This is a genomic window from Holdemania filiformis (genome assembly GCF_003459085.1).
GTDB lineage: Bacteria > Bacillota_I > Bacilli_A > Erysipelotrichales > Erysipelotrichaceae > Holdemania > Holdemania filiformis.
Map to the genome: position 1 here is coordinate 224,775 of NZ_QRUP01000001.1, position 115,343 is coordinate 340,117.

Below are 115,343 nucleotides of genomic sequence, written 5' to 3' on the forward strand. Positions count from 1 at the left end.
GAACGCAGCTCAGCACGATCGCGATGCAGGCCGCACCGACGGTCACGTACACCGAGGATACCTTCGTCATCCCGATGACGCCCGTGTTTTCGCCATAGGTCGTATTCGCCGGACCGCCCAGCAGTGCCGAAATGGACGTCGCAATGCCGTCGCCCATCAGCGTCTTATCCAAGCCTGGTTCTTTCAGGAAGTTGCGGCCGCAGATCTTGCCCAGCACGGTGTGATCGCCGATATGCTCGGAAATGGTCACCAGCGCCACCGGCAGGATCGCGAACGTTTCCGGTCCGAAATACAGATGATAGCTCTTAAACCCCGGCACGGCAATCGGCAGAATGAATTCCGGCAGCGATAAGAACTTTCCTGACTGCAGAACTTCCTGCAGCGGCGCAAAGTCCACAATGCCTAAAGCCAGCGCAAACACATAGCCGCCCAAGATTCCGCACAGAAACGGAATGATTTTGAAAAAGCCTTTTGCTTTCGTGGAGATCAAGGCGGTGAGAATAAACGTGAAGACCGCTGTCAGCATGACTTTCCAATCCCCGCCGGTTACAAAGCCGGCGTTGCCGACCGCATTGGCCGCCAGGCCCAAACCGATAACGGCGATCATCGGACCGATGACAATCGGCGGAAGCAGCTTGTCAATCCAGTCCTTGCCAATGAAACGGACAAGAATCGAAACGACGACATAGACCAGACCGATCAGGATTAACCCGGTCTGCGCTGCGCTGACGTCGCCGCTCATCGCCGCGACCGCAATCTGGACAGCACTGATGTAGGCAAAGGAAGAGCCTAAGTAGACCGGAACTTTAAACCGGGTGATGCAGCTGTAAATAATCGTTCCGATCCCGGACGCAAACAACGCGACGGAAATCGGGAAGCCGGTCAGCACCGGAACCAGGATGGTGGCGCCAAACATCGCAAAGACATGCTGGAAACTTAACAGAATCCATTGAGCTGGTTTTGGTTTTTCGTTGACGTCGAGGATCATTTCTACTCGCTGTGACATAAATACCCCTTTCCGGGCTTAAATAAAAAGCCCTTTTGATTTTGTGCAAAAGGACTTTCCCCATAAATGTGTTCAGCCTTGCGATCTCACTGGATCCGCTTAAAAGCCCCATGCGGTTTTTATTATAGCATAAGCCGCCGGTGATTTCATTAACTTCCGAATAACTTCCAAACAAAAGCGAACATGACTTTTCTGGCATTTCCGAACCGTCTGCCCCAAAATTCTCATGAATCCGTGTCAAACCAGGACAGATCTGTCAGAAATTCCTGTCAGTCCAGCCGAAGCGGCAAGGATTCTTCCGTGGGTCGCCGGTCAGACCGCTGACTCAATAATCTTCCAGCATAGAATAAAACTCGTTGCGTCCGTCTTTTTTCGCCTGTGTCCTGAATTCAGCGATATCCGCCGAATTCAATTCATAGACAATTATCTCGAAATAACGGATCCGCTGATCGTCGTAGGCCTTCTGCGCCAGTGAGAGAACCTGGTCATGCGGAAGATCGTAAATCAGGTTTGACAGAATATCCAAATTCTGATTCTCATAGGCCCGGTTGGCATACTCTGCCTTTTGTTCACTGGTCAAATCATTGCACAGATTCATAAACACATCCGTGCGATGATCGTTAAAGGCCTGTTCCACCAGCGCCTTCAGAGTTTCGTTATCGACTTGGGAATACAGCCGGTAGAGCACTTCCGTCCGGTTATCGGCATACGCCCGCTCAAGCAGCGTCTTCGCCGTTTCCTTAGAAAAACCCCAGTAAATCCGATCGAACAGCTCATCTTGCTTTTCATCGTAAGCCTGGATTGCCAGCTTATCCATCAGCTCGCTGGGCAGATTATCGTCAAAGACAAACAGATAATCCCGGTAACGCTGATCGTCAATCACCCGCTGAGCATACGCTGCGACGCTCTCTCTCGGCAAATCATAGAAAGCTTCTTTGAAATATTCGACGCGGTTATCGGTATAGGCCTTTTCTGCCAACGCTTCCCGCTGCTTGGAATTCAGTGAATTCACGATCTCTTCAAAGAATTCAAGGCGCTGATCGGCATAAATCCGGTCAGCCCACACGCCAAGCTGATCCGTCGGCAGATCCTGAACCGTTTCTATAAAATATTCCAGCCGGGTATCCGTATAGGCTTTTTCCGCCCATTCAGACCGCTGCTGGGCCGGCAGGGAAAACAGCGCGATTTCAAAATAATCAAGCCGGCTATCCGTATAGGCCTGCTGCGCCAACGTCTGAATCTGATCCTGCGGCAGCTTCGGCACCAACAGATCAAATGCGTCCTCATACCGGCTCTGATAGGCCTGTCTGCTCAAATCAAGAATTTCGGATTCCGGAAGTGCATCAACCAGCACCGCAAAATAATCCATTTCCTTCGCCGCATAGAAGGTGCGGGCCATTTTCACAGCCGCTTCCTCGTTCAGCTTGGCAGCCACGGCTCTAAACTGTGACATTTTCTTTTCCTTATGGAAGCGGACAGCCAGTTCCTCCACGGATTCGGTATAAGGGCCTTCGATCGAGGTCAAAAGCGGCGTACGCGAAGCCAAGGAACTGTTGCTGCGGACTAACCGCGCATGTTGTTCAGAAACGGCCTGACGAACGGCTTCCATCTGTTCCTCATTGTCCATGACCGCTTTTATGCTTTCGTCAAAGGCGACGCTGATCAGCGAATCCTGATACACGCTGCCCTCTTCCGATCGGTCGGCTCCCGCCCAGTTCAGCGTCACGATGTAGCCCTGTGTATAGACACTCCCGGAAAAATAGAAGGTTCTCTGGTTTGTCGAGGTCGTAGTGGTCACCACTGGCGCCGCGGCCGGTTTTGGCGTTTTCCAGCTCAGCGCGGAACCGCACAGAATACCGCTGGCAAACAATACAGCTCCGGTAGCCATCGAGATCAACGTTCGCGTCGTTCCTGACTTTTGTTCATTCATAATTGCACTCAGCCTTTCTTTCAGCAAGCTCAAATTTTCATTCAACGTAATCGATACGATAATATCGCCATAGGTTCCCTTGTCTTTTAATGAATGGATCAGCGTGTCACCGTAGCAGCGTTTTTCCGAAGCTGAAAGGGAACTCAGCACCTGTTCATCGCAGGCCAGCTCACATAGACTTTCCATACGGCGGCCAATCAGGCGGACAGCAGGATTAAACCAATGAATGCAGATCGCCAGTTGGACCAGCCATTTTGTAAAGATATCCCCACGTTGATAATGCGTGAGTTCATGGCGCAGGATCATTCGCATTTCCTCGGGTCGGCAATCCTCCGTGGTCAGAATGATCATCGGATGAAAGACGCCCGGCAGCATCGGCGAGACCGCCAGCTTGTTAATCCAGACTGGCAGCGGGCGGCGGATGCCCATCTTTTGACGAACCTCGTCCAGACATTGCCGGGTATCCGGGCTGGATGCAGGAAAACTGCCGGCTTTAATAAACCGCAGAAATCCTTGATAACTCGTGATTCGCCTCACCATCAACACCACGACAACGCTCAGCCACAGTACCCAGGCAGCCTGGATCAGATCGTCCAGCCAGGCGGGCTGATCAAACTGCCAGGTTGATCGGGAAGGCGCCGATGTTGGAACGGTGCGGATATCCTGAACCGGATCGCTCTGGGCCTTCTGTTCCGGAAGTTTAGTCTGTTGATCCGCAACAGGATTTTTGATCGTTTCCGGCGCGCTTGCCGCGAGCTGAGTTTGCGGCTGCGGGTTCCAGGTTTCCTCAGAAAACAAAGTACCGACAACCCCGGCTACCGGCGATACCGGAATCAAGAGCCGCAGAATCACAAACAACCAGAGTCCGTAACGAAAGCGGAAGCTTAAATGATTTTTCAGCAGCTTTTCCAGCAGTACAACGATGCCGGCCATACACAATCCGGAAACCGAAACTGAAAGGAAGCTGATCATGAAGGTATTCATTTCAATTTCTCCTTCCCCTGCACCCAAAATTTTTCCAGTTCTTCAATATCTTTGGATTCCAGGCATTGCTGCCCGAACAGCGACGTCAACAGCGTGCTGACATTCCCGCCGAACACCTGGTTTACAAACTGAACCGACTGGGTTTTCAAATATTCTTCCTCGCTGATACGCGCGACATACCGCGCGCCCCGGCCTTCCTTCTGGCTGATCAGCATCCCTTTGTCGATCAGTCTGGAGATAAAGGTCCGCACGGTCGTGCGTTTCCAATCATGACCGGTTCGTTCAATCTGGTCCAGCAATTCACTGATCGTCATCGCACCGCCATGATCCCAGATCAGCTTCATGATTTCCTTTTCGGAATCCGACATCAGTTCCATGGTCTCCCCTCCTTTTTATTACATCTTGTAGTCAATTATTATACTACACTTTGTAGTCATTGATTGCAAGTCCTTTTGTTCAATTTCTCACTTATTCTTCCTTTTGCAAAAAGTTCAGAACTTTCCTTGTGTTCCCTCTTGTCTCGGATATTTCCCCTCGGAATCAGACGAATAAAAAATCCGGCCCAGGCAACAAAGCCTCAGTCCGGATTCATCATGATTTCAATTTAGTTTGATTGCCAGCGTTCCTCAAACCATTCCGGCTTTTTTAATTGTTGGAAGTCGCCGGATTCAAAAAGCGCATGGAAACGGCAAGCCTGCGAAGAAGTTAACGTTTTCAAGCTGATCGATTTGGTTTTCCGATTCAGAGATTCAGTTAACCCAAAGTGATCCAGAATGGCGGTCACGTCTTCCTTTGTGGGATCAAAGTCGGAAGCCGCAAAGTTAAAGTTATAGAAAACCACACCACCTTTTCCGGAATCCGTGTAATGCGCGAGGAAGAAAGTATCGGGATGCTGCTGAATTTCAAAATAATCACCGACGCCTAATTCTTCCAGCCAGGTCTTTTCTTCATCAAGCTTAATGGATTCCAACTGACTTACATTCGTAATGACAAGCATCCGCTGGACTTTGTCTGCTTTTACGCTGAGCTTAATCGAACGATCAGGCTGCGTATACCAATAGTATTGGACAGAAGCACAGCTGGAGAGAACCAAACCGCAAAGAAAAATCAGAATTACCGCTGCCCTTCTTCGCCATGGACTTCGTTTCCTCATCGCCTATTTCCCTCCCTTTCATCTGTCGTTAAGTTTGTCGCTTATTCCTTCTTTTGATTTAATGGAATTATTATGACTGAGTTACTTCTGCTTATTTTGATACATTGCCTGATCAGCCAGCGTAAACCAGGTTTCCCAATCCTGGATTTCCGGCTTGTATTCTACAATGCCGACACTGATCGACATGTGATAATTCCGCGCGGCTTCGCTGAATTGAAGCTGCGCCATTTCCTGACGAAATGTCTGGATCACCTGTGCCGCCTGATTCTGATTTAAACCGTTAAACGCAATCAGAAATTCGTCGCCGCCCACCCGGCAAGCCCAGCCATTATGACTTTCCGCACAAGCCTTTAAGGCTTCCGACAAGGCCAGAATCACCCGATCCCCCATCAGATGGCCATACGTATCGTTCACGGCCTTGAACTGGTCAATATCAAGCAGCGCGATCGTCAGCGGTTTTTCTTCCTTCCATTCTGAAATATCCCGTTTCAGCTCATGCTCCATGAAACGTTTATTGTACAGACCGGTATAAGAATCATGAGTGGACAGTTCATTCATCTTGTAGATAATGTCCGTCAACATCACGTTGTTTTTATGATCAGGATCTGTAAATAGTAAGTTATCGGTCACCTCACGGATCAATTCCATTGCGTAATGATCGCCCAATTCCCGAAGCGGAACCGACTCAATCAAAAAAATCCGGTTGTCCTGCGTTGTTTCCATTTTGATGATCGGACGGTTTTCATCTACGGCTAAACGGGATACGCAATTCCGGCAGGCACAATTCCGGCTCCATACCTGAAAGCAATGCTCGCCGTTCGCTACCAGCTGCGACTTTTTCCATTCATAGACCTCATACTTGTTCACGTCCACGATCCGGTAATATTCAAACAAAGGATGCGTCTGAATTTGTTTTTGTATAAACTGATCCGCCTTCTCCAAATCAAACATCATTTTTACTTCCTTTCCATGACGCTGGATAAACCCACTTTCTCTTGCTTTCCAGCATCCCGTCCACTTTGAATCCATTTATTCCTTCTCATCTCATAATTTATGCGAATGACCTTCCGCAGTCTTCGATAACGTTTTTAATCCTTATCTGGCCACATGGTCAAATTATAATACCTCTTGAGTTTCATTATACCATTAAATTTATCGTGAAAGTTAAAAATTAATTCTTAATTTCCTCTTGACTTAGGATAAAGAAAAAGGATGAGTGCTTTATGCGCTTCATCCTGATTTTCTATGTTTAGCTGGCGGAATAGATTTCGATGACAATTTCCGTCGATGTTTCAATTTCTGCGCCCAGCTCGACTGACACTGATTTTACAGCACCATTGATTCCTTCCGGATTATCAATTTCGCCTGTAATCTTAGTGAAGGTTAAATTGCTAAATCCAGCATTGTTGAAAGCATTCTGGATCTTAGCCTTGCAATCCTCATAGCTTGTACCGCTGTATATCGTTAGTGGAGCATTCGGAACCTTCGCGGTTGTAACCGGCTTCGGCCCTTTTGACAATGTCAATGTAATTTCAGTTCCCGAAGAAACAACAGTACCGGCACCAACCGACTGATCGACAACCTGCCCTGCAGGAACGTCGCTGTAATCTGACTGATAAACCTGCTTAATCGTCACGCCATCGACAGAACAGCTGTTCGTGGAACATGGCGCGGCGCCTCCAACGTAGTTCTTAACCGTGATTCCTTTACCTTTAGAAACCTTACAGGTAACAGTTTTACCTGAAATAGAACAGCCGAAGGTATTACCGGAAGCGACGCTGTCGTTAAACTCGCTGGCGCCCTCTGAGAAACTCCAGCCTGCGCCGGAATTATTGGCATTTTCAATAATCTTCCGGGCTTCCGCGACCGATTTGTTTTCAAAGTCGCCGGCTGCCGGACTGAACTGACCTAACGATACTTTATACCAAACCGTAGATCCTGCGGCTTTCTTCCCGGTTTCATTCTCAAGAATCGTTCCGGCAGCCTTATCCGAATACGCCGTTGAACGGGTACCCAGACTTAAGCCTAAGCCGCTGATATATTTCTTGAATTCATTTTCGCTTACGCCTGCTTTGTTCTCAACGGTAATTGATTTTCCCTTGGAAATCTGGAAGTTAACCGTTGTTCCCGGAGCCAGGTAAGTTCCTGAATCATAACCCTGGGAAACAATCGTTCCCACCGGCTCTGTGCTCTCTACTTCACTGTACGTGAACGTCAGATTCGCTTCAGAATTGTTCACTTTCTTCTTGAAGCTTTCAGCATCTTCTTTCTTCTTGCCGATAAACGATTCCAGCTTGATCTTGCCCAGTGAAACCTTCACTTTCACCGTGCTTCCCTGCTTAACGTCGCCCTTTTCCGGCGTGTTGGAAATGACGTAGCCGTATTCGACAGATCCGCTGTACGCTTCGCTGAACTCGCCGACCAGACCGTTATCATTCAGCCACTTCTTCGCTTCGTCCTTACTCATTTTCGCTAACGATTTCATCGTTACCGTTTTCCCTAACGACATTGTTACGGTGATCTTATCACCAGTCTTGATCGTTTCACCAGCCTTTGGATCCTGCGAAATCACTTTGTCTTTCGCAATCTTATCACTGGCTTCTTCCTTCCAGTTGATCGTCACTTTATTGGCCTTCGCCCAGTTTGTGATTTTCGCTTTTGTATAATCGCTGAAATCCGGGACGATGATCTGCTCGCCCGTTCCGTCTTCGCCCTGGGAAATTGTAAACACCAACATCGTGCTGCGCTTGACGACAGTATCAGTCACATTGACCTTAATGAATTTGCCCTTCTCGATCTTTTCATCAACAGCGTATTCATACGTGACATCCAATAATTTATTCGTTTCCACGAATTTCTCAATTTCTTCTTCTGTCATGCCCTTGAAATCCGGCAGCGTTACTTCGACATCCGGATCCGGACCTTTCGAGAACACAACCGTCAGAACGCTGTCTTTGTTCAGCTTCTGTTCTGAGGCAATACTCTGCGAAATCAGCTTATCCTTATCCACGGTATCGCTGTATTCGTATTCGACGACCAATTGACTGTCACCCAGCTTTTTCTCAGTCGCCCACTTTTTGATTTCTTCCACGGTCTTTCCTGAGAAATCTTCTACCTGTATCGCTTTGCCAGGCAGCGTCAACAAAATAACGACGGCCGCAATCGTCGCAACGGCTAAGATGCCGACAGCACTGAGCAGCGCGATCGTCTTTTTATTCGTAAAATCTATATTCATATTGCCCTCCTGTACTTTAACAAGTATAACATATTTCCAATCCCTAAAAAACGGCGATTGTAGACTTTCTTTGGAAGTTACTGGTCTGAATTCTTACAAATTTTTGAAGCTATGAAAAGATTTTCGTGTTATGATAAAAATCATCACGAGGAGGAATGAATATGGAAACTGAACAGCTGATTCAGCCGGTGGCGGCTTCGCTAAATGTAGAGCCGTCCCAGGTGCGAAATACATTAAAGCTTTTAGAAGAAGGCAACACAGTTCCTTTTATCGCGCGTTACCGCAAAGAAATGACAAAGGGACTGGATGAAGAACAGATTTTATTCATTCAGCAGCAGGTCCAGTATTTAAGCAATCTGGAAAAGCGCAAGGAAGACGTATTGCGGATTATTGAAACTCAGGGCAAGCTGACGGAGGAACTGCGTCAACAGGTTTTAGCCTGCACCAAGCTTTCGCAGGTTGACGATATTTACCGGCCATATCAACAAAAACGCAAAACCCGCGCGACGGATGCCGCGGCCAAAGGGCTGACGCCGCTGGCGGATTGGATCGCTTCCTGTCCGCGGTCGGGCGATCCGGCGCTTCAGGCTGAAAAATATCTGAACGATCAGGTCCCGACAGTGGAGGAAGCGCTGCAGGGGGCAAAGGATATCCTGGCTGAGCGGATCAGCGACCAGGCCAAGCTGCGCTGGAAGATCAAGGAACAAATTGAAAAATACGGCTTTATTCTCTGTAAAGAAAAGAAAAAGCACGAAGACGAAAACAAAGTTTATAAGATGTATTATGATTACAAAGAAAAGATCAGTACGCTGGCAAATCATCGGGTTATGGCGATCGACCGGGCTGAGAAAGAAAAAGTCATCACGGTGACCCTGGACTACAACCAGACGTTTCTGATCAACTATGCCATCCGCGGTGTGACGCATGACCGCACAACCGTCTGCCAGAGTCTGATTGAGGAAGCGGCGCAGGACGGGTTAAAGCGGCTGGCATTCCCTAGCGTTGAACGTGAAGTCCGCGGGGAACTCAGCGAAAAAGCGCAGGCGCAGTCGATTGAGATTTTCTCAATGAATGTTGAGCGTCTGCTTCTGCAGCCGCCGCTGGAAGGCAAAATGATCCTCGGCGTCGATCCAGCGTTTAGGACCGGCTGTAAGCTGGCTGTCATCGATTCTACGGGTAAGATGCTGAAAATCGACGTTTTCTATCCGCATCCGCCGGTAAATAAAAAAGCTGAAGCCAAAGCTAAACTTCTGTCAATTCTGAAAGAATATCCAATCGAAGTCATCGCAATCGGCAACGGTACAGCCAGCCGGGAAACTGAAAGCTTCATTGCCGAGATCATTCAGAAAGAAAATCTGAACGTCGATTACACGCTCGTTTCCGAGGCCGGCGCTTCGGTATATTCCGCCAGTGAATTAGCGCGGAAGGAATTCCCGGATCTGCACGTTGAGCAGCGCTCCGCCGTTTCGATCGCAAGAAGAATCCTGGATCCCTTGTCTGAACTGATTAAAATTGATCCGAAAAGCATCGGCGTAGGCCAATATCAGCATGATCTGCCCGCAAAGGCTTTAAATGAGCGATTAGATTTCGCAATCTTGAAAAGCGTCAACCGCGTCGGCGTCGACGTCAACACGGCTTCCAGCGAGCTTCTATGTCATGTTTCAGGTCTGACAAAAGCTTCCGCCAACGCGATTGTAACCTACCGCAACGAACACGGCCGCTTTGAAAACCGGCGGCAGTTATTGGAAGTACCGAAGTTAGGCGCCAAGTCTTTCCAGCAGGCAGCGGGCTTTCTGCGGATTCATGACGGAGAGGAACCACTGGATCAAACGCCGATCCATCCGGAAAGCTACCAGGCCGCTCACCGCTTATGTCAGCTGTTCGGCATCAGCCAGTTAGGCAGTGATGAATGCCGGGAGAAACTGAGCCAGTTAAATCTGGAAAAAACCGCAGAACAGCTGGACACGGACGTGTATACGCTGCAGGACATGATTGAAGCGATCTCCCAGCCGCTGCGCGATTACCGTGAACAATTTGACGGACCGATGCTGCGGCATGACGTCCTCACGCTGGAAGATCTGCATCCGGGCGATGAGTTGGAAGGTGTCGTTCGCAACGTCGTTGATTTCGGCGCTTTCGTCGATATCGGTCTGCACGAGGATGGCCTGGTCCATGTTTCCAAGATGGTGCAGGGCCGGATCTCCCACCCCAGCGAAGTTGTATCAATCGGCGACATCCTTAAGGTCTGGGTTTACGGGATCGATGCTGAACGTCACCGGGTTCAGCTGACCATGATTGATCCGCATCATTAATTAATAGAGCTGCCTTGGTCCCCTTAAGGGATTCAAGACAGTTCTTTTTTTAGCCACAAACTAATTTAGCTTGGTTTTTCCATTGTCCAAACGCTTTCGCTTGACACAGGCAACAATCTTAGATAAGATATATACAGACCAACCGTCGGTTTATAAGGAGGGGCTATGGCAAGAAATAAACACCCGGAACAAACGTTTGAAAAAATCGTCGTTACCGCGGCCAGACTTTTTGTTGAAAAGGGCTATGAACAAACCAGTGTTCAAGACATTCTTGACGCAACCGGATTATCCAAGGGCGGACTTTATCATCATTTCAAATCCAAGGAACAGATCCTGGACGCAGTGATGCAGCGGCGAATCCAGTACGTGAACAAGCGGTTTCAGGAACTGATCCGCAATACGCCTGGTAAAAATGCCAAAGAAAAACTGAAGAAAATTCTGGGGCAGCTGGCGGCGGACGCTGAAACGCATGCGCTGGATCAAGCTCTAGCATCCCAGCTCGATCCGCATTTTGTCGTTAACGGAATCCAAACCTGTGTTGATCAGGATGCGCCGATCGTTGCCGGACTCATCCGCGAAGGCAACCACGACGGTTCGCTGCACGTCCAACAGCCTGAGCTTTGCGCAGAAGTCTTCTTAATGCTGCTGAACTACTGGGCCAATCCCGTTTTATTTCATCGAAACAGTGAAGAAACTAAAGTTCGGCTGCGCTATCTGCAATCGGTGATGATCCAGCTAGGCTTAGATTTAATTGATGATTCGCTAATCGCTGATTTGATCCAAGCCTATGTCCAGTAATCGGATTTTCCCATAAAATTCAATCCAATTAAACTTAGAAACAGGCTGTAAGCAACAGCCTGTTTCTTACCAAACATAAAGACCGACGGTCGGTTTTATATCTTACAATCAATCTTCTTCGCTTCAATCTAAACCAGGATCGACCAGTTTAAAAACAAAAAATCAGGAGGTATTTATGAATCAAGAAAAATCATCGGTCACTGTCAAAAATTCCATCCCCTCGCCAAACGATCTGACGCAGGCCGCCGTGGTGCGAACACAAAAAGCATCTGTGAAAACATCCGCAATGACCCAAACTCTGATCGAGAAATCAAAAGCGCTGCGTACCCCTTCCCCGGCCGCGGATAAAATCGGAACGACGATCGGCGGAATCGCCAGTGTAGGTCTTCTTGTAGGCGGAGTAACTCAATTGATTCTAGGTTATTCCTTAACCGGTATCGGTACAGTAACCTTCGGCGCCGTCGCGTTATTGTCCAACCGTTACCATTATCATAAAATCAAGACACGGGAATAAGCGATTATTCCTTTGCAAAAGACAGAAAAAGCCCTGGAGATATGCGCTATCGATATCATACGACTTCTCATAATAAAAAAATGCAGTTTCAGATTTTGCTCTGTTTCTGCATTTTTTCATTTATTCAGCAGATGTTTCGTCTTCGTTATTTTCCCCGCCCGGTGTAGCACTCGGAGTTGGAACAACCAGCGAACTTGGCCGCGGAACTTCGACCGGCTGATCTTCAACCGGCAGCTCTGATGCCTGTACGGCATTCGCTGGCGGTGTATCGCCTTTATCGTCACCGCCGTCAATGTTCGGCCCATTCTGCGTAATGCTCAGCACCATCCGATAGCGAACCGGAGAAATGAACAAGGCATAACTGCGATCGTCCACGGTAACTGTTTCAATCGCTCTTGAGTAAATATCTGTCATTTCATAAATGTCCCGGTAACCTTCCGCACTGATATCCAAATACAGACGATAATCTCCTTCCGGCAGCTGACTTAAATCCGCAGCGCTGGTAAAGCAGGCATTCTTCATACTGAATTTCGATCCCAGCATCTCCGCATAGTCAACCGAGCAAGCCTGATTTTGCGCTTCCAACGGATAAGACACGCCATTTTCATCGACGGCGATCAAGGCATGGGAAGCTTGACTTTCTGCTTTGAACTGTGCGTTGTAAATCCAAGCCATACCGTTGAGATTCAGACGGCCGCCTTCCAGCGAAAGCTTCGTGTAATCAAACGCCGAATTACGTTTTGTCGGTTTGTTTATTAGCGAATAATCCAGATCGGATTTTTCAATGTTAATCTCATATCGATAGTTATACAGCTGATTTTGCACGATCCGCACACGATATTCACCCAACGTCTTCATTTCCGGCAGGAAATTGGAATCAAAGCTGGTCAGATTCGCGTACATTTTCACATCGCCGTTGCGGATCTGGATTTTAACTGAATAGCTGCCCGGCGTCAATGCCGCCAGATCAACGGAAGCGCTGAAATTGATCTTACTGTAAGTAAATCCATCATATAAATTGATCGGATTTGGCGCCAGCGACGTGACCGCTTCAATCGTTGTAACTTCATTGGTTTCCAGATTCGTCAGAAGCAATTGATGTGAAACCTCGGAATCCTCCTTGAAGTCATATCCATTGATAAACGCTGTGCCTTCGATAAGCAGCGTATGCTCATCTGCATATTCAAATTTGGACAGTGCCTGACGCACGGTACTCTTAAGATGATCGCCGGAATCGCCGCCCTCTTCGCTGCCGCTCAACTTCACCGACATGAACAGGACATTATCTTTCACGCTGAAGCTGAAGGTCTTATTGCCGACTTTCTTCGTTTCCGGCAGTGTTTCCAGTGCGCCGATGTAGAAACTGTTGTTGTAATCACTCAGCTCACTGTATTCCGTACAGATTTCGAAGAAGTAACTGCCTTCCGCCAGGGTCGTGAAGTCTAGCGTCTCCGTTTTAAAGCTGACCTGTTCTTTCTCAGAGACGGTACTTGTCAATTCAAATTCTTTGGTATCGTAATACTGGTTATAAACGACCAGCTTCTGCGTCACTTTATTGGAATCTGTGACGTAAATCCCCGGACGGTAGGCCTGTCCGTTCACGGCGATCAGATTGTCCTGCCACGTCATTGCAGCTACTTTCTGGACTGCGTCCCCGGTCGGTACTTTACCGATCTGACTGTTGTCAAAGATTCCGGCGGACAGCTTGGAAATCTTTGAACTTTGCAGATAACCGACGCTGTTCTGCCAGTTATAAGCTTCATAACCGTTGCCCTTATGCGGCACCAACGCTCCATCTGAACGGACGCCGTTGGTCGTCGGGAAACCAGTCCAGCCATTGCTTTCCGACTGCAGAATCACAGTGAAGTCATTCTGATAGGTTGCGCCATAGCGCGTTGTATACAGCGTCTGTGAATTTTCGTCGGCATAACGCTTAACCGCGGCGTCGTATTGATTGATAACCCCCAGCGAATAGGTGCCGTAATCCGTCAGCGAACCATCGTTGCCGGAAACATATTTATCGACCTGATAAGCCAGTGCCGCAATCTTTAATCCCCAATATGGGTCAGATGCGTATTTGACGTTAAACCCGCTGCCCTTATTGCCCAAATGAGAACCGAAGAATCGGGCGTCGTTAATATCCAGATACCCGCGCAGATTCACCGCCATGTGCTGCGTGACCGCGGATTCAATGTTGTCATATTGATCAGCGCTGCCGCTTGGATTGGAATCCACAGCATTCCAGCCGAACAGATTGTTTTTATTAATCGCAATGGAAGAACGGCCCCAGCCGGATTCCAAAAGTCCCATACAGAAGGCCAAAAGCGCATTGACACCGTAGGTTTCCTGCGCGTTGACAAAGAACCAGCCGGAATTCACCATCTTGGATTGATTGCTCTGAAGATGGTCATAATCATAAGCCACTTCGTTATAACCGCGGCTATTCAGGAAACCGTTCAGCTGATCGCCGTTGAATTTCGTACGGCTGCGCAGCGGCAGAAATTCGTAGTAGTTATAATACTTCGCCGGACTGCCTTCAACCATCACCGGATTCTGGAAATACCGGTCCGTATACAAAGCATGCATATCATTGGTGTAATAAACTGCGCCGACGTTCATCCAGCTTTCAGCCGGACCGATCGTCTGCGAATAATCCTGCGGCGTATCCGACTTGGCCCAATACGACCAGCAGTGATAGATCAGTTCTTTATAATTCCCGTTTTGCACAACCTCATAATAGCTCTGCCGCGGCTGCACCCAGAACGGCGATTCCCACGGACTGCCGTCGTTGTTGCCGCCTAACAAAATCCGCATGTTGTTGGTCAGGAATTTCGTCGGGATCAGATCAACCTGATCCAGATTGGTATATCCGTCAAAACCAGTCAGATTCACAGCGATCCGGCCGGAACCATTGCCCGTATTGTAAGAATAAGTTCCTTTATAAATCATTTCTCGGTGGCTGGTGACATAAGTTGTCTTTTCATTGGTTGTCGTCGACTGATACTGTGTAATATCCATCGTTGCGTAGGCCCGCCGCGAACTGCCGTCGGCATACCCGCGCCGGTAAGAATAGCTGGCCGCTACGCCTGAGGTCATCGCAATAATTTTTGTCGGTGATTTGCTGGAACTATGCCGGACGACGGCGTCGTTGCCATGCGCGTACATTTCATTTTTGGCCTGCGTAAAATCATTATAGCAGCCAATCGTGCTGAAACCACCGTTATCCGTAACATAAGCGACCTCGAAATTGCCGCAGCCCATCGGATAGGTTTCATCCGCTTTCACATCCATTCTTCCGTTAGCCGAGGGATAACCCTGAACCAACGTGACGGCCATTGCCAAAGCCAAGGCCATTTTCCAGATTTGTTTCATCGTCTTCCCCCTTCGTTATAAACTGACGGTAATTTCAATCCAGTTTTCCTGTCCCTTGATCTTCAGCTTCAACTTGCCTTGATAAGTGATCGGTTCCTTCTCCGGATTATACGTAATGAAGAATAAAACGCCGCTGTCTTTTTCCTTAATCGTTTTACCCAGGATGTTATCATATTTTTCTGAATGGAAATTCGAGGAAAGCGCCTGGAATGTATTCCCGCTGCCCTCGACCTGATAAACCGCGTCTTCAACAACCAGCTCATCGCCCCAAAGGCTGACCGCGTCCAGCCGGAACACATAGACTTCAGCCGTTGACGGCAGACCCGCAGTTTCCACGCTGCCATCATCAAAGGTTCGATACATTTCCTCGCTGGCGATCTGGAAAGCGACGCCGACCTGCATCTGGTATGTCTTGCCGTCAGTGATCACGTCTTCCGCGACGTACCCCAGCATCTCGCGGGTTCCCGTCGCTTCCTTCAGATTTAGCTGGATCGGCGCGTTATCGCCAAAATCTACATTAATCGTCGTCGACTGCGCCGTTTTATCCTTGATCGGCACAAAGATATTGGCGACGTAGCTGTTTTCCTTGGACACCAATTCAAACCAGACATTCTGCTTGCCGATATATAAACCATTCTTATCCAGCTGATCCAGATAGCTGTCGATGTCATTCAGCTTGACGCCTTCGGACGTTGCGAAATGCTCAAGCGAAATATTAATCGGTTCTTCCGCCTTCACCCGGATCTTCGCGATCGCAAACTGGAAATCCAGTTCATCAAAGCGATAGACCGTCGCGTTGACCAGATCGACCTCGACGGCGTCCAGTCCCTGCGTTTCCTGCGGTTTTTCCTGACCGCCTTGTTCGACCATCACCGGCTTTTCCGTTTCTTCAGGCAGCTGCGACCCGGAACGATCTTTCACGATCATTCCGAAGTAAATTGCCGCTGCGGCAAAGAGAATCAAGACGACAGCCAGGCCGCCGGCCAGCAGCATCGTCGTTTTATTCTTCATTTTTCTCATAAGTAACATTACCCCAGTCTAATGGTATTCTACCATAAACCGGGGCGCGTTAAAACCTGTTTTTCCTTACCAATATTAACCTTTCATCAAATCGACAAATAAATGCCGGCATAAGAAGACCACCGTCAGGATCGTCAGATAATCGGCGCAGGGCTGAGCCATGAAGATGCCCAGCTTGCCCAGCAGCGTCGGCAGAATCCAAATGATCGGAATATAAAACAAACCCTGGCGGGCGATCGACAGAAAGAACGCCGAACGCTTCTCTCCCAGCGCCTGCAGCAGCACCGCCGCGATATTATAAGCTCCAACGACCGGCATCGAGACCGCATAGCCATAAAGCATCATCCGGCCCATTTCGATAACCGCCGCCTCGCGGGAGAAGATCTGCACGATCTGCGGCGCCAGCGTAAGATAGAAGACCGCCGCAAAACAGCCGTATACCGTTCCCCATGTCAAGGCGCTTTTTAACGCCTGCTTCAGCCGCGGCCGGTTGCCGGCACCGTAATTATACGCCGCAAACGGCTGGAACCCCTGCGCGAAGCCGATGATCGCAAACATGACTAAATTCAGACATTTCTTGGCGATGCCGATTCCGGCCAGAAAATCGGTTCCATACACGCTGGCCTGCATTGCCAGACAGCTGTAAGTGATGCTTGGCAGCGCCTGACGGGCAAACACCGCCACCCCCAGGCTCAGAATCTCCTGCACCGCCGCCTTATCCAGCATCCATACCCGCGGATTCCAGCGCACAGCCTCCGCTTTAAACAATAACCTTCCCAACAACATGACCAACGACAGACACTGGGCCGCAGCCGTCGCCCACGCCGCGCCGGCGATCCCTAAATTCAAACCCCAGTCGAACATAAAAATCGGATCAAGGATCAGATTCGCCACCACCCCGGCAAAGATCGCGGCCATGGGAAAATTCACGTCGCCTTCCGCCCGCAGCAGATGGACGATCGTCAGCTTGATGATCTGCGAAAACGCAAAGACCAGTAAAATCGTCACATACTGCGCCGCATACATCGTGACGTCGCCTTCCGCCCCGAACATCCCCAACAATGGACCTAGGAAAGTAATAAACAAAATAGGCAGCACGATGGAGATCAAAACGACCAGCGTCATCGTCGTCTGAACGATCCGGCTGACCTGATCCCGATGCCCCGCTCCCAGCTGCCGGGAAATATAGCTGCCGGCGCTGACGCCGATCGACTCACCGAACGCATGCGTCAGCATCATGATCGGCATCGCGACCGTTGTCGCCGCGATCATCGCCGTGTTGTGCAGCTGACCGATGAAAAACGTATCCGCGATATTATAGATGGTTGTAACCATCGAGGCCAGGATGGAAGGCACCGCCAGGCGGATTAAAGCCTGCTTTACCGGCATGGAATCAAGAATCAACGAGCGGTCGGTATTTTTATTCATCGTCATAATATCATCACCGAATTAATTATCAGGCAATCACTTCAGAAAGTCAAACTTTGTCGAAACTTCCGGGATAAACTTTTGAATACTAATTTACTCCCATAAACTATTGTGATAAGATATTCACAGATAAATTATTTTACTATGGTAAATATTTTATCTAATTGAATTATTATGAGGAAGGAGAACTTATGAGTTACAAAAAAGGAATTTCCCGTCGTGATTTCATCAAAGGCGCCGCCGCCAGTGCGTTCGGCGTCGCAGCCGCAGGCCTGTTAGCCGGATGCAGCACGGAATCCTCGACCCCTGCCGCATCCCCGGACGCCTCCTCTGCGCCGTCCGCATCCACCGGCCGGATCACCGGCTACTCCGGTCCCGGCGACTGGCTCGGCGAAGCCCCGGTCATCAGCGATTACGCTAAGGAAGTCGATGTCGATGTCGTCGTTGTCGGCGGCGGTCACGCCGGCGTCCAGGCAGCTTTAGCTGCTGCGGAAGCGGGATTGAAAGTCGCGGTCTTAGAGCGGATGGAGGAAGACCTGTTTACCTGGTATGGCGAAGATATCGGCGCATTCAACTCCAAGCTTCAGCAGGATATCGGCTTCGGCACCTATGATCTGGGCGAAGTCGTCAACGAATTCGTCACCCGTTCCGGCGGACGCTGCTTCCCGGCGATCGTTAAGTCTTACGTCCACAATTCCGGTCCAACCCTCGATCACATGCTGGAAGTCGCCAGGGAAATGGGCGTTGATCCGAAGGCCTATACCTATGATAATACGCCGGAAGGCTGGCTGATCATGCAGGCCAACATGGATTACGAGAAAATTCAGGCCGGCAACGACATGTACGACTGCCTGCGCTACGATTATCCGATGACTCCGGGCACCAAAACCTGGGCGGCCACCGCGCAGTTTATGGGTCAGTACAACGAACAGCCGATCCAGGGCGTCGCGGCGAACTCAGTGCTGCCGTTGATCAACCAGGCCTGCATCGACAAGGCAAAGCAGTTAGGCGCCGAGTGGTATTACGGCACGGAAGCGGTCGTCCTGCTGCAAAACGAGGCGAAAGACATCATTGGCGTAGCGGGCAAAGCCAGCGACGGCAGCTATATTCAATTCAACACGGCCAAGGGCGTGATCCTGTGCGGCGGCGATTATGCTGGCAACGCGGATATGTGCTGGGCCTTATTGAACGAATACATGGAACGCTTTGAACGGGCCGGCGGCGAACAGCCGGACTTCTTCTCCTTCATGGGCGGACGCAAGGGCGAAGCGGTCAAGATGGGCTGCTGGGCCGGCGGCATGATCGAACCGGCGCCGCGCGGAAGCATGCTTTTAGGCGGCGGTCCGAGCGGTCCTTGGGGCTGCAACGCGATGCTGTGGCTCAACAGCGAGGGCGAGCGCTTTACCAATGAAGGCAACCTCTCCGCGGCGCAAACCGCCTGCGCCCGTCAGCCGGAAGGCACCTTGTGCTTAGTTACCGATAAGAAATGGCTGAAATCGGTTTGTGCTTCGGGTCTGGAACACGGTGGACCGAATGCCGGCCGGCCGCAGTATTACATCGATCTGATCAACGATATGGACGCGCTGGTCAGCGGACCGGAAGGCGGCACTATCCGCGGCTGCACCGTTGCTGAACGCATGGAATCCACGGTCATCAAGGCGGACACACTGGAGGAGCTGGCAGACTACTTAGGCTATACCGGAGCGGCGAAAGAAACCTTCCTGGCCTCGATCGAAGCCTACAACCAGCTTTGTTACGCCGGGAAAGACACCGATTACGGCAAAGACGCATCCTGCATGATTCCAGTCGACGAAGCCCCGTTCTACGCCGTTAAGAGCGAGAAGAACGACAAGCCAACGCCGATGATGGTCACCATGTCCGGACTGGTTACCGATAAACGCCAAAATGTACTGGACATGAGCGGCAAGAAGATCAAAGGGCTGTATGCCGCAGGCAACTGCTTAGGCGGACGCTACGGCTTAGGCTACTCCACTCCATGCGCGGGCAACTCGATCGGCATGGCGGTGACGCATGGCCGGCTGGCAGGTCAGTTCATCAGCGAGGAATAAGATCTGGGCGACGGAACACCGTGAACGGTTCCGCCGTCTTTTTTATACAAAAAGCCAGAAGCTGTGAAACGGGAATCCCGCCGTAGCCGCTGGCTTTTCTGCTTTATCGCTCAGGTTTAAATTCACTAAAAACTGTCCGCAGCCTTGGCAGCCGCTTTCGCTTTTATCATTAGAAGATCTTCATCGCATTCCTGCGGCGTCCATTCGATTTCAAGATCACAGCGAACACCGGACGCCTGATCCGCAGCCCAGGCTTTGCGGCGGCTGATCGGATAATCCAGCTGAAACATATCGTCGAACACGACGGAAATCAGATTGCACGTTTGATAGCGGCCGCTGCTTTGTCTTCCGACAAGCGTGCAGCGGGGTGAACGGGAGGCGAGATCGGCCAGTTCTTCCGCAACCCCGGCGGTAAACAGATCGGTGATCAGCGCCGTTCTGCGCTCTGGGTGAATCGGCTGAATCAAAGCATCTTCCTCTGCGCCCCAGTCAGCTTCCGTTTCCAGAACCCAGCCCAGACCCGCTTTCGCTTCCAGTTCTTCGATCATTTCGCAAGCGATGGGCGCCAGATCCGGGTCCGCGGTCATCGTCTTCAGCTGGGCAATCCGACGGCGGCAGTTTTTCTCTGTATACAGGGTCAAAAGCCCCTGTCCTTCCATGACCTCGCACACCGGGACGGATTGATCCAAAACATAGGGAAGCAGGCAGAACATCGACGATTCCCAACCTTCCTCACAGCGTCTGAGATCCAGAATCATCGAGTCCGCTTCATTCAGCAGCGCTTTATTTTCTTCCACCAGATGTTCCAGCGTTTCGTCAATCCGCTCGATTCTCAACACCGCAATCCCTTCATCTACGGTAATCGTATTCGTTTTTGATATTTCTGTCTTGGCAAAGCGGCGCAGCGGGATATCCCAGGCCTGTCCGTTCCGGCGCACCGTGATCTGATCGGCCATTTTCAGAAAGCCTGTCCAGATCTGGCGGTCATTCTGATCAGAATAAAACACCCGTTTCTTCAATGTTTCCGTATAAAAACGCAGCGGCTGACCGTTGATCGCGATGATCTCATCCTTCGGCCGCAGCCGGTCTTCCCCGTGTACTTCGCTGACGATCAGAATTTCGCCGCTCCGTCTTGTAAAAAAGCCGTTAGTGAACGGTTGGTAATCGGTGTCAGGACGACGTGAGAAACGCAGGTTGCGGTCGCCGGTTTCCGCAAGATATTGATTGACCTGACGATAGAACAAATCCGCATCCAGTTCTTTTTTCATAAACGCCGTGCCGATGGTATGGACATAAGGCCGCGGATCATGGCGCTCCTGGCCCATCGCAAAGCCGGCGTAATCTTCTTTAATCGTATGGACAATTTCTTGAAATAACTGATCGTATCGGGGCATAAAACTCCTCCTTTGCCGCTGGTGTCATTGTACCATAGTCCGCTTCGGGCAACAAGGTTTACTCTAGTAAATTATTAAGCATCCCCGCTATCTCCGCATTTCTTTCTGCCCTGCCGCTTTCCCAGTTCAGTTTCAATTTCGCTGACGCGATGGATTTATCTGCGCTTCTTTCTCATAAAGAAAAAACCGCTGTATAATGGCGGTCAGGGTAATAAATCGGATTTATGCCGGCGTTTGTGTTCATACATCTTCTGATCCGCCTGGGCAATAACATCCGCAACCGGTTCATTTTGAGCTAACGTCCATCCAACCGACACGGCTGGCAAACGTTCCTCTTCTCTTCGAACTTTATCTAATTCCTCTTGAAAATTTTCACATGCTTTTTCTACAGCCTTCCGATTGGGCTTGAGGACCAGGACGCAGAACTCGTCGCCGCCCACCCGGAAACATAGACCCAATTTGAAAAAAGCCTTCTTGATACACATTGAAACGATCATCAGACAATGATCACCATAGGGATGACCATAGCGGTCGTTAATACTTTTGAAATCGTCGATATCAAACATGATCACAGCCAGATCCGTCTTCCGTGGATTCAGCTTCGAAAGATTAAATTCGTAGATTCGCCGGTTCAGCAACCCCGTCAGCCCGTCAATCTGATGCAGCAGGTCGCAGCAATACATATAATATAAAACGATCGCAAACGAGATGCACAGCCATGAGATATGAAGCTGCGGACAAAGCACCTGTCCCATACACCCGATCGCAACGAAACTAAACAACATAATGGGAATGGAACGGTTATTGTTCTGATAACGCTCGATCACGGATAAAGTCTGAATTAAAAGATAACACAAAGAAAATGTATAGGCAAGCACATACACCCCAAAGAAAGGCCCTCGCCCATAGTCATTCTGAGCGTTGACAAAGAAAATCAACGGCCAGAAAGCAGAACCTGCCGCAGCCAGAAAATTAACCACAGCTGGAATGGCAAGCAGACACAACGCTTTCTTCTGGTGATTATCGATCGCGCAGCCAACCGCCAAAGGAATCAGCGGCGAAAGTGAAAAACCAAGGATATTCGCTACAAGGTGCGGGATACGCAATGCGGCATCCGCACCTTCCAAGTAAAGCGTGGCGGTTTCCGCTAACGTTACAATCACAACCATCCAGATTGCCAAGCGGAAAAAATTCTTATTTGAAATTGTTGCCGTATCGCTTTTCTTTACGATCTGATCCAGAAGGAGCAGCGCGGCCACGGCCACGCAGGAAACTGCAAAATAGAACGTCCGCATAGACATACCTCTTTTTTCAGGATGCATTGAAATTATTATATCACAGGTTTGTCATGATATCAGGATAAAATCAGAAATCAACTTTACTTCTTTCTTTATCAAAGAAGCGGCAGGTTAAGACCTCTTGGATAAAAACTAAAGTCCTTTGTCCGCACGGTAATTCCTGCACAGAAATAAAAAACGATTTCCTGATTTCTGAACTGGAAGGCAGCGCCTCCGCCTTGCGTTCCTTTTAAGCTCCTTTCAAACTATCTCAATATAAATTAGCTGCTTTTTTGAATTTTATTTTATCCCCACTGAATCCGCGCTGACAAAAAAACATTGCAGCAGCTCTTGCTTCAGCTGCTGAATCTCCTTGTTTGCGCGCTGCCAGGGATGGATCAGAAGATTAATCTGACAGGTCGTATTCTGATCCAGCACGGGAATCACCTTGTAGGCGCCCACGGACTCCATCGGATAACACAAATTATTGGAAATCCCGATCGCTTTCCTGTCTTGATAGCCTAACAGCGTCGCGGTTAAATTTACGGTATTCAGTATAATTCTTGGCTTAAACCCGCGGCTTTGACAGGCTTGCATCAAAATATCGTAATTTCGGAAATAACGGTTCACCGTAATGATCTCCTGATCCGCTAAATCCTGGATCCGCAGGCTTTTTCTTTCCCAGAGGCTGTTTTCAGGATGGACTAAAGCTGCCAACGTTCCCTGAAGCAGCACTGTGCAATCAAAACGCACGTCATTCACGGGTCCGAACGTGATCGCGATATCCAGTTCCCCGCTTTCAATCTTTTCCTCACAATAAGAATCCCAGGCGTCGATCATGACGACGTTGTTATGTTTTCTCAAAAATAAATCAAGCTGACTGCGGAAATTGGCAAACGGCGTATCAACGCCCATCGCGACGCCGATATGAAAAAAATGATTCCGGCGCCGCTGGATCTGATGTAAGGAAAGCTGGAGCGTTTCCCATTCACTGACGATCAGCTTTGCGGCAGGATACAATTCCTCACCGTATTCCGTCAGCTTATATCCGCTGCCCGACTTTTCAAACAACGAACAATTCAACTCGGTTTCCAGACTTTTAAGCGACTTTGATAGTCCCTGATAGGAGATATACAGTTCGTTGGCTGCCTTGGACAGACTTTGCTGATCCGCAACCTTAATAAAATATTTCAGCTCATTGATATTCATGATTTCATTGTAACAAGAAAACGGCGCGAAAGCAAAGCGCCGTTTTCTGTTATTCTCCGCAGGCGGCCGCTGCCGCGTTGCGGGCCATGTGAATCGAATTGCCAATCGCTAAGCCGCAGCTTGGATATACGTTGGCGAACACGCCGGTCAGCGCGACTTCTCCCGCCGCGTACAGACCGGAAATTACCTGATTCTCCTGATTCAGGACATGTCCGGTTTCATCGATGACCAACCCTCCGAAGGTCGCCGCCGCAACCGGATAGCGGGCAAACGCATAATAGGTATCGCCTTCGACTGGAATCAGATAGTCGGAAGGCTTGCCAAAATCATCGTCCGTTCCTTTTTCGCATAACTCGTTGTAACGTGCAACGGTCGCTTTCAGCGTTTCCGGATCAGCTTTGATCAATGCCGCCAGCTCATCAAGGCTGGATGCTTTGACCGCGTTTTCCAGCGTAACGCCATACTGGACAGTAGGATAGCTTTCCGCGCAGACGCCGTCCCGCGTCGCTGTGATATAGTAATTCACCGCGTTATTTTCACGTTTAAAGGCTTCTGCGGAAACAGATTGATAACTGTGTTCGTTTGCCAGCCGGTTTCCCTTCATGTCGACCACCAGTCCGGAGGCGGTACTGCCGGTTTCGCCGGTATTGAAGTCGACATACTGCAGCTGCATGCCGTCGGACTCAAAGATCTGTGCGCCGACCTTGCCGGCCATCGTCAGACCGTCACCGGTGCTGCTGGCGGCAGAGTTAAAAATTGGATTAAACGCCGCGAACCGCGCTGTCATCTCAGGGTTTGAGCCATACCCGCCGGTTGTCAGAATCACCGCTTTGGCCTTCACCGTCACGGTTTCACCCGCCTGATTGACCGCCTGAACGCCGATGACTTCTCCCTGATCATTCGTCAGAAGCGTTTCTGCGCGAGTCTCCAGCAGTAAAGTTCCGCCCTTTTCCAGCATTGACTTTGTCAGCGGCACGGTAATCCCGCCGCCAATCCCGGAAGCAATTTCATTCTTCGGGCTTGTCAAATGCAGGCGGTTCGGCGTCAGCGTCGGCTGAGCGGTGGTCACATAGGTAACGGCAACGCCGTTATCGGCCAGATAATCCAAGTCCTTGCCGATACCGTAGGCATAGTCATGAATCATCTTTTCATTCAACAGATGATCCTCATCATAGCTCATTAAAAACTGATAAAGTTCCTCAGCGCTGTCTTCCACACCGTTTGCCTTCTGCGCCGCTGTCTCGGCAGCGAAGATATTGCCGCCGCTTTGGACGGTGGATCCCCCGGTGATTCCCATTTTTTCAACCAAAAGCACCGATTTTCCTTCATCCAGCGCCGTATTGGCTGCCGTAAGCCCCGCGGCTCCCCCGCCGACGACCGCAATATCTACGGTATATTCGCTTTCCGTCGGATTCGCAACCGGTGCCGGTTCGCTGAACGTCGTTTCCTCGGCTCCGGCCTGAGTGAGACAGTCCCGGACGCCGGCCTTAATCGCGGAAGACGTCACAGTCGCCGCCGAGACGTTATCAACGCTGACTGTCTGATGTTTTACGATCCGCTCCGGCAAGACTTCAACCGGCGTCATCACGGATCCATAGCCAATGCCAAACGTTTCTGTGTGCTCGATCACCCTGACTTCCTTGATCGACGTTTCATCAACGGTCGTTTCAATTGTCATTTCACCATTGTGACCTGTGACAACTGCGGAATAGGTTCCAGCATTTAAATGAACTGCCGTTTCCGTTTGTCCGTTTTTCTTGCTTACCGCCTGGCGCACGGCCGACTGGATCGCCTTGGATGTCATCGTCGCGCCGGCGACAACGTCCACGTCCGCGCTGTTGGCCGCGACAATTTTCTCCGGCAGTTCTTCGGCTGCCCGGGATCCGACGCCTTCGGTTTCATCCGGCGCCTTAACTTCAACCGCGGTAATCTTGTCGGCTTTGAACGTAACCTTGGCAGTCACGGTTCCGCCGTACCCCTGCGCTGAGCCTTCGAAGGTTTCTTCCTTGGCTGACGAACACGCTGTGAGCGACACGGCCATCAATAAAGACAGAATACTAATGATCAATTTTTTCATTTTCCTTCCCTCCGTCTTCATGATAACATTTTCACATGATGTTATCCATCAACGAAAAGTTCAATTTCTTAAACTATCTGATGAACCGGCGATCCTCCGGCGCTGCTCTCCCTTATTCCTCCCGAATTTTTCTGACCTCCCTTCAAACCTGCCTAATCGTCTTCACCGCCAATTATCAAAAAAAAAGCGGCCGTTTTGACCGCTTCCTCGCTTCTGTCTTGTTATTCGGTGATGCCGTCCGGATTCTGCTGCTGGAAATACCAGGAATCCTGACACATTTCATCAATGCCATACTGGGCGCTCCAGCCCAGCAGTTTCTTCGCCTTGGTCGTATCAGCGTAGCAGGTTGCGATATCGCCCGGCCGGCGCGGCATGATCTTGAACGGGATTTCTTTGCCGCTCGCTTTGGCGAAGGCGTCCTTGACCTGCAGCACGGAATAGCCGTGGCCGGTTCCCAAGTTGACCGCTTCCACACCCTTGTTCTTCAGCACATATTCCACGGCTTTGATGTGGCCCAGCGCCAGATCGACGACATGGATGTAATCGCGCACGCCGGTTCCGTCGACCGTATTGTAATCATTGCCCCAGACCCGCAGGAATTCACGCTTGCCAGTCGCGACCTGAGCGATGTACGGCACTAAATTGTTCGGAATGCCGTTTGGCGTTTCTCCCAGCAGTCCGCTCTTATGCGCGCCGATCGGATTGAAGTAGCGCAGCAGCATGATGCTCCAATCCGTATCGGAAACAAACACATCGCTTAAGATCCGTTCGATCATCAGCTTCGTCGATCCGTACGGATTGGTCGTCGACAACGGGAAATCCTCTGTAATCGGCACTTTGTGCGGATCGCCGTAGACCGTGGCGCTGGACGAGAATACGATCTTCTTGCAGTTATGCGCCTTCATGACCTCGCACAGAATCAGCGTGCCGGTCAGGTTGTTATGATAATACGTCAGCGGAATCGTCACCGATTCCCCAACCGCTTTTAAACCGGCGAAATGGATGACCGCTTCGATCTCATTTTCTTCAAACACCTTTTCGACCGCGGCTTTGTCCAACAGATCGTTTTCATAAAAGCGCGGACGCTTGCCTGTGATTTTCTCGATCCGGTCGATCACGCCTTTGCAGGAATTGACCAGGTTGTCGATGATGACAACGTCGTAGCCGGCGTTGATCAGTTCCACCGTTGTGTGGCTGCCGATGAAGCCGGTGCCGCCTGTGACTAAAATACTCATGTTCGTTCCTCCTGTTTATTTCTATGCCTTCCTCGCCTTTGAGGAAATGAAGCTATCAGATAAACAACCGCATCAGATCCTGCCAGGTGACGTACACCATCAAAAGCAGCACCAGCGCGACGCCGACCGCCGTGATTCCGGCTTCCAGCTTTTGATTCAACGGCTTGCCGATAATCATCTCAACGATCACCAGCAGAATCCGTCCGCCGTCTAAGATCGGCAGCGGCAGCAGGTTGAAGACGCCGACGTTCAGCGACAACAGCGCGATCAGCAGAATGTAGTTCTGTAATCCCAGACTGGCCTGCTGCTCAGTCACCTGATAAATTCCGACTGGACCGGACAGGTCTTCAAAGCCGATCCCCTTGACTAAGCGGGTCAGAGCGGTGACCAATTCTTTCACGGTCTGCCCCATATACTGAGCGCCGTAATAACCGCTGTTGAGCAGTGTGGTCTTAACCTGCGTCGCCGGCGGAATCTTGATTCCGACCAGCCACGATTGTTCTTGTTCGTTATACACCGGCGTCACCGTTTTCTCAAGCGTTTCATCGCCGCGCTTCAGCGTATAGGTCACCGGATCGGTATTGTCCATCGAATACGTCAGGATTTCATAAAAGTTGGACGGCTTGACGACGGTCCCGTCGGCGAACACGACCTTGGTGATCACGTCGCCCTCCGCAAAGCCTGCGGCTTCTGCCGGCGATCCTTCGACCACGCCGCCGACCACCGCTTTGGGCGCGATGTTGTAGCTGCCGTTAATCAGGATGATTGAAGCGAAGATCAGCCAGGCCAGCACGAAGTTCATGATCACGCCCGCAAGCATGATGATAATCTGCTTCCAATGCGACACGCCCTTGATCGTCCGCTCATGCGGCACGCCTTCGAACTCGCTGCCTTCCTCGCCCGCCATCGCGACGTAACCGCCGATCGGCAGCGCGCGCAGCGTGAAAGTCGTTTCCTTGCCCTTCCAGGCCCACAGCTTCGGTCCCATACCGATTGAAAACTCTCCGCAATAAACATGGAAACACTTCGCGGCGATCAGATGGCCGCATTCATGCACGATGATAATGACGGAAAGCAGGATGATAAAATACAAAATTGCCATTGCTTAGGCTCCTTTCAGATGTGATTTCACAAATTCACGGGCCTGGCGGTCCGCCTCAAAAATCGCATCCAGGGATGGTGTTTCCGTGAAAGCGAGTGTACGGCAGGCGTCGATCACCAGCTCCTCAATGTCTAAAAATGAAATTTTCCCCTCACGGAATGCAGCGTTGGCTTCCTCATTAGCGGCATTCATTACCGCCGGCATCGTTCCTTGTTTCCTTCCTGCTTCATACGCTAACCCCAAAAGCGGATAGCGGGCAAAATCGGCAGGGGCAAAATGCAGTGTTCCGACCGTGGCCAGATCCAGCGGCTGACTGTTGAACAGCTCCAGCCGTTCAGGGTAGCTCAGGGCATACTGAATCGGCAGCCGCATGTCGGCCGTGCCCAGCTGGGCAATCACGGCGTGATCCTGGTATTCGACCAGCGAATGGATCACACTTTCTTTATGAATCAGCACGTCGATGTGATCAAAATCGACGTCGAACAGCCAGTGCGCTTCAATGACCTCAAACCCCTTGTTCATCATCGTCGCGCTGTCGATCGTAATTTTAGCACCCATCGACCAGTTCGGATGCGCCAGCGCCTGAGCGACCGTCACACCCCGCAGTTCTTCGCGCGTCTTATCGCGGAAGCTGCCGCCAGAGGCCGTGATGATCAGCCGGCTCAGCTGTTCTCTGCGGCTGCCCTGCAGGCATTGGAAAATCGCAGAATGCTCGCTGTCGATCGGCAGCAGCGTCACGTGATGCTGGCGGCAGGCGGCGTTGACAAAGACTCCGGCAACAACCAGCGTTTCCTTATTCGCCAACGCGATATCGTGCCCGGCTTCAATCGCCTGCAGCGTCGGCTTCAGGCCGACAAAACCGACCAGCGCGTTGACCAGCACGTCATAATCGTCGCGTTCGCTTAAGCGCAGCAGTCCGGTTTCCCCCCAGACCCATTCCAGATTGGGATATTCCTGCGCCAGGCGCTGACAATCCGCTTCCTCCTGCACGCAGACCGCCTTTAACTGCGGCAGCTGCGCGATCAGTTTTTTCAGCTGCGGGATGTTGCGGCCCGCGCTGATCGACGTGATTTGAAAGGCTTCGGGATGCGCCGTGCAGACATCAACCGTCTGCACGCCGATCGAGCCGGTCACACCCAATACACAACAACGTTTCATATTACACCACCATCGCTAAAATCAGCGTAAAATACAATAAGTTAAACAGTAAGCTGTCGATCCGGTCCAAAATTCCCCCATGTCCGGGAAGGAACGAACCGAAGTCCTTGATTCCGACATGCCGTTTGATCAGGCTGAACGCCAGATCGCCCAGCTGTCCGACAACCGCCATCGTCGCCGCTCCAAACAGGGCCAAGCCCAACGGCAGCTCCGGCAGCATCGCCCAGGCGAAGATAAACGCTCCCGCCGTCCCGCACAGCCAGCCGCCGATCGCGCCTTCAACCGTCTTCTTTGGGGAAATCCGTTCGATCAGCTTATGCTTGCCGAAGAAATAACCGCAGAAGTAAGCGCCGGTATCGGTCAGATAGGTCGCCAGGATCACATACATCATCAGCCACGAATTCCGGTCGTAAATCGAAATGATCGAGCGCACAGCCATGACGAACACCGTCAGCATCGCGAAAACCAGCGTGATATCGTTCAGATTCAGCTGCGGATCCGCAATGGCCGCCGCAAACAGCAGCACCAGCGTCAGCGCCAGACCGGCACCCAGCCATTCCGGACTGACTAACGCCAAACCGATCATGACCGCGATCATCGCGATCATCAATCCATTTTTCCGAGGTGTCTTCAGACAATGCGTGATTTCATACGCCCCCGTGACCAGACAGAACAGCATCAACAGATCGATCAGCGCCCCGCCCAGAATTAACGGCGGCAAAACGACCGCGATGATCAGCGCCGCCGTCAGGATGCGCTGTTTCACTTGACGCCTCCAAACCGCCGGTCACGCTGCCTGAACTGATCCAGACATTGCTTGAGCAGCTCGGGCGTGAAATCCGGCCAGGCTTCGTCGACAAAGATCATTTCGGCATACGCAATTTCCCAAAGCAGGAAATTGGAAATCCGGTATTCTCCGCTGGTGCGGATCAACAGATCCAGCGGCGGAAACTGCGCGCCCATCAAATACTGGCCGAACTGTTCATCGCTGATCGTATCGCTGGCCTTGCCGTCGCGCACCTCGCGGGCATAGGCCTGGGCGGCTAACACAATTTCCCGCCGGCCGCCGTAATTCATCGCGAAGTTCAGGATCATGCCGGTATTGGCCTTCGTATCGTCGATCGCCGCCTGGAGCACCTTGGCGGTCTCCTTCGGGATCTGATCCATTTCACCGATCATCGTGATCCGGATGTTCTTTTCCATCAGTTCCTTAAGGAATCGTTTAAAGAAGACCGACGGCAGCTTCATCAGATAGCTGACTTCTTCCTCCGGGCGCTTCCAGTTCTCCGTCGAAAAAGCGAACACCGTCAGCACTTCCACTCCCAGATCGTTGGCGGCGATCGCAATGTTGCGCACGTTTTCCACGCCCTGGTAATGACCGGCCGTGCGGACCTTGCCCTGCTTCTTCGCCCAGCGTCCGTTGCCGTCCATAATAATCGCTACATGTCTAATTTTTTCTTCCATACCGTTGCTCCTTATCAAAGAAGCTCACTACAAGGTGAGCTTTGCCGTTACACTGTCATAATTTCTTTTTCTTTTTCAGCCGCGACGGAATCGACTTTCTTAATCATTTCATCCGTCAACTTCTGAATCTTTTCAAGACATTCTTTTTCCGCGTCTTCCGTCAGCGTGTCGTCTTTCTTCGCGATTTCATTCGCATCCCGGCGCAGGTTGCGGACCGCGATCTTCGCTTCTTCCGACAGCTTGGAAACTTTCTTGCATAATTCCTTACGGGTTTCTTCCGTCAGGGCCGGAACATTAATGCGGATGACGGAACCGTCGTTCTGCGGGTTTAATCCCAGATCCGACTTGTTGATCGCATGTTCGATCGCTTTTAACGAACTGGAGTCATAAGGCTTGACGACCAGCTGGCGGCCTTCTACCACGGTGATCGAGCTGATCTGATTGATCGGCGTCGGGCAGCCGTAGTAATCGGCTTCCACGCCCGCAAGCATGCCGGCGTTGGCGCGGCCGGTGCGGATGGTTTCCAGATGTTCGCTGAACGTGTCGATCGCTTTCTGCATTTTAGAACGGCTGTTATCCAGTATTTCTTTCATCATCGTATGATTCCTCCCTGTTTATTCTACGATAGTGCCGATGCTTTCGCCCATGACGGCGCGCTTGATGTTGCCTTCCTGATTCATATTGAAGACGATCAGGTCGATGTGGTTGTCCATGCACATGGAAGTCGCGGTCGTGTCCATGACCGCCAGTCCCTTCTGAATCAGATCCATGTACGTCAGGCGGTCATATTTAACCGCGTTGGGATCCAGCTTCGGATCCGCGGAATACACGCCGTCAACGCCATTTTTCGCCATCAGAATAACGTCCGCTTTGATCTCGGAAGCCCGCAGCGCTGCGGTCGTATCAGTCGAGAAGAACGGACTGCCGGTGCCGGCGCCAAAAATCACAACACGGCCCTTTTCCAGATGCCGGATCGCCCGGCGGGCAATAAACGGTTCGGCGACCTTGTTCATCTCAATCGCGGTCTGCACACGCGTCGGCACTTCGATCTGTTCCAGCGAACTCTGAATCGCCAGCGCGTTGATCACCGTTGCCAACATGCCCATGTAGTCGGCCTGAACACGCTCAATTCCCATTTTTTCCGCCATTTTGCCGCGGATGAAGTTGCCCCCGCCGACGACAATCGCAATTTCAACGCCCAGATCCTGAATTTCCTTGATCTGGCTGGCCAGCGATTTCAGAATTTCGGGATCGAAATTGGTTCCTTGTCCGGACAGAGCTTCTCCGCTGAGTTTGAGCAGGATGCGCTTGTACATAGTTATCTCTCCTTTTTCATCAGAAATAAATTCTGTGATTGCTTCTTTTTCAGTCGTTATTTTATCATATTCGCCTGTGTTTTCCTAGAGTCTGACGCCAAGTTCATCAAATTTAAAGAATCGCGCTCCCGCATAGAAGTGTATGTCGCAAAACAGTGCTTTACATCCTTTTTTCAAATCTCTATCCGCAATTTTTATTTTTCCTGCTTGTCTTTATTGTAGGCGATTTCCTGCGGTTTGAAAAGCAGAACGCAAAATTTGTTGACAATCTTCCGGATTTGTTCTGACTTTCGTTTTATACGCAAAACAAACGCCGCTTCTCCCAGCCGTAAAATAACCGAAAAGGCGGTCAGCGCCGCCTCTGGCTTAGTCTTCCCTCAGAGCCTGAATTCCGGAGAACATTGCGATGGCGGACTGAACCGTAAACGCAGCGTTCAGCTCACCGGCCGGAACATCGGCATGGTTCTGCGGACTCCGGCCATCTTCCGGTTTTCCGCCCAGCGGTCCTTCCTGATCCGCCGGTCGTCCAGTTTCCCGATCCGCTTCGTCAACCGGGGGTTCCCCTTGCGGGAATTCGCCTTGCGGCAGCTCACCTTGCGGACCTTTGCCCCCAGGGAATTCACCTCCCTGCGGCCGCATTCCCATGCCCCTGCCCAGGGTCGTTCCGGTATAGCCCAGCGCCGTCAGGTCCGTGGCCGAAGTGACAGGAGTGATCAGACCGCCAAGGTCTTCGCCTTCGATCGTTTCCGCATAGGCCAGCGTGTAATCCTGTTCGCTGAGCAGCGGACTGGAATAGACCAACACTGTGTAGTCGTTGGCGGCAGCGAAGCCGGCAACCCGTTGTCCCGAATTGTCAGAAAGTACAAGCTTCCCACCGACGTTCTGCATCTGAGCGAAGCTGAATACCATTACGTTCTGCGTGGACGCGGGATCCACTTCATCAAACATATTCCCGCTGGCCAGTACCGTGCCGCCATGAATCAGAATCCCGTTGTCAGAGTCCAGACCGCTGTCCATGCTCGCCGGATTCGCCGCGGCGATGACCGTGCCGCTATTGATGACAATCCAGCCGTTAGAATCAATGCCGTCGCCTTCCTGACCAGCGCCGGCATTGCACCGCACAGTTCCGCCGTTGATCGTGATCACGGACACACCGTCTTCATTGGCATTCAGGCTGTCGTCAGCGGAATGGATGATCCAACTGCCGCTGTTGATCGTCATGTGCATTGAAGTCTCAATGCCTTCGTTGCTCGCTTCGACGATCAGCGTGCCGGTACCTGCGGTTTCCCCGCTGAGATTCAGCGAGACCTTGGATTCGATCGCGGCGTCGTATTTATGCAGCTTTTTGGTTGTGCCTTCCTGATAGATTCTTGCAACGTAAGCGCCTGAAACAGTGTTCTCCGTTCCATCGGCAACAATCAGGTTAAAACCGGCCGCCTGGGTATCCACCGTGCTGAGCGCTTCCTCTTTTGCGCATTCATAGGCGTTATACACAATGATCGCCGGGGCGACGGTGCAGGTAATCTCTGCCTGATCAAGAATCAAATTGACCACAGCGCTGGGATTATCCTTGGCCTGCTCGCCTAAATCAATCGCAATCTGGCCGGCGCTGAGTTTTCCGCTGACGCGGTAGGTTCCTGGTTCGCGGATCGTGATCACGGTATGCGCCTGCGCTTCTTCCGCGCTGTGTTCATCTTCCGTCCCGCCTTCGCCGTAGTCCTCGCCCTGACCCGCCTGATAATAGACGATATCGTGTGAAAGCTGCACTGCACCGGTTTCGACGGCTGGCTGGCCGTTGACGAGAACCTGATCATCGCCGAGCTGGATGAGCGCCGCTTCTGTTTGAGATACCGTAGTCCCCGTCAAGGAAGCGGAGGGGGCAGCGCTGCAGCCGCTTAGGATCAAGCTGAAGCCCAGCAGCATCGCAAAATAATTTCTTTTCATGTTTCACCTCATTTTCAGTTAGGGATAGTATAGCCTACGAGCGCGAACGCTGCGTGAACATCAAGGAAAGTTTACCTGAATTTTACCCTACGATTTTTAATTGGATCAAGACTTGCGAAACACTAAAAAAGCGACTGATTGCTCAATCGCTTTCCAGACTCACTTATTTGCCGATCTGCTTGGCTACTTCTTCCGCGAAGTTTTCTTCGCGCTTTTCCAGACCTTCACCGACAGCGTAACGAACGAAGCTTTCGACTTCCGTGTTCGCAGCCTTCAGGATCTGAGAAACCTTCTGGTTCGGATCCTTAAAGAACGGCTGGTCAACCAGGCACATTTCCTGCAAGGACTTGCTCAGACGGCCTTCAACGATGCCCTGCAGCACTTTTTCCGGCTTGTTGGCCAGGGATTCATCGTTCTTCATGATTTCCATCTGAACGGTTCTTTCCTTTTCAACAACGTCTGCCGGCATGTGGTTGCGGGAAACATAGCTCGGGCTCATCGAAGCGACCTGCATCGCCATATCTTTGGCAACTTCCGCATTGTCGCTGTTCTTCATGACCACACAGGCGCTGATCTTGCCGCCCATGTGCATATACGTTCCAAAAATGTCGTTGTCTGCTTTTTCAACGATTTCAAAGCGGCGCAGCGTGATCTTTTCGCCGATCGTCGCCGTGGCGTCGATGAACTTGCTTTCCAGCGTTACTCCGTTGACGTCCAGCGCTAACGCTTCTTCCACCGTCTTCGGCGCAGCTTTCAGAATGACGTCGGCCGTCGTGTTGATCAAATCCAGGAACTGTTCGTTCTTGGCGACGAAATCGGTTTCCGAGTTGACTTCGATCAGGCACGCGCGGTTGCCGTCGGTGACGACGCGGGTCAGACCTTCAGCCGCGATCCGGCCAGCCTTCTTCGCCGCTTTGGCGATTCCCTTTTCGCGCAGCCATGTGATCGCCGCTTCCATGTCGCCGTCGCATTCGGTCAGGGCTTTTTTGCAGTCCATCATGCCCGCGCTGGTTCTGTCGCGCAGTTCTTTAACTAATGCAGCGGTAATTGCCATGATTATTCAGCCTCCTTCGCAGCCTCTGCCGGTTTCGCTTCTGCAGCCGGAGCCGCTTCCGCAGCCTTGGCGGCTTCTGCGTTTTCGCGTCTTGGTGTGAAACGCTTGTTATCGCCGTAGCGGTTGTTGCGCGGACGGCGTTCTTCGTTTCTCTGACGGCGGCGGCGTTCATTTTCTTCCGCCTGCTGTTCAACGTTAATGATGACTTCCTTCATCGTGATGTCTTCCGCTTCCTGGTCTTCCTGGTAAGCATAGCTTAACAGACCGCCCTTGGTTTCAACGATCGCATCCGCCAGTACGCCGATGATCAGCTTTACCGAACGAATCGCGTCATCGTTGGAAGGAATCGGGAAATCGACTTCTTCCGGATTGCAGTTGGTATCAACCATCGCAAAGACCGGAATGTTCAACTTCTTCGCTTCCGCAACCGCGTTGTGTTCTTCCTTCGGGTCAACAACGAAGATCGCATCCGGCAGCTTCTTCATTTCTTTGATGCCGCCTAAGAAGTTTTCCAGACGAGCCGCTTCCTTGCGGATCTGAGCAACTTCCTTCTTCGGATAGACGTTGATCGAACCGGAAGCTTCCATTTCTTCAATTTCCAGCAAACGCTTGATGCGCTTCTGAATCGTGCGGTAGTTCGTCAGGATGCCGCCCAGCCAACGCTGGTTGACATAGAAGGAACCGGAACGCAGTGCTTCGTCCAGAACGACGCTCTGAGCCTGCTTCTTTGTGCCGACAAACAGAACCTTGCCGCCCTTTTCCGCAATCGCCTTCATCGCTTCATACGCTTCGTCCAGCTTCTGCTGAGTCTTCGCCAAGTCGATGATGTAGACGCCGTTTTTCGCCGTGTAGATATACGGTTTCATCTTCGGGTCCCAACGACGGGTCTGGTGTCCGAAATGAACGCCGCTTTCGAGCATTTTACGCATAGATACAACTGACATTTTTAATTTCCTCACTTTCCGTTATATCCTCCATCACTTCCAACACTGCAACTTGATCGCTCAAGCACGGAGCAGTGAATCCATGATGTGTGTAGTGCACCCTTTATTCGCGGATGCCATGTATTAATATACCATAAGGCACTCCTGGATGCAATCCAAAAGTGCCTTGTTTAAGCCTGATTTTAACTAATTTTAACAGTTTTCCGATTTTTTCAGAACGGATTCCGAATGCGGATGCGCCGCGTCCACCGATTGCCTGAGCCGGTCGACGGTTACATGCGTGTAAATCTGCGTCGTTGACAGCGAGCTGTGCCCCAGCAGTTCCTGGACTGTGCGCAGGTCGACGCCGTTGTCCAGCAGATGCGTCGCAAACGAATGACGCAGCATGTGGGGATGCAGCGGCTGGTTCAGTCCCGCATCCTGCCCGGCCTGGGCCAGGATCAGCTGCACCGCCCGCGGCGTGATCGGCGCCCCGCGTTGCGATACAAACACAAAGCCGTGCTCCTCTTTGAGATACAGCGCCCGGGAATCCCGCAGATACCGTGTCAATAACGTTCTCAACCGTTTATAGAACGGCACGATCCGCTGCTTGTCGCCCTTGCCGGTCACCGTCAGGATCCGCTCGTTGAGATCCAGCTCGGTCAAAGTCAGCGAACACACCTCGCTGACGCGCAGCCCGCAGGCATACATCGTTTCCAGAATCGCGCGGTTGCGCAGCGCCGCCGGATCGTCCAGATCGAACGAATCGAACAGCGTCATCATCTGATCAAACGTCAGAAACTCCGGGATCGTGCGGTTAAGCTTAGGCGCGCGCAGCCCCCGCGTCGGGTTGACCTTGACGCCTTTGTACCGGATTAAATAGTGATAAAAGGACCGCAGCGTCGACAACATCCGCGAAAACGAGCTGTCGCTGATCTTGCCGCGGGTAATTTTGCCGCTGCGCAGAAGCGTGACATAATCAAACATCACCGCTTTGTCAACCTGACCGAAATCCGTAATCTTTTTTTCAGCCAGATAGACCGCGAAGCGTTCCAGATCACGGCCGTAGCTGTCGGCGGTCGCCGGGGAACCGCTGCGGCGGGCCACGATGAATTCAACGAATTCCTCAGCCACGCTCATCAGCTGTTTTTTCGCGGCTTCTTCCGGCGTTACTTCGTATTCCATGACAGCGACTGCTGAAACTGCGCCAGCTCGTTTAACGCCTGGATGCCATACGCTTCCTTGCGTTCGCTCTTTTTCACTTTCTGCACTAACGGCAGGATGCCGAAGTTCGCGTTCATCGGCTGGAAATGCTTCGGGTCGGCATGCGTGATGTAATGCGCCATCGCGCCGATCATGCATGTCTGCGGAAACGGCTCCGGCGTCAACCCCAGCACAAGCCGGGCGCATTGAAGGCCGGCGTTTAAGCCGCTGGCCGCCGATTCGATATACCCTTCCACTCCGGTCATCTGCCCTGCGAAAAACAGATCTTCACGCTTGACGGTCTGGTAGGTCGGCCGCAGGCAAAGCGGCGAATTGATATAGCTGTTGCGGTGCATGACGCCGTAGCGCAGGATCTCGCAGTTTTCCAGGCCCGGAATCATCCGCAGAATGCGGCGCTGTTCCGGCCATTTTAAATGCGTCTGGAAGCCGACGACGTTATACATACTCGCGGCGGCGTTGTCCTGGCGCAGCTGCACGACGGCGTAAGGCCGGCTGCCGTCGGGACGTTCCAGACCGACCGGCTTCATCGGGCCGAACAACAAGGTCTTTTCCCCGCGCCGCGCCATTTCCTCAAACGGCATGCAGCCTTCAAAATAAATCTCTTTTTCATGTTCGTGGACAGGCGCGCTTTCCGCGTGGATCAAGGCGTCGTAAAACGCCTCAAACTGAGCTTTGTCCATCGGACAGTTAATGTAATCCGCCTCGCCCTTATCGTAGCGGGACTTGTAATAGGCTTGGGTAAAGTCGATGCTGTCCTTGTCGATGATTGGCGCGGCCGCATCGTAAAAGTAAAAGGATTCCTGATTGAAAAGCGCCTGAATCTGCCGGCTCAGCGCGTCGCTGGTCAGCGGGCCGCTGGCGATGATACACGGGCCTTCCGGAATTTCCGTCACCTCGCGATGAACGACTTCAATTAACGGATGGCCGCTGACTTTTTCCGTCACCGCTTCTGAAAACGCTTCGCGGTCGACCGCCAGCGCGCTGCCGGCCGGCACTTTGTATTGATCGGCAACGCTCATGATGACGGAATCCAGCCGCCGCATCTCCGCTTTCAGCACCCCGACGGCGTTGGTCAGAGCGTCGGAGCGCAGCGAGTTGGAACAGACCAGCTCGGCAAACTTGCCGGTCTTGTGCGCCGGCGTCATTTTTTCCGGCCGCATTTCAATCAACGTCACCGCGATGCCCCGCTGCGCCAGCTGCCAGGCCGCCTCGCAGCCCGCCAGCCCCGCGCCGACGACCGTTACCCTACTCGTCATCCTTTTTCTTCCCTTTCCGGCGGAAGGTTGGTTTCTTCTCGCCTTCGATATTTTCAATATGCCGGCACTTCGGGAAATTGGAACAGCCCAGGAAATAGTTGCCGTAGCGGCTTTTGCGCTTGAGCAGCTCACCGCCGCATTCCGGACAGATCTTGCCGGTCGGCTCCGGTTTTTCTTTTTCCGGCGCTTCAATTTTGCGCGTGTATTTACATTGCGGATAGTTCAGGCAGCTGATGAACTTGCCGAAGCGGCCCTGACGGATGACTAACTCGCCGCCGCAATCCGGACAGAGCTCGCCGATTTTTTCCGGCTCCATCTTTTCCATATTCTGATAGGCGTTGTCAACCAACGGTTCAAATTTATCGTAGAACTCCTTCAGCGACTGTACGTGATCACGCCCGCCCTCGGCGATTTCATCCAGCTCGGTTTCCATGTTCGCCGTATAGCGGACGTTGATGATCTCGTTGAAGAATTCTTCCAGCTTCTGCGAGGTCAGCTCACCCTGTTCAGTCGGGAAAAAGACTTTCGTCTTGCTTGATTCGCTGGCTTTCTTCAATTCGACGTAACCGCGCTGCTGGATCGTGTCGATGATCATCGAATAGGTCGACGGACGACCGATGCCCTCCTCTTCCATCTCCTTGATCAGCCGGGCTTCGGAATACCGCAGCGGCGGTTCCGTAAAGTGCTGATTGCCCAGCAGTGAAACCGGCGTGCATTGCTGGCCTTCGCTGAGATCCGGAAGCAGCACGTCCTTGCTGGACTCATAGTCGGAAACCATTTTTAAATAACCATCGAACGCCAACTGCGTGCCGCTGGCATTGAAGTCGTAGCCGTTGATCGACAGGACAACGCTGACGGTGTTGGATTTACTCGGCGCCATTAACGAAGCCACGGCGCGGGCATAAATCAGTTTGTAGAGCTTGTACTGATCCGGCGTTAAGTATTTCTTCACCTTGTCCGGCTCGTTTTCCAGATTTGTCGGGCGGATCGCTTCATGCGCGTCCTGTGAATTTTCATCATTTTTAATTTTGTACTTGCCCCAGTATTCCTTACCGAAGCGACCGACGATAAAATCGTGCGCGGCTTCAATAAAGACGTTGCTTAACCGCGTGGAGTCGGTACGCATATAGGTGATCAGACCTTCGCTGTGATCTTCCAGTTCGACGCCTTCGTACAGCTTCTGCGCGACCTGCATCGTCTTCTTGGCGGAAAAGCTCAGCTTGGTGGACGCTTCCTGCTGCAGCGTCGAGGTGATTAACGGCGGCTTGGCTTCCTTTTTGCGGACCTGCTTCTTTAACGCGGTCACGGTCATCGGTCCCTGGCAGGCAGCCAGCGCCTCGTCAGCCTGTTCCTTATTTTTAATCTCCGCTTTCTTACCCTGAATCTTGGCTAACGCCGCGCTGAATTCCTTATCGTCCTCTTTGAACTTGGCGTCCAGCGTCCAGTATTCTTCCGGGACGAACGCTTTGATTTCTTTTTCCCGCTCGACGATCAGCTTTAAAGCGACCGACTGCACACGGCCGGCCGACTTGCTGCGAATTTTGGATTTGAGCAGCTTGGACAGCTTAAAGCCGATGATCCGGTCGAGAATCCGGCGGGTTTCCTGGGAATGGACGAGGTCCATATCGATTTTGCGCGGATGATCAAACGCCTGCAGCACCGCGTCCTTGGTGATTTCGTTGAACACGACGCGGTTGTCCTGGTCAACGTCCAGCTTCAATTCGCTGGCTAAATGCCAGGAAATCGCTTCCCCTTCGCGGTCGGGGTCGGTTGCCAGATAGACTTGATCGGCTTTCTTCGCCTTGGCTTTCAATTCTTTGACGGTCTCTTTTTTATCATCGCTGATGCTGTAGGTTGCTTTGAAATTGTCGTTGACGTCGACGCCCAGGCCATCCTTTCCTTTAATGGCCAGATCGCGGATATGTCCCTTGGAGGAAACTACTTCGTAATCCTTACCCAAGTATTTTTCGATTGTTTTTGATTTTGACGGCGACTCGACAATGACTAAATTTTTCATCGTCATCCTCCTTACTACTGAGTCCTTCTCAGTTCCAATAACCTATATTGCCATAACTTCAAGGAAATTACAAACAACTTTTCAAAATTTCATGGTTTTAACACGGTTTTTACAGGCTTGACGTCGTTCCTGCGGCGTTCGCGTCAGCTGGGAGGGCTCCATTAGAATTTCCGCGCCCTGACTGATCAGCAGGTTGCAGCCCTCGCCTTCCTTATTCATTGCGGGATAGGGCAAACACCAGACCTCCCGGTTCAGCTCGATCGCTTCGTTGACTGTCAGCATCGTGCCGCTGTGAAATCCCGCCTGCATAACGACGATCCGGTCGCTCAGCGCGGCGATCAGCCGGTTGCGCCACGGAAAGTGATGCTTCAGCGGCGGCGTCTGGGGCGGATATTCGCTTAGCAGCAGATTGGCTTTCGGCAGTTCCGTATATAAATCACGGTTATACGCCGGATAGGGCCGGTCCAGTCCGCAGCCGGTGATTCCGATCGTGCCCCTGCATAACCGCAAGGCTGCCCGGTGGGCTGCCCCGTCAATCCCCAGCGCCAGCCCGCTGACGATCACTTCGTCCTTTAACGCCTCACAGCAGCGTTCCGTCATCGTTAAGCCATAGCGGCAAGCCCGCCGGGAACCGACGATCCCCGTCGCCGGCAGATCGGCTAACGCCAGATTTCCCTGGTAAAACAGGATCCAGGGCGGAAAACGCAGCTGCCGCAGCAGCGCCGGATACTCCGCATCCGCCCAGGTCACATACGGAGCGGCAATCTCTGGGCAGGGTGGTTTCTCTCCCTGTTTCAGTCCTTCCGTGATCTTTTCCCATTCCCCATGATAACGCAGGGCCAACCCTAAAATTTGTTTCCGCATATCTTCACCGAATCCCTTCTATAAAAGATATACGCAGGATTTCCCAAAAGTCCTGTTTTTTTTACCAACAGCCCGTTTTTTTTACCGTTTAGCCCAATTCACGTTGAAATCGTGCAAGTTTGGTTTTAGAGATTCCGCAGTTCCGGTCCGGCGTTCCATGCCGATTTCCTGAGCGATCCTCAAAAGCAAAAAAATGATCCGGAACAGACCATTTTCTTTCTTTGTTTCATTTTCCTTACCCGCAGCTACCGTGAACGATCTGCGATCAATCCAAATCCAGCGTCATCTGATTCATCCGGGCAACCGGACCGTAGCTTTTGCGGTAGAATGGCAGCACGCCGTATTTCTCCATCGCTTCCAGATGCGCTTTGGTCGGATATCCCTTGTGCCTGGCAAAGCCGTACTCAGGATATAAGCGGTCGTAACCCAGCATGATATGATCCCGCACAACCTTCGCCAGAATACTGCCGGCCGCGATCGACAGGCTCTTTTGATCGCCTTTGATGATCGACAGCGTCGGCTTGGCGCAGTGAAGCAGGGGCATCGCGTCGGTCAATACGGCTTCCGCGTTAATTTCGCGGGCGATTTCTTCCATCGCTTTCTGCGTCGCCCGGTAAATATTGAGCGTGTCGATTTCTTCCGGGGTGACGATTTTTATCTTGTAGCAGCGGGCTTCCCGCAGGATCAGCGAAAACAGCTTCTCCCGTTTTTTCTCGCTCAGCGCTTTGGAATCGTAGATTTCAGAATTCGCATAGCCGATGTCGAACACGGCTCCTGCCACGACCAACGGCCCGGCAATCGGTCCCCGGCCTGCTTCGTCGATGCCGACGACATGCTTGCCCTGATCCCAGAAGCTGCGCTCATATTCCAATCCGGCCTGATGATTCATGCCGGACGCTCCCAGCTGATCGGTCCCAGCTTATCGTTGCGGATTTCGTTGATCACCATGTCGATCGTGCGCGTGAGATCCGCCTCGCCCTGCTTATTCAAATGCTTGCGGGCAACGGCGATCTGAGTCAAAAGCGCATAGGGATCCGCAGCGAGGTTCTGCAGCGCGTAGCGTTCTTTTAACCGCTGAGGCTCGTTGTCGCTGAGCCATTTCAGGGCATAGACCACGACCTCCTCCTTCGGCAGGATTTCATCGCGGATCGCGCCGGTCAGCGCAAGATGGAACCCGACGGTCGGATCTTCAAATTTCGGCCACAGCACACCCGGGGTATCGAGCAGCTCGACATCCTTGTTCAGCTTGACCCACTGCAGGGAACGGGTAACGCCCGGCCGGTCTGCCGTCTGGGCGATCTTCTTGCCTGCGAGCCGGTTGATCATCGTGGACTTGCCGACATTGGGCACGCCGACCACCATCGCGCGGATGGCGCGCGGCCGGATTCCCCGGCGGATCATCCGTTCGATTTTTTCCTTCATGACTTCCTTGCAGGCCTGCGTCAGCTTCGGCACAAACGAGTCATGAAGCAGATCGGCGGCGATGACCAGCGTCGTATCATCCTTCAGCTTCTCGATCCACTGCTGGGTGATTTCCGCTTCGCCTTTATCCTTTTTTGACAACACGATCAAACGGGGTTTCGTCTGGATGATTTCATCCAGCATCGGGTTTTTGGAAGACAGCGGAATCCGGCAGTCGCGCAGCTCGATCACCAGATCGACCAGCTTTAAATTTTCCTGCATTTCCCGCTTGGCTTTGGTCATGTGCCCGGGAAACCACTGGATGGTCATATCAATGCACTCCTATCTGTTGAAACGGGAACAGTACGACGACGTCCTTCGCCTTGATCTGTTCCTTCTTAAACGGGCCATACCAGCGGGAATCGCTGGAATACGGACGATTGTCGCCGAGCATGAAGTATTCGTCGTCTGCCAGCGTCACCGGTCCAAAGTCCTGAGTGAAGCTGCCGTTGGCGCTCTGGCTGCGCTTGTAGTCCTCGTCGAAGAAATCTTCTGCCACAGCTTCGCCGTTGACAAGCAGCTGATCCTGACGGTATTCGATTGTTTCCCCCGGCAGCCCGATCACGCGCTTGACAAGATATTCCTTCTTTTCCGGCACGTAGATGATCGCGATATCAAAACGCTTTAAGCCCTGCATCCGGTAAGTCAGAATATTGGAAAACCCGATCGCGTTGTTGTGCAGCGTCGGATACATGGAATCGCCGTCGACCCGCACCGGCCGGATTAAAAACCGCGTGCACAGGAACACGACGACGATGCTGATCAGCAGCATTTTCAGGAAATCCCATAACTCATGTCCCCAGTTGATCGGCGCTTGTTTCTTTTCTTCCATGACAATTCCTCCTTGCGCCGTTTCAGCGCAGTAAAAAGAAAAAGCCGGATAGCTCCGGCTTCGACTAGCGAATTTCTTTGATACGAGCCGCTTTGCCGGACAGACCGCGCAGATAGAACAGCTTGCTTCTTCTGACCTTGCCCCGGCGGACAACCGTGATCTTGTCGATGATCGGCGAATGCAGCGGGAATGTTCTTTCAACTCCGACGCCGCTGGACATTTTACGAACCGTGAAGGTTTCAGCGATGCCGCTGCCCTTCTTCGCGATGACCAGACCTTCAAACGCCTGAATACGGGACTTGTCGCCTTCTTTGATTTTGACGTCAACTCTGACTGTGCAGCCCGGACGGAATTCCGGAATGTCGGTACGGAGCTGATCTTTTGTGATTTCGTTGACTAAATTCAGATTCATACTTTTTCTCCTTTTCAAATCTCGATTTTATCCGATGCTCATTCATTCAACAGAATCAGCGGAACATGGACGCTATTAAGCTGTATTACTATAACATACGCGGACTGAAAACGCAATCCTTTTTATTCCAAATCCGGCTTAATTTCCGGACATTCCAACCCTTCGCCGGCTTCCTCCCGCGCTTCTTCCTCTTCCAGCACTTCATCCAGAAGCTTCCGTTCTTCCCTGGTGAAGTTCCGGTTTTCCAACAAGTCCGGACGCACCCGCAGCGTCAGCCGCAGCGACTCCTTCAGCCGGAACTTCCGGATGTTCTCATGATGGCCGGAAAGTAGAACCTCCGGCACGGTGTGGCCTTCGTAATCCACTGGCCGGGTATACTGCGGATATTCCAGCAGGCCGTTCTCAAACGATTCATCGAGATGACTTTCTTCCGTAATGACGCCCGGCACCAGGCGCGTCACCGCGTCGGTGATCACCATGGAAGCCAGTTCACCGCCGGTCAGCACATAGTCGCCGATACTGATTTCCTCGTCGACATACGCGCGGATCCGCGCGTCGAAGCCCTCGTAATGACCGCACAAAAGAATCAGGTGATCCTGTTTTACCAACTCGCGGGCCTTGGCCTGATTAAATTGCTGGCCGGTCGGTCCCATCAGCAGCACCCGGCTTTGGGGCGTCCGGACGCTTTTCAGACAATCGAGCACCGGCTGGCATTTCATGATCATCCCCTGACCGCCCCCGAAAGGATATTCGTCAACGCGGTTGTGCTTGTCGTCGGTAAATTCGCGGATATCGATCGCTTCAATTTCCGCCAGTCCCTTCAGGCGGGCTTTTTTGATGATCGACGTCGTCAGAAAGCCTTCGAACATTTCGGGAAACAGCGTCAGGATCGTTATTTTCATAGCATTCCCTCGATCAGATCGAGCGTGATCGTTTTGGCCTGCAGATCGACCTGCTTCACAAAAACGTCGATGTACGGAATTAACGCCTGCTTCCCGTCCGGTTTTTTCAATCGGATCAGATTTTGCGCCGCCGAGGCTTCCATCCGCACGACCGTCCCTAATTCGTTGCCCTGCGGATCAATGGCTTTCAAGCCTTTAAGCTGAAAGAAATAATACTCGCCTTCCGCTAACGGCGGCAGCGCTTCCTGGTCGACCGCCAGCTCGCAGCCTTTATATCGCTCGACCTGGTTAATGTTTGTCACGCCTTCCAGCAGCATAAGCAAAAGGCCTTTATGTTCCTTGACCGCGGCGATCGTGACTTCCTGATCGCCTTCCGGCAGGCAGACGGTCAGCGTCTGTCCCGGCGCAAACCGTTCTTCCACGAAATCCGTATCCGGTACCACCTTCAATTCTCCGCGGATACCGAAGGTGTTGACAATTTTGCCAATGATCATTTTCTTCATCGGGCTTTCCCCCTTTCTCTGCTTTGTTTCCATTGCACCCAATCGTTTTACAGCGCGAATGCCTTGCCTGCCGATGCAGGATTTAAGCTCACAGCGGCAGAAGATGTTGAGTTCTCTGCGCCCTCCGCTGCCGTCAACCTTGTTTTGTTGAAAAAAGGATGCAGGGCATCCTTCTTAATACGACTCAAATTTTACCGAAATCCGGCGGTTTTCGATCCGGGCCGGCACGTTCATCAGCTGCCGCAGCGCGGAAGCCATGCTTCCCTGGCGGCCGATCAAACGGGCGATATCCTCGCTCTTGGCATACACCACTAACAGGATCTCGTTTTCGTTAAGACTTGGCAGCGACTTCACTGAAACACTGTCCGGGTCTTCCACCATCGGCTTGACCAGGTTCAGTAAGACTTTCTCCAGATCGAGTTCTGCCATACTTTACTTCGCGTTTTTTTCTTCGTGCAAACGCTTCATCAGACCTTCGCCGGACAACAGATTGCGAACTGTGTCGGAAGGCTGTGCGCCGTTTCTCAGCCACTTCATTGCCAGATCCGCATCGATCTTAACGGTAGCCGGATTCGTTGTCGGGTTGTAGTATCCGATCGTTTCGATGGAACGTCCGTCTCTTGGGAAGCGGGAATCCGCAGCGACTATTCTGTAAAACGGAGCCTTTTTAGCACCCATTCTCTTTAAACGCAGTTTAACAGCCATTTTTCTATACCTCCTGAAAATTACTTACTCATCATATCATAAAAAGAAAGCCTGTCAAGTGTTTTTCCTTTACAGGCTTCATTTTCTGTTTTCTATTCGCTCTACCACTTGCGGCGGCGCGGGTTCAGCGGGATATTCATGCCTTTTTTCTGCCCCATCAGAGCGTTCATATTCAGCTTGCCGCCCTTCTGCATCTGCGCCATCTGCTTCATCATCTGGCGGGTCTTCTCAAACTGATTGACCAGCGCGTTGACTTCCTGCACAGTCGTGCCGCTGCCGGCGGCAATTCTTTTCTTTCGGGATGCGCGCAGAATGCCCGGATCCTGACGTTCTTCCTTCGTCATGGAACGGATGATCGCTTTTGACCGGTTCATCTGCCTTGTCGTCTTTTCATCGTCCATCTGGGAAGCGAACTGATTGAGTCCCGGAATCATCTTCATGATACTGCCTAAAGAACCCATCTTCTGAACCTGTTCTACCTGTTGGAGCATATCGTCCAGCGTGAAGGTGCCTTCCATCATCTTGCGGGCGCTCTTTTCAGATTGTTCCAGATCCATCTTTTCCTGCGCCTGTTCGACCAAGGTCATGATGTCGCCCATGCCGAGGATCCGGTCGGCCATGCGGTCCGGATAGAAGACGTCGAGATCTTCCATCTTTTCGCCCAAACCGATAAATTTCACCGGTACCTGAGTAATCGAGCGAACGGACAAGACGCCGCCGCCGCGAGAATCGCCGTCGAGTTTGGTGACGACTAAACCAGTGACGTCCAGCTTTTCATGGAACGCCTGCGCAACGTTGATAATATCCTGACCGGTCATCGCGTCGACAGTTAACAGAATATCGTCGGGTTTGGCAATTTCCTTGATCTTCGCCAGTTCTTCCATCAGCGCTTCGTCGATATGCAGACGGCCGGCCGTATCGATCAACACGATGTCCGCGCCGGTTTCCTTCGCGTGCGCCAAGCCCTGGCGGACCGTTTCAACAGCGTCGGTTTCCGTTCCCAGCGAGAACACCTCGGCCCCGACTTCTTTGCCTAACGTCTGCAGCTGTTCGATCGCCGCCGGACGGATAACGTCCGCCGCGATTAACATCGGATGCTTATTATATTTTCGTTTTAACAGCGAAGTAATCTTCCCGACGGATGTGGTTTTACCGGTTCCCTGCAGCCCCACCATCATGACGACGGTCATGCCGGACTCCTTGAAATTCAGCGTCGCTTCCTTTTCGCCTAAAAGCGCGACCAGTTCGTCGTGAACGATCTTGACAACCATCTGCGACGGATTCAGCGAGGTATAGACCTCCTGTCCTACCGCTTTATCCTTAACCTTTACTAGAAAATCTTTGACGATCTTGTAATTGACGTCCGCTTCCAGCAAAGCCAGCCGGACTTCCCGAAGCATGTCGTCCATGTTTTTTTCAGTCAGTTTCCCCTGGCCGCTGATATTCTTAAACGCTTTATTCAGCCGCTCTGTCAACGATTCAAATGCCATACTTGTTTCTTCCTTTCCTGCAAATTTCTTATCCGGAATTTATTATACCAAGAAATCCGGGTCAAAGCACCTGTTTCAGCGGTTTTTGCTTAAATTCAAAAAAAGAAGGTGCAACGACAACCTCCTTTTCTCCTCTTACGCTTTATCCTGCGGCGCTTTCCGGCCTGTGTTTTTTGGCAGAGTACGGAAATGCAGATGAAATTCAATCCGTTTGCCATGACCGACAGCGTTGATCGTACCGCCGTGCAGCTCCACAATATCCCGGGCGATCGCCAGCCCCAGTCCCGCACCCCCGGTAGCGGCGCTGCGCGACGGATCCGCGCGATAGAACTTCTCAAATAACAGGCTGATCTGGTCGGCGCTCAGCTGCGGTCCGATATTGGCGAACATCAGCTCCACCCCGCCGGCATTTTCCTGTAGGATGATTTCAATATCGCTGCCGCTATCGCAATATGCCAGCGCATTCCGCAGCAGGTTATCGAACACCCGTGCCAGTTTATCGGCGTCGGCCTCGATCATTACACCCTCCTTCAGCTGCAGCTGACACTGAACCTGCCGCTCCTCAAACAACGGATAAAACTCATCCGTCAGCTGCTGCAGCATGACGCTTAAATTCACCGGTTCTTTATTGAGCGTTTGTTTCTGCAGCGCAAACCGCGTGATATCAAAGAATTCATTGATCAGACTTTCCAGCCGATAACTTTTCTCCAATGCGATCTGCGTATATTTTTCACGCAGTTCCTCACTGATTTCTTTTTCATCGTTCAACAACGACAAATACCCGATGATCGAAGTTAAAGGCGTCTTTAAATCATGCGCCAGATAAACGACCAGATCATCGCGCTTCTGTTGTTCCTGCTGCTGCGCCTGTTCGCTGCGCAGCGTTTCATACTTAATTGAATTCAGCTGGTTCTCAATCTCTTTAAAATCCGTCGGCAGCACGACCAGCCCTTCGTCCTTATTGAAGACCTGATTGATCGAAGTAATGATCTGTTCCAGATAATTAGAAGTTTTACGGATCGTAAAATAGATGACGATCATAATCGTTCCGGAACCGATTAAAAACAACAACGCTTCTTTATTGCGTACACAGAACCGATAAAGACCGCTGTCCAGTGAGAACAGAAAATTCGCAATAAAATCGTTTAAAATTCCATCAACCAGCCGCAGCCCTAAAAACAGCAGCAGAATCGCACCGACGATCTGCAGGCTTAATTCCAGAAACAGCCGGATTTTAAACCGGCGCAGACTATTTTTCAATTTTATACCCCATTCCCCACACCGTTTTAATGAACTTCGGATTACGCGGCTGTTCGTGCATCTTTTCGCGGATCCGCCGGATATGGACCATCACCGTATTGTTGGACTCGAAGTATTTTTCTTTCCAGATACTTTCAAACAAATCCTGCGAACTGATGACTTTTCCGCGGTTTTCACACAGCATCTGCAGGATTGAAAACTCAGTCGGCGTCAGATTCAGCTTTTCTCCGTACAGCGTGCATTCATGCGTGCTGCAGTTTAAGATCAGGCCCTGGAAATCAATGATATTATCATCCCGCTTCTGGGAATTATAACGCATGTAGCGGCGCAGCTGCGCTTTGACGCGGGCCGTCATTTCAACCGGGTTAAACGGCTTGGTGATGTAATCATCGGCGCCGATTGTCAGACCCGTAATCTTGTCAATATCCTCGCCCTTCGCCGTCAGCATGATGACCGGATAATTATAATGGCTGCGGATTTCTTCACAGAGATGAAATCCGCTGCAGTCTGGAAGCATGACGTCGAGGACCGCCAGGTCAAATTTGTGATCCCGGATTAACTTCAGCGCTTCCGTACCGCTGTACTCCACGGTTGTCTGAAATCCTTCATTCTTCAGGTAAACTGAAACCAGCTGAGCGATTTCCGCGTCGTCATCGACGATCAGAATTTTCTCATTCATCGTTATCCCTCATTTCGATTTCAAGTATAGCCTATAAACGGATTTCCAACAATCTGCAAATTCTTACAAAGAAATAAACGTCAGACCGCCATTTCCGCTAACGGCGGATTACTGATCGGCTTCACTGAGATAAACGAAACCTTCTCCGCCACGATCTCCGCGTTGTAATATGTCTGTCCCTCCTTCGGTTCGTAATTGTGCGCCTGCAGTCTTCCCTTCACCGCCACAACGGAGCCGGGGCGCAGTAAATCCGCGCACGTTTCCGCGACGCCGCGCCACAGTACAACATTGAAAACATCCTGATCATACTCGCCGTTGCTGTTGCGGAATCCGCGGTCGACCTCCAGCAGCATCGTCGCGATTTTTGTTCCGGCCGCCGTGAGCCGAATTTCGGGAATTTCTTTGACCTTGCCTACCAATACCATGAAATTTAACATAGCTTTCCTCCTTGTGTCCTCATTATGACTGAGACTCAATATTCTGGCAAATCGGCAAATTCAACTCTTTTTTCAGAGTTAGCTGGAATTGGCAGGGGGAAAGTAAACAAAAAAAACGGAGAAGACAGAATTCTCCATTTTTCGATTTTTTTCAAAATTCATTGAACCGATCAATAAACCTTACGCCTGCGTCTGATCCTCTGCCGGACTGATTTCCACAACGCTGCGCTGATCAAACCGGAGCGCGCCGAACGCTTCCTGCACCTGCTGCTGATCCAGCTGATCGATCATTTCCAGCGTATCAAAGAAGCTGACGCCGTTAAACTGGTTGCGGATCATCGCTACCGCAATGTCCTCCATGTTGTTAAACGTCCGCATCGCTTCGCCGAAATAACGGCGTTTTAACAGCTGCAGCTGCTGATAATCAACGGCCCGGCTCTTCAAAACCTTGAGCTGTTCTTCAATAAACTGGGTAAACGCCGCAGCATCCTCCGTTTCATTATAGAACATCATCATCGCGTAATCCTTGCCCAGATCGATTTCATAACCGAAATAATCGTTGATGATTTCATTGTCCAGCCAGTTCTGATAATCCGGATTCAGCGAGCTGAAATGCGATTCCAGCAGACACCGGATCGCCCATTCCTGCCGCACCCGTTCTTTGGCCGAGGTCTTCAGCGGCGCAAACTTATACGCCACGCTGACCTTGCGGACGGCGACATCCATCGGAATGACCGTATGACTGGATACCACGGTTTCGGGTTCCTCTTCCAGATACCGGCCGACGTCCTTGACCGGCTCAAACGACTTCGCTTTCTGATTTTCCTCGATCCATTCCAGCAGTGTTTGCGGCTTCTGCGGTCCGGCGACGATCAACGTCATGCGGGACGGATGATAGTTCAGCTTGTAGCAATCCTCTAGCAGCTGGCGGGTTGTCGCATTGACGCTCTTCTCATCCCCGCCGATATCGCGGTTAAGCGGATGCTTGTGATATAAAGCCTTGAATGTTTCAAAAATCAAGCGGCTGTCGGGCATCTGCAGATACATCTTCAATTCCTGATTGATGATGCCTTTTTCCTTTTCCACTGATTCCTCCGTGATCCGCAGATCCTGCACGAAATCGATTAACAGATTCAACGGTTCCTTTAAATCACCGTGACTGGTCGTGAAGTAATAACACGTTTCGTTGTATGAGGTAAACGCGTTGACGTTCGCGCCCATCCGCGAGAAATCGTCCATGACGTCCCCTTCATCGGATTCAAACAGTTTATGTTCAAGAAAATGCGCGATGCCGCTGGGGAAATCGAGATGATTTCCTTCCTTATCAATCTGACGGTAATCCAGCGCGCCATAAGGCGTCGCAAAAACCACAGCCGTGCTGACAAAGTCCGGCTTATGCCAGAAAATCAGGTTTAAGCCGTTATCCAGCGTATGCGTATACCACGTTTCGTCAAACTGTGCGTTAACAATTTTCTTCATGGGCGTCCTCCTTCTGAATCAATGCGAACACCGCTTTACATTCCATCGCGGCAAACAGCTTCCTGATCGCTTCCCGGTCCACGCTGCGGATCTCGTCGCTGATCTTATCCAGACTGCGTGTCTGTCCCAGCAGGCAGTTCTGAAATTCCCGATTGATCATTGAAAGCGGATCATCCTCAGAAGCCAGGATCGAATTGATCAGCATTTCTTTCGCGGTATTGAGCATTTCCTCGTCGAAATCACCCTCAGCCATGCGCTGACGCTGCTGCTCAACCAATTCCTTTACTTCATCCAGATGGGCGCTGTCGATTCCCGTGCTGACGCTCATGACGCCGTCATAGGAAAGGATGCTGGAATAGATGGAATAGCACAGACTGCGCTTTTCCCGCACTTCCTGAAACAACAGCGACGTCGGCAGCTGGCCGAAAATGCAGCTGCCTGTGCGCAGCGTCCAGTAATCCGGGCTGCTCAGCGCGACATGCGTCGGATACATCATAACCAGCGTCGTCTGATCGATCGCCCGGGTTTCTGATTTTTCCTCCGGCTGTTCCTTTTCCGTCAGATATTCGCTTTTGATTTCCAGCTCGCGGTCTTCTAATGGAAAAGCATGTTTTAACAACGAGGTCACAGTTGCCGCATCCACCTGGCCTTCCACAAACATATCGATCCGATCCTCACGAATCATTTTTTCATAGGCGGCGCTGACCTGTTCCAGCGTGATCGCTTCCGCCTCTTCCATCGTCGGCAAAACGCTGATACCTAACGCCTGCCCCTGTCCCATCAGCTTCGCACATTGGGATGCGGCGTAAGCGGACGGGTTATCACTGCGGCGCTGAATCATCGCTTTTAAATTGATCATCGCTTCCTTAAACAGCGCGGGGGACAGCAGATCGCCCTCTTTTAACGGGTGCAGTAAAAACTGCGCTGCCAGTGCGATCTGGCGCTGTAAAAGATCGCCTCCAACATATTTTTCGTTCAAGGCTTTGACGCGGAATTCCAGAATCTGTCCTTGACCGTAGGTCGTCGTCCGCGCTGAAGCGCTGGCGCCGTACAGCCCGTCCAGGCAGCAGGAAACCTCCCGTTTTGTCGGATATTTCTCACACCGGTCCGCCAGCATCAGCGCCAATACGGTTCTGACCCAGCTGTCCGGGGTTTTCAGTTCATTAAAAAAACGGAATGACAGGATGACGTCCTTGAATTTTCCCGTTTCCAGAATATGCATTTCAACATTTTTACATAGTGTTTCTGATCTCATCAAACGTTCCTCCTTTGCTACCTAGTATATCCCACTTTCCATTCAAAAAACAGAAAATCTTTCCTTTCCCTTCATCCTGCCGATCAGCGTCCGCCGCCGTTTCATACCCATCCATGCTTCTGCCGTTCGCCTGCGATCAGACAGGGATTAACCGGCAACAGAGCATAAGACGGAATTCAGAGCGGACACAAATTGAAAAAACACGTCAAAATCAGACGATTTCATTTTCTTCGTTTGAAAATTTTGTTATGATTAACAATAAGCAAAGAAGAAAAGAGGCCAAAGAGATGAAAACAGAACTTTTTCTCAGAGAAAAAGACGACCGCTCCTTGTTGGTCGTCGTCGACATGATCAACGGCTTTATCCATACCGGAGCCTTAGCGGATCCGAAAATTGATCACATCATCCCCGCCGTGGTGGAGACCGTGAACGCTTATTTAAAGCATGATTTCCCGGTTCTCGCCTTCCGCGACTGCCATAACGAAAGCGCGAAGGAATTTTCCAGCTTTCCGCCGCATTGCTTAAAAGACAGTGAGGAAAGTGAACTGATCGATGAATTGAAGCCCTATGCCGATCAATTCATCATCCTGGATAAAAATTCAACCAACGGCTTTGTCCAGCCTGAATTTCTGGAAGTGTTCCAGCAGATGACCGATTTGCGCTCCGTGATGATTGTCGGCTGCTGTACCGACATCTGCGTTCTGCAGTTTGCCTTATCCTTAAAAGGGTATATTAATCAAAATGATCTGGGAATTGAGGTTATTGTTCCGAAGAATCAAGTCGCTACCTTTGACGCTCCGGGACACAGCGCCAAGGACTATGGGCACTGGGCTTTGAAATTAATGGCCAACGCCGGAATTCATGTCGTGAACAACGAGGAGGAATAACGCATGCAACCCGAAGATTTAATGCTTTTAACAGATTTTTATGAATATACGATGGCCTATGCGTATTTTAAAGAAAACAAACATGAAGAAATTGCCTATTTCGATATGTTCGTGCGGACGATTCCGGACGGCGGCGGTTTCTTGATTCTAAACGGCCTGCACCGGTTCATCGATTTTGTTCAGCATTTTCATTACACCGACGACCAAATCGATTATCTGCGGCAGACCGGCTACTTTGACGAGGATTTCCTGCATTATTTAAAAACGATGACGATGGACGTGGACGTCTGGGCAATTCCGGAAGGCACGCCGGTGTTCGCCAACGAACCGCTGGTTACCATCCGCGGCACCTTGATCCAGGCTCAGATTCTGGAAACCATCCTGCTTTTGTGCATCAACTATCCGACCTTGACGACCACCAAAGCCTACCGCATCGTCCGCGCCAGCAAGGGCCGGGCCGTCCTGGAATTTGGTTCGCGCCGGGCGCATGGCTTCGACGCCGCCACCGAGGGAGCCCGCGGCGCTTACATCGCAGGCTGCGCGGGATCGGCCTGTACGATTGCCGGACAGAAATACGCCGTTCCGGTCAGCGGCACGATCGCCCACAGCTATGTTCAGCTGCACGACAGCGAGCTGGAAGCCTTCCGCAGCTATGCCCGGGTTTCCCCGGACAACTGCATCCTGTTGGTCGATACCTATGACACGCTGCATTCCGGCATTCCCAATGCGATTAAAGTGGCCCAGGAGGAATTGATTCCGAACGGCCACCGTTTAAAAGGAATCCGGATCGACAGCGGCGATTTGGCTTATCTGTCAAAGAAAGCGCGGAAAATGCTCGATGCGGCCGGTCTGACTGACTGCAAGGTCGTCGTTTCCAATTCGCTGGACGAATTCTTAATCGACGATCTGATCATGCAGGACGCGAAGATCGACACATTCGGCGTCGGCGAAAATATGATCACCGCCAAATCCACGCCGGTTTTAGGCGGCGTCTACAAGGTTGTCGCGCATGAAAAAGACGGACAGATCATTCCGAAGATCAAAATCAGCGGCAACGTGGAAAAATTGACGAATCCGGGCTTCAAGAAAATTATCCGCTTTTATGACAAGGAAAACCATCAGGCGATCGCCGATCTGTTGGCGCTGCGCGACGAGGTCATTCCAGCGGATGAATATGTATTGTTTGACCCGCAGGCGCCGTGGAAACAGAAACGGATCAAAGATTATGAAATGCGCGAGCTGCAGGAACAGATTTTCGATCACGGCAAGTTGGTTTACACTGTTCCGTCCACGGAAGAAGTCAAAAATTACTGTATGCAGCAGATGGACACGCTGTGGGAGGAAGTCAAACGGCTGCGTTATCCGCACCGGTATTATGTCGATTATTCCCGCCAGCTTTATGACTTGAAACAGGAATTGATAGAAAAGAACACGATTAAAATTTAATTGAAACTCTTTAGGAGAGCGCTCAGCGTTCTCTTTTTTTCGTTTATCCCCCTTTTTTAAAACCTGGTGTTCTTGATTATCGATCAGGAAAAACACCCCTTGAATAATTCCGAGGTGAAAAAAAAAGCGCGGTCTTCCTTTCGAAGAAGATCCAGCGCTTTTCTGTTCTTTGTCCCACGTAGAATAACAAACGGGAGAGGCACCGCCTTTTCAGCGCTCACCCACCCCTGGTCGATTCGTTCAGACAGATCGTTTAACTTTTATTGACCTAAGCTCCTTAAGCGATCCGCGCAGCTTGAATTCGCTGTTTATGCCCTCTTTATTTCAGCCGGATCAGCTTTTTCAAGCCCGCTTTCTTGATAATCAAACAGGCCTGGTTGTGCAGCGGCAGCCCTTCGCAATACAAAATCTTCTTTCCCCGGTAAAGTTGTTGATGGAAAATGCCGCACGTATAGCTCTCCCCGCCGCGGACAAACCGCCACGCGCTGACTTCCTCTTCCGGCAGCTTTCCGCGGTCCGGCTGCACAACCTCGGCCGGTTCCAGCCGGAAGTCCTCGCCATAAAACAGCTCGTCCTGAAACAACGATCCGTGCATCGTTCCGCGGCTGGCAAAAATTTTATGGTCCTGCAATTCGTTGTAGCGCAGCGAACACGGTCCTTGTTCCACGCTGACCGGCAAGCCTTCATGATGATAATTCAGCTTGACTGTTCCCTGCTTCAGCTGCCAATCCGAATCATTGCCGCTGACCTCCACCTGCGGATCGAGCTGGATCCGGCTGACAACGGTATGCCCGCCCTCACAGAAAATCTCATCACAGACAACCCAGCAGCCCTGCGGAAGCATGATCAACTTCCGGATGTGCGTCATCTGCGGTTGTTCGGTCAGCACGCCGCCTTCCCAATACAAGCCTTCCGGCGTATCGCGGATAAGCGTTGCCAACGGGCGCAGAAACCGTTGATAGGTCCAGCTGGAATCCGGCACGCTGCCTGGCTGATCGTCCAGAATCACCGTGTTGTGCGCGCTCATGCCTTTCAGTTCAACGCGAACCGGATGATCCTCACGATAGGTGAAGCGGCCGGGGTCGATCACAAACGGCAGCCCCTGGTGAATAATCGAATAATGCAGATTATCCGAATGACCATGACCGCTGCCCAGCTCGCCGTTGAGCACCATCATCCATTCCGCACTTCGGCCGAAATCGCTCCGGCGCACGACGATGCCGCAGTCCTGTCCCGCATAGAGCAGGGTCTTCGGCGTTTGCTTCGGCAGGGTCTGCAGCTTCCGCCAGGCCGGCATTCCGCTATTTAAAAGCAGATCGCTGTCGCCATGATCGCTGCCCATCGCGCGCAGCTGCGGATCGTCAAATAGAATAGCGCCTTTGTTCATGACATCCTCGGCGTTGACCCGGTCGGAATCGCCGAAGGTTTCGATCTGATGATCCGGCATCATCATGTGCATCAGCGCCCGGGTCATTGCATGCGCTTTTTCGCGGATTTCATCCGTCAGCGGAATCGGATAAAACTGTGCGTAATCCAATACCCGCAGCACGTTGTTAAGCACCTCGACATGATACATCGTCGATTGTTCCCAAAGCATGCCGTCCATCCCGATCTGAATCTGCATCTGGGTTTCCAGTTCTTCCAGCGCCCAGCGGTAGACTTCATCCTGCAGCGGATCCTTTCCCATCATCGCCGAGCATACAATCATCCCGCAGGTCTGGATGCTGCCCCAGTTGCTTAAAGTGTATTTTTCAATATAATTCGCTTTCAAATACGCCAGCTGGTTCTCTACGCTTGTAAGAATCAGCGTCAGCTCCTCGTCGCTTAGCTTTTCCGACGCTTCCAAAAGCATCGCGCATTCCAGCATGTTGACCACACGGATGCCGGTATCCAGCGTGCGAGTTGACAGACTGGGTTCGATGCGGGGATGCTGCTCAATCCAGTTAAGCAAGAAGTCTTTGGCCTGATCAAGATAACGCGTGTCCTGACTGATCAGCGCCGCTTTGGCCAGCGCCGACCAATAATCCATGCGGTTGAGCATAAACGTCCATTCCTCGTCGTCATTGAACACCTGATTCCAATTCATCGTTTCCATGGTGTGCGGCGTCAGGCACCGCTCCATATCCCACGGATGATCGAACACAAACGTATGCGCGCACAACTCCCGGCCCCGCTGCATCAGCTTTTCCCGCTCCGGACTTTGCCGCAGAAGTTCCGATACCTGCTTTAACTCTTTCTGCGCAACAAGCTGCCGCCATGAATTTCTGATTTCTTCAATCTTCATCAATATCCTCTTTCCTTATTTAACGTTCTGAATTCGGGTTTTCCTTCATTTTTATTATACCAGAATTCACCGGGGAAAAAGAAAAACCGGTTGAATTTGACCGTTCAATTTCAACCGGCTCTGCCTTAACGTTTGCCTGTATCGTATATTTCGCCCGCTGCCTTCGGACCGACTGATTTGCCGGCGAAGATGACCAGCGCGATGATCGTCAGAACATACGGGAACATGCTGAAGAATTCCGTCGGCAGCGTTGCCAAAAACGGGATGTCTTTCGCGTAGAAGCCCAGCGTTTGAGAGAAACCGAAGAACATGCCGGCGCCCAAGACGCCGAATGGATTCCACTTACCAAAGATCAGCGCCGCGATCGCGATAAACCCGAAACCGTGAATCGTCACGACGGTAAACTGAACGTCCTGGGTCAAGACCATGACGCCCCCGGCCAGGCCTGCCAGCGCGCCGGAAACCAGCACGCCGAAATAGCGCATCCGGCGGACGTTGATGCCCATCGACGCCGAAGCCTGCGGGAATTCACCGCAGGAACGCATACGCAGACCGAACGGTGTTTTAAAGACGACATACCAGGTTACAAAGACGAGGATGATCGTCAGATAGAACGTCGGATGCACCTGTTTGAAGAACATCTCGCCCAAAACCGGAATATCCTTCAAGACCGGCACGTCAATGCGCGTGATGCCGCGGATAAACGCCGGTGTACGCTGCTGGTTGAAGAAAATCTGGCACAGATAGACCGTGATTCCGGCTGCCAGCAAGTTCAGCGCCGTCCCGGAAACCGTCTGGTCCGCGTTCAGGTCGATGCTCGCGTAGGCGTGCAACAGGGAGAAGACCATGCCGGCCGCCATGCCTGCGATCAAGCCGATCAGAATGGCCGTCTTACTGTTGGCCCCGGTCGGATCGAGGACCACGACCACGGCCGCAGTGACAAACGCCCCGACCAGCATGATGCCGTCCAGCGCGATGTTGACAACGCCGCTGCGTTCGCTGAACAAGCCGCCCAGCGCCGCGATGATAATCGGAGCCGAGATCATCAGAGTGATCGTAAACATGTTATAGAATAAACTCATGCCTGTTCACTTCCTTTCTCCGCCGTCTCTTTCTTTTTTGACAATCGGTTCATAATGAAGATAATGCCGTTCTGCATTGCCACCAGCATGATGATGGTGGAGGAAATGATCGTCGCGATATCCTTCGGGATCTGCATCGACTGCATCAGCGGCTGCGCCACTTTCAGCAGACCGAACAACAAGCCGGCAAAGAAGATGCCGATCGCGTTGCACCCGCCGACCAGCGCAACGGCGATGCCGTCAAAGCCGTAGTTTTCCGCCGTGTTCAGCACACGTCCGTAGCCGAAGGTGCCCAAGACCATGATCGCTCCCGCCAGCCCGGCCATGACGCCGGAAATCATCATGGCGTAGACGACGTTGCGTTCAACCTTCATGCCCGCATAGCGCGCACCTTCCGCATTGAAGCCGGTCGCCCGCAGGCTGTAGCCGAACGTCGTTTTTTCAATAATGATGTGATAGACAATCACCGCCAGAATGACGACCAGGATGCCCCAGTGCAGACGGGAATTGTTCGTGATCTGTTTAAGAAAATCTGATTTGATCAGCGCGGAAGCCGGCAGATCCACCGTGCGGGTCTGAGTTGAGCCCGGCAGCGCTTTTAAGATGTAGTTGCAGAAGTACAGCGCGGCGTAGTTCATCATGATTGCCGTAACGACTTCCGAAATATTCCGTTTGACTTTCAAAAAACCCGGTAAAAAGGCCCATAACGCTCCGGCCACGCCGCCGGCGATCAAACAGACGATCGCGTGCAGCACCGGCGGCAGCGGTACGAGAATGCCGACGACGGTCGCCGCCAGCGCTCCGACCATGACCTGACCTTCGCCGCCGATGTTGAACAAACCGGTGCGGTAAGCGAAGCCGACTGCCAGACCGGTCAAAATCAGCGGCATCGAGAAGACGATAAACTCGCCGAAGTAGCGCGGGTTGATCGGCCCTGGAGCTAAGATGTCAAAGCCGCAGAAGCTTTTGACAATCGCCGAGATCAGCAGCACCGGCGATTTCCCGCTGGCGATGACGATGATCATGCCGACTAACAGACCCAGCAGAACCGCAATTAACGGAGCCGCTAGTTTTTCTCTTTTTTTCATGCTTCCGCGACCCCCTTCCGGATCGAACCGGACATCATCAGACCCAGTTCATTTTCATCCGTTTCTTCCGCTTTGACCCAGCCGGTCAACTCCCCGTTGAACATCACGGCGATTTGATCGGACAGCGCCATAATTTCATCCAGTTCCAGCGACACTAACAAAATCGCTTTGCCGTTGTCGCGTTCCTGCACGATCCGTTTATGGATGTACTCGATCGCGCCAACATCCAGTCCCCGTGTCGGCTGAACGACGATCAGCAGCTCCGGACTGCGGTCGATCTCCCGGGCGATAATCGCTTTCTGCTGATTGCCGCCGGACATGCTGCGGGTGATCGTTTCCCTGCCCTGACCGCTGCGGACGTCGAACATTTCGATCAGTTCGTCGGTTTTCTTGTCGATCGCGGCCATCTGAAGCAGGCCGTTCTTCGCATACGGCGCTTCGTTATAGCTGTGAATAACCATGTTCTCTTTCAGTTTGAAATCCAGAATCAAACCGTGCTTATGCCGGTCTTCCGGAATGTGACCCATCCCGGCTTCGATCCGGTGCTTAATCGAGCTGTGCGTGATATCCTTGCCGTTGAGCAGTACCTTGCCGCCTTCCGCCTTCGCCAGTCCGGTCAGCGCATACACCAGCTCTGTCTGGCCGTTGCCGTCGATGCCCGCCACGCCGACGATTTCACCGGCGCGCACCTGCAGCGTGAAATCCTTCACGCCTAAAAGTCCCTTGGAGTTTTTAACTTTCAAATGTTCAATTTCCAATACGACCTTGCCGGGCTGCTGGGCCTGCTTCTCCACGCCGAAATCGACTTCGCGGCCGACCATCAGCTTCGCCATCTCCTCTTCCGAGGTTTCCGCGACCTGAATCGTCCCCATACACCGGCCGCGCCGCAGAACGGTGCACACATCGGCGACTTCCTTGATTTCCTTCAATTTATGCGTGATTAAAATAATCGTCTTGCCTTCCTTGGTCAGATTGCGCATGATTTCCATCAGCTCGTGGATTTCCTGCGGTGTCAGAACCGCCGTCGGTTCGTCAAAGATCAGGATGTCCGCATTGCGGTAAAGCATCTTTAAAATCTCGACGCGCTGCTGCATCCCGACGGAAATATTCTGGATCTTGGCATACGGGTCGACGTTCAATCCGTACATTTCACTCAGCTGCTGAATCCGCTGAGCCGCCGATTTGATATCCGTGGTATAGAATTTTGTTTTCGGTTCCAGTCCGAGAATAATATTTTCAGTGACTGTAAAGCATTCTACCAACTTAAAATGCTGATGCACCATTCCGATCCCCAGGCTGTTGGCGACATTCGGGTCTGTGATTTTTACTTCCTGGCCGCGCACTTTAATCGTGCCGCGGGTCGGCTGATACAGACCGAATAAAATCGACATCAGCGTGGATTTTCCGGCCCCGTTTTCTCCCAAGAGAGCGTGAATACTTTTTTCCTCTACTTGAAGAGTCACATCGTCGTTGGCGCGGATGCCTGGAAAGTCCTTGGTGATGTTGAGCATCTCTATCGCATAACTCATTATTTTCCCTCCATTAACTATTCAAAATTATAACATATTTCTTTCCGCTCCCGTTGGGTTTTTTTGCGTTTTTCACAAATAAATGTGACATTTGACACCCAATCGTCCATCAGCGCCGCAGTAATTAAAAAACGCGGGGTTAAAAAGGAAATTCCTGTCCTAAACGACGTTCACTTCTTCCGTTTTGGTTTCTTCCCACGCGTTCTTTTTTATATTTATTTTCTTTTATTTTGGCTGCGTTGAGCTTCTTCGCAGGCAGCGGCGGCTATAGACGATCGCCGCGCAAGCGTAAATTCCATATAGACCCGCAAAACACAGCGCAAAGATCCCGGCGATCTGAAATAAGATATTCTGCATTCCTGCCGGAATTACCCGATTGAGTTCAAAATTGACAACCGGTGCGGCGCTCCCTAACAGAACGACGCTCATTAAAACCGGCAGCCCCAGATTGATCAAGATCTGCCGGTCCAGCCAACGGTTCAGCGCCGTTTGACTTTTGCCCAGCGAACACAGGATATCAAACGAGCGCGTCTGCCGCCGCAGCTTAAGAATCTGCATTAAGGATAGCATTGAGAAATAGAGTACCAGAAAAATCAGTCCGATGTTGATCTGTAAAAATCCCATCCAGCGCTGCGGCTGGGGATCATATATAACTAATCCCTCCGTAAATAATAACGTACCGAAACAAAACGCCGTGAAGGCGAAGATCAGACACGCGCAGAATACCGCGTTCAGAATGATGTCCTTGTTGGCTGAGGCCGTAAACTCCGCCAGGGTAAGCAGCCGGTCTTTTTCCAGCAAAATAGCGGGACAATCCCGGCGCAGCCCGGAAGCAGCGGCGGCCAGATATTGATAAAACGCATAGATACTGAATAACAGGGGCACTGCGATGAACGCGATGGCGATCATGACGATTTCTTCTTTGCCGATAACCATCAAGATCAACAGGAACACATAAACGAACAGGCTGCCCCATAAGCGTCGCCGCCAATCTTTCTGTTTTTCAGGATCCGGCGGCAGAAGACGGCGGTGCTCCATAAACAGCTGACGGATCTGCAGGCGGGATAATTTCCGGTAAACAGGGTAAGCGGATAAGAGCTGAGCTAACAGAAACCAGACCGCCGTCTGAACTGCGCTAGCGCCCAGCTGCGGAAGGACTCCGGCAAAAGACGTCTGTCCCGAAAAAAGAATTGCAGCCGCGCCGCAGCCCAAAAGGATGCCAATGCTGCAGCAAACGATGCCGATGCCGAAGAGTTCCAGAAGAAACAATGAAATCAGGCGACTTTTCGCCATTCCCATTAAAAGGTAAACTGCCAGCTCCTGAGCCCGCTGCGCCACGATGAACCGGTTCAGCACGCCGACCAGAAGCACCAGAATCACCACGATCAACAGCGGCAGCGAAGTTGTCTGAAATCCGGCCTGCCGCTGCCCCAGCGCCGCAACGCAATGAGCCACACACAACAGCGCGGCCAGAATGATCACCGTCATCACATAGACAAAATAATCGCCGGCACTGCGGCAGGCGTTGCGCCACGCTAATTTAAAAATCATTCTCCGTCACCTTTCTTACCGCCCCCATCGCGTCCAGAATGCGGGTGAAAAACGCCTGCTTGCTTAAATTCCCCCGCTCGATCACCTTTCGCAGCTGACCATCGTGCATCAACAGAATACGGTCGCAATAGCTGGCGGATAACACGTCGTGGGTCGCCATCAGAATCGTCGCGCCCTCCGCGCGCAGCATCGTCAACGTTTCCAGCAGCTGTTTCGCCGCCTGACTATCCAGCGCCCCGGTCGGCTCGTCGGCCAGAATCAACGCAGGCTGCGTCGCGATCGCGCGGGCGCAGGCACAGCGCTGCCGCTGACCCCCGGAAACCTCGCAGGGAAAATGCCGCAGAATTTCAGAGATCCCCAGCTTGGCAGCCCAGTGTTCCACAATCCCTTTAATTTCTGCTTTCGGCGTTTGTTTGATCGTGAGCGCCAGCATCATATTTTCCCGGATTGTCAGCGTTTCCAGCAAATTGTATTCCTGAAAAATAAATCCGAGATGATCCCGGCGGAAAGCCGCCAGATCTGCTTCTGATAATTCCGCCAGATCCTGGCCATCCAGCTCAATCGTTCCGCCGCTGGGCTTATCCATCGTTGCGATCAGATTCAATAACGTCGACTTCCCGCAGCCGGAAGCCCCCATTATTCCGACGAAGCTGCCTTTGTCCACCGTAAAGCTGACATCCCGCACCGCCTGCGTCAGCACGCCGTCGTTCTCATAAACCTTGGCGACATGTGCCAGCCGCAAGACCGGACAAGATAAGCTGGACTTGTCAGCCGGCGCCTGTTCGTCCCGGCCCAGCCACCCGGCGATCACCTCCAGCAGCACCTGATCTGTTTTTTCCATTAAATCTTCAGCACGGATCCGCTCACCTGAAAACAATTCGCTCAGTGTGATCCCCAACGCCTCGCTTAACGGCGTCAGCAACGCATAATCCGGCAGCGATTTCCCCGTTTCCCTTAGTTAAAGATATTGTTGGGTATCTCAAGATGTGTCATTCGATTTTGCCGATAAAGCGGTAGAAGATTTCCACTTCCTGTTCCCGGCTTCCGTCCTCACTTTTGACCGCTTCATGGACAAGGATTTTTTCAATCAGCGTATTCAGAAGTTCAGCCGTCAATTCTGTGGGATTGACATACTGTTTCATCAGACCTATCCACTTTTCAGCGTCAACCGCTGTCTGGGCGGCGGTCTCCATCGCTTCGTGAAGCCGTTCAATTTTTACGTCCAATTCTCGCTGTTCGCCCTGATACTTTTCGGACAGCATATTGAAATTGTATTCTGTAATGCGTCCGGCAGACCAGTCCTCATACATTTTTGCAAACAGGGTGTCTACTTCTGCTTTGCGCTTTTCCGCCTTTTTCAGTTCGGCTGTCTGCCGCTTCCTTGCAGTATTGCGTTCCTTGTCGCTGGCGTTAAGTAGCCGTTTCAGAAGTTTGTCCCCATCCTGCTGTGCCAGCACAGACCAGTATTGCAGACGGGAAAGGACATAGGCGTAAAGCACATCATAGCGGATATAGTGCATGGAACACTGGTGCAATCCTTGCCCGTACTTGCTACAATGGTAGTGGGCATAGGGATTTTTGTTCTGGCTGTTCATACCATAGGCCAGCGACCAGCCGCAGTCCGCACATTTTACCAGCCCGGAAAATATCTGTGTTGTGCCGTTCTTCTGCCGTCTGCGCCTGTTGCAAATCTGCTCCTGTACTTGACGGAACACATCTTCGGAAATAATCGCTTCGTGGGTGTTCTCCACACGATACCATTCCTCTTTTGGCTTGCGTACTTTCTTCTTGTTTTTGAATGAAATGTTGGTCTGCTTATTGTGGACGCTGTGTCCGATATAGGTTTCCTCTTTCAGAATACTTTTCACCTGCGCTATCGTCCACGCATAGGCTTTTTCCTCCGGCGCTCCGGCATAGATATTTGCGAAAGTGCCGTATCTCTGGAAATTCAGCCAGCCGGGAGTAGGTACTTTTTCTTCGACCAAAATCCGTGTAATGCTGGCGGCTCCCCGGCCATGAACGGCAAGGTCAAAAATCTTTTCGATAATCCACCTTGTTTCCGGGTCAATCAGAAGATGGCCTTTCTTATCTGGGTCTTTGACATAGCCAAGCGGAGCATAGGCTCCATAGTGTGCGCCATTTGCGAACCGTGTCCGCATGGCCGCCTTTACCTTTTTGCTGGTCTGGCGGGCGTGCATTTCATTCAGAATGTTGAGGAATGGGGCAAGCTCATTCTCTCCGTTGATGGTGTCCACATTGTCATTGACAGCGATATAGCGGACGCCTTTGCTGGGAAAGTAGATTTCCGTGTACTGGCCGGTCAGAATGTAGTTTCTGCCTAAGCGGGATAAATCCTTCGTAACAACGCAGTTGATTTTCCCGTCCTCAATGTCATCAATCATTCTCTGAAAATCCGGCCTGTCAAAGTTCGTTCCAGACCATCCATCGTCGATATATTCATCTATGACATTCAGGCCATGCTCGGCGGCATATTGCCGGAGCATCATGCGTTGTGTCTGAATACTCCCGCTTTCTCCTTGCAGTTCATCGTCCCGGCTCAATCTCATATAAAGCGCCGTGTTGTAAATCGTAGTATTGTAAGGTTGTTTCACCGTAAAAATCCTCCTTCTAAAGAAACAACCCACGCTTACAATACTTTTGCTCTATGGCAATTATATCATAAGCGTGGGCGTGTTATCAATGATGGGCTATCAGGTTGAAGCGGCTTTTTCTGCGGTATGCCGCACCACATCTACAATCAGATCACCGAGGGGCTTCCCGCCTGCGGCGAAGTGTTCGGAGATTTTTATACGGTTGTTCCCACATACAAAATACTGCGTGCCGTTCTCTGCTTGTATAACCTGCCCTGTTCGGGGTGTAAAAATATCGCTTTCACTTTTTGCCATCCAGTGTCCTCCATATTCAGTTTTCAAGGTACAATGCCGCACAGAGGCGGCGAAAATTTCTGCTTATATCTATCACCTTTCCTTTACCGTGTGCCGCTGCTGACGTTTCAGTTCCGCCAGTATATCCGGCGGGATACGGTCAACCAGCCGCTGTAAATTGTCCAGTTCGCTTTTCAGCTTTGCCCGTTCCATCGTATCTTTCATCTTTCCTTTTTCGCTGGCCTTTGCCCTTGCTTCCAACTTCTCATTCTCCGCCAGCAGGTCATTGATTGTGACCTTGTACTTTTTCAACTGCCCGGAGAAATTCTCCATCTGCGGGAACCACTTTTTCAGCATGGAGAGGGCTTCCTCTTTTTTCTTTCCGGCGTTCAGCGGGTTAATGCCGTCCAGTGTGGCTTCAATGGCTCTTGCCTGCCGGGAGAGGGAAACCGCCTGTTTGAAAAGCCGGGTGGGGATATGCTTCCGGCCTGTCCTGCTGGCGCTCTCCCCACGCTCCAAGTCAGGATATTTCTCCACCATATAGGCGTGAAAATCGTCCTGCCACTTCGTCAGGTTTGCCCGGTTGCCGATAATCTCCTTTGCACACAGGCGGTTGTCCTTTGTCAGCGGAACAAAGGTCAAATGCAGGTGGGGCGTTTTCTCGTCCATGTGTACCACCGCCGACACGATATTTTCCCGTCCTACCCGGCCAATGAGGAAGTCCGCCGCCCTCTGGAAAAACGCCTGTATCTCCTTTGGGGATTTCCCCTTGAAAAACTCCGGGCTGGCAGTTACCAGCGTATCGACAAACCGTGTGCTGTCCTTGCGGGTTCGGCACCCGGCCTGTTCAATGCGGTTTTGAATGAAATGATAGTACCTGCCCTCTGGCTTGACGATATGAAAGTTGTACTTGCTCCGGCTTGTGTCAATGTCGGGGTTGCTGGCGTATTGTTCTTTCTGTCTTTCGTGATGGGCTTCCAGCGGCCTTGCCGGGTTGCCCTTGTGCTTCTCAAACCGCAAAATTGCGTGTTGTGCCATTCTGCTCCTTTCCCCATTCCTTTCCTATCCGGGGTTTTCCACAGGGAAAATCCCGCAGAAATTAGCTCGGATAGGATTGGAATGGATAGAATATAAATAAATCTTTTTAATCTTTGTATTTCTATATACCGTCCGGTTTTCGTACTTCCGGGGAGTGATTTCCTCACTTCATAAGTACGGTTTTCAGCCCTCCGGCGTACCAGAACCGGATTTCTTGAAGTCGGTGTTTGGAACCGCTTCATAGGATTTTGGGAAAATGCGGTTGGGTTTTCCACAGCCCTGCTTCTGGATCTCCACCAGCCCGGCGTATTGCAGTTCCCGCAGGGTGTTTACCGCTTTCTGCCGCCCACAGTGGAGCAGGTCAACCACCTCGCAGATGGGATAGTACAGATAAATCCGTCCGCAATCATCCGCCCACCCATTCTTGCGGGATAACTCTGTCCGGCGCAGGATAAAGGCGTACAGAACCTTTGCCTCGTTGGACAAGGGCTTGAATGTGGGGGCTTCAAAGAGGAAATTCGGGAGCCGGGTGAAGCTGAACGCCTTTTCCGGCTGATGGATATAGATGGTATTTGTCATAGTGCGTTTTGTGGACGGTTAGAAGCCCGTTTTCCGGGGCGGGCGATACTTTATACCACCAGCCCCGGTTTGGGGCTTGCGAAGCCTGATAAATCAAGGCTTTTTTCGCTCCTAACTGTCCACAGCAGACCTCCTTTTCCGTTCACTTTCTGTTTTCTGCCGCCTGTGAACTCTGGCGGCACAGCCGGGGCAGTATTTTGCCCGGTTGGATTTGGGGACGAACACACCGCCGCAGACCTCACAGCGTTTCAAGTCCTTATCCCGGAAAATCTCCGCTTCCAGCGTCCCGTCCAGCGGCAAGACCGCCCAGCGGAACCACTTACAGCAGACCGAGAAAGAAATCGTCTGCGGACAGGTGCAGGTGTCCCCATCGTCAAGGACAATGCAGTTGCCGTCCTCACAGCAACAGCACTCCCGGCGTATCAGGCTGGCCGCCTGTTTTCTCTGCGCCGGGGTCATGCGGTAAAGGGAACCGTCCGGCCTGCGTTCCAGCGGCGGCAAGTCTTTATAGGGGTTATCTCTCATGCGTTCCCTCCATTTTGCTTTCCGTTGCCGTTCTCCCCGAAAAGGTTTCCTGCCCCATTCCTGCGGCGTGTTCCGGCGTTGGCACGCTCCTCGCAACTTCGGGACATTTTGTCCCGAAGTCCGACTCCTTGCGGTGCTTCCCCAGCCGGGGTATTCCTTTTCGGACGGTCATTCTGTTTTCAAGGTGCCGTCCATCGATGAACTACCCTAAGTCTACACGAAAAAAATGCAATTCCCGGAATATTGCGAGAATTGCATTTTGATGAAGTTTACACTTTGGAAATTGCATTTTTGCAATCATTCTGTATAATGGAAGTATGCGGAGGAGGTGCGTATCTATGGCTTTACCCGGAACGCCCGGACAGCGGATTTCCGATTTATGCAACGGGAACCACATCACACAAAAGGAACTTGCGGAGAAGATAGGCGTTTCCGCTTCCCAGTTGAGCCGCATTGTCAGCGGCGAAACAAGAACGGTCAGCAGTGATATTCTCATAGGTGTGGCAAAGGAATTTAAGGTATCGACAGACTACATACTGGGCTTGTCTACCGTGAGCGTTCGTAAAAGCTACGATATTTCTGAATTAGGCTTGTCCGAGGGAGCCGTGAGGGGGCTTGTGACGGGTGCTGTTGATGTGCAAATCCTCAACCGCCTGTTGGAACACAGGAATTTTCCTAAGCTGATAGATTTGATACGGATTTATTTTCAGGATACGGCGGCAAAGGGCATAACAGCAAGAAACCAGCTTATCGAGATGGCAACGGCTTCCCTGTCCGACCTGATGAAAGAACACCCGGAACACCGGGCAGAAGCGAAGCAGGATTTACAGCTTTTGAACGCCCAAAAGATAGGGGAACATGAAGCGGAGATTGAAAAAATCAAAAATGTGTTCCTGGCTATCCTGCGGGACATTAAGAAAGACATTGACAACGGGGAACAGCCGGGAGAAGCTGTGACCGCCGCTATGTTCCAAGCCATGCGGGACGCACTGGCGGAACAGAAACAAAAACCACTTTCCATTGACGATGTAACGGCGATGATAGCTGGACAGATCGGACAGCTTACACCGATGGATAAAGAAACTGTTGAAATGTTCCAGCAGTTTGCGAAGAAGATGATTGAGCAGGCAGGAACAAAGTGATAAATTTGAATTGTGAGGGAAAATACAGATGAATCAAGGAAGAATTATTGTGATTACAGGCTCACCGGGGACAGGAAAAACAACAACTGCGTCAATTGTCGCAAAGGAATCAGATATGGATAAATCAGTGCATATGCACACCGATGACTTTTTTCATTACTTAAGCAAAGGCGCAATACCACCACATTTGCCAGAATCCAACGAGCAAAATCTGGTTGTCATTGAAGCCTTTTTAGAAGCTGCAAAGCGATATGCTCGTGGCGGATATGATGTAATTGTAGATGGGATTGTCGGGCCATGGTTTTTGGAGCCATGGAAAGCTCTTGCCCAAGAAGATTACGAGGTACACTATATTGTATTAAGAGCGAGTAAAAAAGAAACTATGAAGCGAGCTGTGGAACGCTCAAAATTAGATAGAAAAACAAATATTGAATTAGTGGAAACAATGTGGGAGCAATTTTCCGGTTTGGGAGTATATGAATCAAATGTCATAGACACAACTACATTCACAATTAAAGATACGGTTTCCGCAATAAAAGAAAGAGTTGCATGTGGGACGTCTTTACTATCTTAGACATTCCCATTTGTCAGGAAGATAGCAAAGCCAGCCGAGCCAGTCAACGGTCAAGATGAACGGCGCATTTCATGCGCCGCCGTTGACAGTCCCGCCCGTCTTTGCTAAAGGGTAATCAAGGCGGGAAAGCCCTAAAATGGCTTCACACCTATTTCAATAATTGGAGGAGATAAAAATGAGATCAGAAAAGGAAGTTTATGATATTGTTTTGAATTTTGCAAAAACAGACAAACGCATTCGCATGGTTACTTTGGAAGGATCTAGAACAAATACAAATATTCCGCCTGATGATTTTCAGGATTTTGATATTACTTTTTTTGTTACGGATATGGACAGCTTCACAAGTGATGATAAATGGCTAGATATATTTGGTGAAAGGTTGATTCTGCAAAAGCCGGAAGATATGGAATTATTTCCAGCTGTAGAAAAGGGATTTTCATATTTAATGCTGTTTACTGATGATGTTAAGATAGATTTAACTTTGCTGCCGCTGGAACTGATAGACGAGTATTTTACATGGGATAAACTGGTAAAGTTACTGTTGGATAAAGACAACCGTATCGTAAAGCCGCCAATACCAACGGATATAGACTACCACTTGCAGAAGCCTACTCAAAGAATGTTTGACGATTGCTGTAATGAATTTTGGAATACTACAACATATGTAGTAAAGGGCTTATGCCGCAAAGAAATTCTTTTTGCTATTGACCATATGAATGATATAGTACGAAAAGAATTGCTTCGCATGATTTCCTGGCTGATTGGTATCAAACAGGGATTTCATTTCAGTTTGGGAAAAAACTATAAATTTATGAAGCAATATGTCCCAGAGGAATTGTGGGAACGACTTATGTCCACTTATAATATGGATTCCTATCCCCATATGTGGGAATCCTTTGAACAATGTATGGCATTGTTCCGGGAGGTTTCGTCAGAAGTGGCATGCCAGTTGGATTACCAGTATCCACTATATGATGAAAAAATCAGTAATTATGTGATTCGGCAAAAGAAAAAATATGGCATTGAAGATGATAACAAATAAAATTTTTTCAATCGAAAAAATTTATTTTGATTATTCAATTTTGAAAAACTGAATACCTCAAAATCAGAAAGAGAGCGGCCAAGCACTTTGAGGGATTGGCCGCCTTGTCCACCCATCCAGCGGGACAGCGGGCGGAGGTCAAGGCCGGGTGTAAACCCGTTCATTTCAGCCTTGACGGTTGCCCGTTGTCCTGCTACTTTTCCGGGAGTGTGGCCACAACTTCGGGACACTTTGTCCACAAGTTGGAGCGTAGGACGAGGAACTGGGGCTTTCATATACGCCCTGTCTGCTGATGAGTCCAGACCTGCGCTTGCGGCTCCACGCCACGCAAGCACAGCCCTGTTTTCCTGCCGCTTCAAATGCCCTTGCCCTCCCCGGCGGCAACGGCATTTTCACGGCAACGCCGGCAGAGCGTATAACACACTACACTTTGCTTCGCAAAGTCGTGTGCCAAATGGGGGCGTTGCCCCCTTTGGAAACCCCCACAAGAAAAGGCGGTACGCTACCCCTCCACGGGGCGCATACCGCCTTTTCTTGTTATCCAGCCCTCCGGCTGTATCGGTTGAGCAAAAGTCCGCGTGGGATTGATGTGGTATCTTTAACTTTGGGAAACTCCGGTTTCCCATTTCGACACCGCTTTATCGGTAATCCCCAAGATCTCGGCCAGCTGACTCTGTGTCCAGCCTTTCTCTTTCCGGCAGAGGGCGATGAAACCGCCGATTTTCATCTGATCCATAAATCTGACCTCGCTTTCCTCGTTTTCATTGTACCGCGAAGCGTCAAAAGGAACACCTACCCGCGGTAGAGTTGACCGGTCTTCGCCTGTTTTCAGCCTTCGCCGCGTCGATTAGGGATAAAAACAATGGGATTTCTGACAAAAACCGTCTTCTGATCCGAGATTTGCAGCCTCTGCGCAAGAAAACCGCTTTTGTCAAAAAGAAAGGAGAGCCTGCGCCCTCCTCTCACAAATTGAAAATCAGCTTATTTCTGAACTGCTTCGTCAACGACGATTTCGCCAGACTTGATCTTCGCTAATGCGTCTTCCATCGCCTTAACGATTTCATCAGACAGGTTCGGGTTTTCCTTCGGGAAGCCGATGCCGTCATTGCTTGCGTCAAAGACCATCGTTCCGCCCTGGAATGTGCCGTTCTTGACCTGTTCTGCGAAATAGTAAGCCGCTGTATCCACCCGCTTCAGCGCAGAAGTCAGAACTGCGGATGTGCCGTCAGACATCAGACCTGCGTCATACTGGTCGGAGTCAACGCCGATCGCCCAAACGTCTTCGCCAGCTTCACGACGGTCCTTCGCTTCTTTAATCAGACCGTTGCCCGTTGCGCCCGCCGCATGGAAAATAACATACGCGCCGTCATTGTACTGCTTCTGAGCCAAGGTTGAGCCTTTGCCCGGATCGTCAAAGGCATTGGCATAGTCCGTCAGCACTTCGATCGCCGGATCGACGCTGGCAACACCCTGCTTGTAGCCTGCTTCAAAACGTTCGATGATCGGGTTTTCAACGCCGCCGATAAATCCGACTTTCGTTTTGCCCGCTTCTTTTGCCTTCATGGCTGCGGCAACGCCGACCAAATAAGAAGGCTGCTGCTCTTTAAAGACTGCAGAAGCAACGTTTGGTTTGTCAACTTCCGTATCGATGATAACGAACTTCTGATCCGGATACAGATCGGCAACTTCTTTCATCGCATCTTCAAACAGGAAGCCCGGAGCTTCAATCAGATCTTTCTTCTGATCCGCGAAGGTGCTCAGGTTCGGGATGTAATCCGCATCGGCCGAGGACTGCAGGTAGCCGTAGCAATCTTCGCTCATCTTGTTGTCTTCCGCGAATTTAACTACGCCTTCCCAAGTGCCCTGGTTGAAGGACTTGTCGTCGATACCGCCTAAGTCGGTAACTAATCCGATGGTAATCGTGCAGCCAGTGTTTTCACCGTCTGTGTTTGCGTCAGCGCTTGGTGTCGGTGTGGCAGTTCCTCCGCCATTGTTGGAACAGCCGGCAACCATCAGCAGCGCTAAAGCAAAGGTCAGCAATTTTTTCATTTTTCTTTCCCTCCATTGCTTTGTGCAAGCTATGCTTACAATATAATATTAGACTTTCAAAATGCCATTTGTCAACTTAACCCGGCGTTTTCTTCGGACAATTCCGACAAATGAAGAAAAAAACCAGATTTGATTCTGAAAATGATCAATTCTGGTTTCACATGTGATTTTTTAGTTTTCTTCCTCGTCGTCCTGGACGTCCGTTTTTTTAATGTAAACGTCTCTTGGCTTCGAGCCCTGAACCGGACCGATAATGCCGCGTTCTTCCAAGACGTCGATCAGCCGGGCCGCCCGGTTATATCCGATTCCGAACCTTCGCTGCAAGAGCGACGTCGACGCTTTCTGCGTTTCGATGACGTAGTCCTTCACTTCCTCGTACAGCGGATCGTCCTGAGCGGAGACCACGGCTGTGCTCTCATTGTTATCAACGCCTTCCAGACGGATAAACGCATCCTCGTAGCGCGGCTTCATCTGCGCGGAAACGAAGTCGGTGATCCGCTTGACCTCCTCGTCGGTAACATAGACGCCCTGCAAGCGCACCGGACTCGGTTCGCCGATCGGGAAATAAAGCATATCGCCGTTGCCCAGCAGACGTTCCGCCCCGACATGATCGAGAATCGTCCGGGAATCGATGCCGCTGGAAACGGAGAAGGCGATCCGGCTTGGAATGTTGGCCTTGATGATGCCGGTGATGACATCCGTCGACGGCCGCTGCGTCGCAACGATCAGATGAATGCCGGCCGCGCGCGCCAGCTGCGTGATCCGCTGGATGCTCATTTCCACTTCCTTGCCGGCCACCGCCATCAAGTCCGCCAATTCGTCGATGATCACGACGATGAACGGCATCGGCTGCAGGTTCGGCTGTGGTTCTTTAGCGATTTTCTCGTTGTAGCCGGCGATGTTGCGCACGCCGACCTGAGCGAAAACCTCGTAGCGGTTTTCCATCATCATGACGATGACCTTCAACGCCCGGGCCGCCTCGGCGCCGTCGGAAATCACCGGACCGATCAGATGCGGGATCTCGCGGTAAGGCGTGAATTCCACCTTCTTCGGATCGACTAAAAGCAGCTTTACCTCATCCGGCGAAGTCCGCATCAACAGCGAGGTGATGATCGTATTCATACAAACCGACTTGCCGCTGCCGGTCGCGCCGGCGATCAACAGATGCGGCATTTTATCCAGCTGGCAGAAAATGCCTTTCCCCATTAAATCCTTGCCCAGCGCCAGAAGCAGCTTCTTGTCTTTTTTATCATCCGGCAGCTGACGCATCAGCTCCAGCATTTTGACCGGTGTCGTTTCGACGTTCGGAATTTCGATGCCGACGGCGTTGCGGCCGGGAATCGGTGCTTCAATCCGGATATCGCGGGCTGCCAGCTCCATTTTCAAATTGTCGGAAATCGCGTTGATCTTCGATACCTTGACATTGGAATCCGGGCGGATTTCAAATTTAGTGACCGCCGGACCGATATGCGTCGCGACCAGCTGCGCGTTGATGCCGAAATTGCCCAGCACCTCAATCAGCTTCTTGCCTTTGATCGACGCGGCGTTCTGGTTCAGCACCGAGCGTGACTTGGCCTGGATTTCATCGAGCATCGTCAAGGCCGGCAGCTTGTAGTCGACCGCTCCCGCACCGCTGCCCACGGACACCACCTTCGGCAGTTCCTCGACAGCCGGTTTCTCTTTTTCCTCTTTTTTCTTTTCTTTCTTCACGACCGGTGACGGCAGTTCTTCTTCCGCTGCCGGTTCGTCGTCCGGAGTTAAGAAAATCGATTTCTTCTTCTTTTTGCCCAGCTCCACTGTGCCGATCACCTTCCGCTCTTCCGCGGCCACTTCCAGCGAATCGCTTTCCGTTTCGCGTTTTGAACGTTTCGGCTTCGGCTTTTTCTCACGATGCAAAGCTCCGGTGAGCGACTGCCACAGCGACACATAGACCTCGGTCTTGATCATCAGCAGCGCCGCCAGCGCCAGCAGCGCGAAAATCACCAGCACCGTGCCGGTGCGGGCAAACAACAGCGAGCTGAGCGAATACAACAATGCACCCAGCACGCCGCCCTGGGCTGCGACGGTCGAAGGCGAGCTGAAATGCTCACCGGTATGGGAAAGATACTCGCTGAAAACCTTAAAACCGGTCAGCTGCGGATCCTGAGGGATGGCCGACCACAAAATCATCGCGATTAACACCGCGCCGATCGCGATCAGCGTCTTTACGGAGAAAACGGGAAACTTCTGTCCAAATAAGACAGCCAGCCCCCCGAGTAAACACAGCCCGTAGACGACTCCGTAATACGTTCCGAACAAATACCGCGTGATCGTGGTCAGAAACTGACCGACGATGCCTAACTGCAGCGCCGCGATCAGCGTCACGGTGATCGCCGCCAACGCGATCACATAACGCAGGATTTCCGAATCCACGGTATTCTTATTGCTTTTTTTCTTCTTCTGCTTCGTTTTCGCCACGGATCATCATCTCCTATTCCGTGACATTGATTTCGACAATCGCCGGTAAAATCATCGGACGCTTGCCGGTTTCCTTCAAGACATATTTCACGATCCGGTCTTTGGCTTCCATCCGCACCGCCATATTCTCATAGCGTTTTTCCTTGACGGCGTCCTCGACCGTGCGTTCGATGATATTGCCGATCTCCTTGACGATGTGATCGGCGTCCTTCAGATAGATCACACCGCGGCTCTGCACATCCGGTCCGCCGATGACCTCTTTCGTTTTGTGATTGACGACGATGCCGACGATGATCGCGCCGTCCGTCGATAAAATCTCCCGGTCGCGCAGCACCATGCCGCTGACGTCGAGATTCTCGTTGCCGTCGATCAAAACATCTTCCAGCGTCAGCTGATCCGCCGTCGACTTGAGTACGCCGTCGACAAACTTGGCGATCTGCCCGTTGTCCAGCACGAGAATCTTATCCGCGTGATAGCCCATGTTCAGCGCGATGTTGGCGTTGGACACCAGCTGCCGGTATTCGCCCTTGATCGGCATGTAATAGGTCGGCTTAAACAGGTAAAGCATCATTTTCAGATCTTCGATCGACGCGTGCATGGAATACACCTTGCGCCGGTCCAGCGTCACGACGCGGACATTTTCCTTATACAGCTCATTTTCCATATTCGTCGCTTCACGTTCTGTTCCCGGCACCACCGGCGAGGCGATGACGACGGTATCCTGGCCGTTCAGCCGCAGCATCGCGTCTTCGCCCAGCGCAACCTTGTGCATTCGCCGGAACACATGATCGCCTGATCCGGACACGATCACCACGACGTCTTTCAATTCGTTGGTAAACTTGGATTTCGGGATTTCCAGACCGATCGGCATGCGGTAATAGCCCATCTTTTCGACAGCCTTTAAAATCGCGCGCAGATCGTCGTCATAGAAAATAACCTTGCGGTTGTATTTGTTCGCCAGTTCGATAATCTCGATGATCCGGTATAAATTCTGATGATAGGTCGTAATGATAATCCGGCCTTCCGCATCTTCAAACGCTGGTTCGACAAACTCCGTGATCCGGTGATGCGGCGCCGAATGGCCTTCGCGGTCCGCGCCCACCGACTCGGTCATCAACGCCAGCACGCCGCGCTTGCCAATCTCCGCCAAAGCGGTGATATCGCAGGAAAAGGCGTCGTTATGAATATCGTAGTCGACGATGTATTCGCTCGTGTAGACGATCGCACCCTGCGGCGTTTCGATCGACAGGCCGAAGCCGTCGGCGATCGACTGGGTCATGCCGAACGTGCGGATCGGAATGCCGGCGATCTTAAAGCTGGAATTGCGCTTGACGCGGTGTACGCGGATCTCGCGCAGTCCTTCCTTTTTCAGCATTTCTTCGATCAGCATCGCGGTTAACGGCGTCGAATAGACCGGCGCTTTGACATGCCGGAGCAGATTCGGCAGCGCCGCCATGACGTCGTCATGACCATGCGAAATGAAAATCGCCTGAATCCGGTGTTGGTTCTCAATTAAATATTTAAAGTCCGGAATGATCCGTTCGATCCCTAACTGATCGGTGGATTCCGGATATTTTAAGCCCGCTTCAATGACAAAAATGGATTCGCCGACTTCAACCACATACATGTTTTTGCCGTCTTCATCCAGCCCGCCTAAAGCGAACAGACGTACTTGATCCATGAAAATTCCTCCTATGATGTTTTCTTTATTATACCCTGTCCAACGTTCCCTGACAACCGCGCACAGCACAGGAAAAACGCTTTCAATCGTTGAAAAGCGCTTGTCCAGGCGGTTTTGGTCAATCATGATACGGCCCAACAGGGATAGCTTCGTGGGTAAACTATATCATACCCCGGTCTGGATTTCAATCTTTTTCCATGAACGATCAGGTCCCGTTTCCCCCTGCGACGGCCGGCTCCAGAAAAAAGCAGACAAAAAACCGCGGCGGATTTTCTTCAGGAAAATGCGGCTGCGGTTCTGGAATGGGACGTTAAGCGATTTCCGGTTCAGGCTGCTCAACCTTTTCGCCGTTGAGCGACCAGGAATGAATTTCGGTGATCCGGACCTGAACGAGATCGCCCGGCTCGGCATGCTCAGCAGTGAAGTTGACCAGCTTGTTCGTCTCGCTGTAGCCGCTGTAAACCTGATCATTTTTCTTGGATGGTCCGTCGACCAGCACAGTCACGATCCGGCCCAGATACGGCTCGTTATTGCGATGGGCATAAAACGCGATCTTTTCATTGAGCTGCTGCAGACGGCGGCTTTTAACCTCGGCCGGCACGTTGTCCTGCATCCGCGCGGCCGGCGTGCCCTCGCGGGGAGAGTAGATGAACGTGAAGGCGCCGTCGTACTGGCATTCGTCGACCAGGCTCAGCGTCATCTCAAATTGTTCCTCCGTTTCGTTCGGGAAGCCGACGATGATGTCGGTGGTGAACGAGCAGCCCGGAATCCGGTCTTTAATCTTATGGAACAGCGTTAAATACTCTTCGCGGGTATAACGCCGGCCCATGATCTTAAGCATTTCGCTGCTTCCGGACTGCACCGGCAGATGAATCGCGGGCATGATGTTGTCATAGCTGGCGATCACGTCGATCATCTCATCCGTAAAATCCCATGGATGGCTGGTCGTAAAGCGCACCCGCTCGACGCCGATTTCCGCGGTATCGCGAAGCAGCTGGGCAAAACCGTAGCCGCTGGCGCGGTCCTTGCCGTAGGCGTTGACGTTCTGGCCCAACAGGGTGATCTCCTTATAGCCCTGCGCTTTGAGTTCGCGCACCTCCGCCAGCACGTCTTCGGGATCACGCGAACGTTCTTTGCCGCGGGTATACGGCACGATGCAGTAGGTACAGAACTTGTCGCAGCCGTACATAATGTTGACCCACGCCTTATGCTTGCCAAAGCGGCGGACCGGCAGGTTTTCAATGACTTCGCCTTCCTTGGAGAAGATTTCGACCGTCCGCTCATGGCTCAGCATGGCCTGCGTCAACAGCTGCGGCAGACGATGCAGATTATGCGTACCGAAGATCAGATCGACCTGATGATATTTCTTCAGAATCAGATCGACGATGTCTTCTTCCTGCGCCATGCAGCCGCAGACCGCGAAAATCAGATCGGGATTTTCCCGCTTCATCCGCTTCAGCGCCCCCAGCTGGCCGATGACTTTATCTTCAGCGTTTTTGCGCACCGCGCACGTGTTCAAAAGAATCAGATCGGCGTCCGTTTCCTCCAGTGCCGCCGTAAAGCCCATCGCTTCAAGAATACCGGCGATCGTTTCCGAATCGCGTTCATTCGCCTGACAACCATAGGTATGGATATAATAACGCCGGCCGACACCCAGACTGCGCGCCTGCGGATCCAGGGCAAACAGTGAACGTTCGATCGCCGCCTCCTGCGGTGTCCGTATTTGCGCCGCCTTCAGCGACGGCAGCTTCCAGTCTTTTTTCATAGGCCTCTCCTTGTCTTTTTCATAACGCGTTTCATTATATCAAAAAGAAGGCTTTTTGTCGCCTTCTTTCTGTTGCTCTGCTTATTTCAGGATGGAATTACTGCGAAATGGCAGAAACTGGGCAGGTCGAAACGCAGGCACCGCAATCGATGCATGTTCCTTCGTCAACACCCGCTTTTCCATCGTCCTGTAATGCAATGGCTCCTACCGGGCAAACTCCTGCGCATGCGCCACAGCCGATGCATGTATCTTTATCTACTTTTGCTGGCATTGTTTCATCCTCCTTTATGTTACCTATTATATCATGGTTGCTTTTTTTCAACAATAAGTTTTATCGCCGTTCTGGGCTGGCCGTCGATCACGATATCCATAAATGCCGGAACGCAGAACAGCTCCAGACCGATCGGCGCCACGAAGCCGCGCGCGATTGCGACCGCCTTGATCGCCTGGTTTATCGCGCCGGCGCCGATCGTATCGACTTCGACCCGATCGTTCTCTTTTAATAAGTTGGCTAGCGCGCCCGCGACCGAATTCGGATTGGATTTCGTTGATACTTTTAATATTTCCATAAAATACCCCTTTCTTCTAACAGGATATGTGAGAAAAAAGGGGTTTATGTTAAGGTCTGATCTGAATCCGTTCGATACGCGTAGCGCGGCCGGTGATTTCGTCGATTTCCGCCCACACGCCGCATAACATCGCCGGTCCTTCCGCAACCGTATACCGGGTTTTGATCTGGTACAGCGTGCGTTCGATGACTTCCCGCTTATCGCGGCCGAGGATGCTGTCGAAAGCACCGCACATGCCGGCGTCGCTGATGTACGCACAGCCCCGCATCAGCTGCTCATCGGCGGTCTGAACGTGGGTGTGCGTGCCGACGATCATGACGCACCGATCGGCGAACACCTGCGCAAACGTTTCCTTTTCGCCGGTGGTTTCACCATGGAAATCCACAAACCACAGATCAGCCAAGGTCCGGTTCAGGATCTCGCTCATGCACTCAAACGGGCTGCGCACGACGTTGTCCATGAACACCTCGCCGCACAGATTGACCATGCCGATCCGCTTTCCGTTGACCCTGGCGATGCGCACGCCCTCGCCCAGCTCAACCGGAGCCAGGTTGACCGGCCGGATCAGACGGTCGGCTTCCTGAATAAACATTTTCAATTCACTTTTGGAAAACGTATGGTTGCCCATCGTAATGTAGTCAGCTCCGCAGCCCAGCAGCTGATAATAAATCTTTTTGGTGATGCCTTTGCCATGGGCGGCATTCTCGCCGTTGACGATCGTCAGGTCCGGACAGATCTTTTCTTTTAAAGCAGGCAGGTGCTGCTGGAGCATCTGCCTGCCTGGGGAACCGACGATATCGCCGATAAATAAAATTCGCATTATTTCGCTAATTCGCTGGCGCGGGTTTCTCGAATGACGGTGACCTTGATCTGTCCAGGATAGGTCAGCTCGGCTTCGATCTTATCTTTAATATCGCGCGCTACGCGATGGCACGCCACGTCGTCGATCTTATCCGGAACGACCATGACGCGGATTTCGCGTCCGGCCTGAATCGCATACGTCTTGTCGACGCCTTCAAATCCGTTGGCGATCGCTTCCAGCTGTTCAAGCCGGTTGATATAGTTTTCAAAGCTTTCAAACCGGGCGCCCGGACGAGCTGCGCTCAACGCGTCCGCCGCGGCGACGAGATTGGAGATCAGCGTCGTCGGTTCAACTTCGCCGTGGTGCGAATGAATCGCGTTGATGACGACGGCGTTTTCACCGTGCTTCTTCGCGACCTTCACGCCCAGCTCGACATGGCTGCCGTCCATTTCAAAGTCCAGCGCCTTGCCGATATCGTGCAGTAAGCCCGCGCGCTTGGCCAGCGTCTGGTTCAAGCCCAGTTCCGCGGCCATCATGCCGGACAGGTAAGCCACTTCCATGCTGTGCTGCAGGACGTTCTGTCCATAGCTGTAACGGAACCGCAGGCGGCCCAGCAGTCTGACCAGCTCTTTGTCGATCCGGCCGATCTGCAGCTTGAACACCGCGTCCTCGCCGGTTTTCATAATCGTATCGTTGAGTTCGTTGGTCACCTTGCGGACGACGTCCTCGATCCGGCCCGGCTGAATGCGGCCGTCGCGGATCAGCGTTTCCAACGCCTGCCGCGCGATTTCGCGGCGGATCGGATCGAAGCAGGATACCGTAATCGTTTCCGGCGTGTCGTCGATGATCAAATCGACGCCGGTCGCCTGTTCGATCGCCTTGATGTTGCGGCCCTCGCGGCCGATGATCCGGCCCTTCATTTCCTCGGAAGGCAGACCGACGACGGAAACCGTCCGTTCAATCGTTTCTTCCTGAGCATAACGCTGAATCGCCAGCGCGATGATATTGCGGGCGGAATCCGAAGCTTTAGACCGTGCCTCATCTTCCCGTTCGCGGATATAAACGCTGACCTCTTTATCCATTTTCTTTTCGACGGCGTCCATCAATTCCTTTTTGGCGTCGTCGGCGCTCATCGATGCAATGCGTTCCAATTCGACAATCTGATTGTCGATCTTGGCCTGCAGCTGACTTTCCATCTTCTCCAGTACATTCAGTTTATCCGTGATCTGGCTGTTTTTGTTTTCAATCTGTTTTTCTTTCGCCGTTAAGGTTTCATCACGAAAATTCAGGTTATCTTCCCGACGCGTCAGTTTATTTTCTTTATCCTGAAGCTCTTGTTTTCTTTCCTTAACCTCTTTCTCAGCGGCCAGCTTCAGCTCGTACGCCTGCGTACGGCCGTCCAGCACAGCCTGTCGGACTAAGTTCTCAGATTTAATTTGTGCCTCTTCTAACAGCAATTTTGCCTTTTGCTGATCACGATTTAAGCCCAGCCGGGATGTGATCACCATGATGATGACACCGACAGCTAAACCCCCAATACCAGATAAAATGGACAAAACAAGTGAATTCATCATACCTTATTTCCTCCATTATCAGTTGTGTAGAGTTGTGACTCCTTTATAATAATACCTAATTTTAACCGTTTTCACAATAACAAAGCACGGTTTTTCCAGAATTTCTTTCTTTTTCATCGGCTTTTACATTACTTTTCCGACGGTTTTATCCTTCAAAAAGGAAGCCCTTACACCCCAATCCACCCGCGCACGCCCGTAACGAAGCGTTTTTTTTCAGCATGACGAAAAAAAGAACAAGCCTAAGCTTGTTCTTCAGTCGGCGTTTCTTCCTCGTCGCCGTGAAAGAGTTTATGTTTGATTTTAGCGGTGATTTCCTCATCCAGCTGCGGATTGGCTTTTAAGAATGCCCGCACCGCTTCACGGCCCTGCCCGATCTTCTCCCCGTTATAGGAGAACCAGGCCCCGCTCTTGTTAATAATTTCAAACGATTCGCCCAGGCTGACAACTTCGCCGATATGCGAAATTCCCTCGCCGTACATGATTTCGATCGCCGCAACCTTAAACGGCGGCGCGACCTTGTTTTTCACAACCTTGACGTTGACTTTGTTGCCAACGATTTCCGAACCATTTTTAATTGCTTCGCTGCGGCGCACGTCCAAGCGCACTGAAGAATAGAACTTCAGGGCCCGGCCGCCCGGCGTCGTTTCCGGATTTCCGAACATGATGCCGACCTTTTCACGAAGCTGGTTGATAAAGATCGCGGTGCACTGGCTGCGGTTCATAACGCCGGCCAGCTTCCGCATGGCCTTCGACATCAAACGGGCCTGCAGACCAACCTGGGAATCGCCCATTTCGCCATCCAGTTCCGCCTGCGGAACTAAAGCCGCAACCGAGTCGATGACGATCAGATCGATCGCCCCGCTCTTGATCAGCATTTCGGTGATTTCCAGCGCCTGTTCCCCGCTGTCCGGCTGGGATAAGATCAGATCGTCGATCTTGACGCCCAGATTCTTCGCGTACATCGGGTCGATCGCGTTTTCCGCGTCGATAAACGCCGCTCGGCCGCCGGCTTTCTGGCACTCGGCGATCGCGTGCAGCGCCAGTGTCGTTTTACCGGAGGATTCCGGTCCGTAGATCTCGATAATCCGGCCTTTCGGATAGCCGCCGATGCCCAGCGCGTAGTCGATCGCAATCGAACCGCTGCTGATGGCGTCGATGTCGACGTTGGCCCGGTCGCCCAGTTTCATAATGGACCCCTTGCCGTATTGCTTCTCGATCTGTTTGAGTGTGTCCTGGAGTAGTGCGTCTTTATTCTTCTCTTTTTCTGCCATAGCTGTCCCTCCGCTACTCTTTATATACGCAAATTTTTTAAAAATCCTTTTTATTTTACCAAATCTGTCGTAAAAATGTCGAACTTCGCTCCACAACCCTCTGAACGATCTGTTCGCGCACTTCCTGGCGGGTCCCGGTTAACAGGTCGGTCGCCGTCCAGGTTTGACCGGGAACATGAATCGCCGTGCAGATCATCCCGGCCGGCTTGTCCTCCATGACGTCCGGTCCGGCGTTGCCGGTAAAGGCCACCGCCATATCGCAGTCCATCAACAGCGCGCACTGCTCCGCCATCGCTTTGGCTGTCGGCTCGCTGATGACGCCGTATTGATCGATAATCGCCGGATCGACATGCACGACGTCGATCTTCATCGCCGTCCAATAGGTCACGACGGCCCCCTTAAAGAAAGCGGATACGCCCGGCACTTCCGTCAGCTTACTGGCAAACAATCCGCCCGTACAGCTTTCACAGCTGCACAGCGTCCAGCCCCGTTGCCGAACCAGCGCCGCCAGTTCCGCCATACTACTTGCTTTCAAAAATGTACTCCTTCATCTGATTAAAGTAGGAAATTCCACTGGCCAGCGACGTGAACGCCGCAAACCACAATAAGAAATCCGAAACCGGCAGACGATACAGCTCAAACGGCAGATTATTCAATAAAATTGTAATGATCGAAAGCATCTGCACGACGGTTTTCAGCTTACCGAGATATCCCGCCGCCATGACGACGCCGCTGCTTGAGGCAATCATGCGGATGCCGTCCACAATCGTGTCGCGGGCAACCATAATCAGCACCGGCACAACAGGAATCGTGCCCTGCGCTGCAAATAAAATATACATCGTCGTGACTAACAGCTTATCGGCGATCGGATCGGCAAATTTACCGAAGGTTGTGACCAGATTGTTCTTCCGCGCCAGGTAGCCGTCCAGAAAGTCCGTAAAGCTGGCAACGCAGAACAGCACAAGCATGACGATATTCACCGCCGAAAGCGTCACGAAGCCAAACTGCAGCAGCGGAATCTCAATCCCGAACTGAGAATAAGGAAAGATCGCGATCAAAATGATGACCGGAATCATGATGATCCGCATCACGGTTAAACGATTAGGTAAATTCATAGCTTATTCTCCTTTCAGAATAAAGTTGATCTTCTGGCCGCTGGTTTTCGCCGCGATCCCGGCGTCCAGCGTTACCGCCTCGCCGTTGATCGTAATCGTGTTGTTTTTGACGATTCCAAAGTGAATCGTTATCTTTAAATCCTGGGACGCCGTGCGGGTGATCTCCATCACGTCGTTGGCATGATAGGTTGTGCTTGCCGGATTGTCGGTCGCAACGTCGTTTTCCAGCACCCGGATCCAAGTATCCTGCGCAAACGTAACGGCGATTGTAAAGCTTTCCTGCGCCTTCCATCCACGCACCTCATACGTCGAAGGATCGTTAGCCGCCATCGTCACCGTCAGCGCGGACGGCTGGTCGATCACATCCGGCGTGTCCGCCGGTGTCTGCGAAGGTGTCGGCGTGACGTCGGCCGTCGGGAAGCTGTCCGGCTTCGGTTCCGATTTAAACCAGTTCGGCACTGTCTTAAACAGCACGACGCTCAGACAGACGAGCATCACCGCGATCACCGCTAATAAGGAAATCAGCGAGTAATCAATCTTTTTCTTCTCTTTTTTCAACGTGCCTGAGGCCTTGTTGATCTTCTTTTCAATATTCGACTGCATTTCTTCCCGGTCATGAATGGCTTTTAAGCTCATCGTTTCGGTGAACTGATCCAGATCCTGACTCAGCTGATCGCGCAGCGGATCAAAATCCAGATACAGCGCCTGGCAATAGAACCGGACAAAATACCGGACATAGGAAAGGTCATCCTTAAAGAACTCCAGATCCCCATCCTCCAGCGCTTTGAGCTGAGCGACGGAAATCCGCGTTTTATTGCTCATTTCCTCAAGAGTGTAGCCGAGTTCTTCCCGGCGTTTTTTCAATGTAGCACCAATTTCTTTCATTCTGCTGCACCTCTTTTTTTCATATCAGAACAATTATATCAAGTGTTGTTCTAATTGTAAAACAAGAACTCGCTGAAAGCGGTCGACAAAGCGTCACGTTTGTCAAACCGAGGTGAATGGAACCGACTTTTGTCGGACAAACTCACTATAGCACAAAGATGAATTATTTTCAAGTTCAACCTTAATCGGTTTTCCTCCCCAAGAATCCGCAACTGAGTTCCTTCTTTCTTGATGAAGAATTTTCTGCATTCCAATTCCAGTTTCGAGTTCCATTTCTTTGCTTCCGCTGAAAATAGAATAAAAGGAGCTGATCGCTCAGCTCCCGGCCTTCTATCGTGTAAGCCATGTTCTGTTCCCGATCCCTGCGGACCGGGCGGCAACCATTTATCTCCGTCCTTGCGGACGGCTTCCGCGCCTTTCATTTCAGGTCTGGAAGTTCCCCTACCAAATTTGGGTTTCTCGCTTGCGGGGTTTATCGCGTTCCACTTTCCGGGTTTCCCCGGAAACTCCGTCACTGTGACACTGTTACAGACGTCCGCCATAGTTCAAACGAACCTTAGGGTTTCGTCAGCCGTCAGCCTTGCGGCTGCCCGGTCTTATTGATTGGGCCGGCGCAAACACTACAATCATCGCAGATTGTGCGAGCATGGACTTTCCTCTAGCTTTGGTCAAGCCAGCGATTGCCCGGATAGAAGACTAATCCATCTGTTTGTTTTTATAGACTTCCTGTTCCAGACGCGACAGCCGCTTCAGAATGTCAACCTGATTAAACGAGTTCTGGCCCGCTTCTTCCATGACTTTCTGCCGACTTTCCAGTTCGATGATCCGGGCTTTCAGCGAAGCGTTGGCCCGTTCCTGAGCCATCAGCTTTTCACCCAGTTCGCCGATCTTGCGTTCGTAGATCTGATAATCCTGAATGACCGAATCCAGAAATTCGTCCACCTCCGCCGGGGAATACCCTTTGAAGTCAACGTGAAATTCTTTGTCCAGAATTGTCTGGGGATCTAAGTTCAGCTTGTTTTCCATCGTGTCACAACCTTCCGTCTTCCTTTATTTTCGCAGATCAGGGGTTAAAAAGCAAGTCATATCACAAAACGTTTTTTGACAAACCCCGGTCAGACTTTACGATTTTGTTACGAATCCCGGGTATTCCTAGAAAAACGACGCAATGTTGTATATAATAATGGAAGGTGATGATATGATCGGTTATCCGAATGGAAAGACTGCCGCGCGTTCAGTCAACGCCCAGCCGCTGAAACAGTCGGCCGGCGGCCGCGGGATGTCTTTGGAAAATGATCTGAACAAGACCAATGAATACTACCTGCAGCTGGACAAAGCGGTGATTCACAAGAAACCCACCCCAATCCAGATCGTGCAGGTCGACTATCCCAAGCGCAGCGCCGCCAAAATCACGGAAGCGTACTTCAAGGTACCTTCCACAACGGATTACAACGGCGTCTACCGCGGCAAAGCGATTGACTTTGAGGCGAAGGAAACACGCTCGAAGACTTCCTTTCCCTTCTCCCACATTCATCTGCATCAGATCGAGCATTTGGAGCGGGTGCTGCGGCAGGGAGCGATCGCCTTCGTCATCGTCCGGTTTATCGCCTACGATGAAACCTACTATGTCGATGCCGCCAAGATGATCCGGCAGTATCGTCTGGCCGAACGGAAATCCCTGCCTTATTCCTGGTTTGTGCAGGAAGGGATTCTGATTCCGTATTCGCTGACCCCGCCGGTGCATTACCTGCGGGTGATCGACGAACTATACTTTAAGGAGAAGTGAGCTATGAATACGACGCAGAAACAACCGCCGAAGAAAAAGCCGGCGGCGAAAAAGAAAACGGTCAAAAGAAGAAAAATCAACGCCAAGAATATGGCGACGATCATCGTTTCGGTGATTGTGGTTCTGGGCCTGATCGGCGGCAGCGCCGGGATGGTGATGATCGGCAGCATGATCAAAGACGCGCCGAAGATCGACATCAACAACTTTGAAAGCAAGGAATCGACGCAGATCCTTGATAAGGACGGCAATCTGATCCAGGACATCGGTCAGCAGATCCGCACGAACGTTTCCTATGAGGATATGCCAACGTCCTTAGTCGACGCGTTTGTGGCGGTTGAGGACAGCCGTTACTTTGAACATAACGGCTTTGACCTGCCGCGTTTTGCCAAAGCGTTTCTGACCAACCTGAAAACGCTGAGCTTTTCGCAGGGTGGCTCAACCTTTACGATGCAGTTAGTCAAAAACACCTACTTTACCAACGATGAAACCGGCGAAATGGCGGCCCGCAGCAAGCTGGCCGGCGTCAAGCGTAAGGTTCAGGAAATCTTCCTGGCGATGCAGTTAGAGAAACAGACAAACAAAAAGCGAATTTTCGAGCTGTATCTGAACAAGCTGAATTTCGGCGGCTCGGGCAACATCCGCGGCGTTCAGAAGGCCGCCGAGTATTACTTCGGCAAAGACGTCAGCGAGCTGAACCTCAGCGAGAGCGCGCTGCTGGCCGGGATCATCAACCGGCCGAACGCCTACAATCCGTTTAAAAATCTCGATTACGCGACCGACCGCCGCAACACGGTGCTCAACCTGATGCAGCGGCACGGCTACATCACCAAACAGGAAGCCGAGCTGGCCAAGTCGATCAAAATTGAAGATCAGCTGGTGGACAGCTCTGTCAATAAGGGCAGCACCGACGGCGGCACACCGTACCAGAGCTATGTCGACGCGGTCATCGCCGAAGCGAAAGAGCTGACTGGAATGGATCCGACCGTCGTGCCGATGAAAATCTACACATCGATGGACCCAGAAGTCCAGACGCAGATCGACGACATCCAGGCTGGCAAAACCAACGTGGAATTCCCGGACGACCTGATGGAGATCGCGATCGTGTCGATGAACAACCAGACCGGCGAGATCGTCGGTATCGGCGGCGGACGCAATTACGCCGGTGGCGGCAGCCTGCTGCTCAACCATGCGACCGATCAGTACAAGCAGCCGGGTTCCGCGGTCAAACCGTTCTTATCCTATGCCCTGGCCTTTGAAAACCTCGGCTGGTCCACATCCCACACGGTCACTGACGCGCCGTTTAATTACGCCGGGACGACAAAGGTCGTCAAAAACTTCAACGGCCGCTACTATGGCGATATTCCGCTGGAATACGCCGTCGGCAACTCGCTGAATACTCCGGCGTTAAAGACGCTGCAGGAAGTCATCGACGCGATCGGAAGCAAGAAGGTCGTGCAGTATCTGCAAAACCTCGGCTTCAGCCGCGTCACCCAGGACGAATTCAACGTCGGCTACGCGATCGGCGGCTCCACCTACGAAGCCAGTACGGTTGAAATGGCCGGCGCCCACGCCACGATGATCAACGGCGGCAGCTACATCAAGCCGCACACGATTACCAAGATTGAATTCAAAGACGGCACCTCGCCGGTCGTACCGGATTATTCCGGAACCCAGGTCATCAGCGCCGAATCCGCTTATCTGGCTTCGCATCTGATGTACCAGGCGGTTTATGGTCCGTATTCCAATTACATGCAGATCTTAAAGCGCGGTTATCCGATTTACGGCAAGACCGGCACGACCGACTGGGGCAGCGACGGCTTGAAATTCGGCATTCCGCAGGGCGCGGCCAAGGATAAGTGGATGATCGCGTCCAGCTCGAAATACACCAACGCGGTCTGGGTTGGTTATGAAAAAGGGATTAAAGATAAAAAAACTTACTTTGATTCGCAGAAAAGCAAACTGAACATCCCGGGCAACATCTCCAAGCTGATGCTCGACGTCCTGCATAAAGACGAGGAGAATCCGCCGGCGATCACTCAGCCCGACGGCGTCACCTCGATCACCCATATCAAGGGCCTGTATCCGTACACCGCGGTGCTGGAAGGCATGGACGGCAGCTTCGTGACCACCGGCATGATCAAAAAGGAATTCAACAAGCTTGCCGATCCGCTGCAGGCTTCAGTTCAGGATATCGGCACGTTCGACGCCAGCCTGAGCACCGACGGCAACCTGCATCTGACCTGGGGTGATTACCCGGACGCAAGCAAGCTCACCGTCGCGCCGAACACCAAAAATCTCGGCATTGAAGTCGGCGGCAAGTGGTACGACGCGCCGGACTGTGCGGTCGCGTTCGACTGGACATGGGTCTACGGTCCGATCCGCTACAAAGCGCAGGTTTCCATTCAGGACTTCTCGTTCGACGTAACCAGCGAACAATCCAGCATCGATCAGCACATCGACGTCAAGCCGGGCGACAAGGTCAACGTCTGCGGCTACTACGCGTATGAAAATATGAATTACCGAAGCAATGAGATCTGCAAGGAAATCCAGGTTGAAGACAAGGAGATCCAGCTGACGATCCCGTCCGACAAAGCGACCAAGGCGGAAATTGAAAGCTGGGCCAGCGCCAACGGCGTCACCGTCAGCTTTACGGAAGTTGCCGATGAAGCAAAGAAAGGCACTAACGAAATCATTTCCAACGGCGCCAAGGTCAACGGGACAACGATGACGTTCATGCAGTCGACAATCGGGCAGGCCCGCTTCGCCGTCACGCTGTACGTCGGTCTTGCCTGCGGCGACAACGCGTCCGTCGTCAACGGCGCCTGTGCCTGCAATCAGGGCTATGAGGGCGATCCGATCAAGGGCTGTACGGCAAAGCCGGCGCCAACGCCGGATCCGACCCCGTCTACCGATCCAAGTCCGGACACTTCGCCTTCTCCGGATCCAACGCCTAGCGAGGATACCCAGGATCAAAACGATGAGAACAAGGATTGATTCGGTATTCTTACAAAAGTCTTAATTTCAATCACGGCAGAGGAATTTCAATTCGCTCTGCCGTTTTTATGTTAAAATGAGAACAAGGAGCTGATAACTTGAAAATCGAAGAAGAAATTCAGAAATTAGTCGATGAAGATCAGATTCAGGAAGCCCTGCTGACGCTCGACGCCAACGAAGCCAAGATTCATGATAAAGCCTGGTATTACAGCGAACGCGGCTGGATTCTGGGCATGCTCGAACGCTATCAGGAAGCGTTCTGGAGTTTAAACAAAGCGCTGAGCTTAGGTCAGGACGATGCCGGCATTCTCTCCCAGCTGGGCTGGGTGCTCAACAAAATGGAAATGCACGAATCCGCGCTGGATTACTTGAACCAGGCAGAAAAGAAAGGCCGCGACGACGCCTGGCTGTACCGTGAAAAAGGCTGGACTCTGACACAGCTGGACAAGTTCGAGGAAGCTGTCGGCTACTTTGAGGAAGCGTTGTATTTCGATCAGACCGACGGCTGGTGCCACGCTCAGATCGGCTTTTGTTACAACCGGATGGAACAGCCGGATCAGGCGCTGATCGAATTAAAAAAAGCGCTGACGATGAATTACCGCGATCTGTGGGTGATGAAGGAATATGCCTGGAGCTGTTCGCGCGTCAATCAGTTGGAAGACGAATTGGAGATTCTGCAGGAGCTGATCAAGGACAATCCGAACGATTTGTGGCTGCTCAACGAACTGGGCTTCTGCTGCAACACGCTCGATCATCCGGAACAAGCGCTGCCTTACCTTGAAAAGTCCGTGGCGATCAACGATCAGGATATCTGGAGCCAATGCGAGCTGGCCCGCTGCTACGCGATGCAGGGCAAGCCGGAAGAGGCTCTGCCGCACTTTCTCAAAGCCAAGGAATTAGGCCGCGACGACGCCTGGATCGAGGTACAGATCGGCTATGTCAATGAAGACATGAACAAACCGGAGGACGCAATCCCGCAGTTTGAGCTGGCGCTGCAGAAAGATCCGGACAACATCTCCGCACTGTCGCATTTAGCCTATCAGCTCTCCCAGAAAGGTGATTCCAAGCAAGCCCTGCCGCTGCTGGAAAAAGCCCTGAGCTTAGGTCGCGACGACGCCTGGCTGTATGCCCAGCTGGGCTATGACTATTCAGAGGTCAACGAATATGACAAAGCCGCCGAATATTATGAAAAAGCGGTTGCGTCCCACAACGATCCGTTCTGGGTTAAAACCCAGTTAGGCTGGAATCTCGCGGCCGGAGGGCATAAGGAAGAAGCGCTGGACGTGTATTTCAAGCTGCTGGAAGAACAGCCGGAAAACGGCTGGGTGCTGGCGCAGATCGCCTGGAATCAGGTACGTCTGGACCAACTGGACGCCGCGCGGGAGAATTATGAAAAAGCACTGGCGACCGGCATTAACGAAATCTGGATCTGGAGCGACTGCGCCTGGCTGTATCATCGGATCGGAGCTTATGACAAGGAATTGGAATACTTGCAGAAAGCGATGGAGATGGGGCGCGACGACGACTGGCTGCATTACCGCAAGGCCGACGCCTTCAGCCAGCTGGACCGCTACGATCAGGCGCTGGCCGAGCTGGCGGTCGCCGAGAAAAAAGGCAAGCAGGATATCGAGCTGTATTCGCTAAGAGCCTGGAACTTCGGCCGGCTGCGGCGCAACGAAGACGCGATGGAACAACTGAAAAAAGCCCAGGAACTGGGCCGCGACGATCTGTGGATCGTCAATGAAATCGGCTGGAATGAAATTCAGATGGATCACTATGAAGAAGGCCGCAAGCTTTTCGAGCGGTCAATTGAAATGGATCCGGAAGACGGCTGGGCCCACGCCCAATTAGGCTATGCGCTGAGCCGCCTGAAGCACTTCGACGAAGCGCTGGATGAGATGGAAAAAGCCAAACAGCTGGATTTTGAAGAACCGTGGAATTTACGTGAAAAAGCCTGGATCCTCTCGCAATTAAGTCGCTATGAGGATGAACTGGCCGTATTGGAGAAACTGAATCTTTCGGAAACCGACGACCGCTGGGTCTTGGGCGAAGCGGGCTACTGCCTGAATCAGCTTGACCGCAGCGAGGAAGCGATCGATTATTTAAAGCGGTCGATCGAACTCAAGCCGGATCACGCCTGGACGTATTGTCAGCTGGGGATTTCCTATAAAAATACGAACCAGCTGGAAGCGGCGGAGGCCAGTCTGAAAAAAGGCCTGGAAATGGGCTACGCGGACAGCTGGCCGCACTATCAGCTGGCCATCGTCTACAACCGCATGGAAAAATACGAGGCCGCATTAAAGGAAGTCCCGCTGGGCTTTGATGAAGATGAAAAAGACTGCAGCGATTACCACTGGATGATGGCGCGCAATCTGGGACCGTTGGGCGAACATCGCGAAGCGATCGCGCATCTGCGCAAGGCGAAAGACCATGACGAAGCTGCCTTGTACGAGGAATTCGGCTGGAATTACAGCGAAATGGAACTGTATGACAAGGCTTTGGATTATTATCAGCGGGCCGCGCATCTGCGTGAGGAAAAAAGCGGCTGGCTGCTGGCGCAGTTAGGCTGCACCGAAGACCGGTTAGGCCACCACCCGAAAGCAGACGTCTATTTAAAGGAAGCGCTGGAAAAAGGCTACGACACGCCGTGGTTCCACACGGTCCTGGCCTACCATTACTGGAAAACCGGCAAGCGCGAGGAAGCACTGAAATGGCTGAACAAAGCGAAAGACGAAGGCCGCCATCCGGATTGGATGGATCAGGCGTTCAAAGAGCTGGAAAAGCCGAAAGGCTTCAAGCTGTTCAAGGGCAAATAAGAGTTCATCGCAATCAATCTGCTCGATTTCCAAGTGGACGACACTCTGCCAAAGGAGCATCGATTTATAAAATTGGATTTCACTGAATTCAATCGAAAAGAAAGGCGCGGGTTTTCATCTCCTGCGCCTTTAACGTATTTTTCATTTTGCCGTTGAATTTAAGCTTTGGCTTTGACCGGGGCCGCCTTCTTGGCAGCCAGCTTCTCAGCTTGCTTCTGCTGGGCTTTATACTCGCGGCAGAAAGAAGTAAACGGACAATCCGGACACTGCGGGTTTTTGGCCTTGCAGAAATAGCGGCCGAAGAAAATAAACAGATGGTGCGCATGCGACCATTCCGCTTTCGGCAGCTTGCGCATCAGTTTCTTTTCCACCTCCAGCACGGTATCCTTCGGCGCGGCCAGCCCCAGCCGCTTGGAAACGCGCTCTACATGCGTATCCACCGCGATCGCCGGCATCCCGAAGCACACCGACATAATGACGTTGGCGCTTTTGCGGCCAACTCCCGGCAGACTCGTCAGTTCCTCCATCGTCTGCGGCATCACTCCGCCGAACTGCTCGACGACGCCGCGTGCCAGCCCCTGAATGCTTTTTGCTTTATTATGATATAATCCGATCCGGCGGATACAATCTTCAATGTCTTCCAGCGGTGCTTCCGCCAGTGCCTGAGGCGTCGGATATTTTTCAAACAGCCGCGGCGTAACCTTGTTGACAGACACATCGGTCGTCTGCGCGGACAGCACGACGGCGACCGCCAGTTCAAACGGGTTGCGGTGATTCAGCTCGCAATGCGCGTCGGGAAACATCGCCGTCAGCGCCGCCAGAATCTCATCCACTTTCATGATTTCTTACCTCCCGGCCATCCGGCCCGATCCAGCCTTTTCGCTGCCATTCTGATAAAATCCGCTGCATATACGCGAAATTCAGCTTCTGATACATACTCGCTTCTTTCAGCACTTTGACCAGGACTGACGAATCATACCGGCTGACCCAATCCTGCAGCGTCATCAGCTCATTGGAATTCAGCGGCCGCCCGAACTCGCCTTCAAACAAATCGAACACCGGCTGTTCCATCGCCTTCTGTGATTTCGCCGTGTCCGCGCTGTAAAGTCCGTCCAGGCTGAAGCTGACGGAGGAACGGCCCGCTTTCAATTCCAGATATTTCTTCGCGCACAAGACGCTTAACGCCTGGTCCAGCGCTTCTTTGGTCAGTCCCGTCTTCTGTTCCAACAGCGCCGGCGTGATCGCGATCTGACATGTGTTCAGATATTCGATCATCAGCACGACCAGTCCTTCCTTCTCGGAAAAACCAAACCATTCGTAATGTTCCAGGATCCATTGCAGCCGATTGATATACGGCTGTTTCCACCATGCCTTCATCCTTTACCTCTTTTCATACAACATTAATTTTTCCAGCGTTGCAGCGTCAAGCGCCAGCTCACGGTTCTGGTCCTCAACAATGATCGCCGGACGGTCCTTGACCCAGCCGAATTGAATTGCCGAAGCCGAGATTCCATTTTGTTCTCCGATCGCTAAAGCCTGCGCCGCGTCGATCTGTGCTTCTTCCATCTGCGCCTTGATGTTCAGCTGATCGTCGTACCATACGATCCATTGCCTGGACAGCGAGGTGACGCGCGATATATACGTTACCTCATTGAGCGCGTAGCGGTTGACCAGCTCGCCCGCAGGTGCACGCATCGCTTCCATTAACTGCCGATGCAACCGCAGATCCGCGCTGCGGTCCTTGATGTACGGCCCTTGAACAAAAATCGACCGGCCGATAAACCAGCTTAGAAATAAAACGAAAAGCAGCGCCGCTGACAGCAGCAGCGACCGGACCCGCTTAGAATTCATGGTCTTCACCTCTGTGGTCCTTATTATACCAAATTCAGTTCGCCGAAACAATGAACCTGACCCGTCTTTGCCGCAAAGGTAGAGATTCGCCATGCTTGTTCCAGCGGGACTGAATTTGCAAAACGGAATGAAACATGATATGATGATTGGGCATTTGAGGAGCGTGATGATGTGTTAAAGAAACTGATGATCGGATCGATGGGATTCCTTTTTCTCAGCAGTGCTACGTTGTTTTCTTACCGGGCGCTGGAACCGAAAGCCGCGACAGGCATTGAAGAGAGCTACCTGAACGCCGCCCAGCCGTCCGCCATGCTTCGTTCAGTAGAGCCGTCCGACGATGCGGCGCCTGCGGTCGCTTCAGCTCAGCCGGTCTATGAGCCGGGACTGCATAATATCTATTTCTGCCGGCCGGACAACGATGATTGCGCTTATATCAACGAATATGTCTTCAAGCCGTTAGCGCAGGAGCTGAAAACGACCGCGCTGGACGCGTTTGAATTTTATGATCTGACCAGTCTGGGTGAGAATTATCCGGCGGCCAAGCTCAAGAGCCAATGGGGCTTTGAAAGCTATCCGGCGTTTGTTTCCCTGAGCGTTGCCGATGACGGCACGCAGACCATTAACAACGTCCTCAGCTGGAACAAGGAAGATCCAATCGACGCCCAGAGCCTGAAGCTGTGGATGATCGACAACGGCATTTGGACCGGCGAAATCGAAGATCAGGGAGAATTGATCGAACAACCGGAATAAGTCCTGAAAGTTCAGGGCTTTTCTTTTTTTTCAGCGCTTGTTTTTTTTGTAAGAATAGTCTAAACTTTTGGTGGATGTGCGACTGGCGGATCAGTGGAACAACCACAGGGAGCACAATTCTGAAACAGCCGACCGCCTGGGCCGGGAGACATTCCCGTTGAATTTAGGGAGGAAACTTTATGCAAAAAATCTCACTCAAAGACGATCTTCAACAGAACACCTACCCCGGCCGGGGTATCGTGCTGGGCAAGACGCCGGACGGCCGCAAAGCGGCGGCCGCGTACTTCATCATGGGCCGCAGTGAAAACAGCCGCAACCGCATCTTCGTCACGGACGGACAGGGAATCCGCACGCAGGCTTACGATCCCTCGAAGCTGACCGATCCGTCGCTGATCATTTATGCCCCGGTGCGCGTTCTGGGCAACAAGACAATCGTCACCAACGGCGATCAGACCGATACGATCTACGCCGGCATGGACAGGCAGCTGACGTTTGAACAAGCGCTGCGCAGCCGGGAATTCGAGCCGGACGGACCGAACTTCACGCCGCGGATCTCCGGAATTCTGCATATCGAAAACGGCAAGTTCAACTATGCGCTGTCGATCTTAAAAAGCAGCGACGGCAATCCGCAGTCCTGCCACCGCTACACCTTCGCATACGAAAATCCGCTGGCGGGCGAAGGCCATTTCATCCACACCTACATGCATGACGGAGATCCGCTGCCCAGCTTTGAGGGTGAACCCAAGCGCGTGGAAATCCCGGATTCGCTCGACGCGCTGACCGCGCTGTTGTGGGATAATCTGAATCCGGACAACAAGGTTTCCCTGTTTGTCCGCATGATCGATCTGGAAAGCGGCGAAACGGAAACCCGCATCGTCAACAAGCACGCATAAGCGGCCAATTTTCCCGGCATCGCTTAAAACAAAAGCAAAAGGATGTCTGATTTCCCGGAGAGCGTCTCCGCGGATGAAATCAGGCATCCTTTTTTTGATCATTCCAGCCCGGGTTACTTTCCCCGGTGCTTCGCTTTTCGTTGCTTCTGCTTCAGCGCGAACCGATTTTCTTTTTCCTGCCCGCGTTGCTGCCGAAGCTGCGTTTGACGTTCTGTTTTCAGTTGTTCCTGCTGCAGCTTCAGCGCCTGCTGCGCCTTTGTGCCGATCCCCGTCCGGCGGATCTGCCCGCGGGCCTGGCGCTGGGCACGTTTGGGATTTTCAGCATGCGCTTTGACCGGCGCGGCGACGGCCGGGCTGAAACGCAGCGACGCATAGTTTCTTAAAACGAAGTCATAGACCTCGCCGTCTTTCGGCTCCGCCCCAAACGTTACTTTACAGACGGTCAGTGCTCCCTGCGCCTGCCGTTCAAAAATGCCGACCCAGAAAGGGTCCTCAAAAAAGACGGTCAGACAAATCGAACTTTTGTTCATAACGATTCCTCCTTCATGATAAGTTATGAACAAAGAACGGACGACCCGAAGGAGGGAAGGTTACTTCCATCTTGCGATGGGGCCGGGCTACCTACCGGCTCTGTAAGCGGGATCGCTTACGTTGCGTTTTTATCTTTGCGTTTCATTTTAATGAGTACAGGATTCATAATCCGTGCTTCTTGCGGAAATGCACGGAGATGAGGTACAACGCGGCCAGGATCGCAACAGCTAAAATCAGATAGACCGGCCGGGTAAAGGATATACTCAGGGTTTTGCCGAACAAGCTCAGCCCCAGCATCATGATCAGCTTGGCGGCGATCAGCGTCTTGATGAACTTCTGTTCGTCAAAATCAGATAAACCGAATGCGATGTTGATAAACGAGCTGGGCGTAAACGGCAGCGACACCAGAATAAACAGAACGGCGGCGTTGCGGTCAGCCACCCAGTCAAGCGCTTTCTGAATCGACGCCTTGCGGCTGAACCACGGCATCAGCTTGCGTTTGACAATCCGGCGGAAGAACAGGAAGACGATCAGTGAACCGAGCGTCGTTCCCACCCAGGAATACAAAAAACCTAAAATTGCGCCGTGAGCGCTGATATTGATCGTGACAATCGCCACCAGCGGCAGCGCCGGGATCAACGATTCCACGAAAGCCAGGCAGATCGGCGCCAGCGGCCCCAGATCCTTAAACGCTGAGAGCGCCTCGACCCAGAACTCCACGGTCATGATCCGCTCAAGCCAAAATCGAAGCGTTTCGCTCATGAGCGCTCAGCCAGCTTCACAACAAGCTTTTCGCACCAATTAGCCGAGCGGGCCGACGCTTTCTGCGCGTATTCCTCAAAGGTCATCTCATTGCCTTCCTTGAGCGTGATATCCGACAGAGAGCGAACGACGACAAACGGTACGCCGTAATGCGCGCACACCTGAGCGATCGAGGCCGCCTCCATTTCTGCGCACAGAGCCTGCGGATAGTCGCGCAGAATTCGCTCAACCTGTTCAGGCGTATTGACGAAGCAGTCACCGGAAGCCACCGGCCCGATCCAGACCCGGTCCTGTTCCTGAATCACTTCGCCGGCCGCCTGGATATACCGTTCATCGGCAGAAAAGCAGCACGGATTATCCGGTCCGAAGCCATGATTCCAGCCCGGCACGTTGACGTCGTGATGCGCGATCCGCGTTGAGATGACAACGTCCAGCACTTCCTGATTTTCCAGTAATCCGCCGGCTGTGCCGATGTTGATTACGCCGTCGACATCGAAATGCTCCAATAACAGCGTCGTGCTCATTGCCGCCAGCGTCTTGCCGACGCCGCTTTGGGTAACAACGACCGGCTCGCCTGCCAGTTTCCCGGTATAAAACGAAATCTTCTGCACCGGACAGGCCTGAACCTCGCTCATTCGTTCCAACAGCGCGTCAATCTCTACCTTCATCGCTCCGATAATCGCGATCATACTTTCTTCCTCCCTGCGTAAAACAATTTTTCACCGGGCTGAATACCCGGCTGTGTAAAATCCGTCATGATTTCCACGTCGAAGCCGGCTTCTTCCATCAGCCGGCGCACGGCCAATGGATCGAAGACCGTCTGGACATGATGTTCCTCGCGCAGTCCCTGCGGCGTCCAGAACGCGAAATGCTGGTAAATCCGATCCTCGTCGCTGAGGATCGTCCATTGATACGGCGTATCCCCCAACATTCCTTCTTCAATATATTCCTCGGCGAACTCATTCAGTCGCTCTTGGGTGTGCATATCGAACAACAGCACGCCGCTGTTTTTTAACAAAGCCGCCGCCTTCTGGATAAACTGCGCAACCTGATCGAGCGAAGCCAGATAATTCAGACTGTCGCAATAGCACACGATGGCCTGTACCGGAAGCTTCGTTTCCATTTCCAGCATGTCCATCACGCGGAAGGTAATGGAATCCGGATGCGGTTTGACCTGAGCGGCGGCGATCATAGACGGGGATAAGTCCGTGGCGTCGACGGTGTAGCCGGCTTCGGCTAAGGCGATGGAAATCTCGCTGCTGCCGCACGCCAGCTCCAGCAGCGGGCCGGGCGGACAATAGCGCCGGGTGTAATCCAGCCAGGCGGCCGTCGCTTCCTCGTCCTTCACCAATGCGTCGTAATAGGCCGCAAGACTGTCATAGCTCATGGCTGAACCTCAACCCGCGGCAGATCGCCCCACAGCTTTTCCAGATTATATACCTGGCGTTCTTCTCCGACGAAAACGTGCAGTACGATCTCGTACAAATCGACTAACAGCCACCGGCTGCCCTGACCGCCTTCGACGTTGCGCACGGCATAGCCGGCTTTTTCGGTTTCCTCGATCACATGATCGACAATCGAATCGGCCATCCGTTCATTCTTCGCCGAGGCGATCACAAAGTAATCGGTAAACGGGCTGTGGCCGCGGAAATCCAGCACGACCAGATCTTCCGCCAGCCGCTGATCCGCCGCGTGGACGACTTTCTGCAGTAATTCAGACATTCAATCCCTCCTTGCGTAAATAAGCTTTCTGTTCTTGCTGGATCAGACGGAAACCTTGATCCAGATCTTGCAGGCACACCGCTTTCTGGCGGGTAATATCATAGCCGCGGCCGGGGTCGATCTTATCGGCGATGTAGATGATCTTCGCCAGATCGCTTTTGCCTTCACCGGTCGTGTGCCACGCCACGGCTTCCAGAATTTCCTGATCGTAAAGATACAGCCGGGTTTTCAGCCAAGTCGCCCCGATGTACTGATGCCAGATCTTCCATGCCTGATCCCGGGCCTGCGGCCAGTACACCTCGATCCAGCCGCGCGCCGTTTCTTCATCCAGGCCTTTGGCGAGATCATGAAGCATGCCCGCGACGTAGGCTTTGCGCGGATTCACCCCATGCGCTTTTGCCAGCTCGACCGCCAGCGCACTCATCGTGACGCAGTGCTGATAGCGGCGCGGGTTGCAATACGCCTTCGCAATCTCCTCGACATACAGCCCCGTTTCCAGCATTACCTGCCGGACAGCCTTCGGCACATCCTTAAACGCGCCCTGACGGACGGCTGTGGACGAAGCGGGATGCGAAAAGTTTTCAACATACTGAAATCCCGGCTGCTTAACCGCGATTCCCTGACGGCTGAAGACGGCGAATTGTACGAGCCGGCGCAGTTCGTCGACCGCTTTCCATTGATCGAGATTGGCATATTGATCGTCGCCGATAATCCAGACAAAATCGTACTCCGGATATTGTTTTTTCAGTGTCTTCACCGTCGTGATCGTATAGGAGGGCGTCGGCAGATCTTTTTCAATCAGACAGAGCTTCATTTTGCGATAGGGCCGCAGCGCCTTTTCCATCATTATCACACGCAGCTCAAAGGGCGTCAGTTCCCGATCCTTCAACGGTGTTTTCAGCGACGGGATAAACCAGACCTGATCCAGTCCCAGGCGTTTAAGCGCGGTTTTCGCGATTGCCAGATGACCGTTGTGGATCGGATCGAAGGTTCCTCCCAATAAACCGATTTTCATCGCGGCAGCTCGATCCTGCGGTGTTCGCGGCTTTCGCGGTACAGCACGATCGTTTTGCCAATGATCTGAACGACCTCGGCATGCGCGCCGCTGGCCAGATCCAGAGCGACCTGCCGGACGTCGTCCGGACAGCTCTTTAAGACGTTGAGCTTGACTAATTCATGCGCCTCCAGCGCGTCGGAAAGCGTGTTGATCAGGTTGTAGGAAACTCCTTCCTTGCCGACCTGAAAGATCGGGCGCAGCGTGTTCGCCATCGAACGCAGAGCGCTTTTTTGTTTGTTCGTTAACATTTATATCATTGCCTTTCTGTGTTTGATTTCCAATGTTTGCGGGTGGGTTACACGAATCTGACCGCATGTTCCGCTTAAGGACATCCAGCCGACGCCCGGAATGACGACGTCTTCCTTCACCCCCAGCGGCGTCAGGACGGTGCTCGTCCATTCGGCATACGGCATCCCGTCGGGAATCGGCCGCAGCAGCTCGCCGTAATGCCGCTGCCACAGCTCGTCCGCCTTATCCGCGCGGCCGCGGTGCAGCTCAAGAAGATTACTGCAGTAGAACACGGCCGAGACATGTTCGCAGCTGAGTAAATCGATCCGGCACAAACCGCCCACCGCGAAGCTTTGATCCCCGCGCAGCTGGAAGCCGACCGGTTTGACCGCCTTGGCCGGCAGCACTGTTTTAAGATCTTCTTCTTCCAGGTGCAGCAGCATCGAATTGCGCGGTGTCAAGCCCGGCGTGTCATACACCGTGACGCCGTGGATGTCAAGCGGATTGAAGTCCAGCGTGGTGCCGGGATAACGCGAGCTGGTCAGCTGCGGTTTGTCCATCAGGGCGTTGAGCAGCGTACTCTTGCCAGCGTTGGCCATGCCCATCACGACGACGTCCTTGCCTTTGGCCCATTCGATCGCCCGCAGCACTTCCTCCGGTCCGCCGGGAATATTTTTACCGGTCACGACCAGTCCCTTGACCTGGATGCCCAGCTCTTTCAGCCGGCCGTACACAAACTTCGCCAGCTTCTCGCTGCCCACCGTTTCCGGCAGCAGGTCGCGCTTGGTGCCGACGACGATGACGTCCTTGCCGAACAGATGCCGGTTCATGCCTTCCAGCAAACTTGCTTCAAAATCGAACAGATCAACCACCCACAAAATCAGCGCGTCCATCGCGTGAATCTGCGCCAGAATCCGGTCGGGATCAATCCCTTCCCGCATCGAAAACTGCAGGTCGTCGTAATGGGTCAGCCGGAAACAGCGCTGGCACAGCGCACTGCCCGCCTTGGGCGTATACCCGGCCTCCCGGGGACGGTCGTGCTGCAGCAGCGCGCCGCAGCCCTGGCATCTTTCACTCATCATAGTCTCCCCTTTTCAAGATTTCTTCATGCTCCAACAGACGGTACACCTGATTTTCAACCACCCGGTTCAGCTTGGTCCAGGGAATATCCCGGGTGACTAAGGGCGTCGTTAAGATCGTCGTCAAGCCCATCCGGCTGCCGCCGAGGATATCCGTCAGCAGCTGATCGCCAATCACCGCGCATTGATCCGGCTTCAGGCCGGTATCGCGCAGCACCTTCTTATACGTTCGCTTCAACGGTTTCGTTGAAAAATAATAATACGGCACATCCAGACTCGCCGCAAACCGGCTGACACGTTCCTTGTTGTTATTCGACATGACAACGGCCTGGATGCCGGCGTCCTTGAGTCTATGGACGAATGCTTTGGCTTTGTCGCCGGCGACCTGTTCATCGTGCGCCGCCAGCGTGTTGTCGATATCTAAGATTAAAAGCCGGATCTTCCGCCGCACTAACCAGGCGGGATCCAGATCTTCATAGCTTTTCAGATAAAGCGCAGGCGTGAAATAGTTCAGCAGCATACGGATCCTCCTTATCTTAATGATTATATCAGATTCCGCTGAACAAAGAAACGAAAAAACCGTGGACTTTCGTGCCCTTTTGTCTATCCCTCGCCCGCTTTTTCCGCAGACCGCTCCTGCTTTTTCTGTTCTGACAAAGCAGGCGTTCAAGTGAAGGAATAAAAATTCCATCGTTAGAGAAAGGGATAAAAAAGATCCCGCGAACGGGATCTTAATCAAAGGAACAAGACTTACAGGCCGAGCACCTTGCGGCAGCGCGGACACAGACCTTCCTCATCAGCCTGCTCGGAAATATTCCAGCAGCGCGGGCAGACCGTGCCTTCCGCCTTGACAATTTCTACCTGGCAGACGTCGTACGGTTTCAGCTCGTCGATCGAGAAGCTGACCTTCGAGACAATCAGCCACTGGTGGAACTGATCGCCGCACAGCTCCGCGATCAAGGCGCGGTCCTCGTCGCTGACGTTGACCAGCACTTCCGCCTCCAAAGACTTGCCGATGACCTTCTCCGCGCGGGCTTCCTCCAGCGCTTTAAAGATATCGGAACGGATCTGCATCAGCCGGCCGACCTTAGCCTTTAAGGCTTCGGCGTCCGCAATGTTAAACGGTTCCGCAAACCGGCCCAGATGAATGCTTTCTTCCTCACCCTTAAAGAAGTCGTTGACCTCCTCGGCAGTATGGACAAGAATCGGCGCCCACAGCCGGACTAAGACGTTGACCGCATGGTACAGCACGGTCTGAACCTGACGTCGGCGCGGGGAGTCCTTCTTCTCGATATACAGGATATCCTTCGTGAAATCGAGATAATAAGCCGAGAATTCATTCGTCATCAGGTTTGTCAGCATTGTTGTAACATCGGAGAAGCGGTATTCCTGATAGGCCAGCTGACATTTCGCGTTGGCCTCGTCAAGCAGCGCCAGCATGTACTGATCGAGCTTCGGCAGCTCGCTGACATCAACGAGGTCGGCTTTCGTGAAGTCGTCTTCGTTGTTGATATTCGCCAGTAAGAAGCGGAATGTATTTCTGACCTTGCGGTAGTTTTCGCTGATCTGCTTCAGGATCTCCTCGGACATGCTGCAGTCGGCCTGGTAATCGACGCTGGCTGCCCACAGACGCAGGATATCCGCGCCGTATTTCTTCGTGATTTCACCCGGCGCAACGGCGTTCCACTGCGACTTGCTCATCTTGACGCCCTTGCCGTCCATGACAAAGCCATGGCTTAATACCTGCTTGTACGGCGCCTGGCCATGCACGGCGGTGCCGACGATCAGCGACGAGTTGAACCAGCCGCGGTACTGGTCACTGCCTTCAAAGTACAGGTCGGCCGGATAGCCCAGGCCGCGTTCGATCATCGCGCCGGTATGCGAGGAACCGGAGTCAAACCAGACGTCCATCGTGTCGGTTTCCTTTGTAAATTCACCGTTCGGGGATGCCGGATTCGTGTAGCCTTCCGGAAGCAGCTCCTTCGCGTCCTTCTCAAACCAGATATTGCTTCCATGCTCGCGGAACAGATCGGCGACATGTTCAAAGACTGCCTTTTCCATGATCGGGGTGCCGTCTTCATTGTAGAAGATCGGAATCGGGACGCCCCAGGCGCGCTGGCGGGAAATGCACCAGTCGCCGCGGTCGGCGATCATGTTGTGCATGCGCTGCTGGCCCCACTTCGGAATCCAGTCAACGTTGTCGATCTGCTGAAGCAGCTCGGTGCGGATTTTGTCGATGGAAGCGAACCACTGCGTCGTAGCGCGGAAAATGATCGGCTTTTTCGTCCGCCAGTCATGCGGATAGGAGTGGGTAATCCATTCCAGCTTCAGCAGGGCGCCCAGCTCGTCCAGGCGGTTGGCAACGGTCTTGTTGGCGTCATCGACGTACTGGCCCTTCAGCCAGTCCCCGGCGTCCTCCATCATGCAGCCGTGCTCATCGACGTTGCAGTAAGCCGGCAGGCCGTATTTCTGGCCGACAAAGAAGTCGTCCGCACCGAAGCCCGGAGCCGTATGAACGCAGCCGGTGCCGGCGTCGGCGGTGACATGATCGCCCAGAATGACTAACGATTCACGGTCATAGAGCGGATGCTGGCAGGTGATCATTTCCAGCTCGCGGCCCTTGAAGGTCTTGATGATGTCTTTCTTTTCCAATCCGAACTTGGCCCACAGCGTGTCGACCAGTTCTTCCAATACGATCAGCTTACCCTTTTCGCTGTCCACTAACGCATAGGTCAGCTCCGGATTCAGACAGATCGCCAGGTTGGCCGGGATCGTCCACGGCGTCGTCGTCCAGATCACAAACGAAGTCTCGTTATCGAGGAGGCCCTTGCCGTCCTTCACCGCGAACTTGACGAAGATCGTCGGCGACTTGATGTCCTTGTATTCGATTTCCGCTTCCGCCAAGGCCGATTCGCTGGATGGGGACCAGTAGACCGGCTTTAAGCCTTTATAGATCAGACCGTCCATCGCCATCTGGCCGAAGATCTGGATCTGGTGCGCTTCAAATTCCTTCTTTAACGTGATGTAAGGATGATCGTAGTCGCCGACCACGCCCAGCGCCAGGAAACCAGCCTTCTGCCGTTCAACCTGTTCCAGGGCATAATCATAACAGAGCTTGCGGAATGCCGACAGCTCCATCTTCTTGCGGTCGTAGCCCAGCTTGGTGATCGCCGTTTCAATCGGCAGGCCGTGGGTGTCCCAGCCCGGGATGTACGGCACCTTGTAGCCGGCCATGTAATGCGAGCGCACGATGACATCCTTTAAAATCTTGTTTAACGCGTGGCCCAGATGGATGTCGCCGTTGGCATACGGCGGCCCGTCATGCAGCACGAACGCTTCGCAGCCCTCGCGCTTCGCCAGCATTTTTTCGTAGATGTCCTGTTCTTTCCAGCGGATCTGATAGCCGGGTTCTTTCGTCGGCAGTTTGCCTCTCATCTCGAACTTCGTATTCGGCATCAGCAGTGTGTTTTTGTAATCCATGTCCTCTACCTCCTCAACAATAAAAAAGCGCCCTTAGAAAAGGACGCAGTTCTGCGCGGTACCACCTTTGTTCATCCTTCCGCCCGCAGGGGAAGAATGCGCTTCTCTCATAACGCCGAGCCGCGGTCTTTCCTACTCATTTCAAAAAGACAGCTCGCAGGTGATGTCCTGTCCACCCGGGGTTCTGCGTTTCACCAACCCGCAGACTCTCTGCACTCCCGTTGCCGTGGAACCGGCGCGTCCTGCATCAAAGCTTTTCCTGATTCAGCCATTCCGATTTCGGAACCGGCGGAATTTCAAACTGATCCAGCATCCCCATCAGCGAGGACAGCTGTTCCTGCATATCGCCCTTCATCTCCGTCGCCTCCGACGCGATGCGCGAGAGGTCGTTCAGGATGATCCGGGCGGTCGTCAGCGCTTCGCTCACAATCGCGTCCGCGTTGTTCTGCGCGGTTTCGATGATCGTGTTGGCTTCCTTGAGGGCCAGGCGCGCGATATCGTCGGCCGCCTTTTCCTTCACAGTCAGTTCGCTGACCAACGTTTGATAACGCTGACGGATCACCGCCAGCTGCTCGTTGGCGGATTGGATCTGACGGCTGGTCAGATCCAGCTGTTTTTTCAGAGAATCAATTTCCCGGACATACCGGTCAACCGCGTCGTCGACGGCAAAGCGGTCGTATCCGTTTTTCATCACTCGGAATTTCGGCGTTCCCGGTTCCAAAGAAATCCCTCCTTTTAAACATACTGTTCGAATTCAGCGACGATCCGGTCGCTGCGGGTCTGACCGCGCTGGCCTTTCAGCACAAAACGCCCGTACCCGCGCACGGAAATCGTGTCTTCATTATGACACAGAAAGTCGCATTCATCAAGAATTTTGTGATTCACCGACACTCTCTGCGCCCGGATCAAATCCTGCGCCTTCGCCCGTGACATCCGGCATAATCCCGCGATCACGCAGTCCAGCCGCAGCGCCGTGACGATCACCGTCAGCGCCTGCTTCTTTACGACCGGCTCATACATCATCGACGAGCGTTCCAGACGGATCGACAGCTTATGAATCCGCGTCAGATTCATACAGACGTAATCCGCCAGCTCTTCGCTGGTGTAGATCACAATCCGGCCCGGCTCAACCCACAGATCCCCAAATTGCGAGCGGTCGAGATCCAGGTTCATCAGCGCGCCTAAAACATCGGGATGCTTTACCTGCACAAATTTATCCGAAATCCGCGCGGTCAAACAGACAATGTCGCTGACGCACGCGTCTTCCTCCGGAGCCAGGATCAGCTTTTTCCGCTCCGCCTCCGCACAGCCGCCATCCCAGCGGTACGCCAGATCCCACGGCAGAAACGGTTTTAGCGCTTCCTGTTGGGAAGGCGAAAGAAAACAGGAGCGCACCGGCTTGCGGCGCGTCCTGCACTGATCAATCCAGTCTTCCAGCCGGGCCTGCAGCGCGGCTTCGTCCGACTCCGAAAAATGCGGGGTCCGCACTATTCCTCATTGCTGTCCAGGGTGATTTCCCCATGAACGGCAATGGACTTCGGCGTGCACAAAATGACGTTGTGGCCGATCTTCTGAATCGTTCCGTCCAGCGCGAACACAACGCCCGTTAAAAAGTCGATCGTGCGCTGCGCGTATTCCCGCTGCAGCCGGTGCAGATTGACAACGGCGGCGCGTCTTTCCTTCAGATGCTTCGCAACTTCCTCGGCTTCGTCGAACGAGCGCGGCTCAAACAAAACCATTTTCGTATCCGAAGCGAGCTTGGTTACGCCTTTCGTCTGCGGCTGTTCATATTTGACGGGAACGGCGATCTCGTCTTCTTCTACTTCCAGTTCTTCCTCATCGTAATCATCGTCGACCGGAGCGATGAAATTCTTCATTTTATCTAATACTCCCATGGTTTGCACCTTCCTTTAATTCTCGTTCATTATATCATAAATCTGCGCAAGGGAATACCGAGTTCACAGAAATGAAAGGATTTCAACCGCCTTTTTCACACGAATTTTAGCGAAAAAGAACGAAATTCCGGCTTCTGTTTTCCAAAGCTTTCCAGCCGTTTACTCCTTCCCCTTTCCGCTCTTGGTCCGCGGATGGATCAGGATCACATCTTCACCGACGCTGACAACCTGGTCCAGGCAGACGATGATCCGCGCCGGCGGAAATAAAAACGCAAACAACGAACGAAGTAAGCCGGTATTCCTGCCGACGAGAAACGATTGAACCTGGTAGTTGGTCAGCGATACGTCCAAATCTTCGACGCGGCCGATCAGGGTGCCGTCCTGAACATTGACGACCTGTTTGTCCTGCAGTTCACTGAATTTCATAGTTATCACCTGTTTTCAGTGTATGCCGCCGGCGGATTTTTGTGCAAACGATCGAATCGACTCTAAAAAAATCGAAAAGGGTCAGAAATTCTTTTTCAGACATTGCAGCGCGCTTTTTTCCAGACGCGACACCTGGGCCTGGGAAATTCCCAGTTCGGAGGCGATTTCTGTCTGTGTCTGGCCTTGATAGTAGCGCTTATTGATAATCTGAGCTTCCTTATCGCTTAAATGCTTCATGCTTTCCTTCAGCGCGATCAGACTGGAAAGCTTGCCGATCTCATCGTGATCGTCCTTGATCTGATCCAACAGATACAGCGTATCGCCGTCGTCGTTATAAATCGGTTCAAAGATGCTGACGACGCTCTGCAGCGATTCCAAACTTTCCGCGATGTCTTTTTCCTTGACGCCCATGATTTCCGCCAGCTCCGCCAGCGAAGGCTCACGCTGATTCGCGTGGATGAACGCTTCCTTTTCCTTCAGCACCTTGTACGCCAGATCCTTCAGATGCCGCGAGACCCGGATCATCTGATTGTCCCGCAGATAGCGCTTAATCTCGCCGATGATCATCGGGACGGCGTAGGTTGAAAAGCGGACTTCATGGGAAAGATCGAAATTATCAATCGCCTTGATCAGTCCGATGCAGCCGATCTGAAACAGATCGTCCATATTTTCCGTGCGGTGCGCAAAGCGCTGAACAATCGACAGAACAAGCTTGAGATTGCCGTTGATCAGCTTCTCCTTGGCCGACAAATCGCCGCTTTGCAGCTGAATGAACAGCTCCGTCATCTGCTGACTCTTTAAAACCGGCAGCGTCGCCGTGTTGACGCCGCAGATCTCTACTTTATATTTACCCATTGACCCGGACCCTCCTGATGTGCGTAATGGAAGTTTTCCCGGGCCGCAGGGGAATATTCCCGCATTCCTCTGGCACTCTTTGGAAGAAAAGGGATGGTCAACCGGCTGGAAATTCGGTACAATAGAGCACAGAATGAGATCAGGAGGGACATCATGGGTTTTACAATCAGACAAGCGCAGCCGGAAGACTGCGCGACGATCGGCCGGTTCATCCGGCTGATTGCGGAATATGAAAAAATGAGCGACGAGGTCGTCTGGGACGACGCTACGCTTTACGACCAGCTGTTCGTCGAACACCGGGCGGAAGTGCTGTTAGGCGAGGAAGACGGTCAGGTCGTCGGCTTTGCTTTGTATTTTCACAACTTCTCAACGTTCGTCGGCCGGAAAGGATTATATCTGGAAGATTTGTACGTCCTGCAGGAAAAACGCGGCCGCGGTTACGGCAAGGCGTTCTTCAAGCGGCTGGCGGAGATTGCCGTCGAACGCCGCTGCGGCCGGATGGAATGGGTATGCCTCAACTGGAACGCTCCGTCGATTGCCTTTTATCAAAGCCTGGGGGCGGAAGGCCTGACGGAATGGACGACCTGGCGGCTAAGCGAAGACAAGATCCGTCAGCTGGCTGGATTGTAACCTGAGAAATTCCAATTTTCATCCACTGGCACAACGAACGAAAACAGTTCGCTGAAACATAGAAAAAAGAACGGGACTTTGATTTCAGAGTTCCGTTCCTTTCTTGTTATTCAGGCTCAGGACCGAAGCTGCGGCAAGGCTCGCCGCAGCCAGGCTTCTTAACGGCTAAGATCGATCCGCTCGACCTGCAGCTTCTGATCCTGAATTGTCAATATCATCATCGTCAGTTCCAGATTAAACCGCTTTCGACCGCAGCTGCCGGGATTCAGCCAGCGCACCGTGTTAAGCTGCTCGTCGCAAAGCTGGTGGGAATGACCAAAAATCTTCAGATCCGCCCGCATGCAGTCCAGCGAACGGCGGTTATGCGCCAGCGCAATCTGCAGCCCCCCGCAGACAAACTCGCTCACCGTCGGCAGCCGTTCAAAAAAAGGATCCTCGTCATTGTTGCCCTGCACACCGCGCAGCGGTTTCAGCGCATTCAGCGCTTCCCAGATTTCCGGTTCGCAGAAATCGCCCGCATGCCAGATTTCATCACAAGTTTTTAACAGTTCGATCACCTGCGGACGCAGGACGTTGTGCGTATCCGAGATCAAACCTATTCTCATTGCCGCTCATCCTCCCTTGTGTCCCTTATTATACGACAAACCCAAAAAAACCGCAGCGAATCCAGCTTTGTTTGCGGATTTCTGCGGTTTTTTACCATTTATTCGACGGCGGTTTCCTTCGCCTTGTTCGCCTTGATAACCTTCAGGCGGGAGAATTCCTCACGGTCTTTTTCTTCCAGCGATTCCGTGATGAATTTCACGGTCGCTTCCAGATTCGGGATACTGATGTTCTTCAGCGCGTTAGCTCGCTTCTGCGTTTTGCGGATCGCGTTGGCCAGCCGGTACACGCTGTTGTCGACCTCCGCCAGGATGATCGTCAGTTCCTTGACGCGGTGAAACTGCAGATACGCTTCATCGACACGGGAGTTCGTGCCTTCAAAGCCATACTCCATTTTCGTTTCCGACGGTTCGATGCTGACGGACGGCACCTCGACGCCCATGACCGAGCGGTAGGTGACATGCACGCCGGTTTCGACATGCACGCTCGCGGCGATATCGGAGATGATGCCGGTCGAGACGTTGGCCTGCTGCAGAAGATAATACGCCGTCGCATAGCTCTGGGTAATCTCATCACGCAGCATTTTAACTTTATCGACTAACTGCATCATTTCGCGGATCAGCACGTTCCGTTTGCGGTCCAGCAGATCATAGCCCATCCGGGCCAGCGCCAGCGACTTTTTGGAAGCGATCAGGTTGCCCTTGGTCGGGAATACCTTGTTTTCCATAAGCCTACTCCTGACCGCTTAGATTCAGCATCCGCGCGGCCCGCTTCGGATCGTAATTTTCCTTGATGACTTCCGGATCCAGACGGTCCAGCGCTTCGATCGGCAGCGTGGACAACAACGCCCAGCCCAGATCGAGCGTTTCGTTGATCGAACGCTTGGAATCAAAGCCCTGACCGACGAAGATCTTCTCAAACAGCCGGCCGAACGCCATGTATTTCTTATCCATATCCGACAGCTCATCCTCACCGATAACCGAAGCCAGCGAGCGCGCATCCTGCACCTTGGCGTAGCAGGCGAACAGCTGGTTGGACACATCGGCATGATCCTTGCGGGTGAAGCCGTCGCCGATGCCGTCCTTCATCAAACGGGACAAGGAAGCCAACACGCCGATCGGCGGATAAATTCCCGTCTGGTGCAGCGAACGATCCAGCACGATCTGTCCCTCAGTAATATAGCCGGTTAAGTCTGGAATCGGATGGGTGATGTCGTCGTTGGGCATCGTCAGAATCGGAATCTGGGTGACTGAGCCTTCCACGCCCTCGACGATCCCTGCTCTTTCATACAGCGAAGCCAGATCGGAGTATAGATATCCCGGATATCCCTTACGGCCCGGAATCTCACCCTTGGAACTGGACACTTCCCGCAAAGCCTCGCAATACGAGGTCATATCCGTTAAGATGACCAGAATATGCATATTCTTTTCAAACGCCAGATATTCCGCGGCCGTCAAAGCACAGCGCGGAGTCAGCGTCCGTTCGATAATCGGGTCGTTGGACAGGTTGATGAACATGACGACCTTTTCCATGACGCCGGTTTCCTCAAAGCTGCGCTTGAAGTAATCGGCGACGTCGTTCTTGACGCCCATCGCGCCGAACACGATGCCGAAGTTCTTTCCGTCGCCCTCGGCCAGCTGTGCCTGCCGGACGATCTGAACGGCCAGCTTGTCATGCGGCATACCGGAACCGGAGAAAATCGGCAGCTTCTGCCCGCGGATCAGCGTGTTTAAACCGTCGATGGCGGAGATTCCGGTATTGATATAATTCCGCGGATATTTCCGGGCAACGGGATTGAGCGGCTGACCGTTAATGTCCAGACGCTTCTCCGCGTACACCTCGCCCAAACCGTCGATCGGCTCGCCGGCGCCGTTGAAGATCCGGCCCAGAATTTCCTGGGATACCGCCAGCTCCATCGGATGGCCTAACAGCCGGGTCTTGTTATTGGTCTTGGATAATCCGGTCGTACCTTCAAACACCTGGATAATCGCGCGCCGGCCTTCGATCTGAACGACGCGGCCATTGCGCACAGAGCCGTTTTCCAGCTCGATTTCAACCATTTCTTCATTGCTGACATTCTTGACGTTGTCCAGGGCAACAAGAGAACCGTTGATTTCATTCAAACCCATTAATTGAACGCTCATCTGTTTTCTCCTCCTATTCCACCTGGGCCAGAGCCTGATCGATCATCTCAAAATAACCGTCCAGAAGCTCCAGCTGATCATTCGGCACGTCATATTTGATCTTGACGACCTTGTCGATAATTCCGGTCTTGGCAATCAGTGATACCGGAATCCGCCTGGCCACCAGCTTTTTGGCCTGCGCGTTGAGATACGAAATAATCTTCAGCATCTTGAACTGTTTTTCAAACGGCACATAAGTATCAGCCGGATGGTAAGCGTTCTGCTGCAGATAACCGACGCGGATCACCTTGGCGATTTCCATCGTCAGCTTCTGATCTTCCGGCAGCACGTCGGAACCGATCAGCTTGACAATTTCCATCAGCTGGTTTTCTTCATGCAGAATCGCCCGGATTTCCTGACGCAGCGTGTTGAATTCCCGGTCGACATTCTTGTCGTACCAGCGCGCCAGGTCATCCAGATATTCGGAATAGCTGTCATTCCAGTTGATCGCCGGATAGTGGCGGGCATACGCCAGCGACTTATCCAGGGCCCAGAAACAGCGCACAAACCGCTTGGTATTCTGGGTGACCGGCTCGGAGAAGTCCGCGCCCTGCGGCGAAACCGCGCCGATAATCGTGACGGAACCCTCGGCTCCGTTTAAAGTTTCAATATAGCCTGCGCGCTCATAGAACTGCGAGATCCGCGACGGCAGATACGCCGGGAAGCCTTCTTCCGCCGGCATTTCTTCCAGACGTCCGGAAATTTCACGCAGCGCTTCCGCCCACCGGCTGGTGGAGTCGGCCATGATCGCGACGTGATAGCCCATATCGCGGTAATATTCCGCCAGCGTGATGCCGGTGTAAATGCTCGCTTCACGCGCTGCGACCGGCATGTTGGACGTATTGGCGATCAAGACTGTCCGCGCCAGCAGCGGCTTGTTGCTTTTCGGGTCGATCAGGTCCGTGAATTCCTCCAGAACCTGGGTCATTTCGTTGCCGCGCTCGCCGCAGCCGACATATACGATGATGTCGGCGTCGCACCATTTCGCCAGCTGATGCTGGGTCATCGTCTTGCCTGAGCCAAACCCGCCAGGAATGGCGGCCGCGCCGCCCTTGGCGATCGGAAACAGCGTGTCGATGACGCGCTGGCCGGTGATCAGCGGACGGGTGATCGGCTTGCGGAAGCCGACCGGCCGCGGATTGCGGATCGGCCATTTCTGGGTGAGCGTCAGCGCATGTTCTTCGCCCTGATCGTCGCGGATCCGCACGATCTCGTCGTTGATATGATATTGCCCATGATCAGCGACGAAAATGACCTCGCCTTCCGGAAGCATTGGACTGAGCATGCAGCGATGCTCGATCAGCTCGGTTTCCGGGCAGGTCGCATAGATCTGTCCCGAACGCAAACGATCGTGCAGCTTGACCTGCATCGTCACGTCCCACAGTTTTTCTTCATCCAGCGGGGAAACCGTCGTGCCGGCGGCAATGAACGCGCCTTCGGTTTCCATCAGCTCTTTTAACGGACGTTCGATGCCGTCGAAGATATTTTTTAGAATTCCCGGCCCCAGCGTCGCAGACAACAGAGATCCGGAAGGCCGAACCGGTTCGCCCGGTTTCAGACCCGTGGTGGATTCGTACACCTGAATCGTCGTGTACTGTTCATCAATGCCGATGACTTCCCCCATCATTTCCTTATTGCCGACAAAGACCATCTCCTGCATGGAAAAGTCTTTGGAATCCTTGACGGTGACAACCGGTCCGTTGATTGAATAGATCAAATTGTTATTCAATGTCTTCACCTCGGTTTTCGTCGTATTACAATGTGAATCCGGAATTGTTCTGGAACCACTCTTTCTGATTTCTTAATGCGTTGTCCAGCGTTTCGTCGATTTCAAAGCCCTCTGACGGACACATAAAACGCCATCCGCCAAATTCCAGATACGCTGTTTCCACCGGCTGGGAAAAGCCCTTGCGCTTTAAGATTTCGCGCATCAGCGCTTCGTCCTGTTCGCGCACGATGAACGTTCCGGCCTTGCCGGCGATCTTCGCGTGCTTATCCAGCTTCTTTTCGAGTAAATCCGCGTAAGCGGAGGAAGCCGCGAACGCTTTCAGCTCGTCAGCCACGCTGTCGAACAGCTCCGAGGCCATCGCCTGGCGCTGTGCCAGCAGATCCCGCTTGATTTTCAGCTTGGCTTGGGAGGTCTTCGTGGCTTGCAGCAGCTCCAGCTCGCTGATTTCTTTTTCTTCGTAGTGCCCGGTTTCCTTATGCAGCGATTCCGTGAAGAAATGAATCTCCTCGTCCTGCAGCTGCTGTACCTCAGCGTGAATCTGATCGGTAACCAAGCCGGCCTGATCCTGAATGTCCTCCAGGATCGCCGTGAGCGCTTCTGTCTTCTCTGCCATTGTTTTCACCTCACAATTTGATGCCGATCGCTTCGCTGATATAGCGGTCGATCGTTTCTCCGATTTTGGCTGACCCGTGACGATCTGGAATTTCGACCAGCAGCGGCTTGGACAGCCGCAGCTTGTAATCGGATACCACGTCCGGGCAGGTGTTGACGATTTTCGTAGTCATTAACACGATCGCGATTTCCGGGTCCTCGATCGCTTTGTTCAAAGCGGCCAGCACCTCGTCCCGTTCGTGGACCACGACGCCTTCGACCCCGGCTAAGCGCATGCCCATCTGGGTATCAATATTGTCACTGATCAAATAAAGTTTCATGACAATCCCCGATCTTACAGCTTATTGATGATCAGGATGGAAATCAGCAGACCGTAGATCGCAACACCTTCGCCCAACGCGACGAAGATGATCGCCTTACCAAAGTTTTCCGAATTCTCCGAGATCGCTCCGATCGCTGCCGGAGCCGCGGAAGCTACCGCCCAGCCGGCGCCGATTGCCGAACAGCCTGTCGCCAGCGCCGCTGCGATAAAGCCCATACCCTGAGCTAAAGTGCCGGTGATGGAATTGGCGGCCGCCGTGCCTTCCGCCAGCGCATGGACGCCGCCGAACTGGAACAGGACAGCTAAGACGAAGACACCGCCGAAGACGCAGATCTGCGCGATCAGCTTGGTTTTCAGGTTTTCAGCGGAAGCGCCCTTTTTGTAGATGAAGAACAGCGGAGCGATCACCAGAATCACGGCGATCAAAGGCAGCAGCATTTCAAGTAATGTTAACATGGTTTATTTTCCTCCTTATGCATTTTCCGATGAGATCATCGTAAATTTCTTCCCGTTGCCGACAAAGTAACGGCTGAACATTTCATAATATTCCAGACGCAATGTCTGAATGCCGACGATCAGACCTTCTAAGCCCATGACAAACAAGTTGCCCAGCACGAAGACGACCGGTCCGGCGTTGCCAGTCATTTTGACCAGCGTCATGACGACGAGCATCATGCCGGCATGGCTCAGAACGAAACCGCCGACACGCAGATAAGACAGGGAATTGGTGACGAAGCTCAGAATGATTTCCAGCACTTCAAACACTTCTTCCAGCGCGAAGTTGCCCCAGCCCTGATGCGGCGTCAGCCCCTCGCCCTTCATTAAGCCGTTTAACGGTTCCTTCATGAAGAACAGGACGACCGGCACGCCGATGAACAGGATCATGAGCGGCTTGCTTCCCGGATTAAACGGCAGCAGATCCGGCATGAACATGCCGATCAAAAACAGAATGATATAGCCGTAGAAAATAAATCCGGCCACGCCGTTCTGCGAAAACAGCGCTTCCGCCATCTCTTTGCGCTTGATATTCAGATAGATATTGATGATCATCGTCATCAGGATCAGCACTGCGCCGATCGCGACCGCGCCGATCAACAACGGCATCGTGGCGCTGGCGTCCATGACCTCAAACAGCTTCTCGCGGACGCCGAACAGGCTCTGGTGCACCGGATTAAGCAGCGTTTCCACGCCGAAGACCGATCCGAACAGGAAGCCGAAGATCATCGACGTCAATCCCGCCCGGCCGACGATGCCGGCGAGCCGGTTATGCTTGATTTTTTCCAGCAGCAGACCGCCGATCAGAAGCAGCGCGCCCTGACCGAGATCGCCGAACATAATGCCGAACAACAGGCAGAACGTGACAGCCACAAACGGCGTCGGATCCAGGTCGTGATAATTCGGCAGACCGTACATCTCAACGAACATCTCAAACGGACGGAACAGCCAGGCGTTGTGCAGCATCGTCGGCGGCACCAGCTGCGGTGCCGTTTCCGGTTCGGCCAGATCGACGCGGACATTCAGCCCGTCAAACAGCCGGACAAACTGATCCGCTGTTTTTTCCGGCACAAA

General features: G+C 52.3%; 108 protein-coding genes, 1 other RNA gene and 1 riboswitch (2 of these 110 cut by a window edge). Of the genes, 15 read left to right on the forward strand and 94 right to left on the reverse strand.

Annotated features, from left to right (window positions below; all coding sequences use genetic code 11):
- The 6 genes from DWY25_RS01175 to DWY25_RS01200 all read right to left on the reverse strand — a co-directional run.
- Positions 1 to 1,006, reverse strand: the 5' portion of a protein-coding gene (locus DWY25_RS01175; protein WP_117892667.1) for a uracil-xanthine permease family protein. Its footprint begins 299 nt before the window's first position; the window shows 1,006 of its 1,305 coding nt (coding positions 1-1,006); its start codon is at positions 1,004 to 1,006; its stop codon lies beyond the left edge, outside the window.
- A 325-nt stretch (positions 1,007 to 1,331) separates the two neighbouring features.
- Positions 1,332 to 3,920: a M56 family metallopeptidase gene (locus tag DWY25_RS01180; protein ID WP_117892670.1), complete on the reverse strand. Its 2,589-nt coding sequence runs from the start codon at positions 3,918 to 3,920 to the stop codon at positions 1,332 to 1,334.
- Entirely contained in the window at positions 3,917 to 4,297 is a 381-nt protein-coding gene (locus tag DWY25_RS01185) for a BlaI/MecI/CopY family transcriptional regulator (protein WP_117892673.1), read from the reverse strand. Before DWY25_RS01185 ends, DWY25_RS01180 begins: the two co-directional genes overlap by 4 nt.
- Positions 4,298 to 4,524: 227 nt before the next feature.
- Positions 4,525 to 5,073, reverse strand: a complete 549-nt coding sequence (locus DWY25_RS01190; RefSeq protein ID WP_147336647.1) for a hypothetical protein — start codon at positions 5,071 to 5,073, stop codon at positions 4,525 to 4,527.
- A gap of 81 nt (positions 5,074 to 5,154) precedes the next feature.
- Complete coding sequence (locus DWY25_RS18005) at positions 5,155 to 6,102, reverse strand: GGDEF domain-containing protein (RefSeq protein WP_276330431.1); 948 nt, start codon at positions 6,100 to 6,102, stop codon at positions 5,155 to 5,157.
- Positions 6,103 to 6,322: 220 nt separating this feature from the next.
- Positions 6,323 to 8,308: a PASTA domain-containing protein gene (locus tag DWY25_RS01200; RefSeq protein ID WP_117892681.1), complete on the reverse strand. Its 1,986-nt coding sequence runs from the start codon at positions 8,306 to 8,308 to the stop codon at positions 6,323 to 6,325.
- A gap of 155 nt (positions 8,309 to 8,463) precedes the next feature.
- Here DWY25_RS01200 and DWY25_RS01205 point away from each other — a divergent pair, with 155 nt between their 5' ends.
- From DWY25_RS01205 to DWY25_RS01215, 3 genes are all read left to right on the forward strand, one after another.
- Positions 8,464 to 10,620 carry a Tex family protein gene (locus DWY25_RS01205; protein ID WP_420809855.1) on the forward strand — a complete coding sequence of 719 codons (2,157 nt, stop codon included), beginning with the start codon at positions 8,464 to 8,466 and terminating at the stop codon, positions 10,618 to 10,620.
- 165 nt (positions 10,621 to 10,785) lie between these two features.
- On the forward strand, positions 10,786 to 11,418 hold the full coding sequence (locus DWY25_RS01210) for a TetR/AcrR family transcriptional regulator (protein WP_117892687.1): 633 nt from the start codon (positions 10,786 to 10,788) through the stop codon (positions 11,416 to 11,418).
- A gap of 175 nt (positions 11,419 to 11,593) precedes the next feature.
- A complete protein-coding gene (locus tag DWY25_RS01215; RefSeq protein ID WP_117892690.1) occupies positions 11,594 to 11,932 on the forward strand; it encodes a hypothetical protein in 339 nt (112 codons plus the stop codon).
- A 120-nt stretch (positions 11,933 to 12,052) separates the two neighbouring features.
- On the opposite strand, the gene DWY25_RS01220 is transcribed toward DWY25_RS01215, so the two are convergent.
- From DWY25_RS01220 to DWY25_RS01230, 3 genes are all read right to left on the reverse strand, one after another.
- Positions 12,053 to 15,304 (reverse strand): glucosaminidase domain-containing protein, encoded by a 3,252-nt coding sequence (locus DWY25_RS01220; protein ID WP_117892693.1) that lies wholly within the window; start codon positions 15,302 to 15,304, stop codon positions 12,053 to 12,055.
- A gap of 15 nt (positions 15,305 to 15,319) precedes the next feature.
- Complete coding sequence (locus DWY25_RS01225) at positions 15,320 to 16,324, reverse strand: hypothetical protein (RefSeq protein ID WP_147336648.1); 1,005 nt, start codon at positions 16,322 to 16,324, stop codon at positions 15,320 to 15,322.
- 75 nt (positions 16,325 to 16,399) lie between these two features.
- Complete coding sequence (locus tag DWY25_RS01230) at positions 16,400 to 17,758, reverse strand: MATE family efflux transporter (protein WP_117892699.1); 1,359 nt, start codon at positions 17,756 to 17,758, stop codon at positions 16,400 to 16,402.
- 185 nt (positions 17,759 to 17,943) lie between these two features.
- Here DWY25_RS01230 and DWY25_RS01235 point away from each other — a divergent pair, with 185 nt between their 5' ends.
- Positions 17,944 to 19,821: an FAD-binding protein gene (locus DWY25_RS01235; RefSeq protein ID WP_117892702.1), complete on the forward strand. Its 1,878-nt coding sequence runs from the start codon at positions 17,944 to 17,946 to the stop codon at positions 19,819 to 19,821.
- A gap of 125 nt (positions 19,822 to 19,946) precedes the next feature.
- Here the strand turns inward: DWY25_RS01235 and DWY25_RS01240 are convergent, their stop codons facing one another.
- The 32 genes from DWY25_RS01240 to yfmF form a co-directional block, all read right to left on the reverse strand.
- Positions 19,947 to 21,215 (reverse strand): S41 family peptidase, encoded by a 1,269-nt coding sequence (locus tag DWY25_RS01240; protein ID WP_117892705.1) that lies wholly within the window; start codon positions 21,213 to 21,215, stop codon positions 19,947 to 19,949.
- Between the two features lie 203 nt (positions 21,216 to 21,418).
- A complete protein-coding gene (locus DWY25_RS01245) occupies positions 21,419 to 22,510 on the reverse strand; it encodes a GGDEF domain-containing protein (RefSeq protein WP_181981642.1) in 1,092 nt (363 codons plus the stop codon).
- Positions 22,511 to 22,792: 282 nt separating this feature from the next.
- On the reverse strand, positions 22,793 to 23,701 hold the full coding sequence (locus DWY25_RS01250; RefSeq protein WP_117892713.1) for a LysR family transcriptional regulator: 909 nt from the start codon (positions 23,699 to 23,701) through the stop codon (positions 22,793 to 22,795).
- Between the two features lie 49 nt (positions 23,702 to 23,750).
- A complete protein-coding gene (locus DWY25_RS01255; protein WP_181981643.1) occupies positions 23,751 to 25,778 on the reverse strand; it encodes an FAD-dependent oxidoreductase in 2,028 nt (675 codons plus the stop codon).
- Between the two features lie 221 nt (positions 25,779 to 25,999).
- The gene (galE, locus tag DWY25_RS01260) at positions 26,000 to 27,013 is read right to left on the reverse strand and encodes a UDP-glucose 4-epimerase GalE (RefSeq protein ID WP_117892719.1); all 1,014 of its coding nucleotides are present in this window, start codon (positions 27,011 to 27,013) and stop codon (positions 26,000 to 26,002) included.
- 55 nt (positions 27,014 to 27,068) lie between these two features.
- Positions 27,069 to 28,115, reverse strand: coding sequence for an RIP metalloprotease RseP (gene rseP / locus DWY25_RS01265; RefSeq protein WP_117892722.1), 1,047 nt, complete (start codon positions 28,113 to 28,115; stop codon positions 27,069 to 27,071).
- A gap of 3 nt (positions 28,116 to 28,118) precedes the next feature.
- Positions 28,119 to 29,273 (reverse strand): 1-deoxy-D-xylulose-5-phosphate reductoisomerase, encoded by a 1,155-nt coding sequence (locus DWY25_RS01270; protein WP_117892726.1) that lies wholly within the window; start codon positions 29,271 to 29,273, stop codon positions 28,119 to 28,121.
- A gap of 1 nt (position 29,274) precedes the next feature.
- Entirely contained in the window at positions 29,275 to 30,039 is a 765-nt protein-coding gene (locus tag DWY25_RS01275) for a phosphatidate cytidylyltransferase (protein WP_117892729.1), read from the reverse strand.
- On the reverse strand, positions 30,036 to 30,737 hold the full coding sequence (locus tag DWY25_RS01280; protein ID WP_117892732.1) for an isoprenyl transferase: 702 nt from the start codon (positions 30,735 to 30,737) through the stop codon (positions 30,036 to 30,038). Before DWY25_RS01280 ends, DWY25_RS01275 begins: the two co-directional genes overlap by 4 nt.
- 47 nt (positions 30,738 to 30,784) lie before the next feature.
- A complete protein-coding gene (gene frr / locus DWY25_RS01285; protein WP_006060155.1) occupies positions 30,785 to 31,333 on the reverse strand; it encodes a ribosome recycling factor in 549 nt (182 codons plus the stop codon).
- 18 nt (positions 31,334 to 31,351) lie between these two features.
- Positions 31,352 to 32,053 carry a UMP kinase gene (gene pyrH, locus DWY25_RS01290; RefSeq protein WP_006060154.1) on the reverse strand — a complete coding sequence of 234 codons (702 nt, stop codon included), beginning with the start codon at positions 32,051 to 32,053 and terminating at the stop codon, positions 31,352 to 31,354.
- Between the two features lie 366 nt (positions 32,054 to 32,419).
- Complete coding sequence (locus DWY25_RS01295; RefSeq protein ID WP_117892738.1) at positions 32,420 to 33,997, reverse strand: carbohydrate-binding domain-containing protein; 1,578 nt, start codon at positions 33,995 to 33,997, stop codon at positions 32,420 to 32,422.
- 163 nt (positions 33,998 to 34,160) lie between these two features.
- Positions 34,161 to 35,051 carry a translation elongation factor Ts gene (tsf, locus tag DWY25_RS01300; RefSeq protein WP_006060152.1) on the reverse strand — a complete coding sequence of 297 codons (891 nt, stop codon included), beginning with the start codon at positions 35,049 to 35,051 and terminating at the stop codon, positions 34,161 to 34,163.
- A gap of 2 nt (positions 35,052 to 35,053) precedes the next feature.
- Positions 35,054 to 35,995 (reverse strand): 30S ribosomal protein S2, encoded by a 942-nt coding sequence (gene rpsB / locus DWY25_RS01305; protein ID WP_039865011.1) that lies wholly within the window; start codon positions 35,993 to 35,995, stop codon positions 35,054 to 35,056.
- A 192-nt stretch (positions 35,996 to 36,187) separates the two neighbouring features.
- The gene (gene xerA / locus DWY25_RS01310) at positions 36,188 to 37,159 is read right to left on the reverse strand and encodes a site-specific tyrosine recombinase/integron integrase (RefSeq protein WP_117892741.1); all 972 of its coding nucleotides are present in this window, start codon (positions 37,157 to 37,159) and stop codon (positions 36,188 to 36,190) included.
- Positions 37,144 to 38,454: a methylenetetrahydrofolate--tRNA-(uracil(54)-C(5))-methyltransferase (FADH(2)-oxidizing) TrmFO gene (gene trmFO, locus DWY25_RS01315; protein WP_117892744.1), complete on the reverse strand. Its 1,311-nt coding sequence runs from the start codon at positions 38,452 to 38,454 to the stop codon at positions 37,144 to 37,146. The genes xerA and trmFO overlap by 16 nt, the downstream gene beginning before the upstream one ends.
- Positions 38,444 to 40,471 carry a type I DNA topoisomerase gene (gene topA / locus DWY25_RS01320; RefSeq protein ID WP_039865010.1) on the reverse strand — a complete coding sequence of 676 codons (2,028 nt, stop codon included), beginning with the start codon at positions 40,469 to 40,471 and terminating at the stop codon, positions 38,444 to 38,446. The genes trmFO and topA overlap by 11 nt, the downstream gene beginning before the upstream one ends.
- An 81-nt stretch (positions 40,472 to 40,552) precedes the next feature.
- Positions 40,553 to 41,335, reverse strand: a complete 783-nt coding sequence (gene dprA / locus DWY25_RS01325) for a DNA-processing protein DprA (RefSeq protein ID WP_117892748.1) — start codon at positions 41,333 to 41,335, stop codon at positions 40,553 to 40,555.
- Positions 41,336 to 41,600: 265 nt separating this feature from the next.
- On the reverse strand, positions 41,601 to 42,224 hold the full coding sequence (locus tag DWY25_RS01330; RefSeq protein ID WP_117892751.1) for a ribonuclease HII: 624 nt from the start codon (positions 42,222 to 42,224) through the stop codon (positions 41,601 to 41,603).
- Positions 42,221 to 43,066, reverse strand: coding sequence for a ribosome biogenesis GTPase YlqF (gene ylqF, locus DWY25_RS01335; protein ID WP_117892754.1), 846 nt, complete (start codon positions 43,064 to 43,066; stop codon positions 42,221 to 42,223). Before ylqF ends, DWY25_RS01330 begins: the two co-directional genes overlap by 4 nt.
- 1 nt (position 43,067) lies before the next feature.
- Complete coding sequence (gene lepB, locus DWY25_RS01340; RefSeq protein ID WP_117892756.1) at positions 43,068 to 43,628, reverse strand: signal peptidase I; 561 nt, start codon at positions 43,626 to 43,628, stop codon at positions 43,068 to 43,070.
- Between the two features lie 64 nt (positions 43,629 to 43,692).
- Entirely contained in the window at positions 43,693 to 44,040 is a 348-nt protein-coding gene (gene rplS / locus DWY25_RS01345; protein WP_006060887.1) for a 50S ribosomal protein L19, read from the reverse strand.
- Between the two features lie 122 nt (positions 44,041 to 44,162).
- Positions 44,163 to 44,942 carry a tRNA (guanosine(37)-N1)-methyltransferase TrmD gene (trmD, locus tag DWY25_RS01350; protein WP_117892758.1) on the reverse strand — a complete coding sequence of 260 codons (780 nt, stop codon included), beginning with the start codon at positions 44,940 to 44,942 and terminating at the stop codon, positions 44,163 to 44,165.
- Entirely contained in the window at positions 44,939 to 45,445 is a 507-nt protein-coding gene (gene rimM / locus DWY25_RS01355; RefSeq protein ID WP_181981644.1) for a ribosome maturation factor RimM, read from the reverse strand. Before rimM ends, trmD begins: the two co-directional genes overlap by 4 nt.
- A gap of 174 nt (positions 45,446 to 45,619) precedes the next feature.
- Positions 45,620 to 45,874 (reverse strand): KH domain-containing protein, encoded by a 255-nt coding sequence (locus DWY25_RS01360; RefSeq protein WP_006060883.1) that lies wholly within the window; start codon positions 45,872 to 45,874, stop codon positions 45,620 to 45,622.
- Between the two features lie 3 nt (positions 45,875 to 45,877).
- A complete protein-coding gene (gene rpsP, locus DWY25_RS01365; protein WP_006060882.1) occupies positions 45,878 to 46,150 on the reverse strand; it encodes a 30S ribosomal protein S16 in 273 nt (90 codons plus the stop codon).
- Between the two features lie 101 nt (positions 46,151 to 46,251).
- Positions 46,252 to 47,640 carry a signal recognition particle protein gene (ffh, locus tag DWY25_RS01370; protein ID WP_117892764.1) on the reverse strand — a complete coding sequence of 463 codons (1,389 nt, stop codon included), beginning with the start codon at positions 47,638 to 47,640 and terminating at the stop codon, positions 46,252 to 46,254.
- A gap of 135 nt (positions 47,641 to 47,775) precedes the next feature.
- The gene (locus DWY25_RS01375; RefSeq protein WP_117892767.1) at positions 47,776 to 48,900 is read right to left on the reverse strand and encodes a sensor histidine kinase; all 1,125 of its coding nucleotides are present in this window, start codon (positions 48,898 to 48,900) and stop codon (positions 47,776 to 47,778) included.
- Complete coding sequence (gene vanR, locus DWY25_RS01380; protein ID WP_006060879.1) at positions 48,890 to 49,579, reverse strand: VanR-ABDEGLN family response regulator transcription factor; 690 nt, start codon at positions 49,577 to 49,579, stop codon at positions 48,890 to 48,892. The genes DWY25_RS01375 and vanR overlap by 11 nt, the downstream gene beginning before the upstream one ends.
- A gap of 80 nt (positions 49,580 to 49,659) precedes the next feature.
- Positions 49,660 to 50,016 (reverse strand): single-stranded DNA-binding protein, encoded by a 357-nt coding sequence (locus tag DWY25_RS01385; RefSeq protein WP_006060878.1) that lies wholly within the window; start codon positions 50,014 to 50,016, stop codon positions 49,660 to 49,662.
- A gap of 180 nt (positions 50,017 to 50,196) precedes the next feature.
- Positions 50,197 to 51,495 (reverse strand): EF-P 5-aminopentanol modification-associated protein YfmH, encoded by a 1,299-nt coding sequence (gene yfmH, locus DWY25_RS01390; RefSeq protein WP_117892770.1) that lies wholly within the window; start codon positions 51,493 to 51,495, stop codon positions 50,197 to 50,199.
- Entirely contained in the window at positions 51,479 to 52,750 is a 1,272-nt protein-coding gene (gene yfmF, locus DWY25_RS01395; protein WP_117892773.1) for an EF-P 5-aminopentanol modification-associated protein YfmF, read from the reverse strand. The genes yfmH and yfmF overlap by 17 nt, the downstream gene beginning before the upstream one ends.
- Positions 52,751 to 53,037: 287 nt before the next feature.
- On the opposite strand from yfmF, the gene DWY25_RS01400 reads away from it, so the two are divergent.
- Together DWY25_RS01400 and DWY25_RS01405 are read left to right on the forward strand one after the other, a co-directional pair.
- Positions 53,038 to 53,637 carry a cysteine hydrolase family protein gene (locus DWY25_RS01400; RefSeq protein ID WP_181981645.1) on the forward strand — a complete coding sequence of 200 codons (600 nt, stop codon included), beginning with the start codon at positions 53,038 to 53,040 and terminating at the stop codon, positions 53,635 to 53,637.
- A gap of 3 nt (positions 53,638 to 53,640) precedes the next feature.
- Positions 53,641 to 55,083, forward strand: a complete 1,443-nt coding sequence (locus DWY25_RS01405) for a nicotinate phosphoribosyltransferase (RefSeq protein ID WP_006060874.1) — start codon at positions 53,641 to 53,643, stop codon at positions 55,081 to 55,083.
- A gap of 319 nt (positions 55,084 to 55,402) precedes the next feature.
- Here DWY25_RS01405 and DWY25_RS01410 read toward each other — a convergent pair whose 3' ends face one another.
- The 11 genes from DWY25_RS01410 to DWY25_RS01465 all read right to left on the reverse strand — a co-directional run bounded on the left by DWY25_RS01410 (position 55,403) and on the right by DWY25_RS01465 (position 67,644).
- A complete protein-coding gene (locus DWY25_RS01410; protein ID WP_117892779.1) occupies positions 55,403 to 57,367 on the reverse strand; it encodes an alginate lyase family protein in 1,965 nt (654 codons plus the stop codon).
- A 125-nt stretch (positions 57,368 to 57,492) separates the two neighbouring features.
- Entirely contained in the window at positions 57,493 to 58,449 is a 957-nt protein-coding gene (locus DWY25_RS01415) for an ABC transporter permease (protein ID WP_006060872.1), read from the reverse strand.
- On the reverse strand, positions 58,446 to 59,537 hold the full coding sequence (locus DWY25_RS01420) for an ABC transporter permease (RefSeq protein WP_006060871.1): 1,092 nt from the start codon (positions 59,535 to 59,537) through the stop codon (positions 58,446 to 58,448). The genes DWY25_RS01415 and DWY25_RS01420 overlap by 4 nt, the downstream gene beginning before the upstream one ends.
- The gene (locus DWY25_RS01425) at positions 59,534 to 61,066 is read right to left on the reverse strand and encodes an ABC transporter ATP-binding protein (protein ID WP_117892782.1); all 1,533 of its coding nucleotides are present in this window, start codon (positions 61,064 to 61,066) and stop codon (positions 59,534 to 59,536) included. Before DWY25_RS01425 ends, DWY25_RS01420 begins: the two co-directional genes overlap by 4 nt.
- Positions 61,067 to 61,291: 225 nt before the next feature.
- Complete coding sequence (locus tag DWY25_RS01430; RefSeq protein WP_117892785.1) at positions 61,292 to 62,617, reverse strand: FtsX-like permease family protein; 1,326 nt, start codon at positions 62,615 to 62,617, stop codon at positions 61,292 to 61,294.
- Positions 62,607 to 63,539 carry an ABC transporter ATP-binding protein gene (locus DWY25_RS01435; protein ID WP_244925901.1) on the reverse strand — a complete coding sequence of 311 codons (933 nt, stop codon included), beginning with the start codon at positions 63,537 to 63,539 and terminating at the stop codon, positions 62,607 to 62,609. Before DWY25_RS01435 ends, DWY25_RS01430 begins: the two co-directional genes overlap by 11 nt.
- 67 nt (positions 63,540 to 63,606) lie before the next feature.
- Complete coding sequence (locus DWY25_RS01440; protein ID WP_002334812.1) at positions 63,607 to 65,229, reverse strand: recombinase family protein; 1,623 nt, start codon at positions 65,227 to 65,229, stop codon at positions 63,607 to 63,609.
- A gap of 99 nt (positions 65,230 to 65,328) precedes the next feature.
- Positions 65,329 to 65,523: a hypothetical protein gene (locus tag DWY25_RS01445; protein ID WP_002334813.1), complete on the reverse strand. Its 195-nt coding sequence runs from the start codon at positions 65,521 to 65,523 to the stop codon at positions 65,329 to 65,331.
- Positions 65,524 to 65,595: 72 nt separating this feature from the next.
- On the reverse strand, positions 65,596 to 66,540 hold the full coding sequence (gene mobV / locus DWY25_RS01450; protein WP_002334814.1) for a MobV family relaxase: 945 nt from the start codon (positions 66,538 to 66,540) through the stop codon (positions 65,596 to 65,598).
- Positions 66,541 to 66,723: 183 nt separating this feature from the next.
- Positions 66,724 to 67,119 carry a replication initiator protein A gene (locus DWY25_RS01460; protein ID WP_002588752.1) on the reverse strand — a complete coding sequence of 132 codons (396 nt, stop codon included), beginning with the start codon at positions 67,117 to 67,119 and terminating at the stop codon, positions 66,724 to 66,726.
- A 111-nt stretch (positions 67,120 to 67,230) separates the two neighbouring features.
- The gene (locus DWY25_RS01465) at positions 67,231 to 67,644 is read right to left on the reverse strand and encodes a cysteine-rich VLP domain-containing protein (protein ID WP_002588751.1); all 414 of its coding nucleotides are present in this window, start codon (positions 67,642 to 67,644) and stop codon (positions 67,231 to 67,233) included.
- A 338-nt stretch (positions 67,645 to 67,982) separates the two neighbouring features.
- Here DWY25_RS01465 and DWY25_RS01475 point away from each other — a divergent pair, with 338 nt between their 5' ends.
- The 3 genes from DWY25_RS01475 (at position 67,983) to DWY25_RS01485 (ending at position 70,402) form a co-directional block, all read left to right on the forward strand.
- The gene (locus DWY25_RS01475; protein ID WP_002334816.1) at positions 67,983 to 68,786 is read left to right on the forward strand and encodes a helix-turn-helix domain-containing protein; all 804 of its coding nucleotides are present in this window, start codon (positions 67,983 to 67,985) and stop codon (positions 68,784 to 68,786) included.
- Between the two features lie 28 nt (positions 68,787 to 68,814).
- Positions 68,815 to 69,360: a P-loop nucleotide/nucleoside kinase family protein gene (locus DWY25_RS01480; RefSeq protein WP_001071501.1), complete on the forward strand. Its 546-nt coding sequence runs from the start codon at positions 68,815 to 68,817 to the stop codon at positions 69,358 to 69,360.
- Positions 69,361 to 69,535: 175 nt separating this feature from the next.
- Positions 69,536 to 70,402: an aminoglycoside 6-adenylyltransferase AadE gene (locus tag DWY25_RS01485; RefSeq protein WP_001255868.1), complete on the forward strand. Its 867-nt coding sequence runs from the start codon at positions 69,536 to 69,538 to the stop codon at positions 70,400 to 70,402.
- Here the strand turns inward: DWY25_RS01485 and DWY25_RS01490 are convergent.
- The 16 genes from DWY25_RS01490 to DWY25_RS01570 all read right to left on the reverse strand — a co-directional run bounded on the left by DWY25_RS01490 (position 70,351) and on the right by DWY25_RS01570 (position 85,596).
- Positions 70,351 to 70,761 (reverse strand): hypothetical protein, encoded by a 411-nt coding sequence (locus tag DWY25_RS01490; RefSeq protein ID WP_002334817.1) that lies wholly within the window; start codon positions 70,759 to 70,761, stop codon positions 70,351 to 70,353. The two genes, DWY25_RS01485 and DWY25_RS01490, sit on opposite strands and share 52 nt — an antisense overlap.
- Before the next feature lie 239 nt (positions 70,762 to 71,000).
- On the reverse strand, positions 71,001 to 71,138 hold the full coding sequence (locus DWY25_RS01500; RefSeq protein ID WP_244925902.1) for a helix-turn-helix domain-containing protein: 138 nt from the start codon (positions 71,136 to 71,138) through the stop codon (positions 71,001 to 71,003).
- Positions 71,139 to 71,383: 245 nt separating this feature from the next.
- Positions 71,384 to 72,451, reverse strand: a complete 1,068-nt coding sequence (locus DWY25_RS01505; protein ID WP_117892788.1) for a BMP family ABC transporter substrate-binding protein — start codon at positions 72,449 to 72,451, stop codon at positions 71,384 to 71,386.
- A 171-nt stretch (positions 72,452 to 72,622) separates the two neighbouring features.
- Positions 72,623 to 74,908 (reverse strand): DNA translocase FtsK, encoded by a 2,286-nt coding sequence (locus DWY25_RS01510; RefSeq protein ID WP_117892791.1) that lies wholly within the window; start codon positions 74,906 to 74,908, stop codon positions 72,623 to 72,625.
- 13 nt (positions 74,909 to 74,921) lie between these two features.
- A complete protein-coding gene (locus DWY25_RS01515) occupies positions 74,922 to 76,589 on the reverse strand; it encodes a ribonuclease J (RefSeq protein ID WP_117892794.1) in 1,668 nt (555 codons plus the stop codon).
- Between the two features lie 310 nt (positions 76,590 to 76,899).
- Positions 76,900 to 78,354 carry a tRNA (N6-isopentenyl adenosine(37)-C2)-methylthiotransferase MiaB gene (gene miaB / locus DWY25_RS01520; protein ID WP_117892797.1) on the reverse strand — a complete coding sequence of 485 codons (1,455 nt, stop codon included), beginning with the start codon at positions 78,352 to 78,354 and terminating at the stop codon, positions 76,900 to 76,902.
- 97 nt (positions 78,355 to 78,451) lie between these two features.
- Positions 78,452 to 78,625, reverse strand: coding sequence for a 4Fe-4S binding protein (locus DWY25_RS01525; RefSeq protein ID WP_006060856.1), 174 nt, complete (start codon positions 78,623 to 78,625; stop codon positions 78,452 to 78,454).
- A gap of 31 nt (positions 78,626 to 78,656) precedes the next feature.
- Complete coding sequence (locus tag DWY25_RS01530; RefSeq protein ID WP_006060855.1) at positions 78,657 to 78,923, reverse strand: stage V sporulation protein S; 267 nt, start codon at positions 78,921 to 78,923, stop codon at positions 78,657 to 78,659.
- A 49-nt stretch (positions 78,924 to 78,972) separates the two neighbouring features.
- Positions 78,973 to 79,743: a TIGR00282 family metallophosphoesterase gene (locus DWY25_RS01535; protein WP_117892800.1), complete on the reverse strand. Its 771-nt coding sequence runs from the start codon at positions 79,741 to 79,743 to the stop codon at positions 78,973 to 78,975.
- Positions 79,743 to 81,299, reverse strand: a complete 1,557-nt coding sequence (gene rny, locus DWY25_RS01540; RefSeq protein WP_006060853.1) for a ribonuclease Y — start codon at positions 81,297 to 81,299, stop codon at positions 79,743 to 79,745. The genes DWY25_RS01535 and rny overlap by 1 nt, the downstream gene beginning before the upstream one ends.
- Before the next feature lie 239 nt (positions 81,300 to 81,538).
- Positions 81,539 to 82,570: a recombinase RecA gene (gene recA / locus DWY25_RS01545; RefSeq protein ID WP_117892803.1), complete on the reverse strand. Its 1,032-nt coding sequence runs from the start codon at positions 82,568 to 82,570 to the stop codon at positions 81,539 to 81,541.
- 55 nt (positions 82,571 to 82,625) lie between these two features.
- Positions 82,626 to 83,105: a CinA family protein gene (locus tag DWY25_RS01550; protein WP_244925903.1), complete on the reverse strand. Its 480-nt coding sequence runs from the start codon at positions 83,103 to 83,105 to the stop codon at positions 82,626 to 82,628.
- Entirely contained in the window at positions 83,092 to 83,685 is a 594-nt protein-coding gene (gene pgsA / locus DWY25_RS01555) for a CDP-diacylglycerol--glycerol-3-phosphate 3-phosphatidyltransferase (RefSeq protein ID WP_117892809.1), read from the reverse strand. The genes DWY25_RS01550 and pgsA overlap by 14 nt, the downstream gene beginning before the upstream one ends.
- Before the next feature lie 3 nt (positions 83,686 to 83,688).
- Complete coding sequence (locus DWY25_RS01560) at positions 83,689 to 84,570, reverse strand: helix-turn-helix domain-containing protein (RefSeq protein WP_006060849.1); 882 nt, start codon at positions 84,568 to 84,570, stop codon at positions 83,689 to 83,691.
- A gap of 333 nt (positions 84,571 to 84,903) precedes the next feature.
- An RNA gene (rnpB, locus tag DWY25_RS01565) (RNase P RNA component class B) lies at positions 84,904 to 85,262 on the reverse strand.
- A 4-nt stretch (positions 85,263 to 85,266) separates the two neighbouring features.
- Positions 85,267 to 85,596: a DivIVA domain-containing protein gene (locus DWY25_RS01570; RefSeq protein ID WP_072683558.1), complete on the reverse strand. Its 330-nt coding sequence runs from the start codon at positions 85,594 to 85,596 to the stop codon at positions 85,267 to 85,269.
- Positions 85,597 to 85,768: 172 nt separating this feature from the next.
- Between DWY25_RS01570 and recU the strand changes: the two genes are divergently transcribed.
- From recU to DWY25_RS01585, 3 genes are all read left to right on the forward strand, one after another.
- Positions 85,769 to 86,356 (forward strand): Holliday junction resolvase RecU, encoded by a 588-nt coding sequence (gene recU / locus DWY25_RS01575; RefSeq protein WP_117892813.1) that lies wholly within the window; start codon positions 85,769 to 85,771, stop codon positions 86,354 to 86,356.
- A 3-nt stretch (positions 86,357 to 86,359) separates the two neighbouring features.
- Positions 86,360 to 89,350, forward strand: a complete 2,991-nt coding sequence (locus DWY25_RS01580) for a transglycosylase domain-containing protein (RefSeq protein ID WP_117892816.1) — start codon at positions 86,360 to 86,362, stop codon at positions 89,348 to 89,350.
- A 98-nt stretch (positions 89,351 to 89,448) separates the two neighbouring features.
- A complete protein-coding gene (locus DWY25_RS01585; RefSeq protein WP_117892819.1) occupies positions 89,449 to 92,166 on the forward strand; it encodes a tetratricopeptide repeat protein in 2,718 nt (905 codons plus the stop codon).
- Positions 92,167 to 92,324: 158 nt separating this feature from the next.
- On the opposite strand, the gene nth is transcribed toward DWY25_RS01585, so the two are convergent.
- Genes nth through DWY25_RS01600 form a run of 3 tightly spaced genes read right to left on the reverse strand, consistent with a single transcriptional unit; the run spans position 92,325 to position 94,017 of the window.
- Positions 92,325 to 93,005, reverse strand: a complete 681-nt coding sequence (nth, locus tag DWY25_RS01590) for an endonuclease III (protein ID WP_117892822.1) — start codon at positions 93,003 to 93,005, stop codon at positions 92,325 to 92,327.
- On the reverse strand, positions 92,992 to 93,543 hold the full coding sequence (locus DWY25_RS01595; RefSeq protein ID WP_006060841.1) for a DnaD domain protein: 552 nt from the start codon (positions 93,541 to 93,543) through the stop codon (positions 92,992 to 92,994). The genes nth and DWY25_RS01595 overlap by 14 nt, the downstream gene beginning before the upstream one ends.
- A 3-nt stretch (positions 93,544 to 93,546) precedes the next feature.
- Complete coding sequence (locus DWY25_RS01600) at positions 93,547 to 94,017, reverse strand: hypothetical protein (RefSeq protein ID WP_117892825.1); 471 nt, start codon at positions 94,015 to 94,017, stop codon at positions 93,547 to 93,549.
- Positions 94,018 to 94,188: 171 nt separating this feature from the next.
- On the opposite strand from DWY25_RS01600, the gene DWY25_RS01605 reads away from it, so the two are divergent.
- Both DWY25_RS01605 and DWY25_RS01610 read left to right on the forward strand, forming a co-directional pair.
- Positions 94,189 to 94,767 (forward strand): hypothetical protein, encoded by a 579-nt coding sequence (locus DWY25_RS01605; RefSeq protein ID WP_039865159.1) that lies wholly within the window; start codon positions 94,189 to 94,191, stop codon positions 94,765 to 94,767.
- Between the two features lie 68 nt (positions 94,768 to 94,835).
- A riboswitch (ZMP/ZTP riboswitch) is annotated at positions 94,836 to 94,916 on the forward strand.
- Positions 94,917 to 94,946: 30 nt separating this feature from the next.
- A complete protein-coding gene (locus tag DWY25_RS01610) occupies positions 94,947 to 95,660 on the forward strand; it encodes an IMP cyclohydrolase (protein WP_006060838.1) in 714 nt (237 codons plus the stop codon).
- Positions 95,661 to 95,773: 113 nt separating this feature from the next.
- On the opposite strand, the gene DWY25_RS01615 is transcribed toward DWY25_RS01610, so the two are convergent.
- From DWY25_RS01615 to sigG, 15 genes are all read right to left on the reverse strand, one after another.
- Positions 95,774 to 96,190 carry a YjdF family protein gene (locus tag DWY25_RS01615; RefSeq protein WP_117892828.1) on the reverse strand — a complete coding sequence of 139 codons (417 nt, stop codon included), beginning with the start codon at positions 96,188 to 96,190 and terminating at the stop codon, positions 95,774 to 95,776.
- A 163-nt stretch (positions 96,191 to 96,353) separates the two neighbouring features.
- Entirely contained in the window at positions 96,354 to 96,953 is a 600-nt protein-coding gene (locus tag DWY25_RS01620; RefSeq protein WP_117892831.1) for a TVP38/TMEM64 family protein, read from the reverse strand.
- A complete protein-coding gene (locus tag DWY25_RS01625) occupies positions 96,950 to 97,642 on the reverse strand; it encodes a 5'-methylthioadenosine/adenosylhomocysteine nucleosidase (RefSeq protein WP_117892834.1) in 693 nt (230 codons plus the stop codon). The genes DWY25_RS01620 and DWY25_RS01625 overlap by 4 nt, the downstream gene beginning before the upstream one ends.
- Positions 97,639 to 98,340, reverse strand: a complete 702-nt coding sequence (locus DWY25_RS01630) for a class I SAM-dependent DNA methyltransferase (protein WP_117892837.1) — start codon at positions 98,338 to 98,340, stop codon at positions 97,639 to 97,641. Before DWY25_RS01630 ends, DWY25_RS01625 begins: the two co-directional genes overlap by 4 nt.
- On the reverse strand, positions 98,337 to 98,675 hold the full coding sequence (rsfS, locus tag DWY25_RS01635) for a ribosome silencing factor (RefSeq protein ID WP_117892839.1): 339 nt from the start codon (positions 98,673 to 98,675) through the stop codon (positions 98,337 to 98,339). Before rsfS ends, DWY25_RS01630 begins: the two co-directional genes overlap by 4 nt.
- On the reverse strand, positions 98,668 to 99,690 hold the full coding sequence (nadD, locus tag DWY25_RS01640) for a nicotinate (nicotinamide) nucleotide adenylyltransferase (RefSeq protein ID WP_117892842.1): 1,023 nt from the start codon (positions 99,688 to 99,690) through the stop codon (positions 98,668 to 98,670). The genes rsfS and nadD overlap by 8 nt, the downstream gene beginning before the upstream one ends.
- Positions 99,687 to 99,980 (reverse strand): ribosome assembly RNA-binding protein YhbY, encoded by a 294-nt coding sequence (gene yhbY, locus DWY25_RS01645; RefSeq protein WP_117892845.1) that lies wholly within the window; start codon positions 99,978 to 99,980, stop codon positions 99,687 to 99,689. The genes nadD and yhbY overlap by 4 nt, the downstream gene beginning before the upstream one ends.
- Positions 99,981 to 101,039 carry a GTPase gene (locus DWY25_RS01650; RefSeq protein ID WP_244925904.1) on the reverse strand — a complete coding sequence of 353 codons (1,059 nt, stop codon included), beginning with the start codon at positions 101,037 to 101,039 and terminating at the stop codon, positions 99,981 to 99,983.
- Positions 101,032 to 101,559: a YqeG family HAD IIIA-type phosphatase gene (locus tag DWY25_RS01655; protein WP_006060829.1), complete on the reverse strand. Its 528-nt coding sequence runs from the start codon at positions 101,557 to 101,559 to the stop codon at positions 101,032 to 101,034. Before DWY25_RS01655 ends, DWY25_RS01650 begins: the two co-directional genes overlap by 8 nt.
- Before the next feature lie 230 nt (positions 101,560 to 101,789).
- The gene (ileS, locus tag DWY25_RS01660) at positions 101,790 to 104,519 is read right to left on the reverse strand and encodes an isoleucine--tRNA ligase (protein ID WP_117892850.1); all 2,730 of its coding nucleotides are present in this window, start codon (positions 104,517 to 104,519) and stop codon (positions 101,790 to 101,792) included.
- Between the two features lie 247 nt (positions 104,520 to 104,766).
- Complete coding sequence (locus tag DWY25_RS01665; RefSeq protein ID WP_050767002.1) at positions 104,767 to 105,240, reverse strand: DivIVA domain-containing protein; 474 nt, start codon at positions 105,238 to 105,240, stop codon at positions 104,767 to 104,769.
- Between the two features lie 14 nt (positions 105,241 to 105,254).
- Positions 105,255 to 106,007: a YlmH family RNA-binding protein gene (locus DWY25_RS01670; protein WP_117892852.1), complete on the reverse strand. Its 753-nt coding sequence runs from the start codon at positions 106,005 to 106,007 to the stop codon at positions 105,255 to 105,257.
- The gene (locus DWY25_RS01675; protein WP_117892855.1) at positions 106,007 to 106,414 is read right to left on the reverse strand and encodes a cell division protein SepF; all 408 of its coding nucleotides are present in this window, start codon (positions 106,412 to 106,414) and stop codon (positions 106,007 to 106,009) included. The genes DWY25_RS01670 and DWY25_RS01675 overlap by 1 nt, the downstream gene beginning before the upstream one ends.
- 159 nt (positions 106,415 to 106,573) lie before the next feature.
- Entirely contained in the window at positions 106,574 to 106,840 is a 267-nt protein-coding gene (locus tag DWY25_RS01680; RefSeq protein WP_117892860.1) for a PRC-barrel domain-containing protein, read from the reverse strand.
- Between the two features lie 81 nt (positions 106,841 to 106,921).
- On the reverse strand, positions 106,922 to 107,695 hold the full coding sequence (gene sigG / locus DWY25_RS01685; protein ID WP_117892863.1) for an RNA polymerase sporulation sigma factor SigG: 774 nt from the start codon (positions 107,693 to 107,695) through the stop codon (positions 106,922 to 106,924).
- Positions 107,696 to 107,848: 153 nt separating this feature from the next.
- Here sigG and DWY25_RS01690 point away from each other — a divergent pair, with 153 nt between their 5' ends.
- Positions 107,849 to 108,325, forward strand: a complete 477-nt coding sequence (locus tag DWY25_RS01690; protein ID WP_244925905.1) for a GNAT family N-acetyltransferase — start codon at positions 107,849 to 107,851, stop codon at positions 108,323 to 108,325.
- 158 nt (positions 108,326 to 108,483) lie between these two features.
- Here the strand turns inward: DWY25_RS01690 and DWY25_RS01695 are convergent, their stop codons facing one another.
- The 8 genes from DWY25_RS01695 to DWY25_RS01730 all read right to left on the reverse strand — a co-directional run.
- Entirely contained in the window at positions 108,484 to 108,930 is a 447-nt protein-coding gene (locus DWY25_RS01695; protein WP_117892869.1) for a metallophosphoesterase family protein, read from the reverse strand.
- 98 nt (positions 108,931 to 109,028) lie between these two features.
- A complete protein-coding gene (locus tag DWY25_RS01700; protein WP_006060818.1) occupies positions 109,029 to 109,655 on the reverse strand; it encodes a V-type ATP synthase subunit D in 627 nt (208 codons plus the stop codon).
- Positions 109,656 to 109,659: 4 nt separating this feature from the next.
- Complete coding sequence (locus DWY25_RS01705; RefSeq protein ID WP_117892872.1) at positions 109,660 to 111,072, reverse strand: V-type ATP synthase subunit B; 1,413 nt, start codon at positions 111,070 to 111,072, stop codon at positions 109,660 to 109,662.
- 13 nt (positions 111,073 to 111,085) lie between these two features.
- The gene (locus DWY25_RS01710; protein ID WP_117892875.1) at positions 111,086 to 112,840 is read right to left on the reverse strand and encodes a V-type ATP synthase subunit A; all 1,755 of its coding nucleotides are present in this window, start codon (positions 112,838 to 112,840) and stop codon (positions 111,086 to 111,088) included.
- Between the two features lie 25 nt (positions 112,841 to 112,865).
- Positions 112,866 to 113,453 carry a V-type ATP synthase subunit E gene (locus tag DWY25_RS01715; protein ID WP_006060815.1) on the reverse strand — a complete coding sequence of 196 codons (588 nt, stop codon included), beginning with the start codon at positions 113,451 to 113,453 and terminating at the stop codon, positions 112,866 to 112,868.
- 10 nt (positions 113,454 to 113,463) lie between these two features.
- Positions 113,464 to 113,772 (reverse strand): V-type ATP synthase subunit F, encoded by a 309-nt coding sequence (locus DWY25_RS01720; protein ID WP_006060814.1) that lies wholly within the window; start codon positions 113,770 to 113,772, stop codon positions 113,464 to 113,466.
- A 14-nt stretch (positions 113,773 to 113,786) separates the two neighbouring features.
- Positions 113,787 to 114,230: an ATP synthase subunit C gene (locus tag DWY25_RS01725; RefSeq protein WP_006060813.1), complete on the reverse strand. Its 444-nt coding sequence runs from the start codon at positions 114,228 to 114,230 to the stop codon at positions 113,787 to 113,789.
- Between the two features lie 15 nt (positions 114,231 to 114,245).
- Positions 114,246 to 115,343: the 3' portion of a V-type ATP synthase subunit I gene (locus DWY25_RS01730; RefSeq protein ID WP_117892878.1), read on the reverse strand. Its footprint extends 735 nt past the window's final position; the window shows 1,098 of its 1,833 coding nt (coding positions 736-1,833); the start codon falls outside the window, past its right edge — the gene reads right to left on this strand; the stop codon is at positions 114,246 to 114,248.

Excerpts from the sequence above, each read along its gene's own strand:
- DWY25_RS01180 (WP_117892670.1), bottom strand. The coding sequence starts at position 3,920 with ATGAATACCTTCATGATCAGCTTCCTTTCAGTTTCGGTTTCCGGATTG.
- DWY25_RS01185 (WP_117892673.1), bottom strand. The coding sequence starts at position 4,297 with ATGGAACTGATGTCGGATTCCGAAAAGGAAATCATGAAGCTGATCTGG.
- DWY25_RS01190 (WP_147336647.1), bottom strand. The coding sequence starts at position 5,073 with ATGAGGAAACGAAGTCCATGGCGAAGAAGGGCAGCGGTAATTCTGATT.
- DWY25_RS18005 (WP_276330431.1), bottom strand. The coding sequence starts at position 6,102 with ATGGATTCAAAGTGGACGGGATGCTGGAAAGCAAGAGAAAGTGGGTTT.
- DWY25_RS01200 (WP_117892681.1), bottom strand. The coding sequence starts at position 8,308 with ATGAATATAGATTTTACGAATAAAAAGACGATCGCGCTGCTCAGTGCT.
- DWY25_RS01205 (WP_420809855.1), top strand. The coding sequence starts at position 8,464 with ATGAATATGGAAACTGAACAGCTGATTCAGCCGGTGGCGGCTTCGCTA.
- DWY25_RS01210 (WP_117892687.1), top strand. The coding sequence starts at position 10,786 with ATGGCAAGAAATAAACACCCGGAACAAACGTTTGAAAAAATCGTCGTT.
- DWY25_RS01215 (WP_117892690.1), top strand. The coding sequence starts at position 11,594 with ATGAATCAAGAAAAATCATCGGTCACTGTCAAAAATTCCATCCCCTCG.
- DWY25_RS01220 (WP_117892693.1), bottom strand. The coding sequence starts at position 15,304 with ATGAAACAAATCTGGAAAATGGCCTTGGCTTTGGCAATGGCCGTCACG.
- DWY25_RS01225 (WP_147336648.1), bottom strand. The coding sequence starts at position 16,324 with ATGAGAAAAATGAAGAATAAAACGACGATGCTGCTGGCCGGCGGCCTG.
- DWY25_RS01230 (WP_117892699.1), bottom strand. The coding sequence starts at position 17,758 with ATGACGATGAATAAAAATACCGACCGCTCGTTGATTCTTGATTCCATG.
- DWY25_RS01235 (WP_117892702.1), top strand. The coding sequence starts at position 17,944 with ATGAGTTACAAAAAAGGAATTTCCCGTCGTGATTTCATCAAAGGCGCC.
- DWY25_RS01240 (WP_117892705.1), bottom strand. The coding sequence starts at position 21,215 with ATGCCCCGATACGATCAGTTATTTCAAGAAATTGTCCATACGATTAAA.
- DWY25_RS01245 (WP_181981642.1), bottom strand. The coding sequence starts at position 22,510 with ATGCGGACGTTCTATTTTGCAGTTTCCTGCGTGGCCGTGGCCGCGCTG.
- DWY25_RS01250 (WP_117892713.1), bottom strand. The coding sequence starts at position 23,701 with ATGAATATCAATGAGCTGAAATATTTTATTAAGGTTGCGGATCAGCAA.
- DWY25_RS01255 (WP_181981643.1), bottom strand. The coding sequence starts at position 25,778 with ATGAAAAAATTGATCATTAGTATTCTGTCTTTATTGATGGCCGTGTCG.
- galE (WP_117892719.1), bottom strand. The coding sequence starts at position 27,013 with ATGAGTATTTTAGTCACAGGCGGCACCGGCTTCATCGGCAGCCACACA.
- rseP (WP_117892722.1), bottom strand. The coding sequence starts at position 28,115 with ATGGCAATTTTGTATTTTATCATCCTGCTTTCCGTCATTATCATCGTG.
- DWY25_RS01270 (WP_117892726.1), bottom strand. The coding sequence starts at position 29,273 with ATGAAACGTTGTTGTGTATTGGGTGTGACCGGCTCGATCGGCGTGCAG.
- DWY25_RS01280 (WP_117892732.1), bottom strand. The coding sequence starts at position 30,737 with ATGGAAGAAAAAATTAGACATGTAGCGATTATTATGGACGGCAACGGA.
- frr (WP_006060155.1), bottom strand. The coding sequence starts at position 31,333 with ATGATGAAAGAAATACTGGATAACAGCCGTTCTAAAATGCAGAAAGCG.
- pyrH (WP_006060154.1), bottom strand. The coding sequence starts at position 32,053 with ATGTACAAGCGCATCCTGCTCAAACTCAGCGGAGAAGCTCTGTCCGGA.
- DWY25_RS01295 (WP_117892738.1), bottom strand. The coding sequence starts at position 33,997 with ATGAAAAGAAATTATTTTGCGATGCTGCTGGGCTTCAGCTTGATCCTA.
- tsf (WP_006060152.1), bottom strand. The coding sequence starts at position 35,051 with ATGGCAATTACCGCTGCATTAGTTAAAGAACTGCGCGACAGAACCAGC.
- rpsB (WP_039865011.1), bottom strand. The coding sequence starts at position 35,995 with ATGTCAGTTGTATCTATGCGTAAAATGCTCGAAAGCGGCGTTCATTTC.
- xerA (WP_117892741.1), bottom strand. The coding sequence starts at position 37,159 with ATGGAATACGAAGTAACGCCGGAAGAAGCCGCGAAAAAACAGCTGATG.
- trmFO (WP_117892744.1), bottom strand. The coding sequence starts at position 38,454 with ATGACGAGTAGGGTAACGGTCGTCGGCGCGGGGCTGGCGGGCTGCGAG.
- topA (WP_039865010.1), bottom strand. The coding sequence starts at position 40,471 with ATGAAAAATTTAGTCATTGTCGAGTCGCCGTCAAAATCAAAAACAATC.
- dprA (WP_117892748.1), bottom strand. The coding sequence starts at position 41,335 with ATGCGGAAACAAATTTTAGGGTTGGCCCTGCGTTATCATGGGGAATGG.
- DWY25_RS01330 (WP_117892751.1), bottom strand. The coding sequence starts at position 42,224 with ATGAATCATCAGGCCGGATTGGAATATGAGCGCAGCTTCTGGGATCAG.
- ylqF (WP_117892754.1), bottom strand. The coding sequence starts at position 43,066 with ATGACCATCCAGTGGTTTCCCGGGCACATGACCAAAGCCAAGCGGGAA.
- lepB (WP_117892756.1), bottom strand. The coding sequence starts at position 43,628 with ATGGAAGAAAAGAAACAAGCGCCGATCAACTGGGGACATGAGTTATGG.
- rplS (WP_006060887.1), bottom strand. The coding sequence starts at position 44,040 with ATGAATCTGAATTTAGTCAACGAAATCACAAAAGATCAGCTCCGTACC.
- trmD (WP_117892758.1), bottom strand. The coding sequence starts at position 44,942 with ATGAAAATAACGATCCTGACGCTGTTTCCCGAAATGTTCGAAGGCTTT.
- rimM (WP_181981644.1), bottom strand. The coding sequence starts at position 45,445 with ATGAAGAAAATGATCATTGGCAAAATTGTCAACACCTTCGGTATCCGC.
- DWY25_RS01360 (WP_006060883.1), bottom strand. The coding sequence starts at position 45,874 with ATGGCAGAACTCGATCTGGAGAAAGTCTTACTGAACCTGGTCAAGCCG.
- rpsP (WP_006060882.1), bottom strand. The coding sequence starts at position 46,150 with ATGGCTGTTAAACTGCGTTTAAAGAGAATGGGTGCTAAAAAGGCTCCG.
- ffh (WP_117892764.1), bottom strand. The coding sequence starts at position 47,640 with ATGGCATTTGAATCGTTGACAGAGCGGCTGAATAAAGCGTTTAAGAAT.
- vanR (WP_006060879.1), bottom strand. The coding sequence starts at position 49,579 with ATGAATGAGAAAATTCTGATCGTCGATGACGACGCGGAAATCGCTCAG.
- DWY25_RS01385 (WP_006060878.1), bottom strand. The coding sequence starts at position 50,016 with ATGTTAAATTTCATGGTATTGGTAGGCAAGGTCAAAGAAATTCCCGAA.
- yfmH (WP_117892770.1), bottom strand. The coding sequence starts at position 51,495 with ATGAAGAAAATTGTTAACGCACAGTTTGACGAAACGTGGTATACGCAT.
- yfmF (WP_117892773.1), bottom strand. The coding sequence starts at position 52,750 with ATGAGATCAGAAACACTATGTAAAAATGTTGAAATGCATATTCTGGAA.
- DWY25_RS01400 (WP_181981645.1), top strand. The coding sequence starts at position 53,038 with ATGAAAACAGAACTTTTTCTCAGAGAAAAAGACGACCGCTCCTTGTTG.
- DWY25_RS01405 (WP_006060874.1), top strand. The coding sequence starts at position 53,641 with ATGCAACCCGAAGATTTAATGCTTTTAACAGATTTTTATGAATATACG.
- DWY25_RS01410 (WP_117892779.1), bottom strand. The coding sequence starts at position 57,367 with ATGAAGATTGAAGAAATCAGAAATTCATGGCGGCAGCTTGTTGCGCAG.
- DWY25_RS01415 (WP_006060872.1), bottom strand. The coding sequence starts at position 58,449 with ATGAGTTTATTCTATAACATGTTTACGATCACTCTGATGATCTCGGCT.
- DWY25_RS01420 (WP_006060871.1), bottom strand. The coding sequence starts at position 59,537 with ATGAAAAAAAGAGAAAAACTAGCGGCTCCGTTAATTGCGGTTCTGCTG.
- DWY25_RS01425 (WP_117892782.1), bottom strand. The coding sequence starts at position 61,066 with ATGAGTTATGCGATAGAGATGCTCAACATCACCAAGGACTTTCCAGGC.
- DWY25_RS01430 (WP_117892785.1), bottom strand. The coding sequence starts at position 62,617 with ATGATTTTTAAATTAGCGTGGCGCAACGCCTGCCGCAGTGCCGGCGAT.
- DWY25_RS01445 (WP_002334813.1), bottom strand. The coding sequence starts at position 65,523 with ATGGCAAAAAGTGAAAGCGATATTTTTACACCCCGAACAGGGCAGGTT.
- mobV (WP_002334814.1), bottom strand. The coding sequence starts at position 66,540 with ATGGCACAACACGCAATTTTGCGGTTTGAGAAGCACAAGGGCAACCCG.
- DWY25_RS01460 (WP_002588752.1), bottom strand. The coding sequence starts at position 67,119 with ATGACAAATACCATCTATATCCATCAGCCGGAAAAGGCGTTCAGCTTC.
- DWY25_RS01465 (WP_002588751.1), bottom strand. The coding sequence starts at position 67,644 with ATGAGAGATAACCCCTATAAAGACTTGCCGCCGCTGGAACGCAGGCCG.
- DWY25_RS01475 (WP_002334816.1), top strand. The coding sequence starts at position 67,983 with ATGGCTTTACCCGGAACGCCCGGACAGCGGATTTCCGATTTATGCAAC.
- DWY25_RS01480 (WP_001071501.1), top strand. The coding sequence starts at position 68,815 with ATGAATCAAGGAAGAATTATTGTGATTACAGGCTCACCGGGGACAGGA.
- DWY25_RS01485 (WP_001255868.1), top strand. The coding sequence starts at position 69,536 with ATGAGATCAGAAAAGGAAGTTTATGATATTGTTTTGAATTTTGCAAAA.
- DWY25_RS01500 (WP_244925902.1), bottom strand. The coding sequence starts at position 71,138 with ATGGATCAGATGAAAATCGGCGGTTTCATCGCCCTCTGCCGGAAAGAG.
- DWY25_RS01505 (WP_117892788.1), bottom strand. The coding sequence starts at position 72,451 with ATGAAAAAATTGCTGACCTTTGCTTTAGCGCTGCTGATGGTTGCCGGC.
- DWY25_RS01515 (WP_117892794.1), bottom strand. The coding sequence starts at position 76,589 with ATGGATCAAGTACGTCTGTTCGCTTTAGGCGGGCTGGATGAAGACGGC.
- miaB (WP_117892797.1), bottom strand. The coding sequence starts at position 78,354 with ATGAAAAAAGACTGGAAGCTGCCGTCGCTGAAGGCGGCGCAAATACGG.
- DWY25_RS01525 (WP_006060856.1), bottom strand. The coding sequence starts at position 78,625 with ATGCCAGCAAAAGTAGATAAAGATACATGCATCGGCTGTGGCGCATGC.
- DWY25_RS01530 (WP_006060855.1), bottom strand. The coding sequence starts at position 78,923 with ATGGAAATATTAAAAGTATCAACGAAATCCAATCCGAATTCGGTCGCG.
- DWY25_RS01535 (WP_117892800.1), bottom strand. The coding sequence starts at position 79,743 with ATGCGAATTTTATTTATCGGCGATATCGTCGGTTCCCCAGGCAGGCAG.
- rny (WP_006060853.1), bottom strand. The coding sequence starts at position 81,299 with ATGATGAATTCACTTGTTTTGTCCATTTTATCTGGTATTGGGGGTTTA.
- recA (WP_117892803.1), bottom strand. The coding sequence starts at position 82,570 with ATGGCAGAAAAAGAGAAGAATAAAGACGCACTACTCCAGGACACACTC.
- pgsA (WP_117892809.1), bottom strand. The coding sequence starts at position 83,685 with ATGAATTTACCTAATCGTTTAACCGTGATGCGGATCATCATGATTCCG.
- DWY25_RS01560 (WP_006060849.1), bottom strand. The coding sequence starts at position 84,570 with ATGAAAGAAATTGGTGCTACATTGAAAAAACGCCGGGAAGAACTCGGC.
- DWY25_RS01570 (WP_072683558.1), bottom strand. The coding sequence starts at position 85,596 with ATGGAAAACAAGCTGAACTTAGATCCCCAGACAATTCTGGACAAAGAA.
- recU (WP_117892813.1), top strand. The coding sequence starts at position 85,769 with ATGATCGGTTATCCGAATGGAAAGACTGCCGCGCGTTCAGTCAACGCC.
- DWY25_RS01580 (WP_117892816.1), top strand. The coding sequence starts at position 86,360 with ATGAATACGACGCAGAAACAACCGCCGAAGAAAAAGCCGGCGGCGAAA.
- nth (WP_117892822.1), bottom strand. The coding sequence starts at position 93,005 with ATGAAAGTGGATGAGATTCTGGCGGCGCTGACGGCGATGTTTCCCGAC.
- DWY25_RS01595 (WP_006060841.1), bottom strand. The coding sequence starts at position 93,543 with ATGAAGGCATGGTGGAAACAGCCGTATATCAATCGGCTGCAATGGATC.
- DWY25_RS01600 (WP_117892825.1), bottom strand. The coding sequence starts at position 94,017 with ATGAATTCTAAGCGGGTCCGGTCGCTGCTGCTGTCAGCGGCGCTGCTT.
- DWY25_RS01610 (WP_006060838.1), top strand. The coding sequence starts at position 94,947 with ATGCAAAAAATCTCACTCAAAGACGATCTTCAACAGAACACCTACCCC.
- DWY25_RS01615 (WP_117892828.1), bottom strand. The coding sequence starts at position 96,190 with ATGAACAAAAGTTCGATTTGTCTGACCGTCTTTTTTGAGGACCCTTTC.
- DWY25_RS01620 (WP_117892831.1), bottom strand. The coding sequence starts at position 96,953 with ATGAGCGAAACGCTTCGATTTTGGCTTGAGCGGATCATGACCGTGGAG.
- DWY25_RS01625 (WP_117892834.1), bottom strand. The coding sequence starts at position 97,642 with ATGATCGCGATTATCGGAGCGATGAAGGTAGAGATTGACGCGCTGTTG.
- DWY25_RS01630 (WP_117892837.1), bottom strand. The coding sequence starts at position 98,340 with ATGAGCTATGACAGTCTTGCGGCCTATTACGACGCATTGGTGAAGGAC.
- rsfS (WP_117892839.1), bottom strand. The coding sequence starts at position 98,675 with ATGTCTGAATTACTGCAGAAAGTCGTCCACGCGGCGGATCAGCGGCTG.
- nadD (WP_117892842.1), bottom strand. The coding sequence starts at position 99,690 with ATGAAAATCGGTTTATTGGGAGGAACCTTCGATCCGATCCACAACGGT.
- yhbY (WP_117892845.1), bottom strand. The coding sequence starts at position 99,980 with ATGTTAACGAACAAACAAAAAAGCGCTCTGCGTTCGATGGCGAACACG.
- DWY25_RS01650 (WP_244925904.1), bottom strand. The coding sequence starts at position 101,039 with ATGAGTGAAAGATGCCAGGGCTGCGGCGCGCTGCTGCAGCACGACCGT.
- DWY25_RS01655 (WP_006060829.1), bottom strand. The coding sequence starts at position 101,559 with ATGCTGCTGAACTATTTCACGCCTGCGCTTTATCTGAAAAGCTATGAA.
- ileS (WP_117892850.1), bottom strand. The coding sequence starts at position 104,519 with ATGGATTACAAAAACACACTGCTGATGCCGAATACGAAGTTCGAGATG.
- DWY25_RS01675 (WP_117892855.1), bottom strand. The coding sequence starts at position 106,414 with ATGGGAGTATTAGATAAAATGAAGAATTTCATCGCTCCGGTCGACGAT.
- DWY25_RS01680 (WP_117892860.1), bottom strand. The coding sequence starts at position 106,840 with ATGAAATTCAGTGAACTGCAGGACAAACAGGTCGTCAATGTTCAGGAC.
- sigG (WP_117892863.1), bottom strand. The coding sequence starts at position 107,695 with ATGGGTAAATATAAAGTAGAGATCTGCGGCGTCAACACGGCGACGCTG.
- DWY25_RS01690 (WP_244925905.1), top strand. The coding sequence starts at position 107,849 with ATGGGTTTTACAATCAGACAAGCGCAGCCGGAAGACTGCGCGACGATC.
- DWY25_RS01695 (WP_117892869.1), bottom strand. The coding sequence starts at position 108,930 with ATGAGAATAGGTTTGATCTCGGATACGCACAACGTCCTGCGTCCGCAG.
- DWY25_RS01700 (WP_006060818.1), bottom strand. The coding sequence starts at position 109,655 with ATGGAAAACAAGGTATTCCCGACCAAGGGCAACCTGATCGCTTCCAAA.
- DWY25_RS01705 (WP_117892872.1), bottom strand. The coding sequence starts at position 111,072 with ATGAGCGTTCAATTAATGGGTTTGAATGAAATCAACGGTTCTCTTGTT.
- DWY25_RS01715 (WP_006060815.1), bottom strand. The coding sequence starts at position 113,453 with ATGGCAGAGAAGACAGAAGCGCTCACGGCGATCCTGGAGGACATTCAG.
- DWY25_RS01720 (WP_006060814.1), bottom strand. The coding sequence starts at position 113,772 with ATGAAACTTTATTTGATCAGTGACAATATTGATACCCAGATGGGCATG.
- DWY25_RS01725 (WP_006060813.1), bottom strand. The coding sequence starts at position 114,230 with ATGTTAACATTACTTGAAATGCTGCTGCCTTTGATCGCCGTGATTCTG.